The organism is Streptomyces sp. NPDC058240 (genome assembly GCF_042882135.1).
In the GTDB taxonomy this organism is placed as follows: Bacteria; Actinomycetota; Actinomycetes; order Streptomycetales; family Streptomycetaceae; genus Streptomyces.
Genome location: NZ_JBHVWT010000019.1, coordinates 1,341 through 114,654 on the forward strand (window position 1 = coordinate 1,341; position 113,314 = coordinate 114,654).

101 protein-coding genes, 1 tRNA gene and 12 pseudogenes are annotated in these 113,314 nt (G+C 69.3%); 51 read left to right on the forward strand and 63 right to left on the reverse strand.

The genetic code is table 11. The features are described 5' to 3' along the window. Positions 1 to 183: 183 nt before the first annotated feature. On the reverse strand, positions 184 to 2,316 hold the full coding sequence (locus ACFVX4_RS25855) for a SpoIIE family protein phosphatase (protein WP_389981279.1): 2,133 nt from the start codon (positions 2,314 to 2,316) through the stop codon (positions 184 to 186). 243 nt (positions 2,317 to 2,559) lie between these two features. On the opposite strand from ACFVX4_RS25855, the gene ACFVX4_RS25860 reads away from it, so the two are divergent. After that, positions 2,560 to 3,633 (forward strand): enoyl-CoA hydratase/isomerase family protein, encoded by a 1,074-nt coding sequence (locus ACFVX4_RS25860; RefSeq protein WP_389981281.1) that lies wholly within the window; start codon positions 2,560 to 2,562, stop codon positions 3,631 to 3,633. 109 nt (positions 3,634 to 3,742) lie between these two features. Here ACFVX4_RS25860 and ACFVX4_RS25865 read toward each other — a convergent pair whose 3' ends face one another. The 7 genes and pseudogenes from ACFVX4_RS25865 to ACFVX4_RS25895 form a co-directional block, all read right to left on the reverse strand. Further along, positions 3,743 to 5,206: an arabinose isomerase gene (locus ACFVX4_RS25865; RefSeq protein WP_389981283.1), complete on the reverse strand. Its 1,464-nt coding sequence runs from the start codon at positions 5,204 to 5,206 to the stop codon at positions 3,743 to 3,745. A gap of 85 nt (positions 5,207 to 5,291) precedes the next feature. Then, entirely contained in the window at positions 5,292 to 6,770 is a 1,479-nt protein-coding gene (locus ACFVX4_RS25870; protein ID WP_389981285.1) for a rhamnulokinase family protein, read from the reverse strand. A 15-nt stretch (positions 6,771 to 6,785) separates the two neighbouring features. Further along, a complete protein-coding gene (locus ACFVX4_RS25875) occupies positions 6,786 to 8,831 on the reverse strand; it encodes a bifunctional aldolase/short-chain dehydrogenase (protein WP_389981287.1) in 2,046 nt (681 codons plus the stop codon). A gap of 66 nt (positions 8,832 to 8,897) precedes the next feature. Then, on the reverse strand, positions 8,898 to 10,064 hold the full coding sequence (gene rhaI, locus ACFVX4_RS25880; RefSeq protein ID WP_389981289.1) for an L-rhamnose isomerase: 1,167 nt from the start codon (positions 10,062 to 10,064) through the stop codon (positions 8,898 to 8,900). 406 nt (positions 10,065 to 10,470) lie between these two features. Next, entirely contained in the window at positions 10,471 to 10,698 is a 228-nt protein-coding gene (locus ACFVX4_RS25885; RefSeq protein ID WP_385335324.1) for a hypothetical protein, read from the reverse strand. 88 nt (positions 10,699 to 10,786) lie between these two features. Beyond that, positions 10,787 to 11,278 (reverse strand): hypothetical protein, encoded by a 492-nt coding sequence (locus tag ACFVX4_RS25890; protein ID WP_389981291.1) that lies wholly within the window; start codon positions 11,276 to 11,278, stop codon positions 10,787 to 10,789. A gap of 119 nt (positions 11,279 to 11,397) precedes the next feature. Further along, positions 11,398 to 12,296, reverse strand: a pseudogene (locus tag ACFVX4_RS25895) (FAD-binding oxidoreductase). Positions 12,297 to 12,614: 318 nt separating this feature from the next. Here ACFVX4_RS25895 and ACFVX4_RS25900 point away from each other — a divergent pair. Further along, positions 12,615 to 13,460 carry a pentapeptide repeat-containing protein gene (locus tag ACFVX4_RS25900; RefSeq protein ID WP_389981293.1) on the forward strand — a complete coding sequence of 282 codons (846 nt, stop codon included), beginning with the start codon at positions 12,615 to 12,617 and terminating at the stop codon, positions 13,458 to 13,460. A 181-nt stretch (positions 13,461 to 13,641) separates the two neighbouring features. Next, a complete protein-coding gene (locus tag ACFVX4_RS25905) occupies positions 13,642 to 15,006 on the forward strand; it encodes a radical SAM protein (RefSeq protein ID WP_389981295.1) in 1,365 nt (454 codons plus the stop codon). On the opposite strand, the gene ACFVX4_RS25910 is transcribed toward ACFVX4_RS25905, so the two are convergent. Next, complete coding sequence (locus ACFVX4_RS25910; protein ID WP_389981297.1) at positions 14,966 to 15,691, reverse strand: LysR family substrate-binding domain-containing protein; 726 nt, start codon at positions 15,689 to 15,691, stop codon at positions 14,966 to 14,968. The two genes, ACFVX4_RS25905 and ACFVX4_RS25910, sit on opposite strands and share 41 nt — an antisense overlap. A 39-nt stretch (positions 15,692 to 15,730) precedes the next feature. Here ACFVX4_RS25910 and ACFVX4_RS25915 point away from each other — a divergent pair. Continuing rightward, a pseudogene (locus ACFVX4_RS25915) lies at positions 15,731 to 16,548 on the forward strand (oxidoreductase). A 162-nt stretch (positions 16,549 to 16,710) separates the two neighbouring features. Here ACFVX4_RS25915 and ACFVX4_RS25920 read toward each other — a convergent pair. Continuing rightward, positions 16,711 to 17,406, reverse strand: coding sequence for an NADPH-dependent F420 reductase (locus ACFVX4_RS25920; RefSeq protein ID WP_389981478.1), 696 nt, complete (start codon positions 17,404 to 17,406; stop codon positions 16,711 to 16,713). 152 nt (positions 17,407 to 17,558) lie between these two features. Between ACFVX4_RS25920 and ACFVX4_RS25925 the strand changes: the two genes are divergently transcribed. The 3 genes from ACFVX4_RS25925 to ACFVX4_RS25935 all read left to right on the forward strand — a co-directional run bounded on the left by ACFVX4_RS25925 (position 17,559) and on the right by ACFVX4_RS25935 (position 19,094). Further along, complete coding sequence (locus ACFVX4_RS25925) at positions 17,559 to 18,110, forward strand: glycoside hydrolase family 25 protein (protein WP_389981299.1); 552 nt, start codon at positions 17,559 to 17,561, stop codon at positions 18,108 to 18,110. Between the two features lie 214 nt (positions 18,111 to 18,324). After that, entirely contained in the window at positions 18,325 to 18,789 is a 465-nt protein-coding gene (locus tag ACFVX4_RS25930) for a MarR family winged helix-turn-helix transcriptional regulator (protein WP_389981301.1), read from the forward strand. A 35-nt stretch (positions 18,790 to 18,824) separates the two neighbouring features. Then, a complete protein-coding gene (locus ACFVX4_RS25935) occupies positions 18,825 to 19,094 on the forward strand; it encodes a hypothetical protein (RefSeq protein ID WP_389981303.1) in 270 nt (89 codons plus the stop codon). A 26-nt stretch (positions 19,095 to 19,120) separates the two neighbouring features. On the opposite strand, the gene ACFVX4_RS25940 is transcribed toward ACFVX4_RS25935, so the two are convergent. Next, positions 19,121 to 20,419 (reverse strand): nucleotidyl transferase AbiEii/AbiGii toxin family protein, encoded by a 1,299-nt coding sequence (locus ACFVX4_RS25940; RefSeq protein WP_389981305.1) that lies wholly within the window; start codon positions 20,417 to 20,419, stop codon positions 19,121 to 19,123. A gap of 329 nt (positions 20,420 to 20,748) precedes the next feature. Here ACFVX4_RS25940 and ACFVX4_RS25945 point away from each other — a divergent pair, with 329 nt between their 5' ends. Further along, positions 20,749 to 21,909 (forward strand): S1 family peptidase, encoded by a 1,161-nt coding sequence (locus ACFVX4_RS25945; protein WP_389981480.1) that lies wholly within the window; start codon positions 20,749 to 20,751, stop codon positions 21,907 to 21,909. Between the two features lie 197 nt (positions 21,910 to 22,106). Here ACFVX4_RS25945 and ACFVX4_RS25950 read toward each other — a convergent pair whose 3' ends face one another. Together ACFVX4_RS25950 and ACFVX4_RS25955 are read right to left on the reverse strand one after the other, a co-directional pair. Continuing rightward, entirely contained in the window at positions 22,107 to 22,814 is a 708-nt protein-coding gene (locus tag ACFVX4_RS25950) for an NUDIX domain-containing protein (protein ID WP_389981307.1), read from the reverse strand. Between the two features lie 152 nt (positions 22,815 to 22,966). Then, the gene (locus tag ACFVX4_RS25955) at positions 22,967 to 23,566 is read right to left on the reverse strand and encodes a hypothetical protein (RefSeq protein WP_389981309.1); all 600 of its coding nucleotides are present in this window, start codon (positions 23,564 to 23,566) and stop codon (positions 22,967 to 22,969) included. A gap of 150 nt (positions 23,567 to 23,716) precedes the next feature. Here ACFVX4_RS25955 and ACFVX4_RS25960 point away from each other — a divergent pair, with 150 nt between their 5' ends. After that, complete coding sequence (locus ACFVX4_RS25960) at positions 23,717 to 24,175, forward strand: NUDIX domain-containing protein (protein ID WP_389981310.1); 459 nt, start codon at positions 23,717 to 23,719, stop codon at positions 24,173 to 24,175. A 249-nt stretch (positions 24,176 to 24,424) separates the two neighbouring features. Further along, positions 24,425 to 25,117 (forward strand): formylglycine-generating enzyme family protein, encoded by a 693-nt coding sequence (locus ACFVX4_RS25965; RefSeq protein ID WP_389981312.1) that lies wholly within the window; start codon positions 24,425 to 24,427, stop codon positions 25,115 to 25,117. 243 nt (positions 25,118 to 25,360) lie between these two features. On the opposite strand, the gene ACFVX4_RS25970 is transcribed toward ACFVX4_RS25965, so the two are convergent. From ACFVX4_RS25970 to ACFVX4_RS25985, 4 genes are all read right to left on the reverse strand, one after another. Next, positions 25,361 to 25,633, reverse strand: coding sequence for an HPr family phosphocarrier protein (locus ACFVX4_RS25970; protein WP_389981314.1), 273 nt, complete (start codon positions 25,631 to 25,633; stop codon positions 25,361 to 25,363). 48 nt (positions 25,634 to 25,681) lie between these two features. Next, positions 25,682 to 27,694 carry a fructose-specific PTS transporter subunit EIIC gene (locus tag ACFVX4_RS25975; protein ID WP_389981316.1) on the reverse strand — a complete coding sequence of 671 codons (2,013 nt, stop codon included), beginning with the start codon at positions 27,692 to 27,694 and terminating at the stop codon, positions 25,682 to 25,684. A gap of 82 nt (positions 27,695 to 27,776) precedes the next feature. Next, positions 27,777 to 28,724: a 1-phosphofructokinase gene (gene pfkB / locus ACFVX4_RS25980; protein WP_389981318.1), complete on the reverse strand. Its 948-nt coding sequence runs from the start codon at positions 28,722 to 28,724 to the stop codon at positions 27,777 to 27,779. Further along, complete coding sequence (locus ACFVX4_RS25985; protein WP_389981481.1) at positions 28,721 to 29,482, reverse strand: DeoR/GlpR family DNA-binding transcription regulator; 762 nt, start codon at positions 29,480 to 29,482, stop codon at positions 28,721 to 28,723. The genes pfkB and ACFVX4_RS25985 overlap by 4 nt, the downstream gene beginning before the upstream one ends. 261 nt (positions 29,483 to 29,743) lie before the next feature. On the opposite strand from ACFVX4_RS25985, the gene ACFVX4_RS25990 reads away from it, so the two are divergent. From ACFVX4_RS25990 to ACFVX4_RS26000, 3 genes are all read left to right on the forward strand, one after another. Further along, positions 29,744 to 30,220, forward strand: coding sequence for a hypothetical protein (locus ACFVX4_RS25990; RefSeq protein WP_389981320.1), 477 nt, complete (start codon positions 29,744 to 29,746; stop codon positions 30,218 to 30,220). 282 nt (positions 30,221 to 30,502) lie between these two features. After that, complete coding sequence (locus ACFVX4_RS25995; protein ID WP_389981322.1) at positions 30,503 to 31,528, forward strand: hypothetical protein; 1,026 nt, start codon at positions 30,503 to 30,505, stop codon at positions 31,526 to 31,528. A gap of 193 nt (positions 31,529 to 31,721) precedes the next feature. Beyond that, on the forward strand, positions 31,722 to 32,180 hold the full coding sequence (locus tag ACFVX4_RS26000; RefSeq protein WP_389981324.1) for a hypothetical protein: 459 nt from the start codon (positions 31,722 to 31,724) through the stop codon (positions 32,178 to 32,180). A gap of 264 nt (positions 32,181 to 32,444) precedes the next feature. Here ACFVX4_RS26000 and ACFVX4_RS26005 read toward each other — a convergent pair whose 3' ends face one another. Continuing rightward, the gene (locus ACFVX4_RS26005) at positions 32,445 to 32,591 is read right to left on the reverse strand and encodes an NADAR domain-containing protein (RefSeq protein WP_389981326.1); all 147 of its coding nucleotides are present in this window, start codon (positions 32,589 to 32,591) and stop codon (positions 32,445 to 32,447) included. 58 nt (positions 32,592 to 32,649) lie between these two features. After that, positions 32,650 to 32,880, reverse strand: a pseudogene (locus ACFVX4_RS26010) (N-acetyltransferase); the annotation flags it as partial. 339 nt (positions 32,881 to 33,219) lie between these two features. On the opposite strand from ACFVX4_RS26010, the gene ACFVX4_RS26015 reads away from it, so the two are divergent. Next, the gene (locus ACFVX4_RS26015; protein WP_389981328.1) at positions 33,220 to 33,849 is read left to right on the forward strand and encodes a MarC family protein; all 630 of its coding nucleotides are present in this window, start codon (positions 33,220 to 33,222) and stop codon (positions 33,847 to 33,849) included. A 57-nt stretch (positions 33,850 to 33,906) separates the two neighbouring features. On the opposite strand, the gene ACFVX4_RS26020 is transcribed toward ACFVX4_RS26015, so the two are convergent. The 4 genes from ACFVX4_RS26020 to ACFVX4_RS26035 are packed head-to-tail and all read right to left on the reverse strand — an operon-like array spanning position 33,907 to position 38,753. Continuing rightward, positions 33,907 to 35,055: an XdhC family protein gene (locus ACFVX4_RS26020; protein ID WP_389981330.1), complete on the reverse strand. Its 1,149-nt coding sequence runs from the start codon at positions 35,053 to 35,055 to the stop codon at positions 33,907 to 33,909. Beyond that, complete coding sequence (locus ACFVX4_RS26025) at positions 35,048 to 37,210, reverse strand: xanthine dehydrogenase family protein molybdopterin-binding subunit (protein WP_389981332.1); 2,163 nt, start codon at positions 37,208 to 37,210, stop codon at positions 35,048 to 35,050. Before ACFVX4_RS26025 ends, ACFVX4_RS26020 begins: the two co-directional genes overlap by 8 nt. Further along, complete coding sequence (locus ACFVX4_RS26030; RefSeq protein WP_389981334.1) at positions 37,207 to 38,199, reverse strand: FAD binding domain-containing protein; 993 nt, start codon at positions 38,197 to 38,199, stop codon at positions 37,207 to 37,209. The genes ACFVX4_RS26025 and ACFVX4_RS26030 overlap by 4 nt, the downstream gene beginning before the upstream one ends. Next, positions 38,196 to 38,753: a (2Fe-2S)-binding protein gene (locus ACFVX4_RS26035; protein ID WP_389981483.1), complete on the reverse strand. Its 558-nt coding sequence runs from the start codon at positions 38,751 to 38,753 to the stop codon at positions 38,196 to 38,198. The genes ACFVX4_RS26030 and ACFVX4_RS26035 overlap by 4 nt, the downstream gene beginning before the upstream one ends. Positions 38,754 to 38,992: 239 nt before the next feature. Between ACFVX4_RS26035 and ACFVX4_RS26040 the strand changes: the two genes are divergently transcribed. Next, positions 38,993 to 39,649 (forward strand): TetR/AcrR family transcriptional regulator, encoded by a 657-nt coding sequence (locus ACFVX4_RS26040; protein WP_389981336.1) that lies wholly within the window; start codon positions 38,993 to 38,995, stop codon positions 39,647 to 39,649. Positions 39,650 to 39,858: 209 nt separating this feature from the next. Here ACFVX4_RS26040 and ACFVX4_RS26045 read toward each other — a convergent pair. Next, positions 39,859 to 40,188: pseudogene (locus ACFVX4_RS26045) on the reverse strand (GNAT family N-acetyltransferase); the annotation flags it as partial. A 262-nt stretch (positions 40,189 to 40,450) separates the two neighbouring features. Here ACFVX4_RS26045 and ACFVX4_RS26050 point away from each other — a divergent pair. Both ACFVX4_RS26050 and ACFVX4_RS26055 read left to right on the forward strand, forming a co-directional pair. Then, on the forward strand, positions 40,451 to 40,885 hold the full coding sequence (locus tag ACFVX4_RS26050) for a GrpB family protein (RefSeq protein WP_389981338.1): 435 nt from the start codon (positions 40,451 to 40,453) through the stop codon (positions 40,883 to 40,885). Between the two features lie 85 nt (positions 40,886 to 40,970). Next, a complete protein-coding gene (locus tag ACFVX4_RS26055; protein WP_389981340.1) occupies positions 40,971 to 41,903 on the forward strand; it encodes an aminoglycoside phosphotransferase family protein in 933 nt (310 codons plus the stop codon). Positions 41,904 to 41,992: 89 nt separating this feature from the next. Here ACFVX4_RS26055 and ACFVX4_RS26060 read toward each other — a convergent pair whose 3' ends face one another. Together ACFVX4_RS26060 and ACFVX4_RS26065 are read right to left on the reverse strand one after the other, a co-directional pair. Beyond that, positions 41,993 to 42,334: a VOC family protein gene (locus tag ACFVX4_RS26060; protein ID WP_389981342.1), complete on the reverse strand. Its 342-nt coding sequence runs from the start codon at positions 42,332 to 42,334 to the stop codon at positions 41,993 to 41,995. 100 nt (positions 42,335 to 42,434) lie between these two features. Then, positions 42,435 to 43,241: an enoyl-CoA hydratase/isomerase family protein gene (locus tag ACFVX4_RS26065; protein WP_389981344.1), complete on the reverse strand. Its 807-nt coding sequence runs from the start codon at positions 43,239 to 43,241 to the stop codon at positions 42,435 to 42,437. A gap of 95 nt (positions 43,242 to 43,336) precedes the next feature. Here ACFVX4_RS26065 and ACFVX4_RS26070 point away from each other — a divergent pair, with 95 nt between their 5' ends. From ACFVX4_RS26070 to ACFVX4_RS26080, 3 genes are all read left to right on the forward strand, one after another. Then, on the forward strand, positions 43,337 to 44,011 hold the full coding sequence (locus ACFVX4_RS26070) for a TetR/AcrR family transcriptional regulator (protein ID WP_389981346.1): 675 nt from the start codon (positions 43,337 to 43,339) through the stop codon (positions 44,009 to 44,011). Positions 44,012 to 44,312: 301 nt separating this feature from the next. Next, positions 44,313 to 44,975, forward strand: coding sequence for a class I SAM-dependent methyltransferase (locus tag ACFVX4_RS26075; protein ID WP_389981347.1), 663 nt, complete (start codon positions 44,313 to 44,315; stop codon positions 44,973 to 44,975). Positions 44,976 to 45,130: 155 nt separating this feature from the next. Next, on the forward strand, positions 45,131 to 45,664 hold the full coding sequence (locus ACFVX4_RS26080; protein WP_389981349.1) for a hypothetical protein: 534 nt from the start codon (positions 45,131 to 45,133) through the stop codon (positions 45,662 to 45,664). Positions 45,665 to 46,256: 592 nt separating this feature from the next. Here the strand turns inward: ACFVX4_RS26080 and ACFVX4_RS26085 are convergent. Continuing rightward, on the reverse strand, positions 46,257 to 46,877 hold the full coding sequence (locus tag ACFVX4_RS26085) for a helix-turn-helix domain-containing protein (protein WP_389981351.1): 621 nt from the start codon (positions 46,875 to 46,877) through the stop codon (positions 46,257 to 46,259). A gap of 132 nt (positions 46,878 to 47,009) precedes the next feature. On the opposite strand from ACFVX4_RS26085, the gene ACFVX4_RS26090 reads away from it, so the two are divergent. The 4 genes and pseudogenes from ACFVX4_RS26090 to ACFVX4_RS26105 all read left to right on the forward strand — a co-directional run bounded on the left by ACFVX4_RS26090 (position 47,010) and on the right by ACFVX4_RS26105 (position 49,831). After that, complete coding sequence (locus tag ACFVX4_RS26090; RefSeq protein ID WP_389981353.1) at positions 47,010 to 47,480, forward strand: CoA transferase; 471 nt, start codon at positions 47,010 to 47,012, stop codon at positions 47,478 to 47,480. Beyond that, a pseudogene (locus tag ACFVX4_RS26095) lies at positions 47,470 to 47,649 on the forward strand (CoA transferase); the annotation flags it as partial. The gene ACFVX4_RS26090 and the pseudogene ACFVX4_RS26095, both read left to right, overlap by 11 nt. Positions 47,650 to 47,767: 118 nt before the next feature. Next, a complete protein-coding gene (locus tag ACFVX4_RS26100) occupies positions 47,768 to 49,117 on the forward strand; it encodes an amidase (RefSeq protein WP_389981355.1) in 1,350 nt (449 codons plus the stop codon). A 372-nt stretch (positions 49,118 to 49,489) separates the two neighbouring features. Then, positions 49,490 to 49,831: a DUF5713 family protein gene (locus ACFVX4_RS26105; RefSeq protein ID WP_389981357.1), complete on the forward strand. Its 342-nt coding sequence runs from the start codon at positions 49,490 to 49,492 to the stop codon at positions 49,829 to 49,831. Between the two features lie 175 nt (positions 49,832 to 50,006). Here ACFVX4_RS26105 and ACFVX4_RS26110 read toward each other — a convergent pair whose 3' ends face one another. From ACFVX4_RS26110 to ACFVX4_RS26125, 4 genes are all read right to left on the reverse strand, one after another. Further along, positions 50,007 to 50,609 carry an HIT family protein gene (locus tag ACFVX4_RS26110; RefSeq protein WP_389981359.1) on the reverse strand — a complete coding sequence of 201 codons (603 nt, stop codon included), beginning with the start codon at positions 50,607 to 50,609 and terminating at the stop codon, positions 50,007 to 50,009. Between the two features lie 221 nt (positions 50,610 to 50,830). Next, positions 50,831 to 51,964, reverse strand: coding sequence for an FAD-dependent oxidoreductase (locus ACFVX4_RS26115; protein ID WP_389981361.1), 1,134 nt, complete (start codon positions 51,962 to 51,964; stop codon positions 50,831 to 50,833). Between the two features lie 429 nt (positions 51,965 to 52,393). Further along, the gene (locus ACFVX4_RS26120; RefSeq protein ID WP_389981363.1) at positions 52,394 to 53,200 is read right to left on the reverse strand and encodes a maleylpyruvate isomerase family mycothiol-dependent enzyme; all 807 of its coding nucleotides are present in this window, start codon (positions 53,198 to 53,200) and stop codon (positions 52,394 to 52,396) included. A gap of 373 nt (positions 53,201 to 53,573) precedes the next feature. Beyond that, on the reverse strand, positions 53,574 to 54,194 hold the full coding sequence (locus tag ACFVX4_RS26125) for a TetR/AcrR family transcriptional regulator (protein ID WP_389981365.1): 621 nt from the start codon (positions 54,192 to 54,194) through the stop codon (positions 53,574 to 53,576). A gap of 122 nt (positions 54,195 to 54,316) precedes the next feature. Here ACFVX4_RS26125 and ACFVX4_RS26130 point away from each other — a divergent pair, with 122 nt between their 5' ends. Further along, positions 54,317 to 54,994, forward strand: coding sequence for a DUF998 domain-containing protein (locus ACFVX4_RS26130; RefSeq protein ID WP_389981367.1), 678 nt, complete (start codon positions 54,317 to 54,319; stop codon positions 54,992 to 54,994). Positions 54,995 to 55,078: 84 nt separating this feature from the next. Continuing rightward, positions 55,079 to 55,291 carry a DUF4287 domain-containing protein gene (locus tag ACFVX4_RS26135; protein ID WP_389981369.1) on the forward strand — a complete coding sequence of 71 codons (213 nt, stop codon included), beginning with the start codon at positions 55,079 to 55,081 and terminating at the stop codon, positions 55,289 to 55,291. 153 nt (positions 55,292 to 55,444) lie between these two features. Here the strand turns inward: ACFVX4_RS26135 and ACFVX4_RS26140 are convergent. Then, a pseudogene (locus ACFVX4_RS26140) lies at positions 55,445 to 55,842 on the reverse strand (transposase); the annotation flags it as partial. 418 nt (positions 55,843 to 56,260) lie between these two features. On the opposite strand from ACFVX4_RS26140, the gene ACFVX4_RS26145 reads away from it, so the two are divergent. Further along, positions 56,261 to 57,022 (forward strand): PucR family transcriptional regulator, encoded by a 762-nt coding sequence (locus ACFVX4_RS26145; protein WP_389981371.1) that lies wholly within the window; start codon positions 56,261 to 56,263, stop codon positions 57,020 to 57,022. A gap of 173 nt (positions 57,023 to 57,195) precedes the next feature. On the opposite strand, the gene ACFVX4_RS26150 is transcribed toward ACFVX4_RS26145, so the two are convergent. Then, a complete protein-coding gene (locus ACFVX4_RS26150; protein WP_389981373.1) occupies positions 57,196 to 59,493 on the reverse strand; it encodes a hypothetical protein in 2,298 nt (765 codons plus the stop codon). Between the two features lie 3 nt (positions 59,494 to 59,496). Further along, a tRNA-Gln gene (locus ACFVX4_RS26155) sits at positions 59,497 to 59,568 on the reverse strand. Between the two features lie 643 nt (positions 59,569 to 60,211). On the opposite strand from ACFVX4_RS26155, the gene ACFVX4_RS26160 reads away from it, so the two are divergent. Continuing rightward, positions 60,212 to 60,583 carry a hypothetical protein gene (locus ACFVX4_RS26160; protein WP_389981375.1) on the forward strand — a complete coding sequence of 124 codons (372 nt, stop codon included), beginning with the start codon at positions 60,212 to 60,214 and terminating at the stop codon, positions 60,581 to 60,583. 15 nt (positions 60,584 to 60,598) lie between these two features. Then, entirely contained in the window at positions 60,599 to 61,405 is an 807-nt protein-coding gene (locus ACFVX4_RS26165; protein WP_389981377.1) for a hypothetical protein, read from the forward strand. A 482-nt stretch (positions 61,406 to 61,887) separates the two neighbouring features. On the opposite strand, the gene ACFVX4_RS26170 is transcribed toward ACFVX4_RS26165, so the two are convergent. Both ACFVX4_RS26170 and ACFVX4_RS26175 read right to left on the reverse strand, forming a co-directional pair. After that, the gene (locus ACFVX4_RS26170; protein ID WP_389981379.1) at positions 61,888 to 62,157 is read right to left on the reverse strand and encodes a hypothetical protein; all 270 of its coding nucleotides are present in this window, start codon (positions 62,155 to 62,157) and stop codon (positions 61,888 to 61,890) included. Positions 62,158 to 62,556: 399 nt separating this feature from the next. Then, the gene (locus ACFVX4_RS26175) at positions 62,557 to 62,760 is read right to left on the reverse strand and encodes a cold-shock protein (RefSeq protein WP_010982331.1); all 204 of its coding nucleotides are present in this window, start codon (positions 62,758 to 62,760) and stop codon (positions 62,557 to 62,559) included. 689 nt (positions 62,761 to 63,449) lie between these two features. Here ACFVX4_RS26175 and ACFVX4_RS26180 point away from each other — a divergent pair. Further along, positions 63,450 to 64,034, forward strand: a complete 585-nt coding sequence (locus tag ACFVX4_RS26180; protein WP_389981381.1) for an AAA family ATPase — start codon at positions 63,450 to 63,452, stop codon at positions 64,032 to 64,034. 266 nt (positions 64,035 to 64,300) lie between these two features. Here the strand turns inward: ACFVX4_RS26180 and ACFVX4_RS26185 are convergent, their stop codons facing one another. The 9 genes from ACFVX4_RS26185 to ACFVX4_RS26225 all read right to left on the reverse strand — a co-directional run bounded on the left by ACFVX4_RS26185 (position 64,301) and on the right by ACFVX4_RS26225 (position 73,478). Beyond that, on the reverse strand, positions 64,301 to 64,756 hold the full coding sequence (locus tag ACFVX4_RS26185; protein WP_389981485.1) for a phosphotransferase enzyme family protein: 456 nt from the start codon (positions 64,754 to 64,756) through the stop codon (positions 64,301 to 64,303). Beyond that, positions 64,681 to 64,908, reverse strand: a complete 228-nt coding sequence (locus ACFVX4_RS26190; protein ID WP_389981383.1) for a hypothetical protein — start codon at positions 64,906 to 64,908, stop codon at positions 64,681 to 64,683. Before ACFVX4_RS26190 ends, ACFVX4_RS26185 begins: the two co-directional genes overlap by 76 nt. A gap of 162 nt (positions 64,909 to 65,070) precedes the next feature. After that, positions 65,071 to 65,541, reverse strand: coding sequence for a class I SAM-dependent methyltransferase (locus tag ACFVX4_RS26195; RefSeq protein ID WP_389981385.1), 471 nt, complete (start codon positions 65,539 to 65,541; stop codon positions 65,071 to 65,073). Continuing rightward, entirely contained in the window at positions 65,538 to 66,425 is an 888-nt protein-coding gene (locus ACFVX4_RS26200; protein ID WP_389981387.1) for a methyltransferase domain-containing protein, read from the reverse strand. Before ACFVX4_RS26200 ends, ACFVX4_RS26195 begins: the two co-directional genes overlap by 4 nt. Positions 66,426 to 66,812: 387 nt before the next feature. After that, positions 66,813 to 67,751 carry an NUDIX domain-containing protein gene (locus tag ACFVX4_RS26205; RefSeq protein ID WP_389981389.1) on the reverse strand — a complete coding sequence of 313 codons (939 nt, stop codon included), beginning with the start codon at positions 67,749 to 67,751 and terminating at the stop codon, positions 66,813 to 66,815. Positions 67,752 to 68,008: 257 nt separating this feature from the next. Then, a complete protein-coding gene (locus ACFVX4_RS26210; RefSeq protein ID WP_389981391.1) occupies positions 68,009 to 70,012 on the reverse strand; it encodes an ABC transporter ATP-binding protein in 2,004 nt (667 codons plus the stop codon). 568 nt (positions 70,013 to 70,580) lie between these two features. Beyond that, entirely contained in the window at positions 70,581 to 71,231 is a 651-nt protein-coding gene (locus ACFVX4_RS26215) for an IS5 family transposase (RefSeq protein WP_389981487.1), read from the reverse strand. A 41-nt stretch (positions 71,232 to 71,272) separates the two neighbouring features. Continuing rightward, complete coding sequence (locus ACFVX4_RS26220) at positions 71,273 to 72,436, reverse strand: hypothetical protein (protein WP_389981393.1); 1,164 nt, start codon at positions 72,434 to 72,436, stop codon at positions 71,273 to 71,275. A 199-nt stretch (positions 72,437 to 72,635) separates the two neighbouring features. Further along, complete coding sequence (locus ACFVX4_RS26225) at positions 72,636 to 73,478, reverse strand: oxidoreductase (protein WP_389981395.1); 843 nt, start codon at positions 73,476 to 73,478, stop codon at positions 72,636 to 72,638. Between the two features lie 67 nt (positions 73,479 to 73,545). Here ACFVX4_RS26225 and ACFVX4_RS26230 point away from each other — a divergent pair, with 67 nt between their 5' ends. From ACFVX4_RS26230 to ACFVX4_RS26240, 3 genes and pseudogenes are all read left to right on the forward strand, one after another. Next, complete coding sequence (locus ACFVX4_RS26230; RefSeq protein ID WP_389981397.1) at positions 73,546 to 74,211, forward strand: DNA-binding response regulator; 666 nt, start codon at positions 73,546 to 73,548, stop codon at positions 74,209 to 74,211. Between the two features lie 227 nt (positions 74,212 to 74,438). Next, positions 74,439 to 75,011 (forward strand): O-methyltransferase, encoded by a 573-nt coding sequence (locus ACFVX4_RS26235; RefSeq protein WP_389981399.1) that lies wholly within the window; start codon positions 74,439 to 74,441, stop codon positions 75,009 to 75,011. Positions 75,012 to 75,545: 534 nt separating this feature from the next. After that, positions 75,546 to 75,683 (forward strand): annotated as a pseudogene (locus ACFVX4_RS26240) (IS5/IS1182 family transposase); the annotation flags it as partial. 53 nt (positions 75,684 to 75,736) lie between these two features. Here ACFVX4_RS26240 and sigJ read toward each other — a convergent pair. Then, a complete protein-coding gene (sigJ, locus tag ACFVX4_RS26245) occupies positions 75,737 to 76,654 on the reverse strand; it encodes an RNA polymerase sigma factor SigJ (protein ID WP_389981401.1) in 918 nt (305 codons plus the stop codon). 101 nt (positions 76,655 to 76,755) lie between these two features. Between sigJ and ACFVX4_RS26250 the strand changes: the two genes are divergently transcribed. From ACFVX4_RS26250 to ACFVX4_RS26260, 3 genes and pseudogenes are all read left to right on the forward strand, one after another. Further along, complete coding sequence (locus tag ACFVX4_RS26250; protein ID WP_389981403.1) at positions 76,756 to 77,130, forward strand: hypothetical protein; 375 nt, start codon at positions 76,756 to 76,758, stop codon at positions 77,128 to 77,130. 393 nt (positions 77,131 to 77,523) lie between these two features. Further along, positions 77,524 to 77,934: a hypothetical protein gene (locus tag ACFVX4_RS26255; protein ID WP_389981405.1), complete on the forward strand. Its 411-nt coding sequence runs from the start codon at positions 77,524 to 77,526 to the stop codon at positions 77,932 to 77,934. Between the two features lie 312 nt (positions 77,935 to 78,246). After that, positions 78,247 to 78,708: pseudogene (locus ACFVX4_RS26260) on the forward strand (IS110 family transposase); the annotation flags it as partial. A 146-nt stretch (positions 78,709 to 78,854) separates the two neighbouring features. Here the strand turns inward: ACFVX4_RS26260 and ACFVX4_RS26265 are convergent. Continuing rightward, positions 78,855 to 79,163 (reverse strand): transposase, encoded by a 309-nt coding sequence (locus ACFVX4_RS26265; RefSeq protein WP_389981407.1) that lies wholly within the window; start codon positions 79,161 to 79,163, stop codon positions 78,855 to 78,857. Positions 79,164 to 79,362: 199 nt separating this feature from the next. After that, positions 79,363 to 80,391, reverse strand: coding sequence for a phosphotransferase family protein (locus ACFVX4_RS26270; RefSeq protein WP_389981409.1), 1,029 nt, complete (start codon positions 80,389 to 80,391; stop codon positions 79,363 to 79,365). A 160-nt stretch (positions 80,392 to 80,551) separates the two neighbouring features. Here ACFVX4_RS26270 and ACFVX4_RS26275 point away from each other — a divergent pair, with 160 nt between their 5' ends. Together ACFVX4_RS26275 and ACFVX4_RS26280 are read left to right on the forward strand one after the other, a co-directional pair. Continuing rightward, complete coding sequence (locus ACFVX4_RS26275) at positions 80,552 to 81,193, forward strand: DUF5701 family protein (RefSeq protein ID WP_389981411.1); 642 nt, start codon at positions 80,552 to 80,554, stop codon at positions 81,191 to 81,193. A 396-nt stretch (positions 81,194 to 81,589) separates the two neighbouring features. Next, a complete protein-coding gene (locus ACFVX4_RS26280; RefSeq protein WP_389981413.1) occupies positions 81,590 to 82,360 on the forward strand; it encodes a nitronate monooxygenase in 771 nt (256 codons plus the stop codon). A 366-nt stretch (positions 82,361 to 82,726) separates the two neighbouring features. Here ACFVX4_RS26280 and ACFVX4_RS26285 read toward each other — a convergent pair whose 3' ends face one another. From ACFVX4_RS26285 to ACFVX4_RS26295, 3 genes and pseudogenes are all read right to left on the reverse strand, one after another. Beyond that, entirely contained in the window at positions 82,727 to 82,852 is a 126-nt protein-coding gene (locus tag ACFVX4_RS26285; RefSeq protein ID WP_389981415.1) for a hypothetical protein, read from the reverse strand. A gap of 148 nt (positions 82,853 to 83,000) precedes the next feature. Then, a pseudogene (locus tag ACFVX4_RS26290) lies at positions 83,001 to 84,141 on the reverse strand (serine hydrolase domain-containing protein). Between the two features lie 22 nt (positions 84,142 to 84,163). Then, a complete protein-coding gene (locus ACFVX4_RS26295) occupies positions 84,164 to 84,694 on the reverse strand; it encodes a CGNR zinc finger domain-containing protein (protein WP_389981489.1) in 531 nt (176 codons plus the stop codon). A gap of 188 nt (positions 84,695 to 84,882) precedes the next feature. Between ACFVX4_RS26295 and ACFVX4_RS26300 the strand changes: the two genes are divergently transcribed. The 3 genes and pseudogenes from ACFVX4_RS26300 to ACFVX4_RS26310 all read left to right on the forward strand — a co-directional run. After that, positions 84,883 to 86,001, forward strand: a complete 1,119-nt coding sequence (locus ACFVX4_RS26300; protein ID WP_389981417.1) for an MFS transporter — start codon at positions 84,883 to 84,885, stop codon at positions 85,999 to 86,001. Between the two features lie 308 nt (positions 86,002 to 86,309). Then, positions 86,310 to 87,106 (forward strand): annotated as a pseudogene (locus ACFVX4_RS26305) (isocitrate lyase/phosphoenolpyruvate mutase family protein). Positions 87,107 to 87,220: 114 nt separating this feature from the next. Then, positions 87,221 to 87,373 (forward strand): annotated as a pseudogene (locus ACFVX4_RS26310) (GNAT family N-acetyltransferase); the annotation flags it as partial. Between the two features lie 165 nt (positions 87,374 to 87,538). Here ACFVX4_RS26310 and ACFVX4_RS26315 read toward each other — a convergent pair. Then, positions 87,539 to 88,741 (reverse strand): erythromycin esterase family protein, encoded by a 1,203-nt coding sequence (locus tag ACFVX4_RS26315; RefSeq protein ID WP_389981419.1) that lies wholly within the window; start codon positions 88,739 to 88,741, stop codon positions 87,539 to 87,541. A gap of 58 nt (positions 88,742 to 88,799) precedes the next feature. On the opposite strand from ACFVX4_RS26315, the gene ACFVX4_RS26320 reads away from it, so the two are divergent. Continuing rightward, on the forward strand, positions 88,800 to 89,555 hold the full coding sequence (locus tag ACFVX4_RS26320) for a TioE family transcriptional regulator (RefSeq protein WP_389981491.1): 756 nt from the start codon (positions 88,800 to 88,802) through the stop codon (positions 89,553 to 89,555). A 270-nt stretch (positions 89,556 to 89,825) separates the two neighbouring features. Here ACFVX4_RS26320 and ACFVX4_RS26325 read toward each other — a convergent pair whose 3' ends face one another. The 5 genes from ACFVX4_RS26325 to ACFVX4_RS26345 form a co-directional block, all read right to left on the reverse strand. Then, positions 89,826 to 90,629, reverse strand: coding sequence for a methyltransferase domain-containing protein (locus ACFVX4_RS26325; RefSeq protein ID WP_389981421.1), 804 nt, complete (start codon positions 90,627 to 90,629; stop codon positions 89,826 to 89,828). 354 nt (positions 90,630 to 90,983) lie between these two features. Continuing rightward, a complete protein-coding gene (locus ACFVX4_RS26330; RefSeq protein WP_389981423.1) occupies positions 90,984 to 92,186 on the reverse strand; it encodes a protein kinase in 1,203 nt (400 codons plus the stop codon). Between the two features lie 241 nt (positions 92,187 to 92,427). Continuing rightward, positions 92,428 to 93,123 (reverse strand): hypothetical protein, encoded by a 696-nt coding sequence (locus ACFVX4_RS26335; protein WP_389981425.1) that lies wholly within the window; start codon positions 93,121 to 93,123, stop codon positions 92,428 to 92,430. Next, entirely contained in the window at positions 93,120 to 93,560 is a 441-nt protein-coding gene (locus ACFVX4_RS26340; protein WP_389981427.1) for a hypothetical protein, read from the reverse strand. Before ACFVX4_RS26340 ends, ACFVX4_RS26335 begins: the two co-directional genes overlap by 4 nt. A 72-nt stretch (positions 93,561 to 93,632) precedes the next feature. After that, complete coding sequence (locus tag ACFVX4_RS26345) at positions 93,633 to 94,556, reverse strand: CHAT domain-containing protein (RefSeq protein WP_389981429.1); 924 nt, start codon at positions 94,554 to 94,556, stop codon at positions 93,633 to 93,635. A 4,461-nt stretch (positions 94,557 to 99,017) separates the two neighbouring features. Here ACFVX4_RS26345 and ACFVX4_RS26350 point away from each other — a divergent pair. Then, positions 99,018 to 99,872: a putative RNA methyltransferase gene (locus ACFVX4_RS26350; RefSeq protein WP_389981431.1), complete on the forward strand. Its 855-nt coding sequence runs from the start codon at positions 99,018 to 99,020 to the stop codon at positions 99,870 to 99,872. A gap of 24 nt (positions 99,873 to 99,896) precedes the next feature. After that, positions 99,897 to 100,112, forward strand: a pseudogene (locus ACFVX4_RS26355) (transposase); the annotation flags it as partial. Between the two features lie 143 nt (positions 100,113 to 100,255). Here ACFVX4_RS26355 and ACFVX4_RS26360 read toward each other — a convergent pair. Then, the gene (locus tag ACFVX4_RS26360; RefSeq protein ID WP_389981433.1) at positions 100,256 to 100,621 is read right to left on the reverse strand and encodes an ArsR/SmtB family transcription factor; all 366 of its coding nucleotides are present in this window, start codon (positions 100,619 to 100,621) and stop codon (positions 100,256 to 100,258) included. A gap of 104 nt (positions 100,622 to 100,725) precedes the next feature. Between ACFVX4_RS26360 and ACFVX4_RS26365 the strand changes: the two genes are divergently transcribed. Further along, positions 100,726 to 102,120, forward strand: coding sequence for an FAD-dependent oxidoreductase (locus ACFVX4_RS26365; RefSeq protein ID WP_389981435.1), 1,395 nt, complete (start codon positions 100,726 to 100,728; stop codon positions 102,118 to 102,120). 186 nt (positions 102,121 to 102,306) lie between these two features. Continuing rightward, entirely contained in the window at positions 102,307 to 102,723 is a 417-nt protein-coding gene (locus ACFVX4_RS26370; protein ID WP_389981437.1) for a hypothetical protein, read from the forward strand. Between the two features lie 147 nt (positions 102,724 to 102,870). Here the strand turns inward: ACFVX4_RS26370 and ACFVX4_RS26375 are convergent, their stop codons facing one another. After that, positions 102,871 to 104,403 (reverse strand): hypothetical protein, encoded by a 1,533-nt coding sequence (locus tag ACFVX4_RS26375; RefSeq protein ID WP_389981439.1) that lies wholly within the window; start codon positions 104,401 to 104,403, stop codon positions 102,871 to 102,873. Positions 104,404 to 104,515: 112 nt separating this feature from the next. Between ACFVX4_RS26375 and ACFVX4_RS26380 the strand changes: the two genes are divergently transcribed. Beyond that, complete coding sequence (locus ACFVX4_RS26380) at positions 104,516 to 105,679, forward strand: sensor histidine kinase (RefSeq protein WP_389981441.1); 1,164 nt, start codon at positions 104,516 to 104,518, stop codon at positions 105,677 to 105,679. Further along, positions 105,676 to 106,347 (forward strand): response regulator transcription factor, encoded by a 672-nt coding sequence (locus ACFVX4_RS26385; protein WP_389981443.1) that lies wholly within the window; start codon positions 105,676 to 105,678, stop codon positions 106,345 to 106,347. Before ACFVX4_RS26380 ends, ACFVX4_RS26385 begins: the two co-directional genes overlap by 4 nt. A gap of 250 nt (positions 106,348 to 106,597) precedes the next feature. Here ACFVX4_RS26385 and ACFVX4_RS26390 read toward each other — a convergent pair whose 3' ends face one another. Further along, positions 106,598 to 107,110 carry a S8 family serine peptidase gene (locus ACFVX4_RS26390; protein ID WP_389981445.1) on the reverse strand — a complete coding sequence of 171 codons (513 nt, stop codon included), beginning with the start codon at positions 107,108 to 107,110 and terminating at the stop codon, positions 106,598 to 106,600. Positions 107,111 to 107,251: 141 nt separating this feature from the next. Then, complete coding sequence (locus tag ACFVX4_RS26395) at positions 107,252 to 108,592, reverse strand: sensor histidine kinase (protein WP_389981447.1); 1,341 nt, start codon at positions 108,590 to 108,592, stop codon at positions 107,252 to 107,254. Positions 108,593 to 108,687: 95 nt separating this feature from the next. Between ACFVX4_RS26395 and ACFVX4_RS26400 the strand changes: the two genes are divergently transcribed. From ACFVX4_RS26400 to ACFVX4_RS26410, 3 genes are all read left to right on the forward strand, one after another. Beyond that, entirely contained in the window at positions 108,688 to 109,587 is a 900-nt protein-coding gene (locus ACFVX4_RS26400; protein WP_389981449.1) for an ATP-binding cassette domain-containing protein, read from the forward strand. Between the two features lie 17 nt (positions 109,588 to 109,604). Continuing rightward, a complete protein-coding gene (locus ACFVX4_RS26405) occupies positions 109,605 to 110,465 on the forward strand; it encodes an ABC transporter permease subunit (protein WP_389981450.1) in 861 nt (286 codons plus the stop codon). A gap of 484 nt (positions 110,466 to 110,949) precedes the next feature. Further along, a complete protein-coding gene (locus ACFVX4_RS26410; protein WP_389981493.1) occupies positions 110,950 to 111,480 on the forward strand; it encodes a DoxX family protein in 531 nt (176 codons plus the stop codon). A 245-nt stretch (positions 111,481 to 111,725) separates the two neighbouring features. Here the strand turns inward: ACFVX4_RS26410 and ACFVX4_RS26415 are convergent, their stop codons facing one another. Both ACFVX4_RS26415 and ACFVX4_RS26420 read right to left on the reverse strand, forming a co-directional pair. Next, a complete protein-coding gene (locus tag ACFVX4_RS26415; protein ID WP_389981451.1) occupies positions 111,726 to 112,883 on the reverse strand; it encodes an RNA polymerase sigma factor in 1,158 nt (385 codons plus the stop codon). A 6-nt stretch (positions 112,884 to 112,889) separates the two neighbouring features. Further along, on the reverse strand, positions 112,890 to 113,297 hold the full coding sequence (locus tag ACFVX4_RS26420; RefSeq protein ID WP_389981452.1) for a YciI family protein: 408 nt from the start codon (positions 113,295 to 113,297) through the stop codon (positions 112,890 to 112,892). Positions 113,298 to 113,314: the final 17 nt, after the last annotated feature.

Here is a 113,314-nt window from a genome sequence, read left to right on the forward strand (position 1 = left end):
GGTGGTGGTTCTGGAAAGAGGCGCGGAACAAAAAAACATGGAGAAAAAAGCGGGTGTTCCCAACGCGGGATTGCACAAGAACCACGGGTGGGGGCGGTCGCCCCCCGTGCTGGGGGTGTGGGGCGGCACATCCCCCGGACTGCCCCTGCCCGCGCGGGGGCGGCGCGTCCTCCGGGGCCGTCGTCACCCCTGCTTCGCGGTCGGCCGGGGAGTGACGGTGGGCGGCACCGAGGGGCCGATCTCGCACCAGACCGCCTTGCCCTCGCCGCTAGGCTCGATGCCCCAGCGGGCGGCGACGGCATCCAGGAGCAGCAGGCCCCGCCCCGATGTCGCGGTCTCACCCGGGCTGCGACGCCTGGGCCAGGCGCTGGAGCGGTCCTGCACGGACAGGCGGACCCGCCGCACGGGTTCCGGCAGCACCTCCAGAGTGAGGACCGCGCCGCCTTCCGTGTGCAGCAGGACATTCACCAGCAGCTCGCCGGTCACCAGCTCGGCATCGTCCGCGAGTTCGGCCATGTCCCAGTCGGTCAGGGCCTGGCGCACGATGGTCCGCGCGTCGGACAGCCCCTCCGGGTCCGCCTGGTGGATGTACTGGTGCAACCGCGGGGCCCGTGGCGACCCGGGGTCCGGGCTGCGCCGGAGAACCAGAAGGGCCACGTCGTCCCCCGAACCCCAACGCTCCCAGAGCTGGTCCGACAGATGGTCGGCCAGTGCCTGGGCGCTCGCCGGCCCCGCGCCCACCTCGTTGATCAGTGCCTGCACTCCCGCATCGATGTCGGCCCCCGGCTCTTCCACCAGGCCATCGGTGTACAGGACAAGAGTCTCGCCCGGCACCAGGTCCAGGCGGGTCTCCGGGAACTCCTCGTCCTCGAAGTCGGTCGAGATGCCCAGCGGCAGTCCGCCTCGCACCTGGGGGCTGCCGACCCGGCCGTCCATATGCCGGATCAGTGGGCCGAAATGTCCGGCCCGAACCACGCGCACGGTCCCCGAAGCCAGTTCGACCTGGGCGTACGTACAGGTCGCGAAACGGTCCGTGTCCAGTTCGGCGAGGAAGCGCGAAGCCCGCGCCAGCACCGTCGAAGGGGGATGCCCCTCGGCGGCGTACGCGCGCAGGGCGATGCGCAACTGGCCCATGATGGCGGCGGCGTGCGTGTCATGGCCCTGCACGTCGCCGACCACGATCCCGAACCGGTTCTTGGGCAGGCCGATCACGTCGTACCAGTCGCCGCCGACCTGGCGGCCGCTCCAGGCGGCGTGGTAGCGCACGGCGATCTCGCCGCCCTCGATCTCCTGGATCCGGCGCGGCAGCATCGCGGACTGAAGGCCGGTGGCGAATTCGCGCTCCTCGTCGAAGAGCTTCGCGCGCTGCAGGGACTGCGCCACGATGGCGGCCAGCCCCAGGCACAGATTGCGCTCATCCGCGTTGAAGGTCGTGTTCTCGCGGTAGAAGAGCGCCAGGGTGCCGAGGGAACGCGCCTGGGCGACGAGGGGCAGATAGGCGACGGCCCGGAATTTCAGCCGATTGGCATAGGGGGCCAGCACGGGATAGCGACGGGTGAGAGCCGTGACCGAGGTCAGAAACCGGGGCCGGCCGCTGAGCACGGTGTCCGCCAGCGGGTACCGCCGGTCCAGCCCCGCGTCCCCGAGCGCGTCGACCGCCTCCACCGAGTCGCCGCTCAGAGCGATGGCGCTCAGCGTGGTGTTCTCGACCAGGCCGAGCGAGAGCCCGTCCGCTCCGAGCCGGGCAAGCCCACCCGGGCCGGTGAGCGCGGCGGTCACGTCGTCGACGGTCACCGCGCGTGACAGTGCGCTGGTTGTTCGTTCAACGATGCTGGTCTGCCGCTGCCGCCGTTTTTCCAGATCGAGCACGAAGGCCGAATAGGTGACCTCCGCAGTGGCGTCCTGCACCACCCCGACGATCCGGTGCGCCTGTCCTTCGTCGCTGCGCAGTATGCGCGCCTGGATGTGGGTCCACTGGTCCCTGCCGTCGTCCATCGGCACCCGGAAATGAACGCTGTACGAACTGCGTCCACTTTCGATCGCCTCCACGATCGCCACATCGAGACGGGTCCGCTCCGACTGTTCGAGCCGAGCCAGCACGGTCTCGGGCCGTGAGTCGAAGGTCTGCGGGTCCAGACCGAACACCAGCAGCCCGGCGTCGTCCATGTCGAGCGTCCCGGCGGCCACGTCCCACTCGAAGCTGCCCGTCCGATTCATGGCAAGCCGCTGAGCCGTCGCGTTGTCGCCGTTGTGCGTCTTCTCGATCAGCAGACGTGGCGGGACGGAAGTGCTCGGTTGCTGGTCCTGATCGGTCATTCCTGCTCCGGAGGTCGCCGGGCGGGGCTGCCGGACGGCGCGGCCCGAACCGGGTCACTCAATTGTCGAACCGGTTCCGGCAGGTTGCCACAGCGGACACCCGGAAAAATCCGGCAGGGAAGCCGGACCGGGCGGACTCCGGACCCCTGCCGCCCAGGCACGGACCCCGCCCCGGAGAATGGCAGCGGAAGATCGTCCGCGATCGGCGGTCGATACGGCACAGGGGCTGACCGGAGCGCATTCATGACCCACGAAGATCCCGTTCTGCTGCACACCGAGGGGCGTGTCCGGCACATCACCCTCAACCGTCCGGGCGCCCTGAACGCTCTGAACCACACCATGGCGGTGCGTATCGACGCAGCACTCGCCGACGCCGAGCTCGACGACTCCGTCACCGCGGTCCTGCTCACCGGGGCGGGCGAGCGCGGCCTCTGCGCGGGCGGCGACATCCGGTCCATCTACGAGGACGCCCGCGTCGGCGGCGGCACATCGATGGACTTCTGGCGCGACGAATACCGGCTCAATGCCCGCATCGCCCGATTCCCCAAGCCCTACGTCGCGATCATGGACGGCATCGTGATGGGCGGCGGCGTCGGTGTCTCGGCCCACGGCGACGTCCGTGTCGTCACCGAACGCTCGCGCGTCGCCATGCCCGAGACCGGTATCGGATTCGTCCCCGACGTCGGCGGCACGTATCTGCTCGGTGCGGCGCCCGGCGAGCTCGGCACCCATCTGGCGCTCACCGCGGAGGCGGTCGGCGCGGGTGACGCGCTGCTGTGCGGTCTCGCCGACCATTTCGTCCCCTCGCAGCGTCTCGCCGAACTCACCGCGGACCTCGCAGGCTGCGGTACGGCTGCCGAGATCGAGAAGACGGTGCGGCGGTACGCCTCACCCGCGCCGGACGGTGAACTGGCCGCGCACCGTGAGTGGATCGACTCCTGCTACGGGGCGGACTCGGTCGAGGAGATCGTCGACCGGCTCGACAGCAGCGGCGTCCCCGCCGCCAAGCAGGCCGCCGAAATCATTCTCACCAAGTCGCCGACCGCGCTCAAGGTGACCCTCTCCGCTCTGCGCAGAGCACGCGGGCTCGACAGCCTGGAGGCGGTGCTCGACCAGGAGTACCGGACTTCGTGCACCGCCTTCACCCGGCCCGACCTGGTGGAAGGCGTGCGTGCCCAGATCATCGACAAGGACCGCGATCCGCAGTGGAGCCCGGCGGCTCTCGCCGAGGTCACCGAGGCCGACGTGGCACTCTTCTTCGCCCCGCTGGGCGACCGCGAACTCGGCCTGGCCGCCGCTCCCAGCATGACGGCCTGAGAGGACCGGGGCGGACCGCGACGAACCAAGACAGGTCGCGACGGGCCGAGACGGGCCGAGACGGGCCGAGACGGACCGTGGCGGAGCGAGGGGAGACCGCGTACGGGAATCAGAGGTCGTTCGGCCCGTCGACCGTGCGGAACGGGATGCCGAGCAGGTCGGCCGCGGCCTTGAGGTCCTTGGCACGATGGCCGGTGCACAGCGTCCAGTGGTGACCGATGCCGGTCGCGGCCCAGGCATCGGTCCACTCGCCGGGGTCGAAGCCGAAGTCGACCCGGGAGGTGGTGTTGCCGATCTCCAGCAGCGGCCCCGGTACGACCTGGCCCTCGGAGGCGATGAAGGTGAAGGTGCCGTCGGCCTCCTGCCCGATGCCGAACGTGGTGACCGGGCCGTGTCTGACGTCGAACTCCACACTCACGCCCCAGCCGCGCTTGCCGTGGTAGACGCCCAGCCCGCGCAGCAGCGGGTCTTTGGCGCTGATGGCCAGGTGGGCGGGGCCGTCGTGGCCCATCTCGACAACCCGGTCGCGGAAATTGAGGGCCTGGAGTTCGGTGAAGGAGCCACCGGCGCCGATGGTGTCGGCGATCAGCATGGCGAGGCTGGTGCGCAGTTCGTACTCACCGGCCATCGGGATGCCACGTGCGGTCAGCAGCGACGCGCCGAGGATCATGCCGGCGCCGAGCCGCTCGTGGATCTCGCCCTCCAGGCCGCGGTGGTAGTAGGCGAGACTGTCGAGTCCGAAGTCCTCGACGAGCCGGTCCAGCCCGACCGAAACCCGTGCCGCCCAGGCGAGATCGTCCTCGTCGACGGATTCGTCGAGGGTGAAGACCGTACGTGCGAGCGCGACGCGTTCGGCGGCCGCCTCGTCCGTCACGGCGGCGACCCGGACCCGCAGGTCGTCGAATTCGAGGACTTCGACATGCCCGCCGAACTGGGTGGAGACCAGCGTCATGTCGGTGGAGACGTCGAGCATGCCGGGGTAGAGGTGGCCCATCAGACCGTGCCGGCCGTGGCGCATCGCGCCACGCACCTGCGCGGCACGGATCCAGCGGCGGATCCGCTTCCAGGCGTTCTCGTCGCGCAGATGGCCCGAGACGGAACGGAACGGGATCCCCCCGCGCCGGAACACATTGGCGACCTCCGGCAGCGGGCACTGCCCGCAGTACGCCAGCCACTTGCCCGTGTCGGTGTCCGGATGGTCCATCGCCTCGGTCGGCTGGAGGTCGATGACCAGCACCGGAGCATGTGCGCGCTGGGCGATCGGCAGCACCATCGAGGCTGTCAGATACGTCGTCAGAAACGTCACGACGATGTCGCAGTCGGCCGCCCGCAGCCGTTCCGCGGCCCTTGCCGCCTCCTGCGGATCGGAGATGAAACCTGCGTCGACGACCTCGCAGCCCATCTCCTCGAACCGCCCGGTCACGAAGCGGGCCGACTCCCGCAGTCGGTCGAGCAGACCGGGGAACTGCGGCCAGTACGCACCGAGTCCGCCGGACACCAGACCGACACGGGTACGACGGCGCGGGGTGCGGGCGAGCACACCGTCGAGCACGTTGGGCGAGACATCAGTCATGAGATTCCTTCCTTCGGTTCCGTCGAGGGCCCGGACCTCCCCGGAGGGCGCCCCGACTCCCGGCCGAGGGCAGGGCCGAATGGGCTCACGCCCGTTTCAGCCGCGCGGCGGCCAGGTCCCAGGCCCGCCGGTCCCCCTGCGGGGTGTAGTGGCGCAATTCCTGTGTCCGTGCTACCAGTTGTCGCATGTCCGCGAGGTCGCCCACCAGTCCCTGGGCGCGTGCCTGCAACAGGATGTTGCCGAGCGCGGTCGCCTCGGCCGGTCCGGCCGTCACGGGCAGCCCCGTGGCATCCGCGGTCCACTGGCACAAGAGCTCGTTGCGCGAACCCCCGCCGACGAGATGGATCCGGGTCAACTCCCGCCCCGCAAGGCCGGCTGCCTCCCGCAACGTCCTGCGGTGGGCCAGCGCCAGGCTCTCCAGCACACACCGGACATAGCCGCCGGCACTGTCGGGCGGTACCTGCCCGGTCCCCAGGAGATGGGCGTCGATGCGCGACGGCATGTCACCCGGCGCGAGGAACGCCTCGTCGTCGGGATCGATCACCGCCGCGAACGGCCGGGCACGGGCCGCCTCTGCGAGCAGTGCGGCCAGGCCCGGATCCTCGCCCCGCCGGCCCCAGGTCCGCCGGCACTCCTCCAACAGCCACATCCCCATGATGTTGCGGAGATGGCGGACCGTGCCGTCCACCCCGCGCTCATTGGTGAAGTTCGCCGAGCGGGACTCCTCCGTCAGCACCGGAGCCGGCAGCTCAAGTCCGGCCAATGACCACGTACCGCAGGACACATAAGCGAACCCGGGCTCGGTCGCGGGCACCGCCGCGACCGCCGACGCCGTGTCGTGCGAGGCGACGACCGTCACCGGTGTCCTGGCCGGTAGACCCGTGTACTCGGCAACATGCGGCAGCAGCGTCCCCGCCGGATCACCCGGCACACGCAACGGGGGGAACCAGGAACGCGCCAGACCCAGTCGGCCGATCAGCGCATCGGACCAGCCGCCGGCCGACGCGTCGAACAGACCGGTCGTCGACGCATTGGTGATCTCCGCCCCCACCGTGCCGGTCAGCCAGTACGTCAGCAGATCGGGGATCAGCAGCATCGTCCGTGCCGCACCCCACTGGGCACTCGCACGGTGAGCAGCAAGCTGGAACACGGTGTTGAACTGCAGATGCTGCAACCCGCTGACGGCATAGAGCTCCTGCGCCCCGCACACGGCCAGCACCTGCTCGGCCGCCCTTGCGTTCCGGCTGTCCCGGTAGTGGAACGGCAGCCCGAGCAGTGCCCCGTCCGCATCGAAAAGGCCGTAGTCGACCGCCCACGTATCGATGCCGATCGAGGCGATCGGACCGCTGCGCGCAGCCATACGCAGACCGTCCAGCATCCCCTGGTACAGAGCGAGCACGTCCCACCGCAGCCCGTCCGGCAACCGCACCGGCGTATTGGCGAATCGGTGCACCTCGTTCAGTTCGAGCCTGCCGGGCCCGGCCAGGCCGGTGATCACCCGGCCGCTGGTGGCCCCGAGGTCCACGGCGGCGAAGGCCCCGTCGCTTCGTGACGTCACAGACATGGAGATCTCATCCGGTCATCGAAGGAAGGCCGCGGCCACACCGGCATCGACGGGAACGTGAAGTCCGGTCGTGTGCGTGAGGTCCCCGCCGGCCAGCGCGAACACGGCGTTGGCCACATGCTCCGGGAGCACCTCGCGCTTGAGGAGGGTCCGCTGGGCGTAGAACTCGCCGAGCTTCTCCTCCTCGATGCCGTACGTCGCCGCACGCTGGGCACCCCAGCCGGCCGCGAAGATGCCCGAGCCACGCACCACGCCATCGGGGTTGATGCCGTTGACCCGGATCCCGTGCTCGCCCAACTCGGCAGCCAGCAGCCGCACCTGGTGGGCCTGATCGGCCTTGGTGGCCGAGTAGGCGATGTTGTTCGGACCCGCGAACACGGCGTTCTTCGACGTGATGTAGACGATGTCGCCTCCGAGGTTCTGCGTCCTCATCACCCGGGCGGCCTCGCGCGAGACCAGGAACGAGCCGCGCGCCATGATGTCGTGCTGAAGATCCCAGTCCCGGGCCGTCGTCTCCAACAGCGGCTTCGAGATGGAGATCCCGGCATTGTTCACGACGAGATCCACACCGCCGAACGCCAGCACGCCGGCCCTGAACGCGTCGACGATCTGCTCCTCACTGGTCACATCGACCGTCACGGCGACAGCCTTGTCGGACCCGCCGAGTTCCCGCGCCACCGAGGCGGCGTTCTCCGCGTCGATGTCCGCGACGACGACACACGCCCCCTCCGCTACCAGCCGGTGCGCGATGGCCTTGCCGATGCCGGACCCCGCGCCCGTGACCAGCGCCACCCGGGTGGCCAGCGGCTTCGCCTTCGGCATCCGGCGCAGCTTGGCCTCCTCCAGCTCCCAGTACTCGATCCGGAACTTCTCGGACTCCTCGATCGGTGCGTACGAGGAGACGGCCTCGGCGCCACGCATCACATTGATGGCATTGAGATAGAACTCCCCGGCGACCCGCGCCGTCTGCTTGTCCTTGCCGAAGGAGAACATGCCGACCCCGGGCACCAGCACGATCGCCGGGTCCGCGCCGCGCATCGCGGGGGAGTCGGGGCAGGCATGACGCTCGTAGTACGCGCGATACGCCTCCCGGTACTCCGCGTGCAGCTCCTTCAGCCGCGCCGCCGCCTCGTCCAGCGGGGCATCCCCGGGCAGATCGAGCACCAGCGGGCTGACCTTCGTGCGAAGGAAGTGGTCCGGGCACGAGGTGCCCAGAGCGGCGAGCCGCGGGTGCTCGGTACGGGCGAGGAAGTCCAGCACCGGCTCCGTGTCGGTGAAGTGGCCCACCTGAGCGCGGTCGGTGGAGGCAAGACCGCGGATCAGCGGGGCGAGCGCGGCCGCACGCTCCCGGCGCCGCTCCTCGGGAAGGGGTTCCCGGCCCGCCCACGCAGGGCCGAAGGGTTCAGCCCTGCCCCGTTCCTGGAGGAAGGTCTCGGCGGTACGGATCATCCAGAGGGCGTTGTGCTCGCACTCCTCGGACGTCTCGCCCCAGGCCGTGATGCCATGGCCGCCGAGGATCACCCCTACGGCCCGCGGGTTGGCCTCCTTGACCGCGGCGATGTCCAGACCGAGCTGGAACCCCGGCCTGCGCCAGCCCACCCAGGCCACCTTGTCGCCGAAACACTCCGCGGTCAGCTTCTCACCGTCGGCGGCGCACGCCAGCGCGATTCCCGAGTCCGGATGCAGATGGTCGACATGAGCGGCCTCGACCAGGGCGTGCATCGCCGTGTCGATGGACGGCGCCGCACCACCCTTGCCGTGCAGGCAGTAGTCGAACGCCGGGACCATCTCGTCCTCGCGCTCCACCCCCGGGTACACGTCCTTGAGAGCGCGCACCCGGTCCAGGCGCAGCACGGCGAGCCCGGCCTCGGTGAGCGTGCCGAGATCACCACCGGAACCCTTGACCCACAGCAGTTCGGTGTCGCCGCCGGTGACCGGGTCGGTGCCGGTGGCCTTGACCGATGTGTTGCCACCGGCGTAGTTGGTGTTCCGGGCGTCGGAGCCGATCCGGTGGGCGCGTTCCAGGAGTGCGGCGACTTCGGCGTGCGTCGCGGAGGTCATGGGATTCCTTCGTGGTCGGGGGTCCGTCTGAACCGGTCGGTGAAGGTGCGGGGGAGGAGACGGAGCTCAGGCGCCCCAGCCGGCCTGCTCGCCACCGATCCGGGCGGCGGCGATCCGCTCCTGGTTGCCCGAGGCCAGATAGGCGGCGAACGGGTCCCTGGCCAGGCCGAGTTCCTCACGCACCTCGGCCAGCAGCGGACGCACATCGGTGTTGTATGCATCCATCAGGGCGCCGTTCGCGGCCAGCACATCGCCGGACCGCTGCGCGGCGCTCAGTGCGTCCATGTCGACCAGCAGCGCCTTGGCGGTGGCTTCCTGCACATTGGCGACCGACCGGATCACGGCGGGGATCTTCGCTTCGATGTTGTGGCACTGGTCGAGCATGAAATTGACGTTCGTCTCGGGCTTCAGGCCGCCGTTCCTGACCACCTCGTGCATGATCCTGAACAACTGGAACGGGTCGGCCGCCCCGGCCATCAGATCGTCGTCCGCGTAGAACCGGGAGTTGAAGTCGAACGCGCCGAGCTTCCCCGCGCGCAGCAGAAAGGCCACGATGAACTCGATGTTGGTGCCCGGCGCGTGGTGCCCGGTGTCCACGACCACCTGGGCCTTCGGACCGAGACCCTGGCAATGCGCGTACGCGGTACCCCAGTCGGGCACGTCGGTCGCGTAGAACGCGGGCTCGAAGAGTTTGTACTCCAGCAGCATCCGCTGATCGTCACCCAGCCGCTGGTACACCTCTGCCAGCGCCTGGGCCAGCCGGTCCTGGCGGCCCGTGATGTCGTCCTGCCCGGGGTAGTTCGTGCCGTCGGAGAACCAGAGCTTGAGATCGGGAGACCCGGTCTCGTCCATGATGTCGACGCACTCCAGCAGATGGTCGGTGGCCTTGCGGCGCACCTTCGGATCGGGGTGGGTGACCGAGCCGAGCTTGTAGTCGTCGTCCTGGAAGACGTTGGAGTTGATCGCCCCGATCCGCAGCCCGAGATCCTCGGCGTGCCGGGTCAGCGCGGCGTAGTCCTCGACCTTGTCCCACGGAATGTGCAACGACACCTTCGGCGCCACACCCGTGAACGCGTGCACCTGCGCCGCGTCCTCCAGCTTCTCGAACGGATCGCGCGGCACACCCGGCTGCGCGAACACCTTGAATCGTGTCCCGGAGTTCCCGTACCCCCACGACGGCGTCTCGATGACCTGGGACTTCAGAGCTGCCTTGACGGCCGACACATCAGACATGAACACCTCGCAAGCAGAGTCATCCAGTGACCGGTGACCGTTCGGATGCATGAATCGTTTCATCTGGACCGTACGCTAGATTTGCCACAAGCTTCCAGTCAAGGAGCTGGTCGGGTTTTCTTGCTGCCTTGAATCAATTCAACGAGCGGTCGCCCCGTCCGCCTACCCATTCGGAGCATGGTCGCGCATCGGGGCGCCGAGGCGAAGAGAGACGGCGCGAGGCCGCCACGACGACCGCAAGGCCTGACGGTCACACGCCTCAGATCGCAGACCGCCGAGCCTCGAAGCCGATTGCACGACGCCGGACGCCGATTCCCGCACGCCGGACGGGGCCGGCCGAGCCGATTCGGCCCGCCCGTCCGGCGGTGGAGCACCCTGCGCCCGCGGCGCCGTTCAGCAGGTGCGCTCAGCGACCGCCGCCGGACATGCTCGGCTGCAGCGAGCTCACGAGGTCGAAGAACCGGGACTCGTTGCCGCACAGGCCGGCACGCCGCAGCGCACCATCGGCCTCGGCGATCGGCGAGGCGAGCAACGGCACGTACAAGGGGCCGTCCTCCGGCTCCGCGAGCGCGGCACGAGTGGCCTCCAGCAGTCGGACATACGCCTGGGCCGCAGCGAGTTCGTCATTGCGCATCTCAGCATCTCCCGGTCAGAGGTGTCGGACCCACCAGCATCCCCCATGGGTCTGACAACGCCCGCCGACGGCGGCGGGTGGGCGCCCGCTACCCGTCGTTCGGCCCTCGCGCACCGGCCGGTGGTTCGACCTCCAGGAATCTTCGACGGCGCGCTCCGCGGTACAGCAGCACCGTCCAGCCCAACTCCCGCAGCACGGCCGCGCACTGGGCCAGCTCGGCCTCCTCCGCGTGGGCGGCACCGCTGCCGGGCGGCCCGAGCCACTCGACACGTACACCGCCCGGTGTCTCACCCCGCTGCAAGCGGTATCCGGTCGCCGTGCGCAGGCCCGATCCGTCGACGGCCGAGGCGGTCAGGCCCGATGCCTCCAGCGCGATGGCGACCGCCCGTACCGGCCGGTGTGTCTCCCACGGGGCGGGTACGCCCTGCGGGTCGGCGTGTCCGGTGTTCGTCAGCCGGCGGATCTGCAGCATCCCCTCGAACGCCGTCCGCACGGAAGCAGAGCGCTTTCTGGCCGGCACCGGAGCCGACGGGCCGTCCCCGGTGGCCGGTTCGAACCCGGTCTCGTGCTCGGTGTCCATCAGTGTCCCCCTTCGCCCCTGCCGTACTGCTGCCAGTGTGCGCCGCACCACTGACAGCGCCTCGGGTGCGGGGCGCCGACCGTGCTCCTGGCCGATGCCGCCGCGCCCGGTACCCCGGGTCACATCTGTGGAGCGACCCCTTCACCGGTGAGCGTCGGCCCGCCCCCGCCGAGCACCTTGCCAGGGTTGAGGATGCCATGCGGGCCCAGCGCCGCCTTCACTGCGTGATGCATGCCCAGCACCGCGGAACCCAGTTCCTTGTTCATCCCGCGCATCTTCAGCAGTCCCACCCCGTGCTCGCCCGTCACCGTGCCACCCAGGGCGATGGCATCGTCGAGGATGTCCTCGAAGGCCAACTGGGCGCGGGCGCGCGCGGCTTCGTCGCCGGGCGTGGTGATGATGAGCGGGTGCCGGTTCCCGTCCACGGCATGAGCGATGTTGGCCACCAGAATGTCGTGCCGGGCCGCTGTCTTCTCGATCCGGGCCAGCATCTCGGGCACCGCGGTCCGCGGCACGCACACGTCCTCGGTCAGGACCGGACCGAGGCGCTGCAGCGCCGGGTAGGCCAGCCGACGCGCCTGGAACAGCGCATCGGCCTCCTGCTGGTCCTGGAGACCGCGGCCCAGGTGGCTCCCGCCCCCTCGAAGCACTTCCGTACCAGCTCGGCCTCGGCGTCGCCCTCCGTGCCCGGCGTGTCCACCCGGCCGAGCAGCACCACGTCCGCGTCGGCGGAGGGCCCCATCTTCTTCCAGGCGTCGACGGCGGCCAGGCAGTGACCGTCGACCAGTTCGAGCGCCGAGGGGATCACACCCGAAGCGGTCACGGCGCTCACCGCCTCACCCGCGGCGACCACCGAGGAGAAGTACCCGGCCACGGTCCGTTCCTCCGGCTGTGCCGGACGCAGCCGCACCGTGATCTCCGTGATCACACCGAGGGTGCCCTCGGACCCGACCGTCAGTCCGGCCAGGTCGTACCCCGCTACGCCTTTCGCGGTTCGCCAGGCAGTGCCGGACCACATCCCGGACCTCTTCGGTGTTCTGCGGACGCACCATGGCCAGCGGCGTTCCGTACGGGGCCCACTCGGCCTCGTCGTGCTGATACCGCGCGAGGCCGGCCGGATCGGTGAGTACCCGGCGGGCAGGGATGTCGTCGACTGCTGCGTTCGCCACGGTCCTGGCCACCTCCTACAAAGATGTACTACCCACCACCATCGCGCGCAGGGCTCGGGCCGGATCGGAGCCCCCTGATCCGGCGATCATGAAATTGACGCGAACGGGTGACGGATCCCGATAAGGTCGACCGTCCGACAGCTCCGTACCCAGAGGACTTACGCACCGTGCCCGACAATGTCCAAGGCCCCGGCCACGACCGCACCGATCGTGCCGCGCTGCGCGCCGACTGCGTGAACTGTTTCGGGCTGTGCTGCGTGGCCCTGACCCTGACACGGTCCGCGGACTTCGCCATCGACAAGGACGCCGGGAAGCCCTGCCGGAACCTCCAGGAGGACTTCCGCTGCGGCATCCACACCGAACTGCGGACACAGGGTTTCCCCGGCTGCACCGTGTACGACTGCTTCGGGGCGGGCCAGAAGGTTTCCGGCGAGATCTTCGACGGACAGGACTGGCGCAGCGCCCCGCAGACCGCCCGGCAGATGTTCCAGGTGTTCCCGGTCGTGCGGCAGCTCCATGAACTCCTCTGGTACCTCACGGAAGCGTTGTCCCTGGAACCGGCGCGGCCCCTTCGCACGGAGATCCGGCGCACCCTCGACGAGACGGAGCGCCTCACCCACCTCCCGGCGGACGCGTTCTCGGAACTGGACGTGGCCGGGCACCGCGATGTCGTGGCCGAACTGCTGCTCCGTACCAGCGAACTGGTACGGGCGACGGCGCCGCGCAGGAAGAAGCGCGACCACCGCGGCGCCGACCTCATCGGAGCCAGGCTCAAGGGCGCCGATCTGCGGGGCGCCGATCTGCGCGGCGCCTATCTGATCGCAGCGGACCTCACCGGTGCCGATCTGCGCCTGGCCGACCTGATCGGCGCCGACTTCCGGGACGCGGACCTGTCCGGCGCCGACCTCACCGGAAGCCTCTTCCTCACTCAGGCCCAGCTCAACGCGGCCCGGGGCGACACGGCGACGAAGCTCCCGCCATCACTCGGCCGCCCCACGCACTGGGACCGGTGAATCCCGGCCCGGAAGCGGCCACCGACTGACGGCCCGGACCGCACCACTGGCGGCCACGGACCATCCGCGCCGCACCGGGACGAATCGGCCGGTGGGTCGGGGCACTGCTGACGTGTCCGGTTCGTTGCACAGTGTGGCGTACCCGGAACGCCGCAGACGACCGGACCGAGGAGTCCCGCACATGCCCAGCAGTACCGACCGCAGCCGCACCGAAACGAGTCGCGCCGACGGGAACCGCACCCGTCTGGTCGAGCGCCTCATGGAGCAGTTCCCGCACGTGCCCCGGGAAGCCGTCATCAAGGAGGATCTGCTGCGCGGCGGCGTGGCGTTCGACGAGTCCGCGCTCAGCGACAACGAGGACGGTGACGTCAAGCCGAAGTCCTACTTCATCTTCTCGTTCGACCACGGCACCCTTCCCGAGCTGGGCGCGGCCGCACTCCGCCGTCCGCCGGAGGAGATCGTCCTCACCGGCGGACCGTACGACCTGCGCAGGACCGTCGTGTCGGTGCGGGTCAACCCCGCGTCCCCGTACCGTGTCGCGGCCGACGACGACGGTGTGCTCGGGCTGTATCTCGACGGCCGGCGGATCTCCGACGTGGGTCTGCCGCCCATGCCGGACTACTACCGGCACACGCTGGAGAACGGCAAGTCCGTGATGGAGGTGGCGCCCACCATCCAGTGGGGATACCTCGTCTACCTGACCGTCTTCCGGGTCTGCCAGTACTTCGGGGCGAAGGAGGAGTGCCAGTACTGCGACATCAACCACAACTGGCGCCAGCACAAGGCGGCGGGACGCCCGTACACCGGGGTGAAGCCGGTCGAGGAGGTCCTGGAGGCGCTCGCCATCATCGACAAGTACGACACGGCGAAGACCTCCACCGCCTACACCCTCACCGGCGGGGCCATCACCTCCCACATCGGAGGCCGCGACGAGGCCGATTTCTACGGGCAGTACGCCAAGGCCATCGAGGAGCGGTTCCCCGGCCGCTGGATCGGCAAGGTCGTCGCCCAGGCCCTGCCCAAGGCCGACGTACAGCGGTTCCACGACTACGGCGTGCAGATCTACCACCCCAACTACGAGGTGTGGGACCGCCGGCTGTTCGAGCTCTACTGCCCGGGCAAGGAACGCTACGTGGGTCGCGACGAATGGCACCGCCGCATCCTGGACTCCGCCGAGGTCTTCGGCGCCCGCAACGTCATCCCCAACTTCGTGGCGGGCGTGGAGATGGCCGAGCCCTTCGGCTTCACCACGGTGGATGAAGCCATCGCCTCGACCACCGAGGGCCTGCGGTTCTTCATGTCGCACGGCATCACCCCGCGGTTCACCACCTGGTGCCCGGAGCCCACCACCCCGCTCGGGAAGACCAACCCGGACGGGGCGCCGCTCGAGTACCACATCCGCCTGCTGGACGCCTATCGCGCGACCATGGAGGAGTACGGCCTCAGCTCGCCCCCCGGCTACGGGCCGCCCGGACCCGGACGCGCCGTCTTCTCCGTCAGCTCGTTCATGGACAGCCTTCCGGCCCGTCCGGAAGACGACCAGTAGTACCGGTCCGGTCGTCGGGCCCGGACCCGGTCCGGGCCCCGGCCGCCAGTTCACGTACCACGCACGCGAACCCCCGCACCAGGTTGTTGTCCGTGCCGTCGGCCCAGGCGAGCACGGTCCGCAGGGGCTCGACGTCGGTCAGCGGTATCCAGGAGAGATCCGGACGGGTGTAGTACCTGGCCATGCTCATCGGTGCGAAGCAGATGGCGGAGCCCTCGGCCACCTGCTCCAGCATCTCCTCGACGTTGTCGTTGGTCGGCCCCCATCGGGGACTCGATCCGTCCGGGCGAGGGTTGACCGCCCACCAGTCCACCCATTCGCGAGGCGCACGCTCGGTCCACATCAGCGGCTCGTCGCCCACGTCGAGTACGGAAATCTCGTCGCGGCCCGCGAGCGCGTGCCCGGACGGCAGCCCCACGACGCGTGGTTCCGTATGCACCATCTCGGAGCGGAGGCCGGTCAGATCGTTGGGCAGCCAGACGAAAGCCACGTCGACCAGCCCCTCACGCAGGGCGGCGGCCTCCTGCCCCCATTTATAGCGCTTGGGTACCACTCGCACGCCTGGGTGGCGTCGTGCGAACTCGGCCCGTGCGCGGGTGGTGAGTTCACCCGCACCGCTCGCCTCGAAGCCCACCCGCAGTACGCCCCTCTCCCCGCGCCGGTGCCGTTCCGCGGCGGCGGCCACCCGCTCGGACTGACGGACCGTGAGCAGAGCCTCGGCAAAATCACGGGAGCGTCTTCCGGATTCGGCCGTTCGATCGCCGCCGCCGCTCTGGCCGCAGGGGACACCGTCGTGGCCACGGCCCGCAGGCCCGAGGCGCTCGACGCGATCTGGTCGCCGCCTACCCCGACCGGGCCGTGGCAGCCCAGTTGGACGTCACCGACACCGCACGCATCGCGGCGGTCGTCGCCGAAACGCTGCTCTGGCACGGGCGTATCGATGTCGTCGTCAACAACGCGGGCCTCGGCCTGGTCGGGGCGGTCGAGGAGACCACCGACCAGGAACTGCGGGACCTGATGGACCTGCATTTCTTCGGTCCCGCGGCGCTGGTCCGCGCGGTGCTGCCCCACATGCGCCGTCAGAAATCCGGCGTCATTGTGCAGATGAGCAGCATGGGCGGACGGTTCACCTTCCCCGGGGTCGGTGCCTACTCGGCGAGCAAATTCGCCCTCGAAGGACTGTCCGAGGCCCTCGCGGCCGAGGTCGCCCCGCACGGGATCAAGGTCCTGATCGTCGAACCCGGATCGTTCCGGACCGGGTTCGCCGGGGGAGGGGCGCTCCGCCGGGCCGCCGAGATCCCCGCGTACGAGGCGACGGTCGGCCCCGTACGGACAAACCTCCCGGGCTCGGACGGCAAACAGGAGGGCGACCCCGACAAGGCGGCTGCAGCCATTCTCACCGCTCTCGCCGCCGAGGAGACGCCACTGCGACTGCCGCTCGGGAACGACGCGATCGACGCGATCCAGGCCCACCTCGAAGCGGCCCGCGCAGAGACTCTTGCCTGGGAGACGGTCAGCCGCAGCACCGACTTCGACGAATGAGAAGTGCGCCCTGCCACACCTGACGGCAGGGCGCATGCGCCGGGCCCTCGGACGCGCGCCGGAGTGCGCCTGAGGGCCCACGGCCGGCGCCGGGGCGCTCGTCGGTGAGGGGCGCGCCGGGGGTGACGGGGACGAACCCGACCGTCCCCGGCGTCGGGGACGTCAGGCGCGCCACTCGGCCGTGCGCTCGGGGGACGCTTCGGCGAGCGCCTTGGTGATTGCTTCCGCGTCGCCCTGATGACCGTAAACAGGTGTGCCGGGCTGCTGACGCCAGGACTCGTCGAGGCCTCCCGCGTCCACGGTGTCGAAACCCAGCTCGTCGATGAGCTCGCGCACGACCTGCTTGGCCGCCGCGTCGTCACCGGCCACCGGCAACGCCTGACGGCCGGGGCTGCCCTTGGGAAGGCCGTTGGAGAGGATGTCCTGCGCGTACGTCCCGTTGAACGCCTTGATCACCGAATGACCGATCTGCTCCTCGGTCCACCGGCTCTCGGGCTTGCCGCCCTCGATCGCGGCGATACGGCCGTCGCGCTGTTGCGGATAGTAATTGCCCGTGTCGATGACCGCGACCGCGTCCGCGGCACCGTCGATCAGGCCCGCGGGCAGATCGGGAACGGCCTTGAGGGGGACGGTGACGACGACGACCTGGGCTCCCCGAGCCGCTTCAGCGGCGGTGACCGCGGTGGCTCCGGTCTCGTCGGCGAGCGCGGAGAGCGTCTGCGGGCCGCGCGAATTGGCGACGGAGACGTCGTGGCCCAGCGCGGTGAGGCGCCGGGTGAGGTTTCCGCCGATGTTGCCCGCTCCGATGATGCCGATCTTCATGGATCCGACCTTCCCATGGCGCCTGCGGTACGTGATGTGGTCTCGCGCATCATCAACTACCCGTCGCCGGTCCGTATTCCTGGCGTTGGAAAAGCGATTCGCCCGTTCACCCGAAGGATGGGAACGAGTCACTGCGGGCACCTACAGGAGGAGAACGGAATCACTGAGCCCACTTGAAGGCGGTGCCCATGCTGCATGGCGTCGATGTCAGCTCCCATCAGTCGTCCTTCGACACGGACGGACTGGACTTCGTCTTCATCAAGGCCACCGAGGGACGTTCGTACATCAATCCGCATCTGGCGGCCCAGGTGAAACGTGCGAGGGACGCGGAGTGCGTGGTCGGCTTTTATCATTTTCTCTGGCCGGGAAACATCACGGCCCAGGCCGAGTACTTCGCGAGCAAGGCTCCGGAGAAGGCGGGCGATCTGCTCGCCGTGGACTGGGAGCAGAACGGCGAAGGCACGAGGGCCAGCAATGCCGAAAAGGACCGCTTCATCCGTGAGGTCAAGCGCCTGCGGCCGCACCACAAGGTTCTGCTGTACTGCAACCGCTACTTCTGGTTGAACCACGACACCACGTCGTATGCCGGTGATGGTCTGTGGATCGCCGACTACGTGACCGCGGGGGAGCCCAGGATCAAGGCACCCTGGCGTATTCATCAGTACACCGACCAACCGCTCGACAAGGACGTCGCCGCCTTCTCGTCGCGGACGGCCATGCGCGACTGGGCCCAGGGGTAGGCGCCGCGCCAGGGCGGTGAGACCGAGGATCGGACGCCGGAGCACGGGCACGGCCATGACCGGATCGAGATGACGGTGCGCAGGACGCGCGGCGCGGTGCACCCGGAGCGGGACACCGCGCGTCGTGCTCCGGCAGGCACGGATGCGGGCATCCATGATGCGCTCCGATTGGTAGGTGAGAACCTACCATTGGTGTGGGCCTAAGGTAGTGTCGATGAGCGAGACCCCGCCCAGCCTCCTGGGACTCACGACCTATCTGTTGTCCAAGACCGGCAAGACGGCGCGCAGCATGCTGGCGGCACGACTGGCCGACCGAAATCTGCGGCTCTGGCACATGGCCGTGCTGTCGGCGCTCGTCGACTTCGGCCCTCATGTACAACGGGAACTGGCATCGCGGCTCGGCATCGACCGGAGCGACATCGTCAAGATCGTGGACGATCTCTCGGTGGCCGGTCTCGTCGACCGGGCCCGCGATACCGGCGACCGCCGCCGGGTGACCGTCACGCCCACCCCGGCCGGCCGTGCGGCGCTCAGGGAGCTCCAGGCCGAGGCGCTGGCTGTGCAGGAGGCGCTGCTCGCACCCCTGACCGGGTCGGAACAGGCCCAGCTGGCAGCACTGTTGAGGCGCGTGCACGCGCATGTCCATGAAGGTCCCGAAGCGTCACAGCCAGGTCGCTGACCGATTCCCCGGGTCCGGTGCGGCACACTTCTCGGGTGACCACAGCCGCGGCTCAGCCGCCTCGCGACCGCGCGCTCGGGCGCGGAATCACCACCCTCATTCCACAGGCCGCCACGGCCACCCCGGCCGAACAGGCGGCGGCCGTACTGACGGCGATGCAGAGCGTTCCGGTGCGTGTGGGTGTCCTTCAGGCGGCCGTGGTCCTCCTGGAGGAGCGAGTGCGCGCGACGGACGACGGTGCGGAGCGAGCGGCGGCCGCGACGACGGTTGCCATGCTGCGCAGCGCGATGGGCCGGGCCGGCTGAACCGGGGCAGGGCCCGGGGGAGTTGATCAGCGCAGCTCGTCGAGGAGCCGGACGCACGCCTCGGGATGGTCCCGCCAGTACTGCCAACTTCCCTCATGGGAAAGGACGTCGGCGAGTGCGTCCGCCAGATCCGGACGCCGGGGCCCGGTGATCTCCCGTACGACCACGACGGCCGCCAGCAGCCCGTCCCGCCCGCCTTCGGCCAGATATCCGAGTGCGGCGGCAGGGGCCTCCGCGGCCGACGCGCGCGTGGCCTCCACCAGTGGCTGCAGCCACCGGGACCACTGTCGGTACCGGCCCGTCCCGCCAGCCGACACCTCCGTCTCCAGGAGCGGTGCCAGCGCTCGCGCGAGACGTCCGCAATAGCTCGCGGCACTTTCCGTGACCCACGGGTGTTCTGCGATGAAGTGCTCCCAACCGGTCTGTACCCCCAAATCGTCGAACAACCGGGCGCTGACGGGCCGCAGGCCCTCGGTCCCGCCGAGAACGAAGGCCTCCCGCAACAGTTCGTAAACAGGTGGGGAGTGTTCCGCGAGCAGCACGGCATCGTACAGATCCTTGCCCTGCGGATACATGTCGGTGACCAGCCACAGCAACTTCCAGGCCAGCGACAGCTCGGGGGACACGGCCCGCACGCGGCAACCCGGGCCGTCTCCCAGCGGCCGGAGTTCGGTGAGCACGGCGGGCGAGGGAAGGATCTCGTTGAACACCACGTCGAGCTGCACGGTGCCGCCGGGCACACCGTCCGCCGTCCACGGCAACAGCATGCGTCGGCCCGGAACCCGGTCGTACGTCCAGATGTCCTCCGTCACCATGCCTGCCGCGTCGATCCGGACGGGGCCACCGACGGCGGCCGCTGCCGCGTCACGGGCGATCGTGCCGAAGACACCCGAGGTCCGAGGGTCGTCCATGGCCCAGTCCCGGGGTACGAAGAGGAAGTCCAGATCACCCGGGTCGCGGGCGGCCCTACCGAACCATGTGGCCATCAACACACTGCCACGCAGCACCAGATGGTCGCCCCACGGGCCGTCCGCGATGGACGCGAGCACTGTGTCGAGTACGGTGCGCCGCGCCCGATGCCAGGTGCGCCCCACCTCTTCCCCGCCATCGCCGAAGTCCGGTTCTCCTGCCCGGTAGGCATTGGCGAACTGCTTGAGAGCGGGTTCGAAGACCAGGGGGTGATTCATCCCGTCCGGTGCAGGCAGCAACGTGCCCGGAATGTCCGAGCTGCGCCGTTTCTCCTCGTCGAGGGGTGTATGGGGAACCCGCGGGGAGCCCTCCCGCAACCTGGTCCAGGAAGCGGATTCGTCGGCGGAGGAAGTCATGGTGAGGCTCCTGCGGGAGAGTGCGCTGCCGTTCGCGAGACCCGTGGCGGAAGCCGAAGCATCGGGCACGCGCGATCATCTGACGCGAGCATAGGTGTCCGCCCTGAGCGGAGGGAGGCGGGGGTGGTGGGGACGCCGTGGTGCGAAGAACGCACTCCTCGGCCGGGACCGATACGCCCATTGGCATGGACCTGATAGGCGAGCTGCGTTACAGTCCGTTGCGGCACACTCTGAGAGCGCTCTCAGGTGAGAGCTCCCGGACGCCTGCTGTTCCTCCCCCACGATGCCGGAACAACAGAAGGGCCATTGCCTTGAGATGTGTGAACGCGCTGCGTACGAGTCTGGCTGCCGCGCTGGTTGTCGGAGCCTGGGTGACCGTGGGTCTCGCCTCGGGCCCGGCGTCCGCCGCCGCAGCGGACTCGCCTTCCGTGACACCCCGTTCCGCGACCGATGGAGCGCCGGCGTCCGCAGGACTGCTCTCCGCCATGCAAAGGGACCTCGGCCTGACGGAGAGTCAGGCCAGGGCCAGACTGGCCGCGGAGAAGACGGCAACCGCCGTACAGGGCAAGGCGCGACGGGTCGCCGGATCGTCCTATGCCGGCTCCTGGTTCGATCCGGCCACGGGCAGGCTCACCGTGGCCGTCACCGACGGCCGGAAGTCGGGCGTCGTCCGAGCGGCCGGCGCGTCCGTCGAGCTGGTACGCCACAACGCACGGCAGCTCGACGCGACCAAGACGCGGATCGACAGGCTGACCGCGCCGGACGGTGTCAGCGGCTGGCACGTCGACCCGAAGGTCAACCGGGTCGTCGTCGACGTCGTCGCTTCGGCAGCGGGTGACAACGATGTCCGCGAGTTCGTCGAACGGGCCCGCAAGACCGGCCCCGTACTGGTGAATCAGACACCCGAGGCGCCCAGGACCTTCGCTGCCGGAACCGTGGGCGGCGATCCCTACTACACGGGCAATGTCCGATGCTCCATCGGCTTCTCCGTGTACGGCGGTTTCGTCACGGCAGGACATTGCGGACAGGCAGGCGCCGCGGTCAGCGGATGGGACCGTTCGGCCATCGGCAACTTCCAGGGGTCGTCCTTCCCCGATGACGACTACGCCTGGGTCAGTGTCGGCAACGGTTGGTGGACCGTCCCCGTGGTCCTCGGCTGGGGCACCGTTTCGGACCAGCTGGTTCGGGGCTCCGCGGAGGCGCCCATCGGTGCCTCGATCTGCCGTTCCGGCTCCACCAGCCACTGGCACTGCGGCAATGTGCTGGCCACGAACGAGACCGTGAACTACAGCCAGGGTGCGGTCTATCAGATGACCAAGACGAGTGTCTGCGCCGAGCCGGGAGATTCGGGAGGTTCGTTCATCAGCGGGGACCAGGCCCAGGGAGTCACCTCGGGTGGCTGGGGCGACTGCACCGGCGGCGGGGAGACCTGGCACCAGCCGATCAATGAGATCCTGAACCGGTACGGGCTGACCCTGCACACGGCCTGACGGTACCCGGGAGCCGCTGGACCCGGTCCGCCCGGCGCCCACTGCGAGAGGTCTGTCGCGATACGAGCTCCATTGCGCGGTCGCGGCAGGCCCTTCTCGTGGCGCGCGTGCGCTCAGGAGACTGCGGCCTCCATCAACTCGACGCCCCGGGTGCCCCGTGCCGCGTGTGCATCGATGACGGGCACCGCGAAACACACTCACCAAGTGCAGGTGGCCTGCAGGTCGTTGATGCTGTCGGCGAGTTCGGCCGGTCGAGTCGGCCACCCTGTCGTGTGCCAGTGAGCGACGCGCCAGGCCAGTCGCCGGGGCCACACCGGGGTGGTGGGCAGCTGGTCGACCGGAATCCACGTGGGCGTTCCGCCGTGGTTGTCGAGTTCCGCACGCGCACCGATCTCGCCTTCGGCATGCAGAAGGAAGTAGTGCTCACGGCGATTGTCCTTCCAGACACGGGCCAGTTCCCTGACCACTTCGCCGCGCAGGCCGGACTCCTCCCGCAGTTCGCGGATCACCGCAGCGTGCAGAGTCTCGCCGTCCTCGACTCCGCCGCCCGGAATCTCGTAGAACGGCTGCCCGTCCTCCTTGAAGCCGATGAGCAGCATCCGCCCCTCACGAATCACCACCGCGCCGGCCCGGACCCGCACCGGATCGGCAGCCGTCGGATCATCCCAGGAAGCCATTTCCCGCGCCGGACTTCCCGTCACCCAGTTCCGCAGCACGGTCTCCGCAGTGCCGACGGGCCGGATCCGCGCGTGCAATGCCTCGGCCAGGGGCAGCGAGCACCGCGAACTGTCCGGCACCTGGCCATGGCGAGGGAAGTAATAAGCTCCGTTCTCACCAGGCTCTTTGGCTACGACGAGGCCGGCTTCGTCGAACTGGACGTTCAGCAGCAAGGGGTCGTCGGTCATCCGTGAAGGCTATCCGCCGCCCTGAGCGCACTGAGCAAATGACGGAGGCAGCTGAGGCTGCGAAGTCGTCAACGATCACATGATGCCGCGCACCGGTCCGGGCCTGATCGACGAACGACGGACGATGCCCACGGAATCGACGCTGATCGCACTCAGGCCTCCGCGCGGGCACGCCACTCGTCGAACTGCTCGGGTGTGCGGACGTGGTCGTCCAGGACCGACCGGTAGATGTCGACGCTCTTCACGGACTTGCCGTACTCGGCACGGTCTGCCCAGGCCCGCTTGACTTCGAGAATCGCCGCGCGGGTCTCGGAAGTGAGACGCGGAGGCATCGCCTTGAGGTGGGCGAGGTCGGGCTGTCGGTCGGGTTCGTCGACGAACCAGATGTCCAGGGTCCAGTCCTGACCTCGCACTGAGCGACAGTCCACACCGAGATAGAGCCCGTCGGGGTAGTCCGGGTCGGTGTTCCACTCACCGGTGTCATCACGGAACCGGACCTGCCGCACCCGCTGGTGCTGTGCCAGTTGTGCGCCGATGCCGGCAACGGCTTCCAGGGTCCGCGGGTCGAGCTGCGGGCAGATCACCGTTACGTCCAGGTCGCGACGGACCATCAGACCAAGGGCGTAACTTCCCACCCGCACCGGCCGGCCGACCTCGGGCAGCAGTTCGTCCAGCCGTAGATCGGCGCTGACCCCGTCCGCCGCGGATCGCAGTGTGTCCTGTTCTCGCAGGAGTTCCTCTGTCACCGTCACACAACCAGTCTTCCAGAGGGAGAGAACCGCGTATTCCGGCGAAAGTCCCTTGCGCCCATGGGCATGCGGATGCCTCTTGCTCTCCAGCCTTCAAGCCCGGTCCCGTGCGGTCCCGTTCGGCGAGCGCTGCCGGTGGCAGAGGATGTGTGTATGACCCGACCCAGAATCCGTGTCGCCGCATACGTGATCCGCAATCGTGCCGTACCCGAATTGCTGGTGTTCGACCACATCGGAATGCCGGCAGCCGGTACCCAGGTGCCCGCCGGCGGAGTGGGACCGGACGAAGAAATGGAACACGCCGTCCTGCGAGAGGTCGCGGAGGAAACCGGGCTTTCATCAGCCACCGTGGTCCGGAGGATCGCCGTGGAGGACAAGAGGCACCCCGATACGGGACAGCCGCGCAGGACCACCTTCTTCTTCCTCCGAGCAGCGGCCGACATCCCTGACACGTGGGAGCACCAGGTCCGAGGAGACGGCGATGACGCCGGTTTCACCTTCGCCTGCCGCTTCCTCCCGCTTCCCCTGAAGCGGCCGTTGGCGGACGAACAAGATGCCTGGCTGGGCCACATCGATCCGCTCTGGACCACCATGCCCGGCTACAGCGACTGACCCGGCGGCGGACGCGGCCCCGTCGCCGTCCACGTACTGATCCCCACGGATGGGGAGTCGTGGTCCGGTGTCGCGGCTGGTGCCGTTGCGGGGCGATGTGGCGGGGCATCGGGAACACCGCGCCGCGCCGCTGCGTCACTGTCGTCTGTATTCTCACTCGCTCAGGAGACAGCAGGACGGGGCACCCACCCCGCGAGGCTGCCGGTCCGGCGCACCGGCTTGACGAGCTGGAGCACATGAGGAGCTGCGATGAGCGCGGAATCCATACTTCGCCAGGCGAATGCCGAGAGCATGAGGAGCATCCCCGGCGGGGAGATCGTGCTGCGGGACGAGGGGACGAGGACGGACTGGAAGGTGGAGGTTGCCGCCTTCCGACTGGCGCCGTACCCCGTGACCCGCGAGCTGTACCACGCGGTTCGAGGCGAGGTACCCGCGAGTTCGGCCGGTCCACGTACACCGGTGACCGAGATCTCCTGGAACGAGGCTGTCCGGTTCTGCAACCTGCTCTCGCAGGCGACGGGACTCCGGCCCTGCTACTCGACGGGCGACGACCCCGACGGGCTGGACGTGGTCTGCGACTGGCAGGCCGACGGCTATCGGCTCCCGTCCGAGGCGGAGTGGGAGTACGCATGCAGAGCCGGAACCTCCGGCGACCGCTACGGCGACCTGGACGAGATCGCCTGGCACCGCGGGAACTCCGGTGACGAAGTGCACGACGTCGCGACCAGGATGCCCAACGCGTGGGGCCTCCACGACATGATCGGCAACGTGTGGGAGTGGTGCTGGGACCTCTACGACCCCGAGGTCTACGGCCCGTACCGCGTATTCCGTGGCGGGGGCGGATTCGACCGGCCCCGAGGCTGCCGCGCATCGTGCCGCCGAAAGAGCCACCCCACGTTCCGCATCGACGACCTGGGGTTCCGGCTGGCCCGAACGCTGTGAGCCGGTGACACTCCCGGCACCCGTGGCGGACTGCTGTTCAGCCCCGACGAACACCGGCGAGCAGGCCGGGCAGCGTGAAATTGCCGCCTTTCGCTGGGCAGCCGCGCCCCACGGACACGGTGATGCCGAACGTGGTAACACGGCCCTGCCTGCCATTGCAGCCGGTTCGACCCAACGGCTCCGGGCGCGCACACCGTCCCCGGAGCCGTTGTGTGCTCCGGGGACGGCAGGGGGCAGCTGAAATTACGGCGTCGCATCCAGGTCGCGAGCGAGGAGCGCGGCCAGCTCCTCGACCGCGGTCTCCGCGCCTTCGCCCTCCGCGGCCAGCACCACCGAATCGCCGTGCTGGGCCCCGAGGGCGAGTACGGAGAGCAGGCTCCGGGCGTCGACCGCGCTCTGACCGTCCCGGCCGATCGTCACCTTGACCGGATGCTGGGCAGCGGCCTTGACGAACAACGAGGCCGGGCGGGCGTGCAGACCACTGCGGGAACCGACGACGACGGTGCGCTGATGCATGGTGAACTCTCCTGTGGTGGTGGAGGGGTGGGGTTGCTGGGGAATCCGTCAGGCGGCGACGGAGATCTTGGGCTCCTCGGTCGCCTGTGCGGGCGCCTCCGTGTTCCGGCGCATGCCCTTGAGCAGGACGACCAGGGCGGTGGCGACCGTCGTACCGGCGGCGATGGCCAGCAGGTAGAGGAACGGATGCCCGATGAGCGGCACCACGAAGATGCCACCGTGCGGGGCCCGCAATGTGCAGCCGAAGGCCATCGAAAGGGCACCGGTCACCGCGCCGCCGGCCATCACCGACGGGATCACCCGGAGCGGGTCGGCCGCCGCGAAGGGGATCGCGCCCTCGCTGATGAAGGATGCGCCCAGGACCCAGGCCGCCCGGCCGTTCTCCCGTTCGGTCTTGCTGAACAGCCTGCCGCGCACGGTGGTCGCGAGTGCCATGGCCAGCGGCGGCACCATACCGGCGGCCATCACCGCGGCCATCACCTTGAGGCTGCCGGGCGTCGGGTCGGCCAGACCGCCGACCGCGAAGGCGTACGCCACCTTGTTGAGCGGCCCGCCCATGTCGAAGCACATCATCAGTCCGAGGACGATGCCGAGAATGATCGCGTTCGAGCCGGAGAGCCCGTTGAGCCCGTCGGTCAGGGCGCGTTGGAGGGACGCGATCGGCTTGCCGACGACGATGAACATCAGGAAGCCGACGACCGCCGAGGCGATCAGGGGAATCACCAGCACCGGCATGATGCCCCGCAGAGTGGGATGGACCTTCACCCGTTGGATCGCCATCACCACCGCACCGGCCAGGAGACCGGCCGCGAGGCCGCCGAGGAAGCCCGCGTTGACGGTGAGTGCGATGGCGCCGCCGACGAAGCCGGGAACGAGCGCGGGCCGGTCGGCCATGCCGTACGCGATGTACCCGGCCAGCACCGGCACCAGGAAGGCGAATGCGGCGGTGCCGATCTGGTTGAGCAGAGCCGCCCAACTGTCGGCCTCGCCCCAGACGAAGTGGTCCGCGACGGATTTCGCACCGGCTATCTCGTAGCCGCCGATGGCGAACGACAGGGCGATGAGCAGCCCGCCTGCCGCGACGAACGGCACCATGTAACTGACGCCGGACATCAGATAGGTCCGCAGCCGGATCCCGAAGTGGGCGTGGTCACCGCCGGTCGCGGCTCCACCGTCCTGCTGAGCGGCGCCGGCCGCGATGGTGCTGGTCTCGCCGCGCTCCGCCTTCTGCCTCGCTTCGGCGATCAGCTCGGCAGGGCGGTTGATCCCCGCCTTTACCCCGGTGTCGACGATGGGTTTGCCGTCGAACCGGGCCTTCTCGCGCACCTCGACGTCATGCGCCCAGATGACCGCGTCGGCGGAGGCGATCAGCCCGGGATCGAGCCGCTCGAACCCGGCCGAGCCCTGCGTCTCGACATCGAGCACCACGCCCTCGGCACGGGCCGCGGCTGCCAGCGATTCGGCCGCCATGTAGGTGTGGGCGATACCGGTCGGACAGGACGTGACGGCGACGATCCGGAACGGTGCGGCGGCGGCCGGTGCGGCGCTGTCCGCGCCAGGGTTGTCCACCGGTACGTCGTCCGGGGGCGAGGCCTCCGGAGCCGAATCGGCCGGGCTGGCCTCCTCGCCGCGGATGAGGGCCGCGGCCGCGCCGGCGTCGCGCTCCGCGCGCAGCGCGCCCGTGAAGTCCGGGTCCATCAGCCGCCGCGCCAGCGCGGAGAGGATGGTGAGGTGGTCGTCGTCGGCTCCGGCCGGCGCGGCGATCAGGAAGATCAGATCGGCGGGGCCGTCCGCCGCACCGAAGTCGATGCCCGGACCGCTGCGTCCGAACGCGAGCGTGGGCGCGGTGACATGCTCGCTGCGGCAGTGCGGGATGCCGATGCCGCCGTCCAGGCCGGTCGGCATCTGTGCCTCACGAGCTGCGACATCGGCGAGGAAGCCGTCGAGGTCGGTCACCCGGCCCTCGGCGACCATCCGCTCGGCGAGCGACCGGGCGGCGTCGTGCTTCGTTTCGGCGGACAGATCGAGATCGACCAGTTCCGCGGTGATCAGTTCACTCATCGCGGGGCTCCTTGCTCGTGGACCGTCCTGCGGGCGGCGGGGGACACTCGGGGCGGCGGGCTGGGTCGCGGATGCGCGGCAGTCATGAAGTCGGCTCCGTCAGGGGTTGGTCCAGAGGGATTTCGGTGGTTGTGGTGACCGCCGACAGATCGAGATCGGCCGGGGTCGGCATGACGCTGCCCGGCAGCTGTACGGCCGCCGCGCCGTGGGCGACCGCCGCGGCGAGCGCGGCCTGGCCTCTTCCGCCTGCGGCGAGGAAGCCCGCGAGGGAGGCGTCGCCCGCTCCGACGTTGCTGCGGACCGTCTCCACCCGGGCGCTGCCGAAGTACGTATCCGCACCGTCGACCAGCAACTGCCCGTCGGCCCCGAGGCTGGCCAGAACGGAGCGGGCACCGCGCTCGCGGAGTTCCTCCGCCGCTTTCACGGCATCGCCCACCGTCGCCAGCGGGCGACCGACGGCCTGGGCGAGCTCCTCCGCGTTCGGCTTGATCACATCGGGGCGCTCCCGCAGCGCCGCGGTCAGCGCCGCGCCGGAGGTGTCGAGGGCGATCCGGGCCCCGGCACGGTGGCTCCGCGCCACCAGCTCGGCGTACCACTGCGGCGGCAGTCCACGCGGCAGACTGCCGCAGCAGGCGATCCAGTCCGTGGCCATCGACCTGGTCTGTACGGCATCGAGCAGGGCCTCGGCCTCGGCCGCGGTGATCTCCGGGCCCACCGCGTTGACCTTGGTGAGTGTTCCGTCGGGCTCGACGAGCGTCACATTGATACGGGTACTGCCGACGATCGGCACTCCGGCCGCCTCGATGCCGTGCTCGCCCAGCAGCCGGGCGAGCAGCGCGCCCTCGGGTCCGCCGAGCGGTGCGACAGCGATCGTACGGTGGCCGGCCGCCGCGACAGCGCGCGAGACGTTGATGCCTTTGCCGCCGGGGTCGACCCGGTCGTCCGTGGCCCGCAGCACGGCTCCGCGGGTCAGCTCGGGCAGCTCGTACGTACGGTCGAGGCTCGGATTGGGGGTGACGGTGAGGATCATGCGCGTACTACTTCCGTGCCCAGGCTCTCGATGGCGAGGGCGTCGTCGGAGCTGAGTCCGGTGTCGGTGATGAGCAGATCGACCTGGGTGAGATCGCCGAAGCGGGCGAAGTGCTCCTGGCCGAACTTGGCGGAGTCGGCCAGGAGCACAACCCGCCGGGCGGCAGCGATCATGGCGCGTTTGACGGCGGCCTCGGCCAGGTCCGGCGTGGTCAGGCCGCCCTTCGATGAGAAGCCGTTGGTGGCGAGGAAGACGACGTCGGCGTTGATCTCGCTGTAGGCGTTCAACGCCCAGGCATCGACGGCGGCGCGGGTACGGTGCCGGACCCGGCCGCCGACGAGGTGCAGCGCAATGCCGGGATGGTCGGCGAGCCGGGCGGCCACCGGCAGCGCATGGGTCACCACGGTGAGGTGGGCGTCCAACGGGACGGCCGCGGCCAGCCGGGCGGCCGTACTGCCCGCGTCGATGATCACGCTGCCGTCGGTGGGGAGCTCGCCGATCGCGGCTGTCGCGATGCGTTCCTTCTCGTCGATGGCCACTGCATCGCGCTCGGCGAGGTCGGGCTCGAAGTCGAGCCGCCCGGCCGGGATCGCGCCGCCATGGACGCGCCGCAGCAGCCCGGCCCGGTCGAGACTCTTCAGATCACGCCGCACGGTCTCGGCGGTGACCTGGAACTCCTCGGCCAGTGACAGCACGTCGACCCGGCCGCTCTCGCGGGCGAGGCGGAGGATGGCTTGCTGCCGCTCCGGTGCATACATGTTGTTTTGGATCCGTTCCATGCCCGAGTGTGTGGTTTGGCGGTCAGATTACGCCCGCGATTCGGGGATGTAAATAGATTCGGGCACATACGGGCTTGAACGGAAACGTCGCACCGGGATCGAGATCGTCGTATCACCGGGCGTGTCACACGGCCGGTGGGTGCGGCGACTCATCGCATCACGGGAGGCGGAGCGTGGTGGGTGTACGCCCTGTCCCGGGTCCGGATCGGCATGTCGGACTCCCTCTGTAGGGTGCCTGGCGTGAGTGACGTGTATGAGTTGGCGATATCGGTCGATCTGCGGGACGAGCTCTCCGAGCAGGAGCTCGCCGAGCTGCGCTGGCATCTGGGAATCGGGCCGCAGCCGGAGCGCCTGTCCATCGTGACCGCGTTCCCGATCGTGGTGGTGGACGAGGCGGGGGACCCGGTGAGCGAGGACGAACCTCGTCCACTGCTCGCTGGCAGCGGCGCGGCCTGGCGGGTGGGCGGTGTGCTCGGCTCGGCACTGGCCGACCGCGCGGACCTGCCGCGGAAGGGCTGGTCGCTGACCTCCCGGCAGGAGATCCACCCGGACGAGTTCGAGCAGGTCGGCGAGCTGCTCTGCTGGCTGGCGGCCCGAGTTCACGACACCGACCGGCTCGTGGGCGATGCCGTTCCGATCGGCGGTTTGAGGCATCTCGAAGCCCTGACGCCGGATGTGATCGAGGTCGCGAACGGGCAGATCGCGTGGCCGGCCTAGGGTCTTTCGTTTGGATCAGGCCGGACCCCGCGAGCCCGGCATGTTCCAAACGAAGGCCCTAGCTGTCGAGCGGAGCGGGCCGGGACTGACTGGGCCCCGCCCCGTACGGCGACCGGCCTTGGCCGACTGTGGCGCTGCCCGGGACGGGCCGCGCGGGACGCGGTGTGATCCGCGCTGCTCGAAGCCCGCAGCAGTGCCCATTTCGGGCAGGGCGGTTGTCGGGTCACGGGCCCCGGATGATAGGCAGGGGCCCGTGATCGATACGGGGGAGGCCGACTCTCCATGAAGACGATGCGCCGGATTGCGCTGTATGCCGTGGTGCCACTGGTCCTGGTGCTCGCGGCCGGCTACGGCTGGTACCGGATGAGCGACACCGGCAAACGGTGGCGGTACGAGGACCGGCTCGCGACGTACTGCGAGGGCCTGCTGCCGGTCGCCGAGTCCGCCGCCCTGACCGCGTACTCCACCGACTCGGGACTGCCGGGGGACCGCACGGGTGGTGCGGACGACGACCGCTGGGACGAGTGCGGGGTGGCGGACACCCGGCTGCTGGCCGCTCTGATTCCGCACGACGCCGTCCGCAACCGCAACCTTTCCGGCGATCCGCTCTCGATGTTGCGTGACGGGGACTCCGACCATTTGCCCGTCGCCGTCGGCGGTGGCTGGCAGGGCTACACCGATTTCCGCGAGACCGGCATCGTGCTGAACTGCACCAACAGACCCGCCTCCCTCGTGGTGGCCGTGCGTGCCGACGAGTCGCACGAGAACGCAGCGGAGACCCGGCAGATCGCCCGGCTGGGCACGGCCACCGCCGAACGGGCCGCCGAGCGCTGGTCGTGCGACGCCACCCACGGCACCGGCGTGCCGCCGATCCCCGTACAGGCCGACCGCCCGGCGCCCGGCAACGCCACGGGCACCTGTGCCGGGGTTCCCGTCCCCGGTGACGACTCCGTCGACTGGCATCGTGAGACCATCGCCCCCGGCACCGCCCTCCTGGAGTTCTGTGCACTCGGTGAGACCAAGGCGCGGGACGAGGAACTCTACTGGTTCGACGCCGCGTTCGGCCCGTACGCGCAGCGCCTGCGCACCTCCGAGGACGGCCCCGGCGGCTACCGCGGCGACGCGGGCGCCGACCGTCACAGCGCCTGGGCGAGTGCCGTGTGCGGCACGGGCCCGCGTGCCCTCTTCGCCGTCAATGACACCGAGTACGCGGCCCCGCCGCGCGGCTACCTCCGCACCGCACTGCGCGCCTTCGCCGAAGGTGCCGCGCGGCGCCATGGATGCACGGATCTGAAGCTGCCCTCCTGACGGGGGAGCCCCGGGGGTGACCTGAATTGGCCGTAGCATGTCAAGAATCATGGTGATGTGCCTTGTTGCTTCAAGGGGGTCGTGCCTCAATGGGGAAGACAGCTCCCCTGACGGTTCGTCAGGGAGTGTTGTGTTCCGGCGCGGCACGTCGATTCAGCGCGTCGGCAGTCCCCCCACATGAAGGGCAACCACCATGAGGTATGGCATGCGGCGACTCGCCATCTGTTCCGCCCTCGCCGCGGGCACGCTCGCGCTGGCACCCACGGCCGAGGCGGTCGCCCCCACCACCGCCACCATTTCCTTCGACTGCGGATCCTACGGCTCGGGCAGCGCGACCCTCACCGCCACGCAGGACGGCACGAGCGCGACCATCAATGTCTCGACGTCCGCCATCACGGCACCGATCAGCATCGGGGCGAACTCGGTCAGTTCCACGCTCACGCTCACCAACAAGGGCGCGTCAACGGTGACGTTCACCGGGAACTCCAACCCTGCCATCCCCGCCGGAAGTCCTGTGTCGACGGGGCCGCTCAAGGGAACCGTCGCCTCGGGGGACAGCCTGGAGGCCAAGTCCCTCAAGGTCGTGGTGTTCGGCATCACCGCGACCTGCAGCGCGACCTCCGCTCAGTCGCCGGGACCGTTCGTGTTCTGAGCCGGCCTCCGAACGCTGAGCGAGACACCGGGCCGGGATGACGGCGCGGTCGGCCCGTGTCCCCGCCCGTCGGCGGGTGGCACGGGTCGGCTGCTCGACCGCGAGCGGGCACGAACACTTCCTCCGGTCGCCGTCCGGGACGGCCGTGGCTCCCGTGGGTTTAGGCGAATTCGGCCCGAGCCGGCCACGGGTACGGGTACGGGTACGGGTACGGACAAGGATCCGTCCGAGCATGTTCTTGCCGTTCCCGGTTCTACCGCCACCTCAGGAGTGATCGGTGGTCGTGTCCTCGACGATCTCTTCATCGCCGGTGGCCAGCAGAACATCACGGATGTCGGTGTGTGTACGGAACTTGGCCGCTACCGCGCGACGCAACACCTCGTCCTTGACCCGCTCCCCATCGCGTCGCAATGGTTTGGACGGGTCGCGGCTCAGCTCCGCGCCGCGCAGTGGCGTGCGGGCGCGCCGGCAGGACGCGGGCGATCACCGTGGCCGCCGTCGTATCACCCGTCGGCGGCCGCAGGGTGCTGCTACCCACGAGACCGTCACCGAGATAGGCGACTTTCAGGTGGTGTCGCCGGGCGCGTTCCCGTACGTCGTCCAGCGACAGGACGTGCGTAGGGATGATCGTATTGTGGACGTACTGCCAGTTCTTGAATGCGGTTTCCCTGTCTGGCCGTTCGATGCGAATGTCAGGCATCGCAGAAGGAAATCCGAGCGTACCCCGGAGCGTCAACCGTGTTTGCGTCGACCGCAAGTCATCGTTCCGTGCGGAGAAGCCTGTGCCAGATGCCCCATGGTTCGAGCTGACCCTTTTCGACTGACGGGTGTTCGGGAGATCCATGCCAACCGAATCGAATGTCGTCAGAAGAAGGGACGGCTCGGAGACACCGCCGCAGACAGGGGCGCGTCGAAGACCTGCCTGCCGGATCGGGCATCGCGCAGCGTGAGCCCGGCGCCGTGATCCTGTTCGCCGGATGCGGGGGACACCAGCCTCGCCTACTGCGTGTAGTCGGTCCCGGCGGCCTAGATTTCGCGGGTGAACGCGCTCACTTTCTCCGCCGCTCTGATCACCTTCGTCTCGGTCGTCGGGCCGCCCAAGGTTCTGCTCTCCTTCGCTCACCTGGCGAAACTGCACCCGACGCGCCAACTTCGTACCATCGCCCTGCTGTCCTGCGGCGCGGCGATCTTCATCGGCCTGGTAGCCAGCCTGACCGCCCCGGTGCTCCTGGACCTGTTCCATATCAGCACCCCCGCTCTCCTGCTCGCCGGCGGCATCATCTTCTTCCTCTACGCCGTCGGTCTCGTCCTGGGGATTCGGACCGGAGTGGACGCACCGGACGAGGAAACCTCCGACGTGACCAGCGGACTGCGCGAACTCCTCGTGCCGTTCGTCGTCAGTCCGCTGGCCATGACAGCGCTGCTCATCGAGGCCACCGCGCGTTCGTCCTGGACCTGGCGCTCCACGGTTGCCGGCGCGTACGTGGCGGTGATTCTGCTCGACCTCGTCTGCATCCTGCTCCTGGAACGAGTGCTCCGTGCCACACACCATGCGACATTCGAACTGCTCGGCCGGCTTCTGGGGCTGCTGCTCGCCGCAGTCAGTATCGACCTGGTCCTCGACGGCCTGGTGGAACTCGGCATCGGGCTGAGCGGACGCGACCACTGAGAGAGTCTCTCCCGGCCTCGCGTTCGCCCAGCTATCGGCGGCCCGGCCTCCGTCAGGTCACGCTGCCGTTCGGGAACGGGCTTCGCCCGCCTCCCTCCCGCCCACGTCATGGTGGATGGGTGTGCCCGAGCCGGTCAGTGGAACACCCGTGCCGCCCCGGCGCGCCGCGACGATCTCCGCCGCGATGGACAGGGCGGTCTCCTCGGGCGTACGGGCGCCGAGGTCGAGGCCGATCGGAGAGCGCAGGCGGGCCAACTCGGCGCCGGTCACGCCGACTTCGCGAAGGCGGCGATTGCGGTCCTCGTGGGTGCGGCGCGAGCCCATCGCGCCGACGAACGCGACCGGCAGCCGCAGGGCCGTCTCCAGGAGGGGAACGTCGAACTTGGCGTCATGGGTGAGCACGCACAGGACGGTGCGTTCGTCGGTCGCGGTGCGCCGGAGATAGCGGTGCGGCCAGTCGACCACGAGGTCGTCGGCCTCGGGGAAGCGTTCGTGAGTGGCGAAGACCGGCCGGGCGTCGCACACGGTCACGTGATAGCCGAGGAACTTGCCCGCCCGTACGAGTGCCGTCGCGAAGTCCACTGCACCGAAGACGATCATCCGGGGCGGCGGCACCCTCGACTCCACAAACAGCGTCACACCGCCCGGACAGCGCGATCCGTCCTCCGCGATCTCGACGGTGCCGGTGCAGCCGGTGTCCAGCATCGCGTGGGCCTCCGCCGCCGCAGTCCGGTCCAGGTCCGGATCTCCATCCAGGCTGCCCTCGTACGATCCGTCGGGGTGGACGAGCAGTGCCCGGCCGAGCAGGCGCACCGGGCCCCGGGCCACCCGGGCGAGGGCCGCCGGCTCTCCTCGGACCGCGGCCGACATCCCGGCCCGGAACACCGGTGCGTCCGCACGCACCGGCGTGACCAGGACCTCGACGACGCCGCCGCAGGTGAGCCCCACAGCGAAGGCGTCCTCGTCGTCGTATCCGAACTGTTCGCGCACCGTCCGCCCGTCCCCGAGCGCCTGGACACACAGGTCGTACACCGCGCCTTCCACACAACCGCCGGAGACGGAACCGATGGCGGTGCCGTCACCGGCGACGGCCAGGGCGGCGCCGGGACCGCGCGGCGCGCTGCCGCTGACGGCCACGACGGTGGCGACGGCGAAGTCCCGGCCCTCCTCGAACCACCGGCTCAGCTCCTCGGCGATGTCAAGCACTCCGGGCTCCTCCCGCCGCCCGGCGTCGGGCCTCGTCCGCCGCGCGCAGGACGCGGTCCGGACGGATCGGCAGGTCCCGGTGGCGTACGCCGGTCGCGTGCCACACCGCGTTGGCGATCGCGGCGGCCACGCCCACGATGCCGATCTCGCCGATGCCCTTGATCCCGACCGGATCGCCCGGGACGGGGTCGTCCACCCAGTCGGCCTCGATGAGCGGCACGTCGGCGTGCGCGGCGAAGTGATAGCCGGCGAGGTCGGCGCCGACGTGGCCACCCGATGCCTGGTCCCTGATCGCCTCCTCGTGGAGCGCCATGGACAGCCCCCAGGTCATTCCGCCGATGAACTGGCTGCGGGCGGTGAGCGGGTTGACGATGGTGCCCGCGGCATAGATGCCGAGCAGCCGTCGTACGCGCACCTCACCGGTGTCCACATCCACCGCGACTTCGGCGAACTGTGCTCCGAAGGAGTGGCGTTCCTTCTTCACGAGTGCGCCGATGGCCTCGGCCGTGTCCGACCGGGCGGTGATTCCCTCCGGCGGAATGCCGCCACTCAGGGCCAGACGCTCCCGCAGTTCGTCCGCCGCGATCGTCACCGCCCACGCCCAGGAGCGCGTTCCCATCGAGCCTCCGGCGATCATCGCCGGGCCGAGGTCGCTGTCCGCGATGCGCACCCGGACGCGGTCCGGGGCCACCTGCAGCGCGTCCGCGGCGACCAGGGTCATCGCGGTCCGCGCCCCGGTACCGATGTCCGCCGCGTTGATCCGCACGGTGAAGCTCCCGTCCGCCTCCGCGGTCACGGCCGCGGTGGACGGCCCGACCCCCGACGGGTAGGTGGCTGCCGCCGTTCCGGTCCCGAGCAGCCATCGTCCCTCACGGCGCACGCCGGGACGGGGGTCCCGGTCCGCCCAGCCGAACCTGCGGGCGCCCTCCTCGAAGCAGGCGAGCACATTGCGGCTGCTGAACGGCAGCCCGGACACGGGACCCGTCTCGGGTTCGTTGCGTGCGCGCAGCGCGATCGGGTCGATGCCGCACTTCTCGGCCAGCTCGTCGAGGGCGGATTCGAGGGCGAAGGATCCCGGTGCCTCGCCCGGCGCGCGCATCCACGTCGGGGTCGGCACGTCGAGCCGGACGAGCCGGTGAAGGGTGTGATGCGCCTCGGCGTCGTACATCACGCGCCCCAGCACGGCGCTCGTCTCGACGAATTCATGCACGGTCGACGTGAGGTTCTGGGCCTGGTGGTCGAAGGCACGCAGCCGGCCATCGGCATCGGCACCGAGCCTGATCCGCTGCGCCGTGGGGCTGCGGTAGCCGATGAGCGAGAACATCTGGCGGCGGGTCAGTACAACACGGACCGGACGATGAAGGACGGTCGTGGCCATCACGGCCGCCACCTGATGCGGGCTCAGCCCCTTCGATCCGAAGGCGCCCCCGACGTGTTCGGACCGCACTCGCACGGAGGCCGGATCGAGGGAGAAGAGCTGCGCCAGTTCGCTCGCCACCCAGGTGCTTCCCTGGTTGGAGTCGATGACGTCGAGTCGGCCGCCGTCCCAGCGGGCCGTCGCCGCATGTGGCTCCATCGGGTTGTGGTGCTCCTCCGGAGTGGTGTACTCCGCGTCCACGACGACGGCGGAAGCGCCGAGTTGCGCCTCCACGTCCCCCTTCTCCGTCTCGGCCTGGACCATCGGGGTGTTCTCCGGCGTGTACGCGTCCGAACGGCCGGCGTGGAAGGCGATGTCGTGCGGCTCCTCGTCGTACCGGACCACCAGCGCCTCGGCGGCCTCCCTGGCCTGCTCGGACGTATCGGCCACCACCAACGCCACGGGCCAGCCGACGAAGGGTACGCGATCGTGCTGGAAGATCCCGAGGATGGGGTTCGGTCGCCCCAGCATGCCCATGTAATCGGTGTCGACGCGTGGCGCGTTTCCGTGGTGCAGCACGGTCAGGACGCCGGGCATGGCCAGGACGGGGCCGTCCTCCACGGAGCGGATCCGGCCACGGGCAATGGTCGACAACACCAGCCAGCCGTGGGCCAGTTCGGTGAAGGGAACCTCTCCGGCGTAGCGGGCCGCCCCGGTGACCTTGTCGCGGCCCTCCACGCGGGTGTGGGCGGAGCCGACTGCTCCTGTCGCGGTGGCGACCCCGGTCGTCGTGGTCATCGGGAGACCTCCTCGGTGAGCTCGGTCAGCACGGCCACGACGAGGTTGCGCATCAGCGTCACCTTGTAGCCGTTCTCGGGAAGGGCCTCGGCGGCGGCCAGCTCGGCATCCGCCGCGGCGGCGAACGCCTCCGCGCTCGCCGGGCCGCCGATCAGTTCCCGCTCGGCCGTCCAGGCCCGCCACGGCCTCGACGCGACAGCCCCGAACGCCAGACGCACTTCGCGCACGACACCGTCCTGGACGTCGAGCGCGGCGGCGATCGAGCCGATCGCGAACGCGTACGAAGCGCGCTCACGTACCTTCCGGTATCGCGAGTGGGCGGCGACCGGGGCGGGCGGCAGTGTGACGCCGGTGATCAGCGCGCCGGGCGGCAGAGCGGTCTCGATGTGCGGCGTGTCGCCCACGGGCGGGTAGAACTCGGTGATAGGAAACTCGCCCGGACCGTCGGCCGTTTCGTACGAGATGACGGCGTCGAAGGCGGCGAGCGCGACCGCCATGTCCGAGGCATGGGTGGCGATGCAGTGCTCGGAGGCGCCGAGGATCGCGTGGTTGTGGTGCTCGCCGTCGACGGCGGGACAACCACTGCCGGGGGAGCGCTTGTTGCACGGTTTGCTGATGTCGGTGAAGTAGCCGCAACGGGTGCGCTGGAGCAGATTCCCGCCGACCGTGGCCATGTTGCGCAGCTGCCCCGATGCGCCGGCCAGGACGGCCTGGGCCAAAGCCGGATAGTGACGCCGGACTTCGGGGTGAGCCGCGAGATCGCTGTTGGTGACGGTCGCTCCGATGCGCAGTCCGCCACCCGGGATGAACTCGACTCCGTCGAGCGGAAGTTCGCGTACGTCGACGAGCAGTGCGGGCCTCTCCACGCCGGCCTTCATCAGGTCGACGAGGTTGGTGCCGCCGCCGAGGAAGCGGGCGTCGGGGTCGGAACCGAGCAGAGCGACCGCTCCGGGAACATCGAAGGCGCGTTCGTAGCCGAATTCCCTCACGCCACTGCCTCCTTGTCCGGGGACCCGGCCGACTCCGCCGCTTGCGCGACTGCCTGCACGATCGACACGTACGCGCCACAACGGCACAGATTGCCGCTCATGCGTTCGCGGATCTCCTCGGCGCTGAGCGCGGGCACCCCCGCCTCGGGTCGGATGTCATCGGTCACCGCGCTCGGCCAGCCCGCCGCGTGTTCCTCGATCACCGCGATGGCCGAGCAGATCTGCCCAGGTGTGCAGTAACCGCACTGAAAGCCGTCCAGGTCGAGAAAGGCCTGCTGCACGGGATGGAGCTGCTCGCCAGCGGCCACGCCTTCGATGGTGGTGATCACTCGCCCCTCGGCCGCGACGGCGAGCTGGAGGCAGGAAACGGCCCGGCGTCCATCGAGCATCACTGTGCAGGCGCCGCATTGACCCTGGTCACAGCCCTTCTTGGAACCGGTCAGGTCGAGACGCTCGCGCAAGGCGTCGAGCAGGGTGGTGCGATGGTCGACGGGCAGTGTGTACTTCTCGCCATTGATGTTCAGGGTGATGGCACTGGACGTCGATGGGGTCATGATCAGCCTTCTTTCGCATTGCTGATGCGCGTCGAACGAGACGATCCCGGTGGACATTCCGGGAGGGAGAGGGCGATGACGGTGAAGGAACCATTGACGGTGGGCGCAGGTCGGCCACACCGGACGGATCTGCCGCTATGGTGAATCCAAGCGGACAGCTGTCCGCTTATCGTCGAACCTAGCGGACAGCTGTCCGCTCAGCAAGGACGGACTCGGCCGTGCTTCCGGGAGGAGGACGAGTGCGGGACGAGAAGAGCACGCCTCTGCGCCCGGACGCGCAACGTAATCGTGAACGCATCCTGGAAGTCGCGCTGGCCGAGCTGACCCGGGCAGCGGACGCACCATTGAGCACGATCGCGAAGAAGGCGGGCGTCGGGCAGGGGACGTTCTACCGCAACTTTCCCAACCGTGAGGCCCTGGTCCTGGAGGTCTACCGTTACGAGATGCAGCAGGTGGCCGACACCGCGGACCAACTGCTCCGGACCCGCGCACCCGACCGGGCGCTGAGGGAGTGGATGGACCGTCTCGCCCAGTACGCCATGGCCAAGGCCGGCCTGGCCGACGCGTTGCGCAAGTCCACCGGCAAGTACGGCAGTTTGGCCCAGTTGGGCCACGGCCCGGTGACTCGGGCGGTCACACTGCTGCTGACCGCGAACGAGCAGGTCGGCACCATCCGGCCGGGGGTGACCCCCGATGACTTCGTGCTCTTCATCGCCGGGCTCTGGCAGATCGACCCGCACAGCGACTGGCAGCCGCGTGCGAAGCGCCTTCTGGACCTTGTGATGGACGGCCTGCGGGTGGGGGCTCCTGGAGCGGGAGGCTGCGTGCGGGACGAGACCGCGGTGGATGAGACCAGGGCCGGTGGTTCCGGACGGACGGTGCGAAGAGCGGACTGACGTGCGGCGGGCGGAAGTTGGGCGGGCAGAGTAATTCCTCGTCCCGGCTGATCGAGCCGAGAGGACCGAGGAGACCGAGAGGGCTGAGCTGCGGGCCGGATGGGGCGAGGTGGGCTCAGGTCGGGCGCGCCAGCCACTTCACCATGATCAGGCAGGGAGTTCCGGGCATAGCCGCGATCGGGGTGCGCGGCTCCCAACGTCTTCACCTGGAGCAACCGGCAGCCGTCCACGGAGAGTTCCGACACGAGCTCATCGACGAGTGCCCTACCGACACCTCGCCGATGCCACGACGGGGCAACCGCCAGCAGGTGGATCTCGGCTGCTTCGGTGAAGTGCCGCTGGTACAACAGGACGCCTATCGACTCCGTGTCCGTGCGGGCGACGAGTCCGGAGAGACGGTTGGCCGACTCCACGTACTCCGCGTTGACCTCAGGGATGCCGAACCATGACGGGAGCTCGCCGATCAGCCCGGCGGTGATGCCTGCCAGCTCGGCCGAGCCGGTGATCTTGGAGATCTGGAAAGCCTCGACATCGTTCACGGGCGGAGCATGTCAGTTGCATCGCTGATCGCGCACCTCGATTCGGGTTGTTCAGCGTTCGGGGCACGCGTGAGGTTGCATGCTGGAGGCATGCCCTTTGCCGATGAGGCGGCCGCAGTGGCCGTGCTGGAGTACCAGTCGCAGTGGCCGGTGGACTTCGAGCGGCTGGCCGGGGAACTGCACAAGGCTCTGGGGGAACGACGCACGTGCGATCGACCACGTCGGATCCACGGCGGTGCCGGGCCTGGCGGCCAAGGACTGTGTGGACATTCAGGTACGCGTCGACTCGATCCACGACGCCCGGCAGATCGGGCTCCTTGCCGCGATCGGTCTCCGTTGCCGTCCCGAGCTGTGGAACCGGGCGGAGACTTCGGGCGGCAAGGAGTGCCGCAAGTTGGTGTTCGCCCCGCCGGTGGGTGCGCGCAGGTGCAACGTCCACCTGCGCGAGGACGGTGCACCGAACTGCCGTTTCGCTCTCCTGTTCCGTGACTATCTGCGCGCCGATGAGGCCGCCCGTCGGGAGTGGGGGGCGTTCAAACGACGTCTGGCCCGCAGTGTGCCCGACCTGCTGGACTACGGGCAGATCAAGGCCCCGGCCACCGAGATTCTGATGATTGCGGCCGAACGCTGGGCGGCGGCAACAGGGTGGCAGCCACCGCCTGGGCGTTCCGCATCGCGCAAGTCCCCCGCGAGCTGAGCCAATCGCACCGTCGCCTTGTGCCGGGACATGGGAGGTGCCACCCGTCCCGCCTTCACATGGGGCAGGTGCGTAGGGTGCGGGGATGATGGAAGTGCCAGAGGCGTTCGTGCGGAGCACGGTCGAGCGCGAGGGCGAGCCCGGTGCGGCTTGGCTCGCCGAGCTGCCCGGGATCGTGGAGGAGCTGCTGGGGCGCTGGGACTGCGTGCCGGACGGTGAGGTCATGCATGGGGGAGTCGGGGTCATCGTTCCGGTGCGGCGGCTGGCCGAGGGGGCGTCCGTGGTGAAGGTGTCCTTCCCCCATCCCGGCAACGTTCATGAACCGGACGCGTTTGCGGCCTGGGGCGGACGAGGAGCGGTGCTGCTGCACGAGCGCGACGACGAGCACTTCGCGATGCTCCTGGAGCGAGTCCGGTCGTCGACCCTGGCGGAGGTCGAGGACAGCGATGAGGTGATGAGGATCGCAGGACGGATCAGTCATCGGCTGGCCATCCCCGCGCCGCCTGAACTGCCCCGGCTCCGGGACCAGGCCGATGCCTGGGTAGCCCAACTCCGGCGGGACGCCGCAGAGCTGACACACGCGTTGCCCCGACACGTGGTCGACGCCGCCGTGGCGACGGCCCAGGAATTGGGCCGCGATCAGCCGGACACCCTCATCCACGGCGACTTGCATGCTCGCAACATCCTGCGTGCCGACCGTGAGCCGTGGCTGGCCGTCGACCCCAAGGGGTACGCAGGAGACCCTGCATACGACGGCGGCACTCTGCTCAAGGCGCGGTCGCCGGCGCTCCTCGAAGCGGGCGACCTGAGCAGGATGCTGTTCCGAACCCTGCATGTCTTCGCCGAGGCGGCGGAAGTCGATCCCGAACGCGCCCGGCGTTGGGCTCAGTTCCATGCGGTCCAAAGCGCTTTCTGGGGCCGCCGTCACGGATTTCGCAGGGCACGCGGAGGTCCACAATTGGAATGGCTCACGCAACTTATCGACTTCCTCGCGGAGTTGCTCGCCGAGCGTCCCTAGCACGCCCGGAGGTTGGAGTTGATTCGGCGGGGAACGGCGATGCGCACGCGCAGCGGCACCGTGCAACGGTCTCGGGCGCGGCGGGCCACTCAGGGGCCGACGTACTCGTACACGCCTCCTTGGGGGTGACGCAGTACCGCACGGTGACCGTTGGGGGTGGGTTGAGCGGGCATCACCACGGTGGCCCCTGCTGCCATCGCTTCCTCGACCGCCGTGTCCAGGTCGGCGACCGCGAGAGTGGCCCCGACACCGGCTACCCGCTGCACCGCTTCGTCCGGCCCGCTGAACAGGAGGAAGGGACCGATGCTCGCCAGACTCACCCCGGCGAACGCGAAGCGGGCGGCTGTCTCGCCGGTCACTCTCTCGTAGAAGGCGATGGCCGCGTCCAGGTCGTCGACACGCTGCCTTGCGATCACTGAGTCGATCTTCATCGTCGGTGCCTCGATTTCTCGTAGGGCTTGGTTCTCTGCTTGTGTCGAGGTGTTCGCGACAGCGCCGGGGCCTGTCCGACCCGCGTCCACCGGACAGGTTCTACGTGCCACTGCTCGCGAGGAGTTGCCGTGCATATCCGCTGCGCAGTTCCTCGGTGATCCGGCGTCGCCATGGGCGGCTGACGACCGCGTGGGTGAGCCGGCGGGAGGTGCGGGGAGTGGCCATGATTGTCTCTGCGAGTCGGTGGGCCCGGTGCGTCAGTTGGTCGCTCGGCAGCACCTCGTTGACCACCCCCCACCGCAGTGCGGTCGCGGCATCGATTCCCTCACCGGTGTAGGCGAGATGGGCGGCCCGTTTGGTGCCGAGGAGTTCCTCCAGGGCGAGGTACATGCCGTCTCCGGGCACCGAACCGGCGGCGAAATTGCCGTCGGCGATCACCACGTCGTCGGCACACAGCGTGATATCGCAGATCAGAGCCAACTCCTGGCGTGGTCCGGGTCCGTTCAGCACTCCGATGGTCGGGACGTCGATACCGAGGACCAGACTCTCAAGGAGTCGTGCGCCGTCGGAATACTGCTCGTACAGCAGGTCGCCGGGCCACTGCGACAACGGTTCCGCGAACGACCGCGGATCGATCCCGGCCATCCACTGTCGGCCGGTCCCCGTGATGATCAGGACCTCGTTGTCGGGGTCCGCGCCGGCCTCCGCGAGCACTCGTCCCCAGGCGTTGAGCAGCCCGCGCGAGAAGACCGCCGGTCCACCCTTGGAGTGCATGCGGATCTCGACGACTCCCGAGTCCCGGTGGATGGCGAAGTGTTCGGCGTACGCGGCTGCATACCGCTTCAGGGGCGGGCGTTCCACGAAGCCGCCGAGAAGCCTGTCGCGATCATTCAGCGCATCGGGCACGGGGCATCGAACCTTTCGGTCGGCAGGAGCCTGGATCCGACACTCTGCCACACTAAGTGGGGTCGGACCCCACTTGACGAGAAAGGCGGGAAACAATGCAGTCGGCGAACGAGGAACGCGCGGGCGACGGCCGGCCCGTACGTGCTGATGCCCGGATCAGCCGCGAGCGGATCGTGGCCTCCGCCGGCCAACTGTTCGCCGATGAGGGCGTGTCGGTCTCCCTGGAGCGGATTGCCCAGCATGCCGGAGTGGGTTCGGCGACGCTGCACCGCCACTTCCAGGGGCGACGCGCACTGGCCGTTGCGGTGATGGACGAGCGGGTCCAGGCCCTGTGTGCACGAGCGCGTCGGCTCTCGACCGAGTGCGAACCCGGGCAGGCCCTCGAAGCGTGGGTACGGGCAGTCGTGGAGCACAACAACACGTTTCGTGGCCTTGCCGCGCTGCTGTCGGAGGATCTCGCCGAGCCCGGACATCACGTGGAGGCGCGGCACGACGAAGTGCGCGCGGCGGGAGGCGAACTCCTGCACCGGGCGCAGCAGGCGGGTGCGGCCCGGCACGACATCACGATCTCGGATCTCCTCAACCTGGCCAACGGGATCGCGGTTGCCACCGAGCGGGTGCGGGACGGGGAGCGGCAAGCCGATCACCTCCTCGACGTCGTGATCACCGGCGTGCGACCCCGTGCCTGCATGGCCGTACGCGATGCCCACACCCAAGACAGGCCGGATAGTCCATCGAGCCCCCCGGAGAGCAAGCACCAGCCAGGGTGACGGGCAGGGACAGGAAGCCGGTCGGGGCCCTGGCTCTCCGTGACAATCGTCCTTGCTGCGTTCACAGCCGGAGGCGCCGTTGTCCCCGATGATTGGTTTCGAATGTCATGATCTGATCTCATGGACGAGACGATCGAAACTCTGCGGCGAGAGTTCAACGCAGAGGAGGGCAGCTTCCTCCTCCAACTGCGTGGCCGACAGTGGGACCGGGCCGCCTTCGCTCGTCTGGAACGGGCCATGCGAGCAGCATGCGCACAGCCGCCTCTCCGGCACTGTCAGTGCTCGGGTCTAGATTGGCTGCGTGACTGAACCCTCCTACCTTGCCGCGGTCCGGGAGTCGTACGACACCGTCGCCGCCGACTACGCGGAGTACGTGCCTGCCCCCGATGATCTTGATCCGATATCGCGTGCGATGTTGGCCGCGTTCGCCGAACTCGTGCGGACCGCCGACCGAGGTGACGTCGCCGACCTGGGCTGCGGCCCCGGCAAAGTGACGGCGCATCTCGCCGGACTGGGGGTGTCGGCATTCGGGATCGACGTGTCGCCGAAGATGATCGGCCTGGCACGCGAAGCACATCCGGACCTGCGGTTCACGGTGGGCTCGATGACCGCGCTGGACATCGATGACAACGAGCTCGGCGGCATCCTGGCCTATTACTCCACTCACCACACGCCGCCGGAGCTGCTCCCGGTCGTGTTCGCCGAATTTCAGCGCACCTTGGCGCCCGGTGGGCATCTGATGGTCGTCGGGCGGGTGGGAAACGGCGAGCATCGGCATGTGAAGACTGCCTACGGCGACCATCCCGCGTTGTTCGACTCCTACCTGCTGCCGGCCGACCGGATCGCCGAACTACTGGACCAGGCTGGGCTCGTGGTGACCACGCGACTGGTGCAAGACCCCGCCGAAGAGGGGAAGAGAGCGATCGTCAGCCTCTTGGCCCACAAGCCGGAGCCACGAACGTAGCGGACCATCCGCTCCACGGAGACCGTCGCGGATCCGTGGAGCGCCGCCGGTGTTGTGGGCACGGTGAGGGGCCCAGAACCTGACGGCGACGCGGATCTTCCGTTACGTCGGTAACTCTAGTTGCGTATCGCGCTTTCGGTAACTAGAGTTGTCGCATGACGCTGCCTGAGATCACTACTGCGGAACAGACAGTTCTCGACAAGGCTCTCCTCGATGCCCTCAACCCACTCGCCTCGGCCATGCGTGCCCGGGTGACCGGACTTCCTGAAGACCGCATGTGGGATGCCGAACCCATCGACGTGACTCTGTCGATTCTCAGCGCCTGGAAGGTGGTGGACGCGGAGGTCAAGCGGTTGACGGCAATCGCAGCAGGGACCGCGGGGTCTTATGGCGCGAGCTATGAGCAGTTGGGTGCTGCCTGGGGTATCACTCGACAGGGTGCTCGCAAGAAATGGCCCGACGCCATCGACAAGTCAGCCCCTGCGGAAGCGGAGCCGAGTCGGATCGAACTGTACGGCGGCAGCGCCGAATTGTTCCGGGATCCGTCATCGGGTGGCTGGCGATGGGCCGGAAGGGGAGCTGATGGAACATGCGATGAGGCCGACAGCACCTCGTACTGCGCAACGAAGGAAGAGGCCGCCGCCCACGCAGGTGTCTTTTTGAGCGAGCACGTCGCCGGTCGGCGTTAGGGCCGGCGCCGCAGCCAACCCGGGACGGCCACCAGGCCGGCACCCGGAGCTGCACGGTGACCTGCTGTCGATCCGATGGCTGAGTGTCAAGAGCGACGCCGCACAGCTGTCATCGGGACTGGGGTGGCTGAGCCGTACGGTCTCGCCCGAGGGCTGTCGTCCTCGCGCCTCGTCGCTCGCGACCCAGAGCCGGCCGTCACGGCCTGCTCCGCAGGCCCGAGCGACGAGCGGGTGAAAGGCTGGCCAGCCCTGGTGGGTCGAGTGGTGGCCGCCACCGCGACGCCATCCCCATCCCCTGCGGGTGTCCTTGTCGCCTGCACGAGCTGGGCGACCACCAGTGTGCGGTTCCCGCCGACCGAGGTCGGCATGCGCATCACGCGCCGGCGGTGCACGGATCTCGTGCCGCCCCGCCGACGACCTGCTGTGTATGCCGGTGGGCGGGGCCTGCAATCAGGGCGGGTGTGCCGGTCATCCAAACGTGCTGCAACCGGCTGGGCACGCCGGTCACCAGAGTGCTGGAAGGGGAGGGGCTGCCGGGCCCGTGGCCGTGATGACGCGGGCAACGCAAGGCCCTGGGTGCGGCATAGAGGTGTCATTCCGGCAGCCCCTGCCTCGGCGGCGGGGTGGTGAGCCCGGCCACCATGCGCGCAAAAGCGCGGGCTGCTCGCTCGTCGAGTTCTTCCAGGGGGACTCCGGTGTCGCGGGCGTACGCCTCGCGGAAGATGATGTAACCCATCTGCGCAGCGGCTGTCATCACATGGTCGGCCACCGCGTCGGCGTCCTCGGGCAGTGAGCCCTCGTCCCTGTCCCGTTCCAGACTCTGGCGGGTCTGCGTGAACCGTGGCAGCGGGGAGAAGTCGCCATCGCCGTCGAGCGCCAACAGTGCTTCGAGCTTCACCAGTTCGGGTTTCCCCAAGCGATGACGGAACATGGCCTGCCGGCGCTCGGCGAACGGCAGCTCCCAATGACCGTCCTGGTCGGCGGCCTGACGTTGTACCAGGTCGGCGGCGGCGGCGCGCAGAAGGGCCTGGCGGGTGCCGAAGTACTGATAGATCTGCCCGTGGTTGACCCCGGCCTCGGTGGCGATCTCCCGAAGGTTGACCCCGGCGAGCACGCCGTCGCGCTGGAGGAGTCGGCGCGCGGCCGCCAGCAGGTCCGCCTCGGTCTCCTCGCGGGTGCGCCGTCGCCGCCGCGTCCTGCCGGTCTCGCTCATGCCCTGCTCCTCGTACGTCCCTGGATGGCTTTTCTCGTCGCAGCCCCTTGCCACGCTCCAGTGACCAGCTCATGGTCCCGCTAACAACGTTTCGTTAATAACGGAACGTGAATTAGATGTGAAGGGGCATCCATGGCGACACTCCCTCAGGCTCTTCCTCTGGCGGGCGTACGCGTCCTCGACCTGTCCACCGTCCTCGCCGCGCCGGTCACGGCCACTTTCCTGGGCGACTTCGGCGCCGAGGTGGTCAAGGTCGAAGAACCCGGGCGCGGCGACTTCACCCGCGGGGCGAAGGCCGGAGCGCGATCCCCGTACTGGGCCCAGGAGGCGCGCAACAAGAAGTCGGTGACCCTGGACCTGCGCACCGGACGGGGACAGGACCTCGTCCGCAGGCTGGTCCCGCACTTCGACGTCGTGATCACCAACTACCGCCCTTCTACCCTGCGTTCATGGGGACTGGATCCGGACGCGCTGCGCGCTCTCGCCCCCGACACCGTGCTGGTGTATGTGACGGGATACGGGCTGACCGGCCCCTACCGCGACCGGGGCTCCTTCGACCGGATCGCGAGTGCCTTCGCCGGCCCTGACATACGTGACCGGTGACGCCGACCGGTCCCCAGTACGCAGCGGCTATTCCACGATCGACTACATGGCCGCCTATCTCGGCGCCTTCTCCGTGGTCACGGCGCTTTACCACCGCGACACGGCGGGTGGCGGCGGTCAGGTCATCGACCTTGCGCTGTACGAGGCGGGCTTCCGCGCCTCGGAGGACGCGCTCACCTCGTACGCGACGACCGGCCGGATTCGGGAGCGTATGGGCAACCGTCTTCGCCTCCGCGACCGAACTCACCGATCTCATACGCCGCCGAAAGCTGTCGCCCGAGGAGCTCATGCGCCACACCCTCGACCGGATCCGGACGGCAGACGCCACACTCAACTCCGTCGTCGCCCTGGACCCCGAGCGGGCACTCGCCGAATCCGCCGCCCTCACCTCACGGATCTCCCGCGGCGAGGACCCCGGCCCGCTGGCAGGGCTGCCCATCCTCGTCAAGGACTTGGAGGACGCGGAAGGGTTCCGCACCAGCAAGGGCACCAGCGCCTACCACAACAGCCCGCCCGCAACCGGCGACAGCCTGCACGTGGCTCGGCTGCGTGCGGCCGGCGCACTGGTCATCGGCAAGACGAACCTGCCGCCGCTCGGTGCCGCAGTGCACACCGCCAACGACGCCCACGGCATCACCCGCAACCCATGGAATCCGGAACGGACACCGGGCGGGTCCAGCGGCGGCGCCGCGGCAGCCGTGGCCGCGGGGCTCGTGGCCCTCGCCACCGCCGGCGACGGCGGCGGCTCCACCCGTATCCCCGCGGCACTGTGCGGCGTGGTCGGCCTCAAACCGAGCCGCGGCCGCATACCTCAGGGCCCCTCCCGCATGCCGTGCTGGCCGCAGCACGCATGTCTCAGCGGCATGGCCCGCACCGTCCCGGACACCGTGCTGCACCTCGACGTGGCCTCAGGACATCACCCGGCCGACCCGTACTCGCTGCCCGCACCGGCAACCTCGTACCTGGACAGCCTCGGCACACCGCTGCCCGCCCTGCGCGTGGCAGTCCTGCGCACACTCGGCGTGGCCTCACCCCGGCCAGAGATGCCGCGTGCCCTCGAACGGGCAGCGGACATCCTGCGCGCCCAAGGCCACGATGTACGGGACGACGACGCGGCTCTGCCCGGAGCCGCGGACTTTCCCGCGCCCTTCCAACTGCGCCAGAAAGTGCTGGCCCACAACCGGCTCCTCGGTGTCCTCGACGACTTCACCACCCGACGCGCCGATTTCGAACCATGGTTCGCCGACCTTCTCGACGGCGGCCGCAACATCACACCGGCCGAATTCGCCGCCTACTGGGCGCACCGTTCCCTGCTCGACCGCTGGACGGCCGAACTCTTCGACCGGTTCGACCTGCTGCTCATGCCCACCGTGCCCACAACGGCATGGCTCGCGGAGGGGCCGGACGTGGCAACAGCTGTGCGTGAGCGGACGCTGCCGATCTCCTGCACCTCCGTCTTCAACGACACCGGGCACCCCGCAATCAGTGTCCCCGCCGGTCTGGGGCCGGACGGCCTGCCCTGCGCGGTACAACTCGTCGCCCGACACCACCGCGAGGACCTGCTGCTCGGCGCCGCACAGGTGGTCGAGACCGCCGAGGGCACTCTGCATCCCCCTGCCTTCGCCACCTTCGCCTGATGCGACGGGCCGCCGACTGTGCCGATGACGAGGAGATGCATTTCGCCGACAGACGGCAGGTTTCAAGGAGACGGGCACGCTGCCGGGCGAGGCACTGTATGCGCACACCGGGGGCGAGACTGCGGAGGCCGCTCCAGCCGCCCTTCTGGCCGCAATTCGCATGAGATCCGGGATCCGGACATCGCGACAGTGGCGGTGCGCGCAGCCCCGTACGAGGAGGGGAGAAGCCCACTTTCGAGCCGGATCGGCACACAGCTGTCGCTCTGCTGGAGCAGTTCCGCCCGGCCTTGCCGGTCCCGAGTCTTGAGCCGGGCTTGTCAGTGGCGTGGTGCATGATCGGCACGTCGGTTCTTCGAAGGAGATGGAGGCACCATGCCGATCACGAACCAGCAGGTGACTGAGTACGCCTTTCTGCAACAGCTCTACGCGGACGAATACTTTCCGGATCACGTCGTCGACAAGGGCAGGGCGATCCTGCTGAGGCTGTGCGAGCGGATTGAGGCAGTGCGGCCTGCGGATCTGCCGGCCCTGTACGTGCTCACGGAGGCGGCGACAGAGGAGTTCAATCTGCTGGAGACCGAGTTCGAGGCGGCAGGGAGCGAGATCGAGACGGTTGCACGGGAGGAGATAGCCGAGGACTTCTGGTTCGTGGCGTCGGTCTACGGATTCTCGGATGCCGATACGGAGGAGCTGATCGCCGCCAGGGATTGGTGAGCGACGACTGGAAGACCGAGGCGGTCGGCCTTGTCGCATCCACGGCGGGGCGCTACTTTGTGCCGGGTCTCCTTCGATTGCGGACCCGGCCAGGGCAATTGTGGGACCGTCCGACTTCGAAGTCACTCCTGCAACTGACAACCGGCGATCGCTGAGTTCCGCCGCAGATCGGGCGTCAACGTTGCGAGGCGTCCAGGGCGGCGAGACCGCTGCGGACAACAGCAGACGTCTCGTCGAGCTGCTCCCGTTCATGATCGCGCCAGTCGGCACCTATGCGAAATGGATCGCCTGCGAAGCGAGGGATGACATGGAGGTGCACATGGAAAACTTCCTGGAATGCCGCTTCACCATCCGCGAGGAGCAGGTTGACACCCTCGCACCGCAGACCTGATCGGCGCAGTGCCCGCCCGAGTCGGTGTGCCACTTTCCAGACCTGGACGCCGTCGTCCTCCTGAAGGTCCTCCAACCCCACCGCGTGAGTCTTGGGAACGACCAACAAGTGGCCTGGGTTGACGGGCCGGAGATCCATGAACGCGATCACCGAATCGTCCTCATGGACAATGCTGGCATCCGCCTCACCGCGCCCTATCGCGCAGAAGATACATCCGTCACCCGCCACAGCCGCCTCCTCACGCTCCGAAGTACCCGTGCCGATCACCACATCAGAAGAGTCATGCGAGCGCGAGCGAATTCCGTCCCGACGGCCATCTTCGTGCAGCCGTGCAGTGATGATGGTGGTCGGGAACGCGTCTGTTTGCACCTCTATCGCTCTGTACATCACTCAAACTCGCTTGATACAGCGGCAGGTTGGAAGAACGTCGTCGGGCAGTCGTGGCCGGACGGGCCGCGTTCAACGTCGACGGCCCCGAGTCGGAGCCGTACGAGCCGGCCGAAGTGTCGGTGGGCATCGAAGTAACGGCACTGTCATCCGCAGACCGTGGACGTAGGACTTGTCCGGGCGAGCAGGCGGGCTGCTCGGTGAATCTCGGCTCAAGTGGCTTATTGAACCTGGTCGGTGATCATCTTGAGCATGGCCTGGGGTGTGTTGTTCTCGGAGTCGATTCCCTGGACCACCTCGGTGCCTTCAAAAGTGACGGCCTCGGTACTGCGGGCGAACATCGCCTGCTCGTATTCGGTGAGCGCGGCTTCGATGTCGTCGGGGGACGCGGCGAGGGCTTTGCCGAGTTCGGCGCCGTCGAGCATGGCCAGGTTGGCGCCTTCGCCGTTCGGGGCTGCGAGGTGGGCGGCGTCGCCGAGCAGGGTCACTCCCGGCACCCGGGCCCACCGGTGCTCGGCCGGCAAAGCGTAGTGAGGGCGCAGAACAGGCGTGGTATCGGCGTCCGTGATCAGCGCGGTGAGCTCCGGCGCCCAGCCGTCGAACTCCCGCGCGATCCGCGTGGCCGCGGCGGAGGCATCGGTGAAATCGATGGCGGCAAACCAGTCCTGCGGCCTGGACAATGCCACGTAGGCGTGCAGGGTGTCACCGCTTTCCCGGTGAGCGAAGATCTCCTTGCCCGGCGAGGGCGCGATCATCGACCCGCCGCCAACCATCTTCGCGGTCCCGGAGCGCCGGGTGTCGGCGTCGAACAGGTAGGTCTCGACGAACGACGTGCCGACGTACTCGGGTGTGGCGTCGGAGAGCAGCGGCCGGACCCGCGACCACGCACCGTCCGCGCCGACCAGCAGCCGCGTGACGATGGTGCCGCCGTCGGCGAACGTCACCTCATGACGGCCCTCGCCGAGGGAACGGGTGCCGCTGACCTTGTGCCCCCACCGGACGGTGTCGGCCGGGAGAGAGTCGAGCAGGATCCGTCGCAGCTCCCCGCGCTGTACCTCGGGGCGTCCGCCCGTGCCGTCGTCGGCCATCTCGTGCACGACGGTCCCGTCTTGCTCGACGAGCCGCATCGTCTGGCGGCCTTCGATGACGATGGCGTGGAACTCGTCCACCAGGCCGGCCGCCTTGAGGGCGAGCTGCCCGTTGTGGCCATGGATGTCGAGCATCCCGCCCTGCGTGCGCGCCGTCGGGGAGGACTCGGCCTCGTAGACCGTGACCGGGATTCCGTGGACGTGCAGGACGCGGGCCAGGGTAAGTCCGCCGAGTCCGGCGCCGATGATCGTGACGGGGGTGCGCATGGGGGCTCCTCGGGGTCGGGACCGCCCAGTGATCTCCGGCGGCCGTTTCCGGAAAGGTGCCAGCCCCAGCCGACAAGCCGCCGACATCGAACTCACAGCCCCCGACAGATGACCGACAGGCCCGGAACGGCGTTCAGCCCGGCGTTCGGATCGATCGTGCGGCAGATCACCAGGGCGAAACGCCGCGCAGTGCCGCGTCGCCCGCTTGATGGAGACGGTGCAGGAGGTGAGGGCCTTGGCCGATCGCACGGCGGGTTCACCACCAAGCTCCACCTGAGCGGGGACTGCCAGGGTCGCCCGCCCGACCTCCCTCCCACGTCGCCACACCGGGACAGCGGGCGGACTGCACCCAGTTCACGCCAGTGCCGGAGAAGATCAGCGGCCCGCGGATCGGGCCTTCGGAGGCATGAGGTGGCGCGCCGTCAGGTCCTACTCATCCGGGTCCCAGGCCAGGAGCAGGTCGAAGAGACGTCGGCCGCCGTCGAGCTTCAGGGAGTCCACCGGAATTCGGCTGTACAGGGCCAGGACCAGCTCACCGGCCGTGCCCCGGGCGGAGGCGCCGGCCGCGTCCGGGGCCTCGCCGGCAGCGGTGGCGGGCATCGCTCCGGTCGTGGGAAGACGAGTGGCCCGTACGCCGTCGGCGGCGAGCACGAGGCGCCAGGAGTGGCCCTCCGTGGCGTGGTAGTCGACGACAGCGGGATCGTGCGGCCAGGTGTACGGCCCCGCGCAGCAGGTGGACAGGAACTCGTCGACACCGTCGAGTGCCGCCTCTTCCGGCAGCGGCTGCGGGGCGGCCACGGTGATCTGGGCGTCGTAGGTGTGCACCGTGGCTTCCTGGACCTGGTGTCGGGCGACGGCACCGCTGGTCTGCGGCGACTGCGACCCACCCCACCACGTCCAGCAGCCCCGATCCGGGCCGGCCTCGCGCAGTGCGCTCAGCAGCAGCTCCGTGGACTCGGCCGACCAGGCCAGCAGGGCCTCGCGCTCCCAGGGCGCAGCGAGGGCTATCTGCCCGGACCTCTCGGCCGGGGGAGCGTCGGCAGGCCCTGCGGCGACGGTGGCGGCCCAGAAGCGGTGCACCCCGCCCAGGTGCCGTACCAGATCCAGCAGCTTCCACTCGGGGCAGGTCGGCACCTGCACGTCGAGGCTGGGCGCGGAGGCGACCGCGGCCCGGAACGCGACCGACCGTTCGTCGATCAGCCGCAGCAGAACGGGGAATTCCAGAGTCTTTTGCACGCTGACTGTCTATCACCGTGCTCCGACAATCGGACGGGGATTTTCACGGCCGACGCGGCGGGCGCGCGGCACTGGCCGCGCGCCCAGCCCTCGCCGACCCGGCCACGCCGAGGAAGAGGAAGCGGACTGCCACCTCTCGTGCAGGCAATGCCATGGGCCATCAGCCGCGCCATCCGCCGATTTCAGCGGGAACATCCGGATGAGCGCTGTGGGTGCGCAGCATCGACCAGTACGAGTGCGCGAATGAGTTCGGGTACGCGGCAGGAAAGCCGTACGCCGTCGCGCAGAGCTATGCGCTCTGACCGTGGCATGTGTTGCCTCTTCAGGGGGCGGCCGGACGAAGCGTGCATCGGGAGCGCAGGGGCGCAGGGGATCAGCGGTAGGCGGCGAGGAAGGCGCGGACGCCGGCGGTGGCGTAGCGGTCGAGTTCGGCTTGGGTGTGCTGGGGGCCGCCGTGGAACATTGCCTTGTTCACCGGGATCCACAGCAGCAGACCGGAGAAGTGATTGGCGGCCAGGAGCGGTTCGTCGATCCGGAGCAGTCCGTCCTCGGCGAGACGCTGGAACGTGGCTGCCAGGGTGACCAGTACTCGCTCGAAGCCCTGCTCGTACCAAGCCGCGCCGAGCTCGGGGAAGGCGTCCGCGTTGGCGATGACCAGGCGCCGCAGCTGAAGCACCTGAGCCTGCGTGAGGGTGGTGAGGAACTGCCGGGCGAGGCGGGTCAGGTTCTCGTCGAGCGCATCGGCGTCGGACGGGATGTCGGCCACCAGGTCGATCACGCCGTCGATGCGGTCGGTGGTGGCCAGGACGATCTCTGCGAACAGCTTCTCCTTGTCGGAGAAGTGCTTGTAGACGGTCTGCTTGGACACGGCCGCCAGCTTCGCGATGTCGTCCATGCTCGTGCCGGAGTAGCCCTTCTCCATGAACACCCTGGTCGCGGCCTCCATGATCGCCTGGCGCTTGCGTGCCGACCGGCCCTGCTCGTTCGCTTCCATGCCGTCTCCCTGACCTGACAGTACTGGACAGTCCAGTTCATCCATGGGTACTGTACCGTCCAGTTCCCGACGGTACTGAACCGTCTAGTTCTGTGCGGTAATCGCGACCGAGGAGGATTTCCATGACCCAGACGAACAACGCCCCGATCACTGCCAGTTCCACGATCTCGACCCGGCGGGCGACGCGGGTCCTGCTGGCTGGCGGTATCGCGGCGGGCCCGCTGTTCCTGGGTGCGGGCCTGATTCAGGGCTTCGCCCGTGAGGGCTTCGACTTCACCCGCAACGCCATCAGCCAGCTCAGCCTCGGTGGCCTGGGCTGGATCCAGGTGACCAGCTTCCTGCTCACCGGGGTGCTGGCCATCGCCGGTGCGATCGGGATACGGCAGGCACTGCGCGATGTCCCCGGTGGGGTCTGGGCCTCGCGGTTGGTAGGCGTGTTCGGCGCCTCGTTTCTTCTTGCGGGGGTGTTCACCGCCGACGCCGGCGCCGGGTTTCCGGCCGGTACTCCGGAGAGATCGGCTGCCTCGATAAGTGCGCACGGCGCCGTCCACATGCTCAGCGGGATGGTGGGTTTCCTCGCGCTGTGTGCCGCGTCCTTCGTGCTGGCCAGGCTCTTCGCCGCCCAGCGTCAGCGCGGCTGGGCCATCGCCTGCCGCCTCGTGCCGGTGGGAGTTCTCGTGGGCTTCGCAAGCTCCTCTGTCGCCGTCCTGGCCTTCACGGCCGGAGCGGCACTCGGACTCCTCTGGCTCACCGCACTGTCGGCCCGGCTTCTCGCCGCCGCGCCGACGGCTCAGCAGTAGGCGGAGCCCCTGCGGCTTGCAGGACGGGCGAGAACGAAGCGACAATCCAAGATCACTAAGCATGGAGAGATGGGACACTGCGACATGAATGAACCGGCAAAGGGCCCTGCCAGCTACTTCCCTTCGATCGAGAAGAAGTACGGCCGTCCGATCACGGAGTGGAAGGACCTCATCCGGTCCTCTTCCCTGACCAAACACATGGAGCTCGTCTCGTGGCTCAAGACCGAGCACGGCCTCGGGCACGGCCACGCCAATGCCCTCGTCGCACACACCCTCGCCGAAGACAGCGACAAGTGAACCGTCCTTGCCCCGCACCGCGGGAGGCGTCGGCACGGTGATCCATGGCTCGCCCTTGCGGGTGGCGACCTTCAACCTGCGCGCCCGCCGGGCCGTCGGCCGGTGCGGCGGTCAGCCTGTCCAAGCCGCTGGTCATTCGTGGTGCGTATCTCGGTAGCGGATATGGAGTCGTTTGAACTGGTGGAGCCAGGCGCGGGTCTTGCCCAGTCCGGGGCCGTGCGGGTTGCCGCGGTGGGCGATCTTGGGGGTGACCCCGTGGGCTCGGAGGAGATATGGGCACGCGCCGAAGCCGTAGCCGCGGTCGGTGAAGAGCCATCGGGGACGATGGCCTGGCCGGCCGCGCAACCTGCGGACGGGTGGGCTGGCGTCCAGCAGCGGCATGAGCTGGGTGAGTTGTGACGGTCTCCGCCGGCGAATGGGACGGAGAGCGGAATCCGTTTCGGTCGACGATCAGGTGGTGCTTGCTGTCGGACGGGGCCGGCCCGGTCGACCGGCGAAGGTCCGGTATGAGCATCCCTTTTGAGCGCCCGGACATGCGCGTCGTCGATAGCGCGTCGTCCATCACCAACAGGCTGGCCGCACGGGATACCGACGTCAGCGAGGTGGACGAGCCGGCGGCAACGGAGCTCGCGTTCCCGCAGGCCATCAGGAACAAGACCAGCAGGCACTGGGCGGATACCACCGCCGACACAACACCCAACCACCGGGTCACATCCCTTTCTGAAAGGATCAGTGGGGCCAGTCACCCAGGAGGCAGGTGTCAACCGTCTGTTGTGCTGCGGCAGAGGAGGCAAGACCCGATCGTCGCTCGCGCGGGCATCGGCAGGCCTGGCCGAGTGGGTGGCCGGGATTCGGTTCGACGGCATAGGGCGGGCGATCCGTATGTCGCCCGACGGCACACAGGTGTCCGGCCCACCTTCTCCTGCGTCCACCACGGTCCCGATCACCCTTGATGAGGAAGAGATCGGCGTGGTGTGGCTCGAACGCCCCGGCTCGCCGAATCCGCTCGACGAAGTGCTGCTGGACCGGCTCGCCATCGCCGCCGCGGTGGCCGTCGAGCGGTACGGCCCGGCCCACACCACCATGGCCGACCCCGCCCTCGTCGAACTGGTGGTCAGTTGCGACGGCGACGAGGCGGCCAGAGCGCGGGCGCTACGGCTCCTGGGCTTCGCCGCCGACCTGCCGGTCCACGTCATCGCCGTACGCTCGCAGCTCCCGTTCGACCGGATCGGCGCCCTGGTCTGCCCGGCCCGCCCGGTGAAGGCGGCACCGCTCGCCGACGTGGGCGTCATCCTGGCCGCAGCCATCGACCCGGCCGGGTTTCCCAAAGACGTACGTGCGGGTATCGGCGCCGCCGAAAGCCCCGGCCGGTCATGGCGCCAAGCCCGCACCGCCCTCCGCTTCACCACCCCACGCGAACCCGTCATCCGCTACGACGACCTGGGCGCGCTGGCGCTTCTCGTCGAGATACCTCCGGACACCTCGCGCGACAACACCGATGTGGCCGCGATCGCCCGCGTGGTCGGCAACCCGGAAGATCTGGAGACCCTGGACGCCTACTGGACGACCGGCTCCCAGCGCCGGGTCGCCGACCTTCTCCATCTGCATCACAGCAGCGTCGCCCGCCGACTCGAACAGATCGGCAAGACCCTTGGCATCGAACTCGCCGATCCCACCGGACTGTTACGCGCCAGAATCGCCCTCACCGCATGGCGCCTGCTCAATGACTGAGGGAGACCTGCCACGACACCGCGGGGGTCGGCGGCCCGTCACCGTCCTGTGTATGCCGCACCGGCTGCTCGTCCTCCCCGGCCGGTTCGAGCCCGAGGATCTGCGTCCCCGTAGGGACACCTCATGGAGACACCGGCCGGGGCGATCTTCTCGGCCCCGGTAGGACGACAGGGTCAGGCACGGGGATCCGGGCGAAGCCAGTGGGTCTCAGTGGTCCAGCCCAGGAAACAGCGCCCCCCACCCGAGTCCGGCGAGCCCCCGGCTGCGGCCCGGCGCAGGCCGGTCAGTGCCGGAGCGAGCCGAGCCGCGACATGACCTGGATAGCGGGCCATCTCCTCGTCCAGTCGGGCGATCACCCGGGACTGTTCCGCAGAACCGCAGAGCGACAGGTGGAACACCATCTGGCGCCATGCGTATGCCGCGTCCTTGATTGTGGACAGCGGTCGCGGGTTGCCGTGTATCCGGGCAGTCAGCAGGCACACGGTGGTGAAGCAGCGCCGAGCCAGGTCTCCCCAACCGGGCTCGGGACTGATGCCGATTCGGGCGACCAAGGTGGCCAGGTTGTGTGTGGTGAGGATCTGGGCCTGCTCGATGACCTTGCCGTTGGCTGCCACGGACCAGCTCCGGGTGCCCGAATCGCCGGCCCGCGCTGCGCACAGCTTCGCGAATCCGGGCGAGGTGCGCGCCCGATGGGTACGGCGCAGCGAGTCGCTCGCCTCGGTGATCGCGAGGTTGCGGACCGCCGCGTAGTCGATGCCGTAGTAGCGCTCGTACAGTGTGCCGCCGAGCAATTCAGCGGCGACCCTCGCCGCCGCAAGAAACTTCGGTGTGAAGGTGCCCATGAAGATGTCCGAGGCCAGCTCCTCGACGAACGGTGCGCCTGCCTCGGCCTGCCGAGCGAGCACGCTGAGTTCGCGCACCAGGGGGTTGGGCAGGAGCGTGCCGGGGAAGGCCTGCACGGCCAGTTCGCCGAGTTGACGCAGCGCGGTGTGCGCAGCCTCCTGCCCCTGGTCGTCGACGCGGTATTGGGCCACTGCACGTACCCAGGGCAGTTCCTCGACCCGTATCTGCCGGGCGAGGTCGAGCAGGAGAAGCGAACGGCGGTTGCGGAACGCCCGGTAGTTCGCGGCCATCAGGGTGCGCAGCGCAAGGTCCTGATAAGCCTGCGAACCGGTTGAAGCGACCAGCTGCGGCACCAGTTCGGCCAGGACCTCGGCCGAGGGCACCACACCGCGTTCCACGAGCGTACTGATCGGAGCGCTGAGCGCGGCCTCCACGACGCGTCGCACCGCTACCGGGATCACCGCCCCCGCGGGCAGCCCGCTCTCCGTGGCCTCGCGGGCCGAGACGTCCGCGATCAGTGGCGCCACATCGGCCGCGCCGGTCTGCTGCGGGAGTCCGGACAGTCGGCGCAGAACGAGTTGGGCGAGCGCGTGGTGCGAGGGCTGAGCCGCCTGTGCCGCCTGGCGGGCGCGCAACTCGCGGTGCTGTCCGGAGCCGGGACGGCCACGCCGTCGAACCATGGACTCCACCGCGTGGCGCAGCAGCCCGAGTCGGCGCGCGTCCAGCGGCCGACCTGCGACGGTTTCCTCCAGGGCGCCGCGCAGGATGCCCAGGTTCTCCTTCGGGTCGCGGTGCTTGGTGCAGCGCGTGTGGGTCGCCGCGAGGTCCCGGTAGCGCCGCAGGAGCATCTCGCCGCGCTCCTGCCAGCTGTCGTTCAGCACGCGGTCCTGCACGCGGCCGGTCCCGGCTGTTTCCAGCCAGTGGGCCAGCAGTTCGTCGCCGAAGGGCCGCCAGACGGTGAGCGCCTCGCGCTGGGTCTCCACCGCGGAGTGCGGCCGTCGGGCGGACAGGGACGCGCCGACGTCGCCGACCGTGCGCCGGTGGACCGCCTGTACGTCCGGCGCAGGCAGGACGGACGGCCGCGGCATGAAACGCAGCCGGCAGGCCCACGGTTCCAGGATCTCGACAAGCTCCAGCGCACCGGTCACGTCCCCGGACCGCACCAGCCACGCCACGATCAGCAGCGCGGCTTCCTCGGGCACGACGATCTCGTAACGTCCACTGTCGAGCAGCGCGTACAGCCGTGCCAGGCCGGGTTCGGTGAGGCAGTACGCGAACAGTGCCCGACGCTCGACGGGCACCCCTGCCAGGGACGCCGCCTCGCGCTCATACGGTTGGAGCGGGCCCTCGGCGCTCGCCGCGGAGGTGGCGAACCCGCCTCGTACGACTTCCGGGGTCACCCAGGCGGGCAGCCCAGCCACCGGGGTGCGCGACCCGATGGTCAGGCGGCCGTCGGCCATACCGGAGAGCACGGCCTGCCAACGGCCGACGCGGCTCGCGGCGCGGTCCCGGGTGTCGGCTTCACCATGGGTCAGCCGGGTCAGGAAGGCCTGGGCCTGCATGGCCTGGGGATACGTCATGGAGTCTCTGGACCCTGCGGAATGCTGCTGCTCAGCGTTGTCGCTCATAAGCCGACGTGGCAGGTTCCGCCCCTGCGCCCTCCGGGTCCAGAGCCCGGTGCTCTGCTACTGAGCTACACGCCGATGAACGTGAGGCTAGACGTCTGTCCGAAGTCCGTGCAAGCGCATTGTCCGAGCGAACCGCCTTCGGCAGCCGGTAGCTGGTTGCCCGCTGACGACGGGACACCTTCGCAGGGGCACCTTCTACGGGTCGGTCGCCGGGGTTGTGGCCCGCCCGCACCAAGTCCTGTTCGTCGAAGCGACCGGTGAGGATGACGACACCGTAAATCAGTTCCACCTTCTGCGCGCCTGTGGGCCATCGGCTGAGCAACACTTCCGCGGTCAGGGGTGGCGTCGGCGGCGGTGTGGCCGCCGAAGTAGAAGGAGCAGGTGTGTCCCCACTGGTCGGGGGCGTACGGTTCAGCGCAGTGGCCGAACCGGTGGGGCACGCGCGCGGGTAGGTCCCACCGCGGGTGGCGCAGCCGCTGCAGGAGCTGGTCGTGCCAGAGGGCCCGAGGGTGGGCGGTGCGGGCGTCGATTTTCCAGCTGTCGCCGTCGTCCCAGCAATGGACACGGTAGAAGGCGGTGACGGTGCAGAAGAGAGCGATACGTCGTAGCGCGGCGCTTCCCACCGCGGCCCGCCTGGATAGCGAGCGTTCTGTCTGCGGTCTTCGCTGTGGCGATGTCCGTCAGCGTTGCCGCACCATCGGCTTACGCGGCCTCTGTGATGACGGCTTCGGACGTCGGCGGGTTCGTCACCGACGGAGACCACGTCCACGTGTCCAGCACGCCGCCCGCGACAGCATCGGCACATGGATGGTGGCTGGACCCGCTCGGCAAGCACAAGAATGTGAAGGCAAAGGTCACCATCTGGCTTCAGGCCAGGCACGGACACACCTGGAAGACTGTCGCAGAGGGGTCCAAGAACGTGAAGGCCGGCGGCAAGGGCGCCAGTTCCCGCCGCGCCAATGCCCGCAAGACATGCGAGAACCGGGACAAGACCCAGTGGCGCAGCGTCATCGATGTCGACTTGATCGGCATCGCGGACTCCCCCGAGAAAGCGGTCACCAAGACCGTCACCCTGTCGTGCGGAGCGTAGAAGGAGTGCAGTGGCATGGACGTGAGCGATCCGACCCTCATCATGGGCCTGCACGGGGTCTTCCACCGGCACCCGTGGATCGCTCGCGTCCTTGCCGAGAACGACCTGGAAGACGAGGACGTGTTCAGTCTTGCCGTGGCCAGGGCGGAAGCCTACGGCTGGAGCACCACTCACCTGGGCCGCGGTCCGCTGGACGGCTGCCGATGGGCACACAACGACGCCGGTGAGGACTGGACCGAGGACAATCGCGTCCGCCAACTGGCCTGGATTCAGGTCGCCGTGGAGGAACAGCTGCACGGCCAACGGCTGCCTCTGCTGCCCGTGGCCACGGTCCTCAGCGACGTACTGCACCACATGGGCACGTACACGCTCACCGGCCTGCACACGGTCGCGCCCCTGCAGCTGTCCACAGACGACAACCTCGTCCACTTGTCGCAGGCCGCGGACTGGGTGGCCACTGCGGGGCCGGGACCGTCGGCTGACTGTGTCATCACCATCGCAGCCCGGGAATCCGCCGATCTGCCGACCCGAGCACAAGACGTGAACGTACTGATTCTCGAACGCTCCTTCGGCCGCCTGGCCATCCATCCCAGCAAACCCTCTGCACCCGCGGGAGGGCTGGCTCCTTCCCTCGTAGGCGAGGTACAGACCGAGGGAATGCAGAACGCGGCGTCGATCCACTGCTCCTTGCCGGCCTGGTCGCTCGACACCGCCATCTGGGCAGCCGAGGTCACCGCCACCGCAGTACGCGACGCCGGCGTGACAGAACCGGTGCTCCTGACCATCTCGCGGAATGGCGGTGGCCTCGCACAGAGCGTGTGAGGGGGCTACAGGCCCTCGGGACCGGAACCGGTGACGGGCGAGTACACGACCGCGCGCGGGCACGCCCGGGGTGTTTTCTGAGGTCATTACGCAGGCGACGCGGCAGCCTTGTCCGTCGGTATGGTGCGGCGCCCAAAGCCACTCGTCACACCATGCCCGCTGCAAGAACGGCCGAGGGCGCAAGGCCGTCGTCACATAGGAGCTTCGCCGACCGTAGCCGCCACGAGGTGCGGAGAAGCCAGAGCCTCTCCCTCAAGGTGTGTCTCTCGTGTGTGTCGCTGGAGGTCCGTCGGGGACGATCGGCTCGAACGCCCTGCCTGCAAGCAAGCCCTGAGCCCCTATACGGTGATGCGATCCTGCACCCCCTGCATGCTGAGAAGGATCTCCAGCCCAAGGAGCGGGCAGTGCTCCTTGAACAGCGACGGCCGCGTGCGGCAGTAGAGGTCAGTGATCGGCTGCGGCAGGCACTGAGTCCTCTGCTTCTACTGAATGCCGGACACGACCTGCCGCTCCTTGCTCGGCCCGACCGCCTGAGCCGCCCTCCGCAGGCCGTCGCACCGCACATGTTCCAGCCGGCCAGTGCCTCGGACCGGCCCCCGGATCTTGGTGACAGCCTCGCCGCCCAGCTCATGCAACTCCTTGAGGGAGGACTCGTCGCCCCCGGTGACATCCTCACCGACAACATCCGCATCGTCACCGCATTTGGCGGCCGGACGGCCGGCGCCGAGTGGGCGCAGCTGGTGCTCATGCACGTGGCTCAGCGGTACAACCTGCTGCGTTACCGTGCTCCGCGCGCCGGAGACCCGGTCGCCCTGTACGGGCGTCCGCGGGCGTCTGGATCGTCAGCGAGGCGGTGTTGGTCATGGCCAGTGCGGTCATTCCCGGCCCGCGCGCGGAGTAGAGATCTGCTGCCGCCCACTTCCTCTTCGGGGGACAGCTGTCTGGGGCGAGCAGCCTCGCAAGCCCCGGGAAGCCAGCGGTCGCCTGCGGCGGCGGGCGGCTCGTCAACTGCTGGATCAGCAGGCCCTTCTTGCTCGCGCGAGCATGGGCATCGCTGCCGGCGGCAGGTGCTCTGGCGGGGGCAGGCTCCAGAACGCACGGAACCCGCCCAGCGATTGTCGCGGGGCGGGTGCCGTGCAGGTGCAAGCTGCTCAGGCCGGGGTGATGTTCTCCGCCTGCGGGCCCTTCTGGCCCTGGGTGACGTCGAAGTTCACCTTCTGGCCTTCCTGGAGCTCACGGAAGCCGGAGCTGGCAATGTTGGAGTAGTGAGCGAAGACGTCGGGGCCGCCGCCGTCCTGCTCGATGAAGCCGAAGCCCTTTTCCGAGTTGAACCACTTGACGGTTCCGCTGGCCATTTTGCCCTCCAAGGGGACTGGTAGTCGGTCCCCGCACCGTGCGGGGACCGGAGGTGATCGCCTTGGTCCTCAGAGACGTTGAACAGCAGAAACGCCCGTGGGAACGTTCACGGGCGACCAGTACTTCGGAACCATGACAGCTGCCCCTGACGGTACACCGGTAGTTCCGCCTTCAGCGCGGGAACGCGTGAGGAGAATCTCAAGCCTTCACATCCCGGGCCCCGGTGCCTCGCCACGTGGGATGGCCAGCAGCGCGTCGGCCGGTTCGAACCGACCAGCCAGGTCTGCTCGGAGTGCGGGCCCAGGACCGTCCCCAAGCCCCCGGTACATCCGGGAATGGTCGTGTGCCGCCTGCAGGTGCGGTGCACGACCGGGACCATGATGCCGCGACGAACGTGGGAACGACCGATGGCAGGGCGGTCGCAGCCTGTGGAGCGCAGATCAGACCAGGACACGTCCTGGCACAGCGCGACGAAGCAGGAAGCCAAGTCAAGAAGTTGTCGACTCCCACCTGATCGCCTCTCAGATCCTGTCCCTGATGGGGCAGGTTCGGAGCCGATCAGTCATACTCGCGCACTGGCAGCACTCGTATCCCAGGGAGCGGTAGCGTTCCGCGGATTCACCGGCGACTGGCTGCAGGTGCAGACGCCGGCCGATCTCGTTGTCGCACTGTCCCGGGAGGACATCCTGTGCTTGCGCCTACCGTGGTTATCGTTTCCGGCCCTCCCGGTACCGGAAAGACTTATTTGGCACGCCGGCTCGCCACCCGCCTGGCCCTGCCCTGGTACAGCCGCGACGCCATCAAGGAGCCCCTCTTCGACACTCTCGGGTGGTCGGACCGCCAGCGGTCCAAAGAGCTCGGCGCCGCGTCCGTGGCTGTGCTGTTCTCTCTGCTCTCCGACACCCTGGGCGCCGGGACGAGTTGCCTGGCAGAGTCCAATTTTCGCCGGACGCTCTCCAGCCCGGACTTTCAACAGCTCCTCGGTGCCACGGGCGCCGGCGTCGTTCAGATCCAGTGCAGCACGGACGGCGTCACCCTCCTCACCCGTTTCATCGCCCGTGCTTCCTCCGCCGAGCGTCATCCCGGCCACTGCGACGACCAGAACGTCGACGAATTCCGCGGAGAGCTCCTGGCGGGCCGTTACGAGCCTCTGGACCTGCCAGGGCCGGTCCTGACCGTGGACACCACCCGCTTCGACGACATCGACATCGACGCACTGGCCACTCAGGTGTCCGCTCTGCTCCACCCGACGCGCCATAACCCGTCAGAATGACCGGCCGGGTTCGCAGCGTCTCTTTCCGCGAAAGGATCCCTCGTGCACGCCCTACGTCTGCGAGCCCCGAACGTTCGAGAGTATCCCCGACGCTCCCGAACCCGAGCCGATGCCAGGTCAGGTATAGGTCCGCCTGAGCGCTGCGGTGCTCTGCGGCAGCGACCTGCCCACGTGGTGCAGCACCAACGACCCGCGCGACGGCCGGGACGGTCACCCGTCCGCGTCCGCGGCGAAGGCAGCCCAGCACCTTTCCGACCTGAGTGAGCTCAGGACTGGTCACAGGTGAGAGTGCCCGGGTAGGGGCGCCCCTCCACGTACGCCTGCATGTTCGCCACGCTGCCGGCGATGCGTCCCGGTCCCCATGAGGCGACGACGGCGTTGACCGGTGCTGCAGCGGTGACGAAGTTGAGGATGAAGGCATCGCGCAGCAGCAGGTAGGGCTCCAGGAGCCGGGCGAAGTCGGCCGGCAGGGGCCGCACCTGGGTGTAGCCGGTCAGGAATGCGCGGGCGAACTCCTCGTAGGTGCCCGGTTTCGTCCGCGCGATCCGGTGGACGGACGAGAACACGGTTGCGATGTCGATCAGGAAATGACCCTCGCCACAGTCATCAAAGTCGATGACGCCGATGCCGCCGCCGGGCAGCGCGATCACGTTCTCGCGGTGCAGGTCGCCATGGATACGCCCGCGTTCGTCCTGGCCGCCCTCTTGGAGGGCTGGGGCGATCGACTCGGCGACCCTGCGGAGCGCAGCGGTGCGCCGCCGTCCGGCACAGGGGTGTGTTCGGCGAGCAGCGCCCGCTCGGCCTCACCCAGCTGCCGGAAGTTCTTCCCGTCGGTGTAATGCTTGTGCCATTCCTCGCGGACGACGTACCCCACGGTGCTGCTCCTCAACTGGTCGGGTGCGCTGGGTGTGGTGTTCACAGGCGGCCCGTGGCACGGAGCCGGGCCAGGGTGCGGCGGCCTCGTTCGAGGAGTTCGCGTACATGCCGGCCGTACCTGCCCTCCGCTCAGTGCCGAGGTAGGACTGGATGATCTCCTTCAGGGCCAAGTTCCATTCCGCCTCGTATGTCCAGAGGCTCCCGTCGCCCATGACCGCGACCGCCGCCCCGGGGTGGTGACGCGGTCGGCCATCGCCAGGGCAGCTTGACGGTCCATCCAGTGGAAAGCCCGGGAGCAGGTGACCAGATCAGCCCTGTAGCCGGCGAACGGGGCGGTGAACTTTTCGGCGGCGACGACTTGGTAGGCGGCAGCTGACTGTCCGAGCAGTGGCCGGAGCAGCTCGGAAGCTGCGCGGAGCGTGTCCTTGGCCCGGTCGACGAGGTCCACGCGACCGATCTGCGCAAGGGCGGGAAGCCGACCGACGGTTACCTGGCCGGTGCCCCAGCCCAGATCGAGCAGCGTCGGCCGGTCGATGCCCTCCAGGGTCCGGGCGAGGAGCTGAATGGCCTCGTCTGGGATCCCGGGTCGGTAGCGGGCGTAGTCGGGCGCTGCCGAGTTGAACAGGTTCACGACTCTCCTTGTTCGGTATGGGAAGGGGAGGCCTGCCCGGGTACAGCGGTGAGCGGCGGCAGTACCCAGTCCAGGGCGCCGGGGCCGGTCTTGGAGGCGACGTGCTGGTGCCCTCCGTCTGCCGGGATGTCGACATGGAACCGGTCGGGGCCCCCGGCGCGTGTCCAGGGGGCGTGGATCTCTTCGAGCTCGGCCCACACATCGCGGGGGCCGAGCACGCGCACGGTGCCGTCGCCTGGACTGGCCACGGCCCAGGAGTTCTCCTCGGGTGCGATCACGGTGAGTGTGTCGGCCTGGAAGTGCCGGACCACCCCTGGGACGAGGTATGCGGCCGACAGCCAGAACCCGTACGCCTCGTCCGCGGGCGGCGTGAGAGCAGTGGTGCGGGAGAGCCCGGGGCTCTCCGCGATCCGGGTCAGGTGGTGCTGGGCGGTGAGCCAGGTGTACCCGTGCAGGGGCCGGTGGCCGCGAGGCCCGCCTTCCAGGACAGCCTCGACGCGCCCTTCCGTCGTGCGCGTCACCTGGCACTGCCCCGGCCAGCTCGGCGTCCGCGTCGCCAACGTGGTCACCAGCCGCCCGCCGGGAGCGAGCTGGTCCACCCGCGCCGACGGCAGGCACGGCACACCGATCCCGGAATGGATCCGGTCGTAGGGCGCCCGCGGCGCGTGCCCGTCGAGCGCGTCGCCGGCCACCACCTTCGCGCCGACGCCGACCAGGTCGAGATTCTTCTGTACGAACGCGGCCATGTGCTTGTCCCGTTCGACACCGACCGCCCGGCCGGGCCCGGTGAGCGCAGCGGCGAGCGCGAGCGAGACACCCGGCCCGGTTCCGAGGTCCAGGTACCTGTGTCCGGCAGCGATCCGCATCCTCTGCAGGACTTCCACGGTGTACGGGGTGGCGTCGACATCGCCGTCATCCGGCCCCCGCTCACGACGCCGCGGACCTGCCCCTCCAGCAGCTCGCCGTCACGCTGGATCAGGACCGACTCGCCCGAGTACACGAGCTCCTGCCACTCGGACCGGTCCTCGGGGTGTGCTCCGTCCAGCAGCTCCCACACCATCGGCTCGCTGCCCTGCTCGCTACGCCGTACGTACGCCCGTGGCATCAGCGCGCCGCAGTCCACGCGCGACAGCGCGTCCCGCAGGCGTGGATCGGTCAACACACCATCGGCTTGCAGGCGTTCGACCAGCGCCAGACGCGCCGATGCTGCGTTGGCGAGCTGGCCTTCGGCCACTGAGTCGGCCATGCCGGATTTCGGCCTTCACTGCGGTTCACCTGCCGCCGGTGGCAGGCACTGCGGGCGCCCAGCCGAGCTCGGTGTACGCGGTGCCGGTGCGGATGCCGTCGATCGCGGCACGGGCGTAGCGGACCATCGGGTCCGGCAGGCCGTCCAGCGGCCACCACTGCCAGGCCGTGCACTTGTCGGGCTCGCGGACCTCCGGCTCTCCGGACCACCGGCTCGCCCGGAAGAACAGCTGAATCCGGGGTTCGGCGTTCTCGTGATCGTCGAGCAGGTGCACGGTGTGCGCCAGGGTGAGGTCTGCGGGCTTGATGACGATCCCGGCCTCCTCATACGCCTCCCTGACCAGGCACGCGCGAACGCTCTCCCTTTCCACATGACCGGCCAGGGCATGCCACTCCCCGCCTGCGAACTTCACACCCGGGTGACGCAGACCGAGGAGAGTACGGCCGTCGCGCTCCAGGAACAGGTGCGCGCCGATCACGTTCTTCACCGCTCCCGCCCCGTCCTGACCGGCGTCGTCCCGTGGCCCGGACCGTGGCGGAGCGGGGTGCTCGGCGTGGTGGGTCTTGATCACCTCATGAGCCCACGGGCACATCGACAGCTGCTCCATGGTGGCGACGTCGAACCAGGCGAACATGATCCCTTCGGTGACGGGCAGATCGTGGGCGACGCCGTCCCAGCGGGCCTTGTAGACCTGGATGTTCCCCTCGGTGACGTTCGGGCCGTCGGCCTTCGCAGTCGTGTAGGGGGTGATGCCGCGGAGGACGAGCCCCGTCTCTTCGAGGATCTCGCGGGCGATCGCTTCGTCCAGGGTCTCGCCGGGCTCGGGCCCGCCGCCGACCAGGGACCAGGTGCCCGGGTCGCAGATCGGTTTGTGTGCGCCCCTCAGGTGCAGGAGATACTCGCCGCGGCCGTTGTCGATCAGGACGGCAGTGCTCGCGTGCTGAGAGGACGGGGACGTGTTCAAGATATAACCGCCTAGACGCAGGGAGTTGGGTGGAGCTTCGGGCAGGCTCCCGCGCGCGGAACGGGGAGCGGCACCGGGCGACAGGCGGTCGTACCGGCAAGCGCTCCCGGTGGTGAGCGCGGGCGGGAACACTGCGGAAGCGGAGTGGCACCGATCGTGGGATGCCGGCCGCGTCCTGGAACGGCGAGGAGCGACGGGACCGGCGTGGGCGGAGCCGGAGCCGGGGCCGGGACGCTGAGCGTCAGGGCGATGCGGTCTCACACACCCTCCCCGGCAGGCTTGTTGTCCTTCGCCCCGCTGCGCTGTGCGGGGACAGTGGGGTGGTAGGCGCGGGACTGCAGCAGATACGCGTCCCGGAACGCTCCCGTGCCGGTCTCCGGGTCCATGAGCTCGTCGAACGTCCCGGATTCGGCGACCCGGCCCTGGTGAAGTACGTAGATCAGGTCGGCGTGGCGCACCGAGTGCAGCCGGTGTGTGATCAGAATGACCGTCTGGCCCTGACCGGCCAGATTGCGGATCTGGTCGAAGACCCGCTGCTCAGCCACCGCGTCCAGCGCACTGGTGGGCTCGTCGACGATCAGTACCTCGGCGGCGCGCAGCCGCGCCCGCGCGATCCCCATACGCTGCCACTGTCCGCCGGAGATCTGGTGCCCGCCCCGGTAGCCGCGGGCCAGGAGAGTGGACAGACCCCGCGGCAGCTTGGCCAGGACCTCATCGGCGCCCGCATAGGCGGCAGCAGATTCGATAGCGGTGTCGTCCATCGGGCCGGAGGATCGGCCGATGCCGATATTGACCCGCGCGGTGAACGGCCACCTGTAGAAGTCCTGGGCCACCATGGCGACCCGCCCGAAGATCTGGGACCGGTTGGCCTCGGCAGTGTTGACGTCGCCCCATACGACGCGTCCGCTTCCCGGATCCGGCTGGTAGAGGCCGCACAGCAGCTTCACGAGCGTCGACTTGCCGCTGCCGTTGCTCCCCACCAGGGCGATCGTCTTCCCCGCCGGAATGGTGATGTCGACGTCGCTCAGGGACGGCTCCGGGGCGGTACTGCCGGGGTAGGTGAAGGTGACCTTCTCGAAGCGGATGTCCTGCACCCGCTCCGGCAGGTCGAGCCCGGTCGTGGGGATGGCCCGGTCGGTGGCCTCCACACACAGCTTCTCGAAGTCGGCGACGAACAGGGCTTCTTGGTGCAGGTCGGTGACCTGCAGCACCAACTGGTCAAGACTTGCCGAGCCGGTACGGATCGCGAGGACCGCAGTACCGGCCACCGAGAGGTCCATCCTCCCGGTCCACAGCAGGACACCCAGCACCCCATAGGTGAAGACCGTCGCCAGACCCGTGGCGCCGTCGGCGATCAGCCCCTTGCGTGCGGACTCGCGGGCCAGACGAGTCTGCTCACGCTCACTGGTCTGCGCCATGCCCCGGAAGTGGGTCAGCAGGAACGGGCCGACATCGTGGACCCGCACCTCGGCGGCCGCCTGCTGATCGATCAGCAGCCGCCCCAGCAACTGCCCGGCTCGGGCATGCTGAACGAACTGATGAAAGGAGACGTACCGCATCTTCGCGATCGTCAGCGAACTCCACGCGCTCGGCAGCGTCATCGCCACCAGCAACGGCAATAGCATCGGGTGCAGAACCGTCAGCACACCCGCCGCAGCGACCAAAGAGATCAACGAGCTGAGGACCGCCGTGCAGTACTTCACCATCCGCCGCGCCGAGTCAGCCCCGTAACCGGCAGAGTCCAGCAACCGGTGGAACTCGTCATCCTCGATCGCGGACAGCTCTACCCGGGCCACGAGCGACAGATACCGCTCGGTCGCCACCCGCTGCACCCTCGGCTCCAGCCCACCGGTCGCCGAAGTCGACGCCGACCGCAGCAACGAACCGATCACCCCCGTGAGGGCAACAGCGGTCAGGGCCGGCACGGCCCGCTCCAGCCGCTCCACAGTCGAACCGCCGGTCAGCAGGTGCCCCAGGACCGCGTTGACAGCAACCAGACCAACAGCCTGAGCGATACCCCGGCCCAACTCGGCCAACCACACCGTGCGCAGCGCCCGCGCGTCAGCCTGGTGCGCCAGCCGGACGGCGATGGCGACCAGCTTCGGCAGCGTACGGGCCATCGCCCACAGATCGAGGGCGAGCCACGCCCCCTGATGCCGGCTCCAGCCGATGTCGTAGGCCAGCTCTCCGCCGAACAGGAGGCGTTCGGATTCCGAGACCCCGATGTCGGCCGGTGTCTGGTCGACGGACTCCTCGCTCATGCCCTTCACCTCGTGTCCGATCCAGCTGAACGGCGGGCGAGGGCACCGACCCGCCGTGCCCCAAGGGCTGAAAAAGCCGGGACGGCCCGCCGTCGTTCGATTCCGAGGGGCTGATGTGCGGGAGTGGGTACAGGATCCATCGAGTCCTCCAGCAGGCCATCGAATGGCACGGATGCTCTAGAAACGGCGCTTCTGGCTCGCCGTAACGGGTGACAGTGGGGGCAACGCGGGACGCCTGTACGAATTTCGGGGCCGATCCCATGCGTTGCGGGGTGGGGCCCTTGAAACGCCCTCGTTCGAGGGATGGTCGCTCGTTCGGCCGTCTCTTCCGAGGGATTCCGGCCAACCTGAAACCCTGGCCGCCCCGTGCAGCAACTGCGCGGCGACGGCGCACGCCGCGCGGAGTCACGGTGGCGGCAATGGCCCGATTCCGCACGGCTACAGCCCCGCCGCCCGGCCGACGTGCCAGGCTGCCACCCACTACGCAGCCCTACCCGCCCTCTTGCGACCCGGCGACGCGTGGCCACCACCCCGACAGCGAGGGAACCCCATGACCGACGACTCCACATCAGAGGTGTTTACCGGCGGCTGCCTGTGTGGACAACTTCGTTTCGAAGCGACGGGAGAGCCCTACGACCCCTACCCCCTGGCCCACGCTGGAGCGGTGGTCCTGTCCCGTGTGCGCGACGCACCTGGGGCGGCGGGTGAAGGGGATGCGTGGGACCCGGATCGCTTCCATCACTGTGGTGAACTGGGTGCAGTCGTCGGTGTTCCAGCCCGTGGCGACGAAGGCGAGCGGGCGGCCCCGGGCGTCGCAGGCCAGGTGGATCCTGCTGGTCAGACCGCCCCGGGACCGGCCGAGTGCCGGGTCGTGGAGCCCCCCTTTTCGGGCCCCGGCAGCATGCTGGTGGCCCCGGACGATCGTGGAGTCGACCGACACCAGCCACTCGATGTCGCCCGCTGCGTTTGCTTTCGCCCGGGCGGCCCGGAGCATGCGCTCGAACGTGCCGTCCGCCGCCCACCGGCGGAAACGGGTGTGGAGCGTGGCCCACCGACCGTAACGCTCGGGCACGTCCCGCCAGGCCGTCCCGGTCCGGAACTTCCACACGATCCCGTTCAGAACCCTGTGGTCGTCCCGCTTCCGTCCTCGCAACGGCTCAGGCAGCAGCGGCCGGACGAACTCCCACTCGGTATCGGACAGTTCATGACGACGCATCACGATCCCGTGATCCACCATCCAAGATCATTTGAAGACGCTGCCTAGGGTCGGACGGAACTCGGGTCGGAGGCCGTGGCATCGACCGTTTCAGTATGGTCCATGGCCACCCGCAGCGTCACGGCAGCCACGACGCCCGCCACCAACCCACAGGTCAGGGCGGCCGGGACGCCGTCACCGATGCCGGCGGACAGTTGCAGCAGTCCCCAGCGCAGGCCCACACCGTCCGTAGCCAGCCGCAGCACCTGGCTCGCCAGCAGCCCGAGGACGGTCGCGCAGACCGCGCCCGCCGCCATCGCCGGGACGGTGGTCCGGGTGAGCAGTCCGGGCAGCCGCCGCAGTGCCCACCACACCACAGCGAGCAGCAGTATGTCGGCAGCCCGGTACAGGAGCCAGTCGCCGAGCGGCGTCCCCGCCGGGCTAGACCAGGCGCCGAGCAGCAACCACTGGCGCAGGAGATCACCCGGTTCGGCGAACAGCCCGTTGCCGGGGGAGACCGTCTGGAGGGCGGCGGCGACCTCCTGGTACGAGAGGACCACCAGGGACAGTGCGATTACCGCGGTCCCGGCGGTTGCGGCCAGGCGGGCGGCGCGCGCCGGGACGGCTTCCTGCGGCAGTGGACCGGCTCCCTTGGCGGTGACCCGCGCGACGAGCACCGTCCCCACTGCCGCGACCAGTGCGGTTGCCACCAGGGCCTGTCGTCCGGAGGAGATCACGCTCGCCAGCTGGGGCAGGAAGCGGTAACTGCCGTGCCCCTGCGAGGCGATGAGCCACGGCGCGGAGACGGTCACCGCCAGGGTCCCGGCCATCAGACCCCAGGCCCACACCGCGAGCAGTGCGACCGGCATCCTGCCGTGCACCGGTGGCAGCCTGCGGATCAGGAGCAGCGCCACGGGCACGAAGAAGGCGAAGACCGCGGCGAACCGGATCTGCAGCGCGGTTGTGTACAGCGCGAGGTAGCGGGTGCTGCCGTTCCCGGCCGCGTCCCCGATCCCGCCGGACACCTCGGCCCCGAACCCAACCGAGGCCGGAGGGTCGTACGACCAAGGGGTGAGCCAATGTTCGAGCTCGGCGGCGTCCCGGCCGCCGATCACACCGGTGGTACCTGGCAGGTGAAGCGCCTGCGTACTCGCCCCCGCCCACCACAGGAGCGCCGTGAGGAGCAGCCCTCCCACCAGTGCCGGAATCGCCGCGCGCCGGTATGTCATGTGCTGCCCCCGCCTTGACCGCTCATCCCGTGAATCCCCTGGCCATGGAGATTACGAGGCGCTGATCACGTACGGATCACGGCCGTACGTCTACTTGCCCGGACACCGGGGAAGACGGCGCGAGTTGGACGTGTCGAGGACAGTCGGCCAGTCGGTGATCGGTGCTGTGGCTGCCGAGCCGACTTCCGGAGTTGAACGGTCAGCCTCGGAGTTCGAACAGGTCCTCGTCACTGAGATTCAGATCGTCGGCCCCGAGGTTCTCCTCCAAGTGGTCGAGAGAACCGGTGCCCGGAATCGCCAGCACCGACGGAGACATCGCCAGCAGCGAGGCGATCTGCACCTGTGCCGTGGTCGCGCCCAGGCGTACTGCGACCTTGCCGAGCCGTTCGGCGTCGAGTGGGTTTCCGCCACCGCCGAGCGGGAAGTACGGCACGTACGCGATGCCCGCTTCCGCGCATTCCGCGAGCAGCCCCATCTCACCGGCGTGCTGGTTCTGCACCGCCGCGACGGGTGCGATCGTCCGGGCCTCGGCAAACTGGACGGCGTCGACATTACTGACACCCAGGTGCCGGATCAGCCCCTCCTCCCGGAGCTCGGCCAATACCGCGAACCGTTCGGCGATCGACTCGCCACCCGGCCCGGTCATCCCGCCCACTCGCAGATAGACCAGGTCGAGTCGGTCCAGCCCGAGGGAGCGCAGATCCGACTCGACCAGGCCGCGCAGCTGATCAGGCGTCGCCTGCTCGCTCGGCACACCATCGGACCCGAGCAGCGGCCCGACCTTCGTCGCGATGACCAGGTCGTCACGGTAAGGGGCCAACGCCGTACGGATCAGCTCATTGGCCCGCACCTCTCCTCTGCCGTAGAAGCCGGCGGTGTCGATATGGTTCACACCCAGCTCCACGGCGCGCCGGAGTACCGCGATGCCGCTCTCCGGGGCTCGCGGCGGACCGTCGAAGGTCCCCATCGCCAGGCGCATTGCGCCGAAGCCGAGCCGGTTGATGGCCAGGTCTCCGCCGAGGGAGAAGGTCTTGATCGTCATGAGGCTCATGGTGTCCGCCGCCACAAGGGTCGGCGAGCTCGCGGCAGCTTGCTGCCAGACTGGAGGGATGCGGAACGAACCCGTGTTTTCAGTCCAAGGGGACGCAGAACTGATCGCGCGTGCCGGTCACCTCTTCGAGTCCGCGCACAGCGAGTTCCTGTGTGCCGCCAGGGACCTCAAGACCTGGTCACAACCGGAGGCCCGAGCGGCCATCCAGAGCCGGATGCGTGCCACGGAATCCCCGGGCTTCGCTGCTCGAAAGCTGCTCAGCCCGGTAGCGCTCGCCGAGGAGGAGGCCCGCGCGCACCTGCGGTTGGTACAGAAGGAGGGGGCTCTCGTACGGATCAGCAGCTCACCGCTGCCGCACGAGACCATCCTCATCGACCGGCGGGTGATGATCCTCGCCGGCCGGGAGACTCCCACCGGGCGTGAGTACACCGTGACGACGTCGCAGATCCTGGTCGACGGGGTCCATTCGCTGTTCGGAGCAATCTGGGACGAGTCGTCCGATCTTGACACCTATCTGCGCAGCGACGTCCCTCATCTCGATACCGACGGCCGCATGATCCTCAAAGCCCTCGGTTCGGGACTCACCGACCAGTCGGCGGCCAAACGGCTGGGTGTTTCGCTGCGTACCTACCGACGACGCGTGGCCGAGCTGATGACCAAGCTCGAGGCGGGCTCCCGCTTCCAGGCCGGGCTACGTGCGGGCGAGCTGGGGCTGCCTCGTTGACCGTAGTGATCATCCATGCCTTCAGCGGTCCGTACACTTGAGCGTCTCGGGTCATGCAACCAATCGCCGCGGCAACCCGAAGAGCTTCCGAAGCCAACACCCCGGACGGGATCTCGCGGATACGGCCCAACACTCTGACCGGGCAACCTCGCCGGGTCCGGACGGGCGAAACTCCGTACAGACGCCTCTGTTGGCGGATAGCTTCATGTTCACGATGAAGGAGCGGTGTGATCATGGCAGAACGTGCTGTTCCGCCTCGTGTGGTGGCCGCGGAGCGTGTCGCCTCCGAGGCGGGATTCAAGAAGAGCTGTATCCCTGAAGTGGGCAGATTGCTCAGACTGGCCGCCGCTGCGAAACCTCAGGGAACCATTGCGGAGAGCGGCACCGGCTCAGGAGTGGGCACCGCGTGGCTGCACAGCGGCCTTGGCGCCGGTGCACGCCTGGTCACCGTGGAGCGTGACGAGGAGCTGGCCCGTCGAGCGGCCGGTGTCTTCGCGGACGACAAGCGCGTCAGCGTTCTCACTGGGGACTGGCGGCTGCTTGAGCAGCATGCCCCGTTCGACGTCTTCTTCTGCGACGGCGGAGGCAAGCGTGACGACCCCCAGGGAGTCATCGATCAGCTCGCTCCCGGTGGCCTTCTCATCTTGGACGACTTCACTCCCTCGCCTCATTGGCCGCCTCGATTCGGCGGCGAAGTGGATGAGCTCCGCTTGTTCTTCCTCACTCATCCAGCCCTGGATGCCACCGAAGTTCTCACAACTCCCACCAGTTCAGCGGTTGTTGCGGCACGCCGCCTGTAGACGACGGTGAACTGCCGCAGCGGCCTGGAACGTGCCTCGGACGGGTTGATCGGCCCAGGACGGGCAGGTCGGGGTGGAGCGCAACTCGATGTGGTGCTTTCTTCGCCCAGCGCGGGATCTTCTCACTCTCGTGGGTATATGCGGCGTGCGGGAGCCCGTAGGTCGGGGCGCGGTCAGGTCGGGACGCCCGGATCGGCCTTCAGCGCGGCGAAGGTGTTGGCGATTGCCTTCCGGTATATCGCGTGATCCAGTTCGGACTGGCGCTGCTCGATCCAACATGTGCCGACGTTGGGCCGGATGCCGCGCAGGCGCCGTAGCGCCTCGCGACGAGCTCTGCGATCACCGGCACCTGGACCCCACCGGCCAGGGCCCGTACCGTCCCCGCGCGGCCGGCTGAACTGGGCACTCGGACAGGAAGGTCGACGCCTCCTCACGGAACCCCGCTTCTCCGCGAACGGGCAGGTCATCGTCGACGCCGTCACCAAGCTCGTGACGGCCCGTCCCGTGCCCAGCATCACGGCAACCGCCTCCACCCTGATCACCCACGCCACCGGCATCCCGCTCGCCGTCATGCTGACCGGCGGCAACCGCGACGACGTCACCCAGTTGATCTCACTCCTTCGCGCCGTACTGCCGGTGCAGGGCAAGCGCGGCCGACCCCGTCACCGCCCGGATGCGCGCTCATCTGCTGGCGGCGACTGCACGCTCTGCCGAGCGAGGGCTGGCTAGCCCTCCCGCGCCCACGGCCGCAGCTTCTCCGGATTGCGGACCACCCAGATCCGGGTGACGCGCCCGTCGGAGACATCGAACGAGGCCACGGTCATGACGACGCCGGCGCGTTGGGCCACCAGGCCCGGCACACCGTTGACCGACCGCTCCAGGAGTTCCAGCCCCGGCGCCTTGTCGGCAATGGCGACCATGTACTGGGCGATGCGCGTGCCGCCCTCGACCGGGCGCAGAACGGTGCCGACCATTCCGCCGCCGTCGGCGGTCATCACTGCGGCCGGGTTGAGGAGACCGATGAGAGCTTCGATGTCCTTGGTCTCCCATGCCTCTTTGACGTGCCTCACCACGTCGGTCTGGCCGGTCGCCGCCATCGGAGCGGGCGCGACGCTCACCCGCCGCCGGGCGGAGGCCGCCAACTGCTTGCAGGCCGCAGGCGTCCGGCCGAGAACGTCGGCGATCTCGGCAAACGGGTACCGGAAGACGTCGTGCAGGATGAACGCCACCCGCTCGGCGGGCGTCATCGATTCCAGGACGACGAGGAAGGCCATGGCCACCGACTCGTCCAGGACGATCTGGTCGGCGGGGTCTGCAGGGCCGGTGGGGTCGGCGCCGCCGGCGTGGTCCCACTCGGTGCGGTCGGGCAGCGGCTCGGGCAACCACGCGCCGACATAGCGTTCACGGCGGGCCCGCGCCGAGCCGAGCAGGTCCAGGCAGATGCGGCTGGTCACTGTCGTCAGCCAGGCGCTGGGGGACAGGATCTCCTCCTGCCGGCTTCGCGGCAGCCCGTACCAGCGTGCGTAGGCATCCTGTACGGCGTCCTCGGCCTCGGTCACCGAACCGAGCAGCCGGTAAGCGACATTGATCAGTTGGCGTCGCCCACCGAATATCTCATCCGTGCTGGTCCCGACAGTCCCCATGCTTCCGGTCGCCCCCTCGCCTTACCTTTCGCACGCCCGCTTCGTCGGGCTGGTGAGACCTTATCGATCTACTGCCCGAGGGCGGAAAAGGGGACTGCGACATGGCCACTCAGGAGACGGCGACGGCGAGCGTACAGCGCGGCTCTTCGTTCTTGCAGGTCGCGATCGCCCTGCAGACCCTGACCATCTTCCTTCAGGCGGTCTCCGCCGGACTGCTGCTGACCTCGTCCTTCGGAGAGACGCTGCACAGTGTCGGAGCTCGTGTGATGTACGGGGCGTCGATGCTGTATGTGCTCGCGGCGGTGCTGGCATGGAAGCCGGGCGGCGGCTCGCCCCGGCCTGTCTGGCACGCGTCAGGTTTCCTCGTACTCGCCTCGGTTCAAGTCGTGCTCGGCATCGCTCACGTTCCGTCGGTCCATCTCCCCCTGGGTGTCCTGATGTTCGGTCTGAGCGTGCTGGCGCTGGCCCGGCGCTAGGGTCCGATACGGGGCCCGCGCGGATCAACTCAACCAGTAGGGCTTTGTTGGAACAATTGTCAAGAGTTGTGGGTCAGGTGATGCGTGAGGGTGGCGGTGTCTCACTGAGGCTTGATGAAAGCCTTGTGCTCGAGCCTGGCATGCCGGCTCGGAAGGGCTTGCCGACGGGATGCGGGGCTTCAGGGCTCCGACGGCGGTGTCTCGTATGCTCAGCCCATGAGAGAGCCTCATCCGGTCGAGCTATCCGGGACGTTTGTCACCAGGAGAGATGATCGTTGGTACGGGCGGTTCCGGTTGCGTTTTCCTCAAGTGTCGCCGTGGCCCGACCTATACAGGACGTTGGTTCGAGTACGTCCGGGATGGCGGTCTTTGGTCGAGGAAGCGCTGGCACTGGTGACTGCCGAGATGCCCAGGCAGACCTGGCCGGTCCATCTGATCAACCAGAAGGTCCATGGGAGAGAATGGGAGTTCGACCTGGGGCCACCGGAGGCTGACTACCTCTGCCTGGAGATGCTGTCGGACATCTGCTACATCGACATACGCGACCTTCACCAGCTCATCAACCTCCTGGCACCGGCCATGGAGGACGCGCACTTCTTCGTCTACTCGATGGGCGACGGCCTCGACCAGTGGGTTGACGAGGCGCGCATCCACGACGGGCGGAGCAGGTTTGCGCGGTGGGCCGTCGCGGGCGAGGCGTGGGCCGAGTTCCCTGTGCTGTGCGCGGAGCTCGGCGACAGTCGCGCCGGGGACGAGACCTTTGGTCGTTTCGTCGCGCTGATGAGTGATCGGCGAGTCGTTTGATCGGCAGGCGCGAGGGGGCCGAGGGCCGGAGGGGCGGGTCTCCAGCCGTGCCAGGCAGAGCTCGGCCGGGCGGTGCGGTCATGCCGCTCTACCTTCCTTCTGGGATCGCCCCAGCCATTCGTAGGGTTGTGGCACCCAGGGGAGCCGGGTGTGGCTTTCATGCCGCTGCCGTCCGTGGCTTTGGTGGCTTGGCCGCCCGGCTCCCCACGACGACTCGGCCGCCGATTGGGAAGTACGAGAAAGTCGCTGTGTAGAGCAATGCCGGCGAGGTCGTCCGTGGTGCGAACTGCAAGAGCGAACGACTGGAGCACGATGAGTCGGATATGGGCGGGGATCGACTGCGGCAAGACGCACCACCACTGCGTGGTGGTGGATACGGAAGGCGACCGGCTGCTGTCGCGGCGCGTGGCCAACGACGAGATGGAGCTCCTCCAGCTCCTGGGCGATGTCCTCGCTCTCGCCGACGGAGAGCAGGCCACCTGGGCCGTGGACATGACCGGCGGTGAGCCCGGCCTGCTGATCGCGCTCCTGGTCAACCACAGCCAGGAACTTCTCTACATCCCCGGACGCGTCGTCAACCGGGCAACCGACGGCTACCGGGGCGAAGGCAAGACCGACGCCCGGGATGCCCGAGTGATCGCGGACCAGGCACGCATGCGCAGGGACCTGCAGACTGTCCGCCCCGGCGACGAGGCAGTGATCGAACTGAAGCTGCTGACCAGCTACCGCAGCGACCTGGTCGCCGACCGCACCCGGACGGTCAACCGTCTCCGTCTGCTTGATCTGCTCGGCGTCCCGGCGCACGCGTTCGCACGGCTCGCGCTCGGCGCGGCGCCAGCGGTAGTAGGTGGAGGAGGCGATGTGTAGTTCCCGAAGTACGCACTCGACTCCCAGGCGTGGATGCTCCTTGAGGAGCGCGGTCACCTGGGCCGGGTCGGGTCGAGTTGCGCCGCGAAAAACGCCGAGGCCATCCGCAGGACATCGTTCGCCCGCTTGAGCTGGGCGTTCTCCTTGCGCAGGGCCACCAGCTCGGCGTGTTCGTCGGTGCTCAACCGGTCATCGCGCTCGCCGGCGTCTGCCTCGGCCTGCCGGATCCAGCCGCGCAGAGCCTCGGGGTGGACGCCGAGGTCGATGGCAAGCTTCTTGATCTGCGGTTTCGGCTCCGAGGTGCGATACATCCGCACCGCACGCTCACGCAACTCGAGCGAGTATTTCCTGGGAGCAGCCATGGTCGATGTTCCTCTCATGAGTCTCATCTGACCCTCTGTCATCAGCCACCGCATCTCGGGGGAACCTCAAGGTCTCAGTACCCAACTGACCTGGGCCGCCGCGACCGCGCGCCGTGAACCGGTCGACCGGGCGAAGGCCGCGGGAATAGCCAAGAGTTGTGGTCCGAGCGTACGCGCGACCCGGGATATCAGCAGGTGTCTATGGACGCTTTGACGGGACTGGTGGGAGCGTGGGCCAGCGATCGAGCATTCGTTGGCGCATGTCCGTGCTGAGCCTGCTCAGGCCGTTCAGGTCGGGGCGGTCGGCAGTCATCCGGCCGACGACACCGAGCCGGTGGACGAGTCGTTGCCGGGCGGTCGCGGTGCCCCATTTCCAGTCCCGGTCCCGGATCCGGGCCAGGTGGTCAGTGGTTCCGCGGTGGGCCCTCTCGACCAGCGCGTCGCCTCGTAGCAGCCAGCCTGCGCACGCGTCGGCGAGGTCGCCGTGGAGTTCGGTGCTGGTTGCGGTGCGCCATGCCGTGCGGTAGGCGGTCTCCGCCCGGTCCAGCAGCGGAGCGGATGCCGCAGTGACACACCAGCACGTCGGGAAGCCGATACGCAGGTAGGCGAGCTCCACCAGTCCGCTGCCCAAGGATGCCTGTTCGAAGTCGATGAACCTGATCCCGTTGGATGTGTGCAGGTCGTTGCCGGGACACGGATCCCCGTGGAGAAGGGCGTGCCCCGATGCCTGGCCGAGCCGGTGCACGAGGTCGTCGAGCTCGCCGGACACGCCAGGAGCGACGGCTACCTCAAGAGCCTCGGCCAGCCTGAGGAAGGATTCGACGTCGGCGCTGTCCGGACCAAGCCAGCGGGGAAGTACTCCGATGTCCTGCGCTCGGGCAGCGGCATGCAGCCGGGCCAGTGCCGCCGCGTAGCCGACGATCCAGTCGCTGGACGGGCGTTGGTGGTCCAGATGCTCCAGGACCAGCACCCGCTCGCCGGGATCGATGCCCAGCAGCGCGGGCACCACGGGCGGCTCAGCCCGTGCGGCGAGGCGCAATGCGGCCACCTCGCGGGCATACCGTTCCTCGGCGTCGGGACCGTCGACGATCTGCTTCACCACCGCCGGCGCCCCGGCCAGGTCCACGCGCCACACACGTGAGCGCGGGCTACTGCCCAGCCGCCGAGAGCGCCTGGGGGAGCCCAGCTCTGCCCGTAACTCGTCCCCGAACGGCAGTCGCGACCACATGGGCTCATATTTCCACGCGGGCCGGCGGGTCTGCCGATCTCGGCGATGTCCGTCGTCAGCTGTCGGGCATTGGCTATGGGGAGGGGGAACGATTCCGGCGTCCGCCGCGTTGTAGGCGGGCACGTTCAACTTGTTCTGTTTCGACGTTCCGTGGAGTCGCATGCCAGCCGAATTGCACGCTCTTCCCTCAATCACCGACCAGGCAGAGCGATTGATCGAGCTCGGAGTGCATGAACTTGGTGGCTTCCGGCCTGCCGAGCTGCGCTCCATGGCCGCAGAGACCGGGGCTCGTGCCGGCCTTCTTGTGGTCCGCCCGGACCGGGTTCCGGCGTCGGCCCTCGCGCCTCTGCTTCGGCATCAGGGGAAGCCGGGGTTCGTCGTGGTGGACATGCCCGATATCGATCAGTTCTCGGCCATCGAGACCGTGAACGTACCCGACGAGCCAATCTATGTGGTGGAGGGCCTCGACCGAGGCGATCACATGGCGAACTGGAGCCCTCACGAGGCACTGCCCGCCATCGTCGAAGGAGACCGTACTCCGTTGCTCCTGATCGAGGGCATCCACTGGGTGCTCCAGCAGCCGGCGGCACTTGAACGGGGCCACTGTTTCATGACCATCGGCTCCCGCTTGCGGAAAGCCAACGGCACGCTCGACGCGCGAACCCCAGCCTTGTGGATCAGCAACGGGACCGGGCGAGACGGCCGAGACAACCGTGATGCGCCGAAGGTGGGCTGGTGTTGGGCGGGCAACCGGCACACGTGGCTCGGCTTCGCTTCGGCGACCGGTCGAACCGCGGCCTGATCCGACTGACGCATCAGGCCACAGTGGAACGAGATGTCGTCCTGCCGGCAATCCGCAATTCGACCAGGTCGGCGGATCAGGCCGGCTGAGACCACTGCCGGTTCGGAGAGGTTGATCCGAGACTTGGGACGAGCCCCTTCGGGACACGAAAGTTCTCCGGCACGGGCCAGTGTCCTGGCCTGTGCTCCAGAACGCAGGGAGGGGCGATGACGGCGGGCATGGCATGGTCGACAGCGTTCACGGAGTTGTTCGGTGTGGAGCACCCGATCGCATGGGCGCCCATGGGAAGGTCGGCGGGCGGAGCGCTGGCCGCGGCTGTCTCCTGCGGGGGCGGACTGGGGATTGCTGGGTGGCGGGAACGGGGAACGGGATTGGCTGGCCCGTGAGTTGCCCATCGTGGCTGGGAGCGGGAGACCGTGGGGAGTTGGGTTCCTGAGCTGGGCGGCCAGTGTCGGCGCGGTCGAGCAGGCGCTGGAATACGGCCCGCGGGCCGTGATGCTCCCCTTCGGGGATCCGAGCCCGTTCGTCGAGCGAATCCGCGCAGCCGGTGCGGCGGTGATCGTTCAGGTCACCGATCTGGAGGAGGCCCGGATGGCAGTGGATCTGGGTGCCGACGTCATCGTTGCGCAAGGGACGGAGAGCGGCGGACACGGGGCCCGGCGCGGGAGGGCCACCTTGCCGTTCGTGCCGGTGGTGGTGGACCTGGCGGCACCGGTGCCGGTGCTGGCGGCCGGGGGGATCGCCGATGGCCGCGGTGTGGCCACTGCTCTGGTACTGGGGGCCGCCGGTGCACTCATCGGCACCCGTTTCCAGGCGACGGCCGAGTCCCTGGTCGATCCCGCGACCGCCGAGGCGATCGTCCGCGGGCGCGGGCAGGACACGGAACGCAGCAGCGTCCTCGACATCGCCAGGGGAGCCCGCTGGTCGACGACGAAGTACACGGTTCGCACCCTCGGCCATCCCTACCTCGACCGCTGGCGGGGAAGGGAGGCGGAACTCGCCGAGGATTCACAGGTCCGACATGCCTATCAGGCCGATGTGGCGCGAGGCGATGTGCCGCCGCTGCCGGTATGGGCCGGTGAGGGCGTCGACCTTGTCAACGATCTGCCACCCGCAGCCGATCTCGTTGCCGCACTGGCCGCCCAGGCGGAGAGTGCCCTGGCCTGAGCAGGTAGGTACTGACAGGAGCACCCCAGAAGCACTCGCTCCGCGGCATTTCTGCAACAGGCGAACCCCGTCACCAGGAGACTCACCGCCAACGCCGTAGCAGCAACGGTGGCAGGCGCGCCCACTTCGCCCCGGCACGCCGTGGCCGTCCCCTGTCGTACGCTTCTGGCTCCGCTCCGGCCCCGTCGGACGGCCGCCGAGCGGTGCGGTTCAGCGCCAGAAGGTCCTGTCCACGGCACGCTGGAGGTGCTTCGTCGCTGCCCCGTCGGTCGGGATGCTGGTCGCCGCGATGCCGGCGGCGCGGCCGTCGGCGGTGACTTCGCCCCGGGTCTCGTACCCCGGGGTGTCACCGGCACCGCCGTGATCTCAGTAGATCCCGCCGCACGACAGCGGCCTGCTCATGAGCCCCGGTCCGTAGTCGGCGTGGACGTTGGCGTCGGCCTCCACGATGAAGGCCATCAACTGGTTGTCGTCCTCCTCCGCGTCGAACACACAGGCTGTTCGGCGTGCACCAGGCCGCGCAGGCAGGTGACAGGCGGACAGATCGGACAAGCCCGACAGGTCGGTGGTCAGCGTCTCGGGTGGCGTTCGGCGAGCGAACTCCGGGACCTGCGCGGTGTACTCGGCCTGGGCTTCTCCGTTAGCGCACACCGTTTGTACTGCACATCGCCTTCCGGTACAGGGCAGACAGCGCGTCGTCGATGGGGTGGTGCTGCGGCTTCCCCGAAGAGTCCATCTCGTTCCACCTCATGAGATTGACCGCGACGGACATCTGTCGCTTTCCGTCGGCGCGGGTCAGGGACATCGTTCCGGCTCCCCAGACCGTGCCGTCGTGGCCCCAGAACGTGCCGCAACCGGGGATCGTAACCTTGTGCAGGCCCGAGGCCGTAGTCGATCGTCTTCGTCCCTTCCAAGGTGTGGACCGGCACCGTGGGCTGCATCTGCGCCAGCGACGACGGCTTGACGATCTTGCCGGCGAGTAGCCTGCCGTAGAAGCGGTTGAGATCTTCCATGGTCGATACGAGAGAAGCGGCCGACCCCACCCAGGACATGTTGTAGACGCTGTAGTCGCGCGGTGGGTCTATCAAGCCGTACAGCGCCTCGTACATCCGCGAATGCGGTCCCTCGATGCGAGGCCCGGCAGGGAAGGTGGTGTGCCGGAGCCCAGCGCGCTCGATGACGTTCCGGGTGATGTACTTCTCGGCCGTGTTGCCGGTCACCTGCTCCAGGAGGTGGCCGAGGAGCAGGTAGTTGGTGTTGGAGTACACCCCGTAGGCCTCCGGGCCTGCCTGCGGCAGGCGCCATGTGCCCCATCTCGACCAGCTCGGCTGGGCGGAACTGCCGGAAGCGGTTGTCGTCCAGGCTCTTGGGCGAGATATCCGGCAGAGAGGGGAAACCCTGGAGGGACGGGAACGCATGGGGAAGGTAGTCGCTGATGCCGCTGGTGTGGTTGAGCAGCATCCGCACCGTGATCTTCTCTCCACGCTCTCCGGGTACCAGACGTGGCAGATAGCGGCCGATCGGTGTGTCGAGCCGGATCCGGCCCTTCTCGACCTGCTGCAGGATCGCGGCAGCTGCGATGGTCTTGGTGATGCTGCCGACGCGCTGCCGCATGTAGGGCCTCATGGGGCGGCCGGTCGTACATCGGCGACCCCCGAGGCGCCGCGCCATACCTGGCCGGCATCGCGCACCTCGGCGTGTATACCCGGGACACCCGCGTGATGGACAGCGTCCATGGCGGACTTCAGCCCCCCAGCATCGAAGCCGGCCGACGGGCTCATGCTGCCGGCCGATTCGGCTGCCCTACTTGGTCTGGCTCGACTGCTCGGCGGAGCGGGCGCGTCGGTGGGCCGCGACCCGTTCGCGGGTTGCGCATCGGCGGGAGCAGTAGTGGCGTTCCGGGCCGCTGCCTTGGGTGATGAAGACGTTCCGGCAGCTGAGTGAGGAGCAGATCCTGCCGGGCGGACGCTGGCGGTCCCAGACGAGGACGGTCAGGGCCATGCAGGACGAGGCGAGGAGCCACTCGTCCCAGGGAGCGTCGTCGTCGGGGTCGAGATGGGGGTGCCAGGGGGTACTGCCCCCGTGTGAAGTCAGGCGGAGCGGTCCGGTGTGTTCCTGCAGGAGGCGATTGAGGCCGACGGCGGCACCGTCAGTAGTCTCGGCAGCGAAGACTTCCCGCAGCAGGGCGGCAGACGTACGCATGCCGGCGACATCGCGAGCGGTGAGGTCGACGGGGTCTGTCTCACCGTATGCGCGAAGCACATCGGCGACTTCGGCCGGGTCGGGGCAGTCGTCGTCGAGAACGTTGATCAGAGCGGCGGTCCGCCGAGCCATGGTCAGCACAGAGTGCCGGGTGGACCAGCCGTCGATGTTGTAGGGCACGCGAGCAATGTAACGTATCTTGCTGAGTTTTGAGTTACCTCCGTAACGTCTTATGCATGAAAATGCGTTACTCACTTCGCCTCTATCTCACCGGAGCAGTGGCAGCTCGTGCCGGGGACGAGATGTCAGGACCGGCACTGATGCTCGCAGGATTCACACTGGCCGGATCGTCCACCGATGCGTCGTCGCTGCTCGCGGGCATCACGTTCTCCGCCGCAGTAGGAGGGCCGGTGCTCGGGGCGCTTCTCGACAGAGCGGGACGGCCGGGCCGCCTGCTGGCAGTGGCCCTCGTCCTGTACGCGGCTGGTCTGGGGGCGATCCTCGTGGGGCTCGGCCGCTTGCCGTTCGCTGTCACGATCCTGATCGCCGTGTTCACGGGGCTGCTGGGGCCGGCCCTGTCGGGCGGATGGACGGCTCAACTGTCCCGGGTGGTACCGGGCGACGGCCTGCCCCGGGCGAACGCGCTCGATGCCATGACGTTCAGTGCGGCGAGTCTGGCCGGACCGGCCCTCGCCGGCGGCATGGCGGAGGCGCTGGGAGCTCCGACGGCCGTGGTGGTCTCCGCGGGGCTCATCTGCTTGGCGCTGCCCGCCGCGTGGATGCTGCCCGCCCACCCCGGTTGGAGGCGGGGCCCTCGGGCAATCTCGGTGATCGGCGACCTTGCTGCCGGAATACGGGTCATCGTCAGGAGACCGTCTCTGGCCCGAGCGACCCTCAGCTCGGCCGTCTCCTGTGCGGCTCAGGGCATGCTGACGGCCTGCATCGCGCTGCTCGGCGAGCGTGATCTGGGCGGAGCCGGCCGTGGCGCGATGCTGCTCTCCTGCGCGGCGATTTCTGCCTTGATGGCCAACGCCGTGCTCGCGCGGTTTCCGCGCTCGGTCGCGCCCGACACAATCATCTGGGCCGGTGCCCTTGTCCAGGCTGCCGCGTTGGCCTTGGCCGCGTCGGGTCAGCCAATCGTGCTGATCGCGGCCGCACTGATGGCCGGGATCGGCGAAGGGCCCCAACTGGCCGCCTTGTTCGCAGTCCGCCACCGGGAGGCCCCGGAACACCTGCGCGGCCAGATCTTCACCACTGGCGCCAGCTTGAAGATCACTGGATTCGCCGTGGGAGCGTCCGTTGCCGGCCCGATTGCGGCCTGGTCCCTTCCCGGCACTCTGATACTCGCAGCGAGTGTGGCGGTCCTCGCGGCATTGGCCTACTTCGTCATCCCGTCGACAACGGTCGACTCGGCCGAGGACCGGGCGACGTTGCATTGAACAGGGCCGATCCTTGAGCGTGTGCCGTGGAAATTCGAGCGGCCACGTCGAATCTCCCAGCACAGCAGTCCGATGGCGGTTGCACCCCGGGGGAGCCGGTGCAGGCGCCGATGGGGCCGCGTACGCGTAGGTCTCCGGCGAAATCGCCGGCGGCGGAGTGATGAGCTGACTGATGAGCTGCGTCCGGTCAGGAGTGTTGGGACGGCTGTCGTGCCGCTCCTTGAGTCATTTGCCCGTCCGAATCGAGGGCGACGACCATGTCGGATTCTTGCCGGACGGCGGGTGGCAGTCGATGTTTGATTGCGCCCATGACCATCACATGGCTGAACAACGCCCACCTCTTCCGCTCTCTGCACACTCCATCCGTACCCCTCGCGCTTGCCAACGCCTGGGATGTTGCGAGCGCCCGCGTCATCGAGGCCGCGGGCGCCCCCGCGATCGCCACCACCAGCGCCGGGGTCGCCTGGTCGCTCGGTTCTCCGGACGGCGACGTCCTTACCCGCGACCGAGCGCTGAAGCTGATCGCCCGGATCGTCGCCGCCGTCGCGGTTCCGGTCACCGCTGATATCGAGGGCGGATACGGGAAGGACGCCGCCGGAGTTGCCGAGACCGTCACCGGGGTGCTCGCGGCGGGCGCCGTCGGCGTCAATATCGAGGACGGCACCCGGCCCCCGACAGAGCTCGCGTCGCGGCTGGCTGCGGCCCGGCAGATCGCGGACCGCGCAGGAGCGGACCTGTTCCTCAACGCCCGTATCGACACGTTCCTGTTCGGGCTCGGTGATCCCGACACCCGACTGAAGGAGACCCTGACCCGGGCGCGGACGGCATCTTTGTCCCCGGCGTCACCGACACCGCCACCATCACGGCGTTGGCCAGGGAGATCTCCGTACCGCTGAACGTCATGGCCGGCCCCGGCACCCCGACCGTTGCCGATCTCGGCGCCCTCGGTGTGGCACGCGTCAGTCTCGGCTCGGGCGTGGCACAAGCCGCCTACGCCGCCGCGCGCCGCGCCGCGCAGGAGCTCTTCGGTACCGGCGCCTACGACTCCCTCGCCGAAGGCATCGCCTTCCCCGAGCTCAACGCACTGCTCTCCGAGCCCCACTGACCGGTTCACCAGCCGACTCCGCTACGTCTACGCTTGGGCCGACGGCATCCACCTCCGCATACGCCTGCAGGAGGCGGAGGCGGAGGCGGAGGTGGAGGCGTGCGTGCTCGTGCTGATGGGCTGCGGAGCCTTCGCGAGCAAGGGGCAACGACCGCCCGCCCGGCTTTCACGGGCACGGCAAATCCGCACCGGTCCTACGATCTTTGCGAGAGCGTGGGGTACCGGCGGCAGAACGAGTACGTCCGATACCGCAAGCCGCTTGCTTGACCGACCGGTCATCGGGCTGTCCAGTCAGCCCGCAGGATGTGACAATGCCTCCGGCCCGTCGGCCGCGCCCACCCGCCCGCACTCGCCCGCGCCTGGGCGATCAGCTGGGTGATCCGCTCCCGCAGCCTGTGGGTGGTGGACGGGCCGTGCCGCTGACGACAGGGCCTAGCTCTGCGGGACATCCTTGACGAACACGATGCCGTCGCTGTCCGCCAGGTGGGCCGGGTCCAGCGGGGAGTAGCCGAACCAGGGGGACACGCGCGGCGCGGGCCGCGTGTCGCCGAGGGCGGTGGCCAGCTGCGGGACGTCGATGACACAGCGGTCCTCGGGGAGCGCGTACAGGAGTCCTTCGACGGTGTCCGGCGGCGGCGTGCCCACTCCCTGGTGCCGGATCGTGCCGAGGGCCGTGGCCACGAAGGCGTACCCTTCGCCGAGCCGGGCGCTCACCAGCGCACCGGCGCTCCACCACTCCAGCGGCATCCCGCCCATTCGCATGGTGCTCTTCTCCCGCTGGAGATGGGCGTTGTGGGCGTGGACGAGTACCGGGCCCCGGGCGGCGAGGGCCAGGAGGTTGTCGGCCATCATCTGGTCCCGCAGGCCCACCAGCCGCGTCAGGCGGCTCGGGGAAGCGTCGGCCATCCAGTAGTGGTAACGCAGCAGGCCGGTGGCGGTGCGCCCGTACAGGCGCGCCCGGTCCCAGCCGTCCCGCGAGGTCGCCGCGATCAGCTGCGGCGTCTGCGCGTCGAGCAGCGCCACCAGGTCGTCGGCGAGCAGCCGCAGCTCCTTGGCCTCGGCCGACTGCCCCACGGACTGGGCCGGGTCCATCATCGCGGCGGGATTGGTCCACCGGTCGTCGGCGCCGAGGAGACGGTCGAGCGTTTCCGCGGCGCAGGGGAGCAGGCCAGTGTCCACCCGGGCCGCGAGGCAGTCGTGGAGTGCGGTGAGGGCCTGCCGGGGGCTCGCGGCGCCGGTGATCTCCAGCGGGCCGTCGAAACCGGCGAAGCGGAGCCGCTCGGTCGCGGGCCGACCGTCGTTGTACGCCCGTATCCAGCGCACGAGTTCGCGGCTGGCGGCGGACGCGCCCCAGCCGTGGCTGAATCCGTGTTCCATCACCTCGTCGAGGGTGCCCGTGCCCGAAGTGACGTAGTCGTCCACGGCCAGGCCCATCATGCAGTCGCTCTCGATCGTGATCGTCCGGTATCCCTCCTGCTCGACGAGCTGCCGGAAGAGCTCGTTGCGCAGGTCGAGCAGAGCGTCCTGCCCGTGGGTGGGTTCGCCCAGGGCGAGCAACCGCGGCCGGGCCGGGAGCAGCCTCATGACGGCGGCAGCCTCGACGGCATGGACGGTATCTCTGATGTCAGTAGCCATGCAGTCAACGGTATCGTTGAACCTTCGGTTGAAACTTTTCGATGACATCGACGGGGCCATGGCGCGAAACCTTCAAAACGGTGAACGGCTCAGGCCGGTCGACCTGGCCCGCGGGCACGGTCTGTCCACGCAGGCGATCAGGAACTACGAGGCGGCCGGAATCCTTCCGGCCGCCGGTCGCACACCCCACGGCTACCGCACCTACACCGCGCTCCACGCACAGGCCCTGCGCGCGTTCCTCGCCCTGGTGCCCGGCCACGGCCACCACACTGCGACGTCGATCATGCGGGCGGTGAACGAGGAAGCGGTCGATGAGGCGTTCCGTCTCATCGACGAGAGCCACGCCCAACTCCTCGACGACCGCCGGACCCTCCAAGCCGTGGAGAGCGCCCTCCGCGACCTGGCGCCCACCGCGGCGTCCGAACCCGACGCGGCGGTGTCCGAACCCGACACAGCTGTGTTCGGGCCCGGCGGAACGTTCATCGGACCGCTGGCAAGGAAGCTCGGGATCCGTCCCGCGACGCTCCGCAAATGGGAGCGCGCCGGGCTGGTGAGCCCGCGCCGCGACCCACGGACCGGATACCGCGTCTACGACGAGGCCGACGTACGGGATGCCCAACTGGCCCATCAGCTCAGGCGGGGTGGCTACCTGCTGGAGCGGATCGCCCCGCTGATCGCCCAGGTGCGGGCGGCCGGCGGGCTGGAGCCGCTGGAGTCCGCCCTGCACGACTGGCGTGGCCGGCTGTCCGCCCGCGGGCGCGCGATGCTGACCGGGGCTGCGGAGCTTGAGGCGTACCTCCGCGAGCGCGGATGAGATTTCGGCCTCCGGCCGAGCTCCGGAAACCGTCGGCAGACGCCGCTCCACGAAACCGACGAAGGCAGTGGACCGGGTCGGGACGTACCCCTCTCCGGAGGGTGGCGGGACGCTCAGCGGCTCCGTACGTGACCCGGTGATCACCGTCGGGCCGACGGGCAGGCCCATGGGGCGCCCCGATCGTACGAAGGGTGGGAAGGGAGCCGCCAACAGGGCGAGGAAGACGGTTCAGTTGGCTGGCTGATGTGTGTGAGAGCCGATCGGGGAGGGCTACGGGCGGCGTCCCCACGCGGAGATCATAGGGGCGGTGGCGAGGTCGAGGCGTCCGGTGGCGACGTTCGCCAAGTGGCGGTCGATCTCCTCGTCGGTCGCAAGCCCTTCAGCCACCAGGAGGCGGCGGATCTGCCGCACGGTCGCGGCCTCGAGGACGGCACAGGCCGGTGAGGTGATCGGGAAGTAGGCGTCGGCCTGCACGTCCGCAAGACCGGCTTCGCGCAGCAGCCGGGGGAGGGTTCGCCCGTAGGCGAGGTCCGCGCCGCGTGCCGCCATCAAGGCGCGGAAGCCGGATCGCAGTCGGTTCGCGAGCCGTTGTTCGGGACCGGACCCGTCCGGGCACAGCAGCGGCTGCAACCCCGGGTCGGCATCCTCCAGGAGAAGCCAGCCGCCGGGCCGCAGCGCCTGGACCATCCGGTGCAGCGCCTCGGCGCGATCGGTGACGTGTACCAGGACCAGTCGGGCGTGGACGAGGTCGAAGCTGCCGGGCGGCGGCGGGTCGGCCGCCACGTCGTGCCGCAGCGCCTCGATCACGCCACCGTCGACGCCTCGGGTCCATGACACGTCGATGTCGGTGGCGACCACGGTTCCCGCCGGGCCGACCCGCTCGGCCAGCCCGAGGGGTACGGACGGAGCGCCGGCACCGACTTCCCAGCACCGCATGCCGGCAGCGATTCCGAGCTGGTCGACATGCCGGAACGTCACCGGATCGAACAACTCACTGAGGGCGCCGAAGCGGACCCCTGCTTCTGATTGCTGGTTGTCCAGCAGGTAGCCGTGATCCGTGTTGTGTTCAGCCATGTGGCGATTCTGACAGAGGGGGCAGTCGCACCCCGTTCGCAGGGCCGTGCCCCGTCCGCCGGTCTTACGGGCGGACCAGTAGAGACTCCGGGGCTGCCGAGGGTCAGGACGCTGTCACCCGACCTGTTCGTCTTCCGCCGCGGGAGTGTTCGCAGCGCGGCGGAGGAGCAGCGGCGCATGGGACCTGGTGCTGTCCCGGTGGGACGGCGGCCCGCTCTCGATCAGCGGGATGTCGCTCTGCTCGGCGTCGACGGTCGACCGGACAGTGTCGCCGATTAGCTGAGCGACCGGGTCGGGGCCGTGGCCGAAGGAGGCGTGGCCGTTTCCCCGCCCCCGACCGGGTGTCCCGCAGGGTCAGAAGTTGAGATATCGCTCAAGCCTCAAAGGGGCCTGCCGGCCCTCCACATGGACGTCTGCCGTCAGTTTGAACTCTCCCCATGCCGACATCCTCAATTCAAACTCTGTCGTCCGGTCCGTGACGAGGCGATCCGGCTCGGGGAAGGTCGGATGAAGGTGGTAGACGACTTTGGTGACGCGATCGAGATCGCCGTCGTCATCCCCTTCAAGGAAGACGCGGATTCGGTGGTATCTGTAGTTGCCTCTGTCCAACGACCTGTCTCGACGTGCCACATGGGCCACGTGGATCCTCGGAGCGGCCTTGGCGCTCACGGCATGCGGTGGTGCCACGGTGGTCAGGGGAGTCGGTCTGCCCGCATCTCTTGGATCGAGGTCCGCCCGCAGCTGTTGGAGACGGTCGTAGACCTGCCGCGCCGAGCGGGGGCGCTGTGCGGGATCGCGTCGCAACAGCTCGGCGACGAGCGCGGTCACTTCGGGCCGCAGATCAAGGCGGAGCACGTCCAGACGTGGGGCTTCTTCTTCGTCCTTGCGCCGGATGACCGCGAGCCAGTTGTGTCCGGTGAAGGGAGGCCGACCGGCGAGCAAGGCGAACAGCACGCCACCGAGGGCGTACAGGTCGGAACGTTCATCGCCGCGCTCGGCGAGGAACTGTTCAGGCGCGCCGTACTCCACGGTGCCGGCGGGTTCCAGCTGGGAGGAGCGCGCCACGGAGAACGCGGTCTGGACGAACCCGGCGATCCCGAAGTCGACGACCTTGACGCGTCCGTCCGGGGTGATCATGACGTTGTGGGGCTTGATGTCGTAGTGAATGACCCGGGCGCGGTGTGCGGCGACCAACGCCGCGCAGATCTCGCCGGCCATCTCCAGGGCACGGGCCAGGGTCATGGAGTTCTCGGTACGGAGGCGATCCGCGAGCGTCGCACCCTCCACCTTCTCCATGACCAGGAACAGCAGGTCCTCGTGGACACCCCGGTCGTAGAGGGCAACCACGTTCGGGTGGTTGATCTGCGCGGCGGCTACGGCCTCGCGTTCAAATCGCCGAGGCAGGTCCGGGTGGAAGGCCCCGCCGAGGTCGAGCAGCTTGAGCGCGACGTCACGGCGGAGACTACGGTCCCGCGCTGCCCACACCTCGCCCATCCCGCCCCGCCCGAGCTTCTCGACCAGCTCGTACCGGCCCGCGATCAGCTCCCCTGGCCTCACTGCCCACCCCCGCCACTCCCTGGAAACTCCAAGAGTACGGCGGCGGCACCGCCGATATCCGGGAGTCCGGATTCCCGCGAGACCGAGGAGGACGGGTTCGCGCGGGGGAAGCCATGCCGGTGTAGGCGCCGACGGTCGTCAGGTTCTGGCCGGAGGAGCGGGAGATCATTGAGTCGATGACTACTCGCAGGGGCTTCTCGAAACTCTTGCGTGCCAGTGGTCGACGTGACGCCGTGGCCGATCAGAGTGCCGGTACCGGTCGGCGGCAGGTCGTTCCTGGCCAACAACGCGCCACGACGAGCAGATTGGTGACGTTCTCCATGGGCACCACGACAGCTTTCACCGTTCCGGCCACTTGGATCCGCACGCTCCCGCCATCAGCGCTCTTCAGTGCCCCGCAGGTCGACGTCCCGCCATGCGTGACCCTCACGTACGCGGCCGGATCCGGGCCTGCTTCCGGGGCCCACCAGGTCGCGGTGATGCCCAGGAGGAAGCACACCAGCGCTGCGGCGACGATGGTCCGGCCTCGCCTCAGCCGGGCTGCTGCGGCGTCGGCCAGGGCGATCTGATAGGCCGCGACCGATGCGTGGCGGCGGTGGATCTCCGCCAGGGTCACCATGCCCTCGCGGGTGCCGGCCTGAGCTGCGAGGGCCTGCCAGAGCCCTGCCAGGGAGAGGGCGATGCCGCCGCCGATGAGGAGGGTGACCGCGATGCGCCAGTCGAGGGTGAGGTGGGCCGTCGTATCGCGGCCCTTGAGCACTGCGCCGGTGGTGACCAGCGTGACGAAGGCGGCGAGACCGTTGCGCCAGGCTTCCGCGTTGGCGCGGACCGCGGGCAGGGAGGCTTCGGCCAGTGCGGCGAAGCGGTCGCGCTCGGCCAGGTCCGTGGGCGTCGGCGGGCGCTCCGGTTTGCGTGGCCCCAGTGGCATTCCGGTCATGGCTGTCCGTCGGCCGGAGCGGGGTCGGCGGTGAGCTCGATACGGAAGCTGGCACCGCAGCCGCTGACGGCGGTCGAGTCGGCGGCCCCGGATGCCCCGGCCGGATGCCCGGCACCGCACGAGCAGGTGACGTCCAGGACGACCGGGTCGCCGTAGCCGTACGTGCCGGCAGGCGCCACCAGGCCGGTGCCGCCGGTTCCCTGGACGCCCGCGCGGCTCCCGCCGATCCCGCTGGTGACGGCGGTCAGCGGACGCCGGTCGGTGAAGTGGTGCACACAGCGCGGGCACGCGCCCTCGACAACGGCCGAGGAGACGTTGTCACTCGTCATCACCAGTGCTGTGAGAGCGCCCGACTCCAACAGTTCGAACGCGACCTCCGTCCAGCGGTAGTCCGAGGTCTGTTCGTAGGGGATCGGAGACTGGGGCTGATTGGTCATGGTCACCTCTGCCGATACACGGATACACCGATGTGCAGATGCACGGATACACCGATTCGCGGTTGGCACGGGTCAGGTTCCGAAGTGGGCGTACGACGCCCACTTCATGGGTTCAGTGGGATCGCTGTCACGCAGCGCGCGAACGGCTCGATGGAGCGCGATGGCGGGCTCCGCGCCGCTGTCGGACGATGTCAACTCCCTGTAGAAATGGTCCGATACGCCTGCGGCCGAGGAATCGCCGACCGGCCAGCTGGTGGCGACGATGTGCCGGAAGCCGGTCAACTGCATAGCCGCTGCGAGGTGGATCGCCTCGTCCGCGAGGTCAGGGACGCCCGTAGCGGTCTGACATGCCGACAAGTACGCGAGATCCGCTTCGGCGAGTTCCAAGTCTGCGATATCCGCAACCGACAACGGACCGTCGTGGAGGCTGAAAGAGCTCGCCGCCGGATCGGAGAGGTTCTGGGCCGCGTGGCAGGCGAAGTGAATCCGGTCGCAGCGCGGGAGCTCGTCGAGGACGGCCCGCCGGGTCGCTGCCGACCCGACCAGACTCACCACCTCGGTCGGACTCGCCGCATACCGCCGCAGGCAGGCCAGCTCGTCGGCTACCGCCGGCAACGCGGCCAGACCGGGAGTCTCCGGCAGCGCGATCGCGAGGCGCCGCCGCGCCGTCGGCCCCGAGCGCCGGATCCGGCTGCGGGACAGTGCGGCCAGCGTCGGCGTGTAGGAGGAGACCACCAGGTCCGCGGTCCACGCTCCGCCGGTGCCGGGGGCCGACCTGTGGCGCGGATGGTGGCCCGCGGCGTGCAGCGGCAGCAGGCTGAGCAACCCGACCGGACACCACCACAGACGCGGTGGCGCGTCGGCAGACCGGCCGGAGCGCGGATGAGCGGAGTGTCCGAGCCGTTCCAGGATCGGCCCCACGATCCCGTCCCACAGCCAGCCGAGGATGTTGTGGCTGACGTGCCGGGCCCGCTCACGTGCAAGGGCCCGTCCCACAGCCAGCCGAGGATGTTGTGGCTGACGTGCCGGGCCCGCTCACGTGCAAGGAACGAAACGCTCGGGTCGGTCTGGGCCCCGACGGCGGACAGCAGATCCGAGACTTTGCCGGACACATCGTGGATCGAGACCTCGGGGAGCACCACGACCTCGGGTTCAGACGTGTCATGACGGACGATCAGCGCATGACAGCCGTATCCGCTGACGGTCACGATGACCACCGGACCACCCGTGGCCGCGTCCTTCAGCTCGGCGTACGGCGTCGGCCCGAGGAAGTGTTCGAACCCCTCGACCCGGCGGACCCGCTCGACCGTCTCGTCCCATTCCCGGGCCAGATCCCGGCGGCGCTCGCCGGCCTCCGCAGAGAACTCCGGACCCTGGATCCCGTCGGCCAGACCGATCAGCTGGTGCGGCTCGCTGATCGGAGAGAAGGCGTCGAGCCGGGTCCGCAGCGCCGTGAGCCGCTCGGCCAGGTCGGGGTGGGAGTCGGCCAGATCGCTGAGATCGCTGCGGAGGTGCAGTGCCTGAGTCCAGATGACCGACCTGCTCTGTTCGAGCAGTTCGACCGCGGTCGCAAGCTGTCCGGCGGCAATTGCGGCCCCGGCTGCTTCGGAGGCCAGACCCGACCATCCGCGAAGGGTGTCGCTGCGCACCCCGGTCCGCATCCCGTGCCAGGCGACTGTAGGCAGATGCCGGACCGCGAGACCGTAATCCGCGACCGCTCCGTCGATCTCGCCTTTCTGCGCCGCGAGCCGACCGGCGCGGACCGCGCACCGCGCGAGCGTGTCCGGGTCGCCGTAGGGGTCTCGGGCGGCCTCGCGCCAGCACGCCAGGGTGGCCTCCAGGTCGGCGCGGTTCCCGGTGGCGTTGTGGCGCTGCCTCAGGATCAGACCCAGTGACCACAGCCACTCGGCCCGGCGCGCGTCCCCCGGTCGGGTGACGTCGACGGCTTGCCTGGCGGTGGCGACCGCCTGGTCCAGCAAGGTCGCATCTCGCCCGACCCGAGCGGCCGTCGTCAGCGCCACGGAGCGGTTCCGGAGGAGAAGGCCGTATTCGGAGGAGCCCGGGTGGGTCGCGTCGATCATCCGCTCGCTGACCCGCAGCATCTCGGTGACGTCCGTGGGGTCGGGATCACCCGGGAGGTCGACCCGCATGCGGAGGAGCCAGGAGAGGGTCGAGAGCGGTCGGTTGACGAGGCCCCCGTGCTCCGGGAACTCGTGCTCCGCCCCGGCGGCCAAGGTGATCGCCTCGTCCAGGACCGCGCGGTCGCCGGTCCGCTGGAAGACCTGGGTGAGCGCGTTCGCGAGTCCGACGGCGGCGATCGGCCGCATCAGTGGATCCCCGGCCGCACCCCGGAGCGCGGTGCGGTGGGCTTCGACCGCCGCATGCATGTCCAGGTCGTCGCCTAGTTGCGAGTGCCGGACTCGCAGCGCCATCCCCAGACTGTAGAAGTCCCGGGAGCGCGTCGAGTCGCCGGGCGACCGTGCGCTCGTCACTTCGCGCAGCTCGATCACGGATCGGTCGAAGTCCGCCGACGAGCCGGTCAGCAGCGCTCGGGCCTGGACGTAGACAGCGTGGTTGTGAAGCTCGGACGGGCGTCTCTCGTCGCCGTCGGGCATGTTCGCGAGGGCCGTCCCCAGGGTCGAGATCGCTTCGTCGAGGTCTGCGGCGTTCCCGGTCTGTTCGTAGCGGGCGAACAGTGCCGACGCGAGGCGTGAAGGCGCAGTGGTGGACCGGGCCTCGTTCCCGGCGTCGAGATCCACCGCCTCCCGCCCGGCGGCCACCGCCGCGTCCAGATCGGCCGGGTCCATCGTGTGGCGGAACCGCCATTCGAGGACCTTGGCCAGTGTGCTCAGACCCGCCGACCGGCAGTCCGGCGCCGGACGCCCTTCGGCCACCGCGTCGCGGATGACTGCGACGACGTGCTCCAGGTCGTCCGGGTTCCGGCGGTCGTCGTAGCGGAGTCGAAGAGCGAGGGCCAGCTTCGGGAGGTAGTCCGTGCGGTCCGGGGCGGTCGGAAGCGTGGCACGGTACGCCTGCTCGTGGGCTTCGACAGCGGTATCGAGGTCGCTCACGTCGCCGTCCCTCAGGAACCTGCTGATCAGAGTGTCCCCGAGGTTCGACAGGTAGGCGCTGTACTGCGGATCGCCCGGATCCGCAGCGGCGACTATGTCCCGCATCACACGGATGGACTCGGCGCCGTCCTCCGCCGAGCCCGTGACCCGGTACCGGGTGGTGAGCGCCATCGCGAGGAAGCCCCGGCGGACCTCGCGGTCGGCCTCATCGGCGGCAGCTTGCGGTGCGACCGATCTGGCCAGGTCGACGAGGGTGTCCATGGCGTCGAGTTCGGCCGCGCTGCGCGACCGCATCGTGAACCGGACGTTGTCGAGTTCGAGCCCGATGTTGAGGGAGCCGTCGGCCTCGTCGGCCCGGATGTCGAGACGGAAGGCGACCCGCAGCAGCGTCCCTGCTGTCTGCCCGAAGTCGGGATGCGCGGCGGCGAGGCACTCGCGGGCGGCATCGAATACCCGGTCCAGGTCGGCCCGGTCCCCGGCGTGCTCGAAGCGTTTTTCGAGGACATCCAGCTTGCCGGCGAGCCGCCGGCCTCGCTCCGGATGGTCGGCCGGCGTCGCCGCGAGGAGGGCCGCCCAGAGATCGATCGCCTCGTCCAGATACGGCAGGTCGCGAACCTCGTCGTAACAGGCGAGGACGGCATTCAGGAGATTCGAGTACGTGACGATCCCGTCTTCGCCGTCGTCCAGGGAGGTCAGTGCGACCGCGAGACGCCCGACGCGGACCGACTCCCGCAGGTCGGCGAGATCTTCACCGTGTTCGAACCTGCGGCGCAGCCGATAGCAGAGATCGGACAAGGCACGGACCCACGAGGGGCTGCCCTCCGGCGCCTCGCGGACCGCGGCTTCGCATGTCCGGACGCTCTCTTCGAGGCCGGCCGGGTCGCCTTCGGCGTCGAACCGGCGGTACAGGGCGTCGCTGAGATCCACGAGGAAGTCTGCTCTTCGGGCATCGTCCCCCGGAATCCGGGCGAGCGCCGTCCGCCACAGTGTGACGGCCTCGTCCAGGTCGGCCCGGTCGTGAGTCTTCGCGTGCCGGGCGCGGAGGCTCTTGTCGAGTGTTGTCAGAGTGGACCCGTAGTCCGTGTCGGAGCTGTCGATCGTGGCGCAGGCAAGCCGTCCCCACCGTACGGCCGCGTCGAAGTCGGCGACCGAGTCCGTGGTCCCGGCCAAATGCCGGTGCGACCGTCCCAGCCGCTGATACCGCAGCCAGAGGAACTGGTCGCCGGGCGGGGTGGTGGCGATCGACTCCTCCAGTACCCGGATGGCGTCTTCGAGGCATGGTCTCTCATCGGTCCGCTCGTGCACGACCAGCAGCGAATCGGCCAACAACGACAGTCTGCGTGCCCGATCCCTGCCCGGCGGTGAGAGGTCGACTGCCTCCTGACGGACCGTCACGGCCCTCCGTGCGTCCGCCACGTTCCCGGCGACCCGATGACGCTCGTGATACGCCTGCCCCAGACGCCCGAGGGCGAGGATCCGGCCCGCCGGGTCCGGAGGCGCTGTCCGAAGGGCCCACGGAATGCGGTCGATGGCCCGGTCGAGAGGGCTGAGGTCGCTGCCGTCCGAGAGGGACAACAATCTGTCGGCACAGTCGACCGCCCAGCGCAGGCGGTGGGTCGCGTTCGTCGCGAGGGTCCCGACGAAGTCAGCCACCTCGGCGGGGATCAGGTCCGGCGCAGTCTGCCGCAGACCGAGGAAGAAGCCGATCGCGTCGTCGGCCTCGGCTTGTCCGGAGGTGGTGCCGGACACCACGCCGCGCCAGAAGCGGAACCGGGCCAACTCCGCCGCCGCCGTCATGTTGTATTCGGGCTCACCCGCGCGGCCGACGCGGATCAGCGCGGCCGTGGCCGCGGCGTGCTCGTCCTCGGCCCGCGGATCGGTCAGGTGCCACGGGTCCCCCGACTCGCGGGAGCGGACGATCCTTCGTCGGACGGCTGAGGCCGGGTCCGGTACGGAAGGGGACGTCGGATCCTCTGACATCGCCTCAGGCTACTGAAATCGCCCTCTCCAGTACTCCAGTCCGACTTTTTCGTGATCACATGAAATGGTCGCCACCGGCGTCGGTTCGAGACCCTTCGGGCCTGGTCGGCCGTGGTGCCGAACTCGCTCCTGTCTCCTGATTGCGGGAATGCGAGGGGCTTCGGCTGAGCCTCGTAGAATCGTGCTGTGGCATTCATGAGCACTCCGCACTGCTGCTTCCACTGATCGGGAGGCTGTGAGGGCGATGCCGGACGGCATCGCCCTCCTCGGTATGCCTGCCGCGTGACCCGCGTTCCGGTGCTGCCCGCATCGAGGGCCGACGCCGATCCGTTGCCCCTGGGGCGGCGATCTGCCGACCGCGCGTGCAGGCACGGTCCCTTCCTCACACCGCTGCCAGGAGTGCCTTGTGCCTGTCTTGCTTTCCCCTGCCCTCGAATCGTTCCTCGATCTCCTGCGCTGCCCGACGTGCGGCGCCTGTCTCCACTCCGACCGTGGCGTGCTGCGCTGCCCGACGGGCCACACCTTCGACATCTCCCGGCATGGCTATGTCAGCCTCCTGACGGGCACCCGCGCCACCAGCGGCGACGACGCGGCCATGGTCCGAGCCCGGGACCGGTTTCTGGCCACCGGCAGGTTCGGGCCGATCCGCCGGACCGTGGCTCACCTGGCGGCCGACGCCGTGCCCGAGCGGAGCACCGTGGTGGACGTCGGGTGCGGCACGGGCTACTACCTGGCCGGCGTCCTCGAGCAGCTGTCCGGTGCTCGCGGTCTGGGCCTGGACACCTCAGTGCGCGCGCTGCGCGCGACGACCCGCGCCCATGAGCGAGCAGCCGCCGCGACCTGGGACGTCTTCCGTCCCCTCCCGCTGGCCGACGGGATGGCCGATGTCGTGCTGGACGTGTTCGCCCCGCGCAACCCGTCCGAGTTTCACCGGGTGCTGCGCCCGGGCGGTCGGCTGGTCGTGGTACGTCCGACCGGGCGGCACCTGCACGAGTTGCGCAGTGAGGTGCCTGGAATGGTCGCGATCGATCCGGCCAAGGAACGTCGTCTGCACAGGGTGTTGGCCCCTTTCTTCGAGGCCGCAGGTACCGAGGTGGTCGAGTACGTCACGTCCTTGACCGGACCGGAGGCCCTTGACCTGGTGGGGATGACGCCGAGCGCACGCCACCTGAACCGTGCGGACCTGGCCGATCACGGTCTCGTGCCCGGCCGGGTCACCGTCACCGTCTCCGTGCTGGCCACCGCCTACCGGCCTCGGTGACTTGAAAGCGGGCGCACGTTCCTACTGACCGACGAGCAGTGGGCACGCCTGGCGCTCTGCCTTCCCTGCAACACGAGGAAGGTAGAGCGCACGTTCGCAGACCGCCGCCGCACCGTCGAGGGAATCATCCACCGGTGTCGCACCGGGATCCCGTGGCGAGACATGCCGCACGAAGTGTTCGGCCCCTGGCAGGCGGTGTGGAAACGACTTCGAAGGTGGGCCGCCGACGGCACGTGGGACTCGGCTCCAGGGGCAACTGACCGCCCAGGCAGACCCGATCGGCGAGAGCGCGGCGGCCAGGTGGTCTCTGCGCATGAAGGGTGAGTGGGTCTTCTGCCGGGCCGAGGGACTGCACCGGCTGGCCCGTCGACCCGGGCCATTGGTCAGGAGCGCAGGTCGAGCATGGCGGACATGGCCGCCACGACGGACGGGGCGACCTGGTAGTAGACCCAGGTCCCGCGCCGCTCGGAGGTCAGGAGGCCGGCCTCGCGGAGTTTCTTCAGGTGGTGGGAGACGGTCGGCTGGGAGACGCCGACGTCGGAGATGTCGCAGACACACGCCTCGCCCCCCGGGTGCGAGGCGACCTTGGAGAACAGGCGCAACCGCACCGGATCCGACAGGGCCTTGAACATGAGGGCCATCTTCTCCGCGTCGTCCTGCGACAGCTCCCCGGCGGTGATGGGCGGGCAGCACGGCACCACGGTCCCCGCGTCGAGGGCCGGCAGTTCCACAAGCTCTGACTTCGACATGTGTCTATGTTGACACTCGTCGATGCCTGATGCCAAGCTCCTGATATCGACAGCAATCGAAACAGCGGCCGAATCGACCGCCTATTCCGGAGGACATCACCGCCATGACCACCACTGCTGACCTGCCGGTTGTCGTCATCGGCGCCGGCCCCACCGGGCTGGCCGCCGCCGCCCATCTGGTCGAGCGCGGCATCGAGACGCTGGTCCTGGAAGCGGGACCGGCCGCCGCTTCCTCCGTACGCGACTGGTCGCATGTGCGGCTGTTCTCCACCTGGGGCGAGGTCACCGACCCGGCCGCCGAGAAGCTCCTGGCACCGACCGGCTGGACCCGGCCCGACGCCACGACGTACCCGTCCGGCGGGGACTGGGCCACGCGGTACCTCCAGCCGCTGGCAGATGTCCTGGGCGGGCACGTCCGCCTGGGCGCCACTGTCACCGGTGTCTCGCGTGCCGGCCGCGACCGTGTCGTCGACGCCGACCGCGAAACCCAGCCCTTCGTCGTGCACTTCACCACTGCCGACGGCGGCGAGGAGCGTGTCTTCGCCCGCGCGGTCATCGATGCCTCCGGCACCTGGACGACCCCCGGCCCGGCCGGGGCCGGCGGCCTGCCCGCCCTCGGCGAGAAGGCGGCAGCCGACCGCATCACCTACCGCGTACCCGACCTCAAGGACCCGATCGTCCGCGACCGCTATGCAGGCAGGCGCACCGCCGTGATCGGCTCCGGCGCCTCCGCGTTCACCGCCCTGGCCACCCTCGCCGACATCGCGAAGGCGGAGCCCGGTACGCACGCGGTGTGGATCCTGCGCCGCGGTATCGGCGGAGCCACGTTCGGCGGCGGTACCGCCGACCAGCTTCCCGCCCGAGGAGCCCTCGGCCTGGCCGCGAAGGCCGCCGTCGACAACGGGCACGCGGACGCGGTCACCGGCTTCCGTACCGAAGTCATCGAGCGTGACGAGGACGGCCGTCTGATCCTGGTCGGCGAGGACGGACGCCGTCTGGACCCGGTGGACGAGGTCATTGTGCTGACCGGTTTCCGTCCCGACCTGTCGTTCCTCTCCGAGATCCGGCTCGGCCTCGACGAACGCCTCCAGGCTCCCACCGAGCTGGCCCCGCTGATCGACCCCAACCAGCACTCCTGCGGCACCGTCTATCCCCACGGCCACAGCGAGCTGTCCCACCCCGATCCGGGGGTCTACCTGGTCGGCATGAAGTCCTACGGCCGCGCCCCGACGTTCCTGGCCATGACCGGCTACGAGCAGGTCCGCTCCGTCACCGCTGCCATCGCCGGTGACCTCGAGTCCGCCGACCGCGTCGAACTCACCCTCCCCGAGACCGGAGTCTGCGGCGGCGCCGGACTCTTCGACGACCAGGCAGCCGACCAGGCAGCCGCCCCGGCAGCCGACCAGGCCGACGGCGGAGGCTGCTGCGCCGCTCCGGCGCCCGCTCCGGTCTCCTCACCCATTGATCTTGATGGGTGTGCCGTGTCGGGTGAGGTCTGATCGGGACAGTCTGCGTGGGCAGGTTCGGCCCGGTCGGGGGCGGGCCGGGGAGACGCGGTTACGTCCAGGCACACCGTGGCAAGACTTCAGCTGTTCGCCATCCCGCCGCCCGTTGTCCGCCATCCAGGCAGTGGGCCGGGCTCGTACCGTCCGGTCCTTCGGCTCGATCAACATCCTGGAGGGGACATGCGAGACCGCGTACGGATCGCCTGCCGTGCAACGGCGGTGGCCATTGCGTTGGTGGCAGCGGGGGGAGCGACCGTCGTCCCGGCGGTGGCCGCGCCGACCGGCATCACCCGAACCGCGCCAGCACCGGCGCCGACCGGCCTGACGTACAGCTATGACGCGGCCACCGAGCAGGTGACGGTCGGTTGGGACGCCAAGGACCCGGCCGACACGGTGACGACCGGCTACCGCGAGACGTACTGCAGCGGGCCCTCGACCACCGACGGGCCGTGCTTCGTCCGGGCGTCGGGTCCGCTGCTGACCGGCAACTCGTTCACGTTCCACCGGGCCGCGGGACAGACGGTCTACTTCCGGCTGAACGCAGAGAACGCGGCGCACCAGCTCACCGGCTCGGCGATCCTCACCATCACCACCTGACGCGGTCCGGCATACGACCGGCCCCGAGGCCGAAGCGTGACGGACTGGTGGACATGAGCAGCCCTGACCGCTTTCTGGAATCCCCGCATCGCGCCGGCAGCCCGCGATGACGGCGCAGGAACTCGCCGGCTCCTGCGCCGTCATGGGTCAGCTCCGGCGCAACGGCTGCTCGGCCTGCTGACGGCTTTGCGGCAGGCGGCTCAGGGCAAACCCGAGAAGTGCCGCCGTGTACGCACACAACACGGCGATCCCGGCCCACCACGGAAGCGGGAAGTGTCCGGCGGAGGGCGCGTAGTGGGCGATGACCTGCGGATATTGGATGAGGGTCTGCTGGGCGGCGAAGCCGGCGGCCGGAGTGACCCGCAGCAGCCATTCCGACAGGCCGTCGGCCAGCAGCGGGACGGAGGTCACGACGTAGGGAACCGCGATCGCCAGGACGGCGACGAGGATCGCGAGCCAGGCGCGCCGTAACAGGGCACCCAGCGCGAGGGCGAGCACGGCGGCGAGGGCGAGCACGGCGGCCGTACCGACGACGACCCGCACTCCGGTGAGCGCGGACACCCCGATGGCGGAGGCCCCGCTCCCCGTCGGGATCGCCACGCCGACCAGGACCACGATGCCCACGGCGAAGAGACCGGTCACGAATGTGACGGCCCCGACGACGAACGCCTTCGCCGCGAGCACCCGGCGGGTGACCGGCGTGCCGCGCGCGGGATCGGGGCGGGGGCCGGGGGTGGCGAACCGCACGGCGACCACGAGCACGATGAGCAGCCCGGGGGTCAGGCCGCCGAGGGTGCGCTCCACCGGGCGACCGCCGCCCTCCGTACCTCCCGGCCCGATGTCGCCGGTGCCGGTGACGGTGATCGTGCCGTTCTTCTGCACCGCCCCGGATGCCTTGTGGTACTTCTCCCAGTCGGTCCGGTTCATCTCGCCGACGGCGTCCGTGCGCCAGCCACCGGCGGAGGTCGCGCCCTTGAGCACGACATTGTCGAAGACACCGCCGGCCTGCGTGAAGCGCACCTCTTCCGTGGCGCCGCCCAGGCCGACGGACCGCAGTGTCAGGTTGCCGGGAGAGGTGGCGAACAGGCCCACCTGCACGGTCTCGGGCAGCCCGGTCAGGTGTGCCGTGCCGACGCTCGTCCACCGCTCGCCGTCGACCGACTCGTAGCCGGTGATGGTGTCGCCCGACCGCGTCAGCCGCAGCCGGCGCGGTGACTCGGCCGAGACCCCGCCAGCGCTGCCTGCGATGTCATGGCGGTAGTCGTACTGCATCCGCACGCCGTGGCTGCCGGTGAGCATCAACGCCGCGTAGGAGGATCCCCGGCGGGTCCCGTCCTTGATGATGATCCCGGCCTTCGCCCACGGCACCAGGCCCGGGACGATCCGGTCATGGTCCGGCGGCGGATAGGTGATCGTGCCCGTCATGGACGTCATCCGGACCGTGATGCTGCCGTTCTCGCCCAGGTCGCGATGGAGGAAGTAGAACTGGTCGTTGACGAGGGACCCGTCCGGCCCGGTTGGTTCGGTGGGGCACGGGCCGTCGCAGGACGTGTGGTTGCCGAGCGCGGCGAGCAGACCGAGGGCGACGACGACCAGAGCCGCGGCCGCCATCGCGATCAGCCGCCCCGGACGCCGGAACCCGGTCCACTCCCGCCGGAGCAGTTCGTTGGTAGTGAGCATGGCCCCGGTTCTACGGATCGGGCCATAACGTGGTCCGAACCGCCTCTGTCATGCCGCTGTTAGGTGCGTTGGGGCAACCTGGGCTCGGCCGGACCCGAGAGGGAAGAGGAACATGGACAAGCTGCGGAGCGGGACCGTCGGACGGCGCTTCACGATCCTTTACGCCACGGGGTTCCTCGGATCGGGAATCGTGCTGCTCGCCCTGACCTACCTGATGTCCGGTGGCCGGGTGACCGGAGTCGCTCCTCAACAGCCCCCGACCGGACAGCCCGACCTCGCCGCCGCCGAGCAGCAGATCCGGGATCTGCAGAGGCAACTCTCGGACGTGCATGCGCAGCAGAGCCACCAACTGCTGGTCGGCTCGCTGATCGCACTGGTGGTGATGGCGGGCGTATCGCTCCTGCTCGGCCGGGTCCTTGCCGGCCGGGTTCTGCGCCCGCTGCGACTGATCACCGCGGCGACACGGCGGATCTCCGCGGAGAACCTGCATCAGCGGCTTGCCGTGGCCGGACCCGTCGACGAGGTCAAGGAACTCGCCGACACGGTCGACGGACTTCTGGAACGCCTCGAAGCCTCGTTCGTCGCGCAGCGCCGCTTCGTCGGCAACGCTTCGCACGAACTGCGTACGCCGCTGGCGACGATGAGGGCGTCGCTGGACGTGGCCGTCGCCAAACCGGAGCCCGCGGCACAGACCGTCGCGCTCGCCGGCCGGTTGCGGACCGAGCTCGACCGGGTGGATCACCTGCTGGACGGCTTCCTCGTCCTTGCCCGGGCCCAGCACGGCACCCTCGCCGACCGGACCCCCGTGTCGCTCGGCGAGCTGGCGCGGGCGGCGCTGACCGACCGGGCCGCGGACATCGCCGCGAAGACGCTGACCGTCGACGACGAGGCACGGCCGGACGCCTGGACGCGAGGCAGTCCGGCGCTGCTGTCCCGGATGGTGGAGAACATGGTCGACAACGCGATCGTGCACAACAAGGAGAGCGGCTGGATCCGGATCACCACCGAACACGACGACACCGAGGCACGCCTCGTCGTCGAGACCGGCGGGCGCGTCCTCGACCAGGCCCGGGTGGACCGGCTGACGCAGCCGTTCGAGCGGCTCGGCGCCGACCGGACGGGGCAGGAGGGGAGTTCCGGCCTGGGACTGTCGATCGTCGCCGCGATCGTGGCAGCACACGGCGGTCGCCTCGCTCTCCTGGCCCGCCCGGAGGGCGGCCTGTGCGTGGGGGCGGCGCTGCCGTCGGCGGCCGGATTCGGAAGGGTGACACGGTGAGGGTTCTGGTCGTGGAGGACGCGCGGTCGCTCGCCGAGGTCGTCGCCGAGGGGCTCCGGGATCAGGGGATGGCCGTCGACATCGCGCACGACGGTCTGGCCGCCGCAGTCAAGCTCGACCTGAACGCGTACGACGTGGTGCTCCTCGACCGCGACCTGCCCGGCATCCATGGCGACACGCTCTGCCAGATGATCACGGAGCAGGACGATCGCGCGATGGTGCTGATGCTGACCGCGGCCGGGGCGCCCGGTGACCGGGTCAGCGGTCTGACCCTGGGTGCCGACGACTACCTCGCCAAGCCCTTCCATTTCCCGGAGCTGATCCTGCGCATCCGGTCCCTGGCCCGCCGCAGGCCGGCCGCCCGAGCCCGCACGCTGCGCGCCGCCGGCCTCGAACTCGACCCCGTGCGCCGGACCGCCGTACGTGATGGCCGTCCGCTGGAGCTGTCCGTCAAGGAGTTCGCCGTCCTGGAGGCGCTGCTGTGCGCCGGGCCGGGCTTCCTGAGCGCCGAGGACCTCCTGGAACAGGTCTGGGACGAGAACGCCGACCCGTTCACCAACACGGTGACCGTCACCGTCGGCCGGTTGCGCCGCAAGCTGGGCGGCCCGCCGGTCATCACGACGACGCCCGGGGTCGGGTATCGCATCGCCGATGCTCCGGCCGTCTGACGCGACGGGGCGTTACGAAGCCGGGCCATGAACAGTCCCATGCCCCGGGCCACACCTGTCCAAGGCCCGCCCCGTCGCCCGAGACCAGGGGAGGGGGCACACGACGCATCTCCGCACACCCCGGCACGCTGTCTTCGCCAGCATGTCACCGACAGCCTCACCGCCCACATGTCACCGAAAGCTCCACGACCGAGGCCGACCTGGTCATCGGAGCGGGCGGAGCCCGGTGCCGCGTACGCCGACGCACTGCCTACGGCGCCGAACCTCCCGGGCGCCAGCCTCTGCGGCGGGCCCGGGGGAGGGTGAACGCGGCGAAGGCCGTGATGAGGATGGCTGCCACGGCGGCGGAGGTGACGGTGATGGCCATGGTGCGGCCGGGGTGGGCCTCGGGGGGCGGCATGTGGAGGGTGGCCGGGGCGCGGGGGGTCGGGCGGGCCCTGGGTTCCGGGGCGGGGGCGGTGACGGCCGCCGCAGGGTCCACCGTGCCGGCGCCGACCAGCGCCTTGTCGGCCGGGATGTGGTACGCCGTCGCGGTGAGTCGGTCGGTCAACTGAGAGGGCGTCAGGTCCGGGTGTGCGGCGACGGCGAGCGCGGCGGCGCCCGCGACGAAGGCAGTGGCCAACTCGGCGCCGTCGCCCGTGAAGCTGCCCGTGCCGCCGGGGCCGACGCTCATCACGGCATTGCCGGGCGCGGTGCGGGGGGCGAGCTTCTGGTCCGGGACGCCGCCCGGCCCGAGTGCGGCGACGGCCAGGACGTCCGGCAACGCGGCCGGAAAGGCGGCCGGGGCGGGGGCGTCCCCGGATCCCGTGACGGTGAGGGCGGACCGGCTTCGAAGGTGCCCCTCGCGCCGGAGAACAACGCCGTCGCCGACTCCGCCGGGAAGGGCAAGGAGGCCGACGAACCGTCACCCGCCGAGAGCCACAAGGTACCCGCCAAGTCGGGGTCCGGCTCCAAGGCCGCTACCGGAGGAGCGGCGTCGGGAGCCACCGTCAAATCCACTGCCGTCCAGCAGTTCTCCGCCTACGCGGGCCCGCACTGCTCGGGCTCCGGCGTCTCGTACAGCGAGCATGGCTCGTCCAGGGTCGCCAACGACGACGACCAGTGGACGACCGCGACCGGCGGCTACTCGTCCAACGGCTGCAACGGCCAGTTCCGCTCGATCCCGATGTCCGGGGACGGCAGCGACGCCGGCAACTACGCGACCTGGTTCTTCACCACCGGCTCCGTCACCTCGGGCACCTGCCGCATCAGCGTGCACATCCCCGGCTCCGGCGACATCCGGCACGTCGGCGGCGCCCCGTCCTACTACACCGTCCACGCCGGGAGCAGCTCCTCCGGGTCGCAGCTCGCGAGCTTCACGATCGACCAGATCGACCACAACGGGCAGTGGGTCGCGGCCCAGATCGCGGAGGACCTGGCGGAGCGCCACCAGAGTGCGCCGAAGGCCCGACAGGGTCTCTCTGCTGGTGGCCTCGATGGCTCGCAGTGCCTCGCGGGCCTCCGCGGGCTGCGTCTGGATGACCCGGCTGCCCATCCCGGCCTGGATGGCGATGATGCCGATACTGTGCGCGATCATGTTGTGCAGCTCCCGCGCGATCCGCAGCCGTTCGGCGGTCACTGCCTCGGCCACTTCCTGCGAACGCAACGCCGACGCGTGCTCGCGTCGCTCGCGACTCAGTAGACCGATCATGCAGGACGCGCTCATCGCCAGGACGGCGATCACGGCGTTGACGGTCACGTTGTCCCCGTGGGCGTAGCCGCCGATCAGCAGGAGCTGCACGACCAGGGACACGGACACGGCGATGACCGAAACGTGTCGTGTGCGGGTTGCGACGATGAAGCCCAGGACAAGGTCCACCGCCAGATACGACAGAAACTGGCCCTGGTACGACACCGTCTGGTCCGCATGGGCGGAAGCGGGCGTGAACACCACCACAGCCGTGGATCCGAAGAGCGTCAGGGCCAGAGCCGGCAACGGTGCCCGTCGCAGCACACCGACGAGCAGGCTCACGGCCAGCAGCGACCCGACAGCGTGGACCGTGCCCGAAGCCCGCGGCGCGCCCCCAGCAGCAGAACCAGCATGAAGAGGTACAGGAAACCCCCGACCCAGGCCATGACCCCTGTCCTTGTCATCGGCGGCATGCGGTCTTTTGAGGAAAGCGGCGATGCGCGACGCACGCAGGCAACGGAGTGGTCGGTGTGACGTCCATGCCGCGGGCCTAGCCAGGTGCCGCCCGCGCGGCATCGGCCCGGGGACGTACGCCCACGGGCCAACCCGGCCGCGCGATTGCCGTCCCCGGCCCGATGTCCGGGCCGGGGCCTCCCGGCAGCGTTGTTCCTGTGATCGAAGTCAACGAGCTCACCAAGCGCTATGGCAGCAAGACCGCCGTCGGCCAGCTGTCCTTCACCGTGCGGCCGGGCCAGGTCACCGGATTCCTCGGCCCCAACGGCGCCGGCAAGACCACCACCCTGCGCATGATCCTCGGCCTGGACGCGCCCACCGGGGGCACTGCCACCGTCAGCGATGTCCCCTTCCGCAGCCACCCGCGCGGACTGCGGCACGTCGGCGCCCTCCTCGACGCCACCCAGGTCCACGGCGGACGCAGCGCCGCCGCTCATCTGTCCGCCCTGGCCCGCAGCAACGGCATCCCGCTGCGCAGGGTGGACGAGGTGCTGCAGGAGGTGGGGCCGGCCGATGCGGCGGCCCGCCGCATCGGTGGGTTCTCGCTCGGCATGAAACAGCGGCTCGGTGTCGCCACCGCCCTCCTCGGCGACCCACCCGTGCTGATGTTCGACGAGCCGGTCAACGGCATGGACCCGGAGGGCGTGCTCTGGATGCGCCGTCTCTTCCGGCGCCTGGCGGCCGAGGGCCGCACGGTCTTCCTCTCCAGCCATCTCATGTCGGAGATGGAGAACACGGCCGACCAACTCGTCGTCATCGGCCGGGGGCGGCTCATCGCCGCGGAGTCGGTACGGGACTTCGCGGCCCGCAGCACCCGCCTCAGCGTCCTGGTGGGCACCCCGCAGGCCGCCGAGCTGACAGTGGTGCTGACAGCCGCAGGCGCGTCGGTCCAGCCGGAGGGCCCGGAGCGCGCCGAGAGGCTGGCCGTGACCGGGCTGCCGGCGGACCGGATCGGAACACTCGCCTTCGAGAACCGGATCATGCTGCACGAGCTGACCACCCGGACCGCCTCACTGGAAGAGGCCTTCATGGAACTCACCGCCGACAGCGTCGAATAGCTGGCAGGGCAGCACCGATGAGCACATCCACCTCCGTCCCCCCGACCACCTCGTACGCGCCCGTCGCCGGACCGCCCGCCCGCTTCCGCGACCTGATCGCCGCCGAGTGGATCAAGATGCGGTCCCTGCGCTCCACCCCCTGGACGCTCGCGCTCACGACCGTGTTCGTCATCGGGTCCGCCGCGGCGGCGGCGCTGGCGGAATACGACAACATCGCGGACTCCGGACCGAGCACGCGTCAGCCGCACGACTTCCTCGCCTTCACCGCCTACCCGCCGGCCGGCTACTGGCTGCTGATGCTCGTCGCCGGCGCCATAGGCGCCAGCACCGTCGTGAGCGAGTACAGCAGCGGACTGATCCGCACCACCACCGCGGCCGTCCCGGCCCGTGGTGGAGTGGTGCTGGCCAAGGCGGTCGTCACGGCCACGCTCTGGACCGCGGTCGGTACGGTCATCTCCTTCGGTTCCTTCCTGGTCTCCCAGGCCATCCTGGACGGGCGGCACGCCGGGGTCCCGATCACCCACCCCGGCGTGGCACGGGCCATGGTGGCGTCCGCCCTGCTGGCCCCGGTCTGCGCGCTGATCGGCCTCGGCCTCGGTGTCCTGATCCGGCACAGTGCCACCACCATGATCACCAGCGTCTTCACGCTACTGATGTTCCCCACACTCTTCTCACAGAGCGAGCTCTGGTCCGCCGACATCAACCACGCGATGCCGGTCACCGCCTGGAAGCGCCTGGTCCAGAACTGGCCGCCGGATCCCGATTCCCTCGCGTACACCGCCACCGCCACCGTCCCCGGCTCCTGGATCGTGTACACGGTGTGGCCGCTCGTCGCGGTCGTACTCGCGGTGGTCGTCGTACGGCGCCGCGACGTGTGAACCCGCGACAGGAAGCAGACAACCAGCCTCCCCTGCACGGGCCAAGCCCGCCCAGGACCGACCCAGCCCCCCGCATCCGCAGCTGGCCCTGGACCAGCAGCACCCAGGCCCTCGTCCAGCGAGGAAATGCGTCACCCGAGGCTCCGCGCTAGAAGCGGTCACGCCTCCTGGTATCTGCTGATACCGCGCGCGCTCCACCGCTCCAGGGTCGATCCCGGCCGGGGGAGGGGGAACGATGGGAATGACAAGCCGACGTCACGCAATTCAATGCGAAAACGACCGGCGGCCCGACCGGGGGTCGGCAGCCCAGTTGTTCCTTTGTGGTCCGGATTCCTCCCGGCAGCGCCGCGATACTCCGTGCCCGGCGTGTGCTCGCAGGCGTCGCCGTGCGGCCGATCCCTCCGTGTCCCGCGTGGTCAGTCGACACCGCCCAGGGGCATCGGAGCAGAAGGAGCCTCCGGTGAAGTACATCATCAACGAGAAGTTGCGTGCCCCGCCCCAGTCGGCCGCCCGCGTACCGGAAAGGCCTTCGGTCTCCGCCGGCGACTGCGGACTGCTCCTTGTCAGGATCACCATCGGCCTCCTCATGGCCGGGCACGGATGCCAAAAACTCTTCGGAATATTCGGTGGTGAGGGTCTCGCCGCAACGGGCAAGGGCTTCGCAGGTCTGGGCTTCCACCCAGGAGTGGTCTATGCCGCCATCGGCGGCGGCTCAGAGTTCTTCGGGGGCCTCGGCCTGGCTCTGGGGCTGTTCACCCCACTGGCATCGGCTGCCCTGATCGGCGTGATGATCAATGCCATGGCGACCGTCACCGCGGCACATGGCCTGTGGGAGACACAAGGCGGCGTCGAGTACAACGTGTGCATCGCGGTCGTGGCGCTGGCCGTCGCGGCCATCGGTCCCGGGCGGTTCGCACTCGACAGACCGTTCCGCTGGGGGAAGGGCGGCTGGCCAGAGGCCGCCTTCGCCCTGGGTGTCGGCGGCCTCGGCGCCGCGATCGTGCTGAGCCTATGAATGCGGGCAGAGGATACCGGCGCCGATCAGGCTGCGGCGAAATCAAGCCGCTGTCTGATCCTGCTGCAGAAAGGGCACCGCGGCGCGGTGAATCACGGCGCGGACGGTTCCCTCGTCCGCGCTGCGCCGGCCAGGCGAACGCCCGGACGCCGTCCACCCTGTACGGCAATGGGGCCACAGAGAACGGGGAGGGGAGGCGACACCCTTCAGCAACAGTTGTCAGCCATGTTCGTCAGCCACGCCCGTCAGTGACGCCCGCGGGCGTTGAGCCGGGCGGCCTGGCGCGTCAGGTGGTCGCGCTCGGCGAGGTTGGGCGCCTTCTGGGCCGCCTCGACGTACAGACGTGCCGCCGTCGTCAGGTCGCCGTCGCGCTCGTGGAGGTACGCCGCCACCGCGACGTAGCGGGGCAGTGAGTCGTCCAGTGCCACGAGCGCCGCCAGACCGGCGCGCGGTCCGTCGGCCTCGCCGACGGCCACCGCGCGGTTGAGCCGGACGACCGGGCTGTCGGTCAAGCGCGCGAGTTCGTCGTACCACTCGACGATCTGCACCCAGTCGGTCTCCTCGACGGTGGGCGCGTCGGCGTGGAGTGCCGCGATGGCGGCCTGGGCCTGGAACTCGCCCAGCCGGTCGCGGGCGAGGGCCGCCTGCAGGATCTCGACGCCCTCGGCGACCGACTCGGTGTCCCACCGGCCGCGGTTCTGCTCGGCCAGCGGCACCAGGCCGCCGTCGGGCGCGGTCCGGGCGGCGCGCCGGGCATGGTGGAGCAGCATGAGGGCGAGCAGCCCCGCCACCTCGGGGTGGTCGATGGCGGCCGCGAGCTGCCGGGTGAGCCGGATGGCCTCGGCGGCGAGGTCGACATCGCGGGAGTAGCCCTCGTTGAAGACCAGGTAGAGGACGCGCAGCACGGTGGCGACGTCGCCGGGCCGGTCGAAGCGGACACCGGAGACGGTGCGCTTGGCCCGGCTGATGCGCTGTGCCATGGGCGCCTCGGGCACCAGGTAGGCGCGGGCGATCTGGCGGGTGGTGAGCCCGCCGACGGCGCGCAGTGTGAGCGCGACCGCGGACGACGGCGTCAGCGACGGATGGGCGCACAGGAAGTAGAGCTGGAGCGTGTCGTCCACCGAGGACGCAGGGCCGGGAGGCGGCTCCTCGTCGATGAGGTCCTCACGCCGGCGGCGGGCCGTGTCCGCCCGGGTCGCGTCGAGGAACCGGCGCCAGGCCACGGTGACCAGCCAGCCCTTCGGGTCCCGTGGTGGATCGGCCGACCAGACGCGGACCGCATCGACCAGCGCGTCCTGCACGGCGTCCTCGGCCGCCGCGAAGTCGGCTCCGCGGCGGACGAGGATGCCGAGCACGCTCGGCGTGAGGCTCCGGAGCAGGTCCGCGTTCACCTCGGAGGTCATCAGAGGTCAGTCCGTGATGGTGGCCGACGCGCCCAGGAACGGCCGTACCTCGAGCCACTCGTGGATCGGCTTCCCGCCCGCCCCCGGGGCGGCCGAAAGTTCCCCGGCCAGCTCGATGGCGCGCTCGTAGCTGTCGACGTCGATCACCATCCAGCCTGCGATGAGGTCCTTGGTCTCGGCGAAGGGGCCGTCGGTGACCGGTGGGCGACCGACGCCGTCGTACTGGACGAACGTTCCCTCGGGAGCGAGCGCCTGACTGTCGACGAACTCACCGGTCCCCTCGAGCCGGGCCGCGAAGTCCTGCATGTACTGCACGTGGGCGGAGATCTCCTCCGGTGTCCATTTGTCCATGGGCACGTCGTTGACCGGAGCCGGGGCGCCGCGGTAGTGCTTGAGCAGCAAGTACTTGGCCATTGTGGTTCTCCTCGGTG

Bases quoted from the DNA above. Each gene is read 5' to 3' on its own strand.
- ACFVX4_RS25855 (WP_389981279.1), bottom strand. From the start codon at position 2,316: ATGACCGATCAGGACCAGCAACCGAGCACTTCCGTCCCGCCACGTCTG.
- ACFVX4_RS25860 (WP_389981281.1), top strand. From the start codon at position 2,560: ATGACCCACGAAGATCCCGTTCTGCTGCACACCGAGGGGCGTGTCCGG.
- ACFVX4_RS25865 (WP_389981283.1), bottom strand. From the start codon at position 5,206: ATGACTGATGTCTCGCCCAACGTGCTCGACGGTGTGCTCGCCCGCACC.
- ACFVX4_RS25870 (WP_389981285.1), bottom strand. From the start codon at position 6,770: ATGTCTGTGACGTCACGAAGCGACGGGGCCTTCGCCGCCGTGGACCTC.
- ACFVX4_RS25875 (WP_389981287.1), bottom strand. From the start codon at position 8,831: ATGACCTCCGCGACGCACGCCGAAGTCGCCGCACTCCTGGAACGCGCC.
- rhaI (WP_389981289.1), bottom strand. From the start codon at position 10,064: ATGTCTGATGTGTCGGCCGTCAAGGCAGCTCTGAAGTCCCAGGTCATC.
- ACFVX4_RS25885 (WP_385335324.1), bottom strand. From the start codon at position 10,698: ATGCGCAATGACGAACTCGCTGCGGCCCAGGCGTATGTCCGACTGCTG.
- ACFVX4_RS25890 (WP_389981291.1), bottom strand. From the start codon at position 11,278: ATGGACACCGAGCACGAGACCGGGTTCGAACCGGCCACCGGGGACGGC.
- ACFVX4_RS25905 (WP_389981295.1), top strand. From the start codon at position 13,642: ATGCCCAGCAGTACCGACCGCAGCCGCACCGAAACGAGTCGCGCCGAC.
- ACFVX4_RS25925 (WP_389981299.1), top strand. From the start codon at position 17,559: ATGCTGCATGGCGTCGATGTCAGCTCCCATCAGTCGTCCTTCGACACG.
- ACFVX4_RS25930 (WP_389981301.1), top strand. From the start codon at position 18,325: ATGAGCGAGACCCCGCCCAGCCTCCTGGGACTCACGACCTATCTGTTG.
- ACFVX4_RS25940 (WP_389981305.1), bottom strand. From the start codon at position 20,419: ATGACTTCCTCCGCCGACGAATCCGCTTCCTGGACCAGGTTGCGGGAG.
- ACFVX4_RS25950 (WP_389981307.1), bottom strand. From the start codon at position 22,814: ATGACCGACGACCCCTTGCTGCTGAACGTCCAGTTCGACGAAGCCGGC.
- ACFVX4_RS25960 (WP_389981310.1), top strand. From the start codon at position 23,717: ATGACCCGACCCAGAATCCGTGTCGCCGCATACGTGATCCGCAATCGT.
- ACFVX4_RS25965 (WP_389981312.1), top strand. From the start codon at position 24,425: ATGAGCGCGGAATCCATACTTCGCCAGGCGAATGCCGAGAGCATGAGG.
- ACFVX4_RS25970 (WP_389981314.1), bottom strand. From the start codon at position 25,633: ATGCATCAGCGCACCGTCGTCGTCGGTTCCCGCAGTGGTCTGCACGCC.
- ACFVX4_RS25975 (WP_389981316.1), bottom strand. From the start codon at position 27,694: ATGAGTGAACTGATCACCGCGGAACTGGTCGATCTCGATCTGTCCGCC.
- pfkB (WP_389981318.1), bottom strand. From the start codon at position 28,724: ATGATCCTCACCGTCACCCCCAATCCGAGCCTCGACCGTACGTACGAG.
- ACFVX4_RS25985 (WP_389981481.1), bottom strand. From the start codon at position 29,482: ATGTATGCACCGGAGCGGCAGCAAGCCATCCTCCGCCTCGCCCGCGAG.
- ACFVX4_RS25995 (WP_389981322.1), top strand. From the start codon at position 30,503: ATGAAGACGATGCGCCGGATTGCGCTGTATGCCGTGGTGCCACTGGTC.
- ACFVX4_RS26000 (WP_389981324.1), top strand. From the start codon at position 31,722: ATGAGGTATGGCATGCGGCGACTCGCCATCTGTTCCGCCCTCGCCGCG.
- ACFVX4_RS26025 (WP_389981332.1), bottom strand. From the start codon at position 37,210: ATGACCACGACGACCGGGGTCGCCACCGCGACAGGAGCAGTCGGCTCC.
- ACFVX4_RS26035 (WP_389981483.1), bottom strand. From the start codon at position 38,753: ATGACCCCATCGACGTCCAGTGCCATCACCCTGAACATCAATGGCGAG.
- ACFVX4_RS26055 (WP_389981340.1), top strand. From the start codon at position 40,971: ATGATGGAAGTGCCAGAGGCGTTCGTGCGGAGCACGGTCGAGCGCGAG.
- ACFVX4_RS26060 (WP_389981342.1), bottom strand. From the start codon at position 42,334: ATGAAGATCGACTCAGTGATCGCAAGGCAGCGTGTCGACGACCTGGAC.
- ACFVX4_RS26070 (WP_389981346.1), top strand. From the start codon at position 43,337: ATGCAGTCGGCGAACGAGGAACGCGCGGGCGACGGCCGGCCCGTACGT.
- ACFVX4_RS26080 (WP_389981349.1), top strand. From the start codon at position 45,131: ATGACGCTGCCTGAGATCACTACTGCGGAACAGACAGTTCTCGACAAG.
- ACFVX4_RS26085 (WP_389981351.1), bottom strand. From the start codon at position 46,877: ATGAGCGAGACCGGCAGGACGCGGCGGCGACGGCGCACCCGCGAGGAG.
- ACFVX4_RS26090 (WP_389981353.1), top strand. From the start codon at position 47,010: ATGGCGACACTCCCTCAGGCTCTTCCTCTGGCGGGCGTACGCGTCCTC.
- ACFVX4_RS26100 (WP_389981355.1), top strand. From the start codon at position 47,768: ATGCGCCACACCCTCGACCGGATCCGGACGGCAGACGCCACACTCAAC.
- ACFVX4_RS26105 (WP_389981357.1), top strand. From the start codon at position 49,490: ATGCCGATCACGAACCAGCAGGTGACTGAGTACGCCTTTCTGCAACAG.
- ACFVX4_RS26110 (WP_389981359.1), bottom strand. From the start codon at position 50,609: ATGTACAGAGCGATAGAGGTGCAAACAGACGCGTTCCCGACCACCATC.
- ACFVX4_RS26115 (WP_389981361.1), bottom strand. From the start codon at position 51,964: ATGCGCACCCCCGTCACGATCATCGGCGCCGGACTCGGCGGACTTACC.
- ACFVX4_RS26125 (WP_389981365.1), bottom strand. From the start codon at position 54,194: ATGGAAGCGAACGAGCAGGGCCGGTCGGCACGCAAGCGCCAGGCGATC.
- ACFVX4_RS26130 (WP_389981367.1), top strand. From the start codon at position 54,317: ATGACCCAGACGAACAACGCCCCGATCACTGCCAGTTCCACGATCTCG.
- ACFVX4_RS26135 (WP_389981369.1), top strand. From the start codon at position 55,079: ATGAATGAACCGGCAAAGGGCCCTGCCAGCTACTTCCCTTCGATCGAG.
- ACFVX4_RS26150 (WP_389981373.1), bottom strand. From the start codon at position 59,493: ATGAGCGACAACGCTGAGCAGCAGCATTCCGCAGGGTCCAGAGACTCC.
- ACFVX4_RS26160 (WP_389981375.1), top strand. From the start codon at position 60,212: ATGACGGCTTCGGACGTCGGCGGGTTCGTCACCGACGGAGACCACGTC.
- ACFVX4_RS26165 (WP_389981377.1), top strand. From the start codon at position 60,599: ATGGACGTGAGCGATCCGACCCTCATCATGGGCCTGCACGGGGTCTTC.
- ACFVX4_RS26175 (WP_010982331.1), bottom strand. From the start codon at position 62,760: ATGGCCAGCGGAACCGTCAAGTGGTTCAACTCGGAAAAGGGCTTCGGC.
- ACFVX4_RS26210 (WP_389981391.1), bottom strand. From the start codon at position 70,012: ATGAGCGAGGAGTCCGTCGACCAGACACCGGCCGACATCGGGGTCTCG.
- ACFVX4_RS26220 (WP_389981393.1), bottom strand. From the start codon at position 72,436: ATGACATACCGGCGCGCGGCGATTCCGGCACTGGTGGGAGGGCTGCTC.
- ACFVX4_RS26225 (WP_389981395.1), bottom strand. From the start codon at position 73,478: ATGACGATCAAGACCTTCTCCCTCGGCGGAGACCTGGCCATCAACCGG.
- ACFVX4_RS26230 (WP_389981397.1), top strand. From the start codon at position 73,546: ATGCGGAACGAACCCGTGTTTTCAGTCCAAGGGGACGCAGAACTGATC.
- sigJ (WP_389981401.1), bottom strand. From the start codon at position 76,654: ATGGGGACTGTCGGGACCAGCACGGATGAGATATTCGGTGGGCGACGC.
- ACFVX4_RS26250 (WP_389981403.1), top strand. From the start codon at position 76,756: ATGGCCACTCAGGAGACGGCGACGGCGAGCGTACAGCGCGGCTCTTCG.
- ACFVX4_RS26265 (WP_389981407.1), bottom strand. From the start codon at position 79,163: ATGGCTGCTCCCAGGAAATACTCGCTCGAGTTGCGTGAGCGTGCGGTG.
- ACFVX4_RS26270 (WP_389981409.1), bottom strand. From the start codon at position 80,391: ATGTGGTCGCGACTGCCGTTCGGGGACGAGTTACGGGCAGAGCTGGGC.
- ACFVX4_RS26275 (WP_389981411.1), top strand. From the start codon at position 80,552: ATGCCAGCCGAATTGCACGCTCTTCCCTCAATCACCGACCAGGCAGAG.
- ACFVX4_RS26295 (WP_389981489.1), bottom strand. From the start codon at position 84,694: ATGGCTCGGCGGACCGCCGCTCTGATCAACGTTCTCGACGACGACTGC.
- ACFVX4_RS26300 (WP_389981417.1), top strand. From the start codon at position 84,883: ATGCTCGCAGGATTCACACTGGCCGGATCGTCCACCGATGCGTCGTCG.
- ACFVX4_RS26315 (WP_389981419.1), bottom strand. From the start codon at position 88,741: ATGGCTACTGACATCAGAGATACCGTCCATGCCGTCGAGGCTGCCGCC.
- ACFVX4_RS26320 (WP_389981491.1), top strand. From the start codon at position 88,800: ATGGCGCGAAACCTTCAAAACGGTGAACGGCTCAGGCCGGTCGACCTG.
- ACFVX4_RS26325 (WP_389981421.1), bottom strand. From the start codon at position 90,629: ATGGCTGAACACAACACGGATCACGGCTACCTGCTGGACAACCAGCAA.
- ACFVX4_RS26335 (WP_389981425.1), bottom strand. From the start codon at position 93,123: ATGACCGGAATGCCACTGGGGCCACGCAAACCGGAGCGCCCGCCGACG.
- ACFVX4_RS26340 (WP_389981427.1), bottom strand. From the start codon at position 93,560: ATGACCAATCAGCCCCAGTCTCCGATCCCCTACGAACAGACCTCGGAC.
- ACFVX4_RS26360 (WP_389981433.1), bottom strand. From the start codon at position 100,621: ATGTCGAAGTCAGAGCTTGTGGAACTGCCGGCCCTCGACGCGGGGACC.
- ACFVX4_RS26365 (WP_389981435.1), top strand. From the start codon at position 100,726: ATGACCACCACTGCTGACCTGCCGGTTGTCGTCATCGGCGCCGGCCCC.
- ACFVX4_RS26370 (WP_389981437.1), top strand. From the start codon at position 102,307: ATGCGAGACCGCGTACGGATCGCCTGCCGTGCAACGGCGGTGGCCATT.
- ACFVX4_RS26375 (WP_389981439.1), bottom strand. From the start codon at position 104,403: ATGCTCACTACCAACGAACTGCTCCGGCGGGAGTGGACCGGGTTCCGG.
- ACFVX4_RS26380 (WP_389981441.1), top strand. From the start codon at position 104,516: ATGGACAAGCTGCGGAGCGGGACCGTCGGACGGCGCTTCACGATCCTT.
- ACFVX4_RS26395 (WP_389981447.1), bottom strand. From the start codon at position 108,592: ATGCCGCGCGGGCGGCACCTGGCTAGGCCCGCGGCATGGACGTCACAC.
- ACFVX4_RS26405 (WP_389981450.1), top strand. From the start codon at position 109,605: ATGAGCACATCCACCTCCGTCCCCCCGACCACCTCGTACGCGCCCGTC.
- ACFVX4_RS26415 (WP_389981451.1), bottom strand. From the start codon at position 112,883: ATGACCTCCGAGGTGAACGCGGACCTGCTCCGGAGCCTCACGCCGAGC.
- ACFVX4_RS26420 (WP_389981452.1), bottom strand. From the start codon at position 113,297: ATGGCCAAGTACTTGCTGCTCAAGCACTACCGCGGCGCCCCGGCTCCG.